Source organism: Ruegeria sp. CH6, from assembly GCF_056537005.1.
The window spans coordinates 1-111838 of record NZ_JBQFQS010000013.1; the positions used below are offsets into that span (position 1 = coordinate 1).

General features: G+C 55.6%; 96 protein-coding genes, 2 tRNA genes and 1 pseudogene. 55 read left to right on the forward strand and 44 right to left on the reverse strand.

Going from position 1 to position 111838, the window contains the following annotated elements; translation table 11 throughout:
- Positions 1–381: 381 nt before the first annotated feature.
- A complete protein-coding gene (gene katG, locus ACR0CW_RS19210; RefSeq protein WP_480789005.1) occupies positions 382–2589 on the reverse strand; it encodes a catalase/peroxidase HPI in 2208 nt (735 codons plus the stop codon).
- Positions 2590–3126: 537 nt separating this feature from the next.
- On the opposite strand from katG, the gene ACR0CW_RS19215 reads away from it, so the two are divergent.
- The 4 genes from ACR0CW_RS19215 to ACR0CW_RS19230 are packed head-to-tail and all read left to right on the forward strand — an operon-like array spanning position 3127 to position 8676.
- Positions 3127–5226, forward strand: coding sequence for a hydantoinase/oxoprolinase family protein (locus ACR0CW_RS19215; RefSeq protein WP_480789006.1), 2100 nt, complete (start codon positions 3127–3129; stop codon positions 5224–5226).
- The gene (locus ACR0CW_RS19220; RefSeq protein WP_480789007.1) at positions 5226–6878 is read left to right on the forward strand and encodes a hydantoinase B/oxoprolinase family protein; all 1653 of its coding nucleotides are present in this window, start codon (positions 5226–5228) and stop codon (positions 6876–6878) included. The genes ACR0CW_RS19215 and ACR0CW_RS19220 overlap by 1 nt, the downstream gene beginning before the upstream one ends.
- Positions 6875–7942, forward strand: coding sequence for a pyridoxal phosphate-dependent aminotransferase (locus tag ACR0CW_RS19225; protein WP_480789008.1), 1068 nt, complete (start codon positions 6875–6877; stop codon positions 7940–7942). Before ACR0CW_RS19220 ends, ACR0CW_RS19225 begins: the two co-directional genes overlap by 4 nt.
- Complete coding sequence (locus tag ACR0CW_RS19230; protein ID WP_480789009.1) at positions 7939–8676, forward strand: maleate cis-trans isomerase family protein; 738 nt, start codon at positions 7939–7941, stop codon at positions 8674–8676. Before ACR0CW_RS19225 ends, ACR0CW_RS19230 begins: the two co-directional genes overlap by 4 nt.
- 39 nt (positions 8677–8715) lie before the next feature.
- Here ACR0CW_RS19230 and ACR0CW_RS19235 read toward each other — a convergent pair whose 3' ends face one another.
- From ACR0CW_RS19235 to ACR0CW_RS19265, 7 genes are read right to left on the reverse strand one after another with little or no spacing between them, the layout of a single operon-like run.
- Positions 8716–10254, reverse strand: a complete 1539-nt coding sequence (locus ACR0CW_RS19235; protein WP_480789010.1) for a trimethylamine methyltransferase family protein — start codon at positions 10252–10254, stop codon at positions 8716–8718.
- Positions 10255–10258: 4 nt separating this feature from the next.
- Entirely contained in the window at positions 10259–11224 is a 966-nt protein-coding gene (locus ACR0CW_RS19240; RefSeq protein WP_480789011.1) for a D-2-hydroxyacid dehydrogenase, read from the reverse strand.
- A complete protein-coding gene (locus ACR0CW_RS19245; protein WP_480789012.1) occupies positions 11221–11769 on the reverse strand; it encodes a hypothetical protein in 549 nt (182 codons plus the stop codon). The genes ACR0CW_RS19240 and ACR0CW_RS19245 overlap by 4 nt, the downstream gene beginning before the upstream one ends.
- A gap of 3 nt (positions 11770–11772) precedes the next feature.
- Positions 11773–14625, reverse strand: a complete 2853-nt coding sequence (locus ACR0CW_RS19250; RefSeq protein ID WP_480789013.1) for a 2Fe-2S iron-sulfur cluster-binding protein — start codon at positions 14623–14625, stop codon at positions 11773–11775.
- Entirely contained in the window at positions 14625–14888 is a 264-nt protein-coding gene (locus ACR0CW_RS19255) for a sarcosine oxidase subunit delta (protein WP_480789014.1), read from the reverse strand. The genes ACR0CW_RS19250 and ACR0CW_RS19255 overlap by 1 nt, the downstream gene beginning before the upstream one ends.
- 1 nt (position 14889) lies before the next feature.
- A complete protein-coding gene (locus tag ACR0CW_RS19260; protein WP_480789015.1) occupies positions 14890–16131 on the reverse strand; it encodes an FAD-dependent oxidoreductase in 1242 nt (413 codons plus the stop codon).
- A 16-nt stretch (positions 16132–16147) separates the two neighbouring features.
- Positions 16148–17503 carry an MmgE/PrpD family protein gene (locus tag ACR0CW_RS19265; protein ID WP_480789016.1) on the reverse strand — a complete coding sequence of 452 codons (1356 nt, stop codon included), beginning with the start codon at positions 17501–17503 and terminating at the stop codon, positions 16148–16150.
- A 224-nt stretch (positions 17504–17727) separates the two neighbouring features.
- Between ACR0CW_RS19265 and ACR0CW_RS19270 the strand changes: the two genes are divergently transcribed.
- Positions 17728–18615 carry a LysR substrate-binding domain-containing protein gene (locus ACR0CW_RS19270; protein WP_480789017.1) on the forward strand — a complete coding sequence of 296 codons (888 nt, stop codon included), beginning with the start codon at positions 17728–17730 and terminating at the stop codon, positions 18613–18615.
- Positions 18616–18664: 49 nt separating this feature from the next.
- Here the strand turns inward: ACR0CW_RS19270 and ACR0CW_RS19275 are convergent, their stop codons facing one another.
- The 3 genes from ACR0CW_RS19275 to ACR0CW_RS19285 all read right to left on the reverse strand — a co-directional run bounded on the left by ACR0CW_RS19275 (position 18665) and on the right by ACR0CW_RS19285 (position 23734).
- Positions 18665–21082 (reverse strand): GcvT family protein, encoded by a 2418-nt coding sequence (locus tag ACR0CW_RS19275; protein WP_480789018.1) that lies wholly within the window; start codon positions 21080–21082, stop codon positions 18665–18667.
- A gap of 25 nt (positions 21083–21107) precedes the next feature.
- Complete coding sequence (locus ACR0CW_RS19280; RefSeq protein WP_480789019.1) at positions 21108–22358, reverse strand: aminotransferase class V-fold PLP-dependent enzyme; 1251 nt, start codon at positions 22356–22358, stop codon at positions 21108–21110.
- 281 nt (positions 22359–22639) lie between these two features.
- Positions 22640–23734, reverse strand: a complete 1095-nt coding sequence (locus ACR0CW_RS19285; RefSeq protein WP_480789020.1) for a tyrosine-type recombinase/integrase — start codon at positions 23732–23734, stop codon at positions 22640–22642.
- Positions 23735–24101: 367 nt separating this feature from the next.
- Between ACR0CW_RS19285 and ACR0CW_RS19290 the strand changes: the two genes are divergently transcribed.
- The 6 genes from ACR0CW_RS19290 (at position 24102) to ACR0CW_RS19315 (ending at position 33066) form a co-directional block, all read left to right on the forward strand.
- On the forward strand, positions 24102–24524 hold the full coding sequence (locus ACR0CW_RS19290) for a helix-turn-helix domain-containing protein (RefSeq protein ID WP_009810479.1): 423 nt from the start codon (positions 24102–24104) through the stop codon (positions 24522–24524).
- Positions 24525–24528: 4 nt separating this feature from the next.
- Positions 24529–24825 (forward strand): hypothetical protein, encoded by a 297-nt coding sequence (locus ACR0CW_RS19295; RefSeq protein WP_480789021.1) that lies wholly within the window; start codon positions 24529–24531, stop codon positions 24823–24825.
- A 4-nt stretch (positions 24826–24829) separates the two neighbouring features.
- Positions 24830–25729, forward strand: coding sequence for an HNH endonuclease (locus ACR0CW_RS19300; RefSeq protein WP_480789022.1), 900 nt, complete (start codon positions 24830–24832; stop codon positions 25727–25729).
- Positions 25729–26511, forward strand: a complete 783-nt coding sequence (locus ACR0CW_RS19305) for a DUF3800 domain-containing protein (protein WP_480789023.1) — start codon at positions 25729–25731, stop codon at positions 26509–26511. Before ACR0CW_RS19300 ends, ACR0CW_RS19305 begins: the two co-directional genes overlap by 1 nt.
- 241 nt (positions 26512–26752) lie before the next feature.
- Entirely contained in the window at positions 26753–31624 is a 4872-nt protein-coding gene (locus ACR0CW_RS19310) for an NACHT domain-containing protein (RefSeq protein ID WP_480789024.1), read from the forward strand.
- Positions 31621–33066: a hypothetical protein gene (locus ACR0CW_RS19315; RefSeq protein ID WP_480789025.1), complete on the forward strand. Its 1446-nt coding sequence runs from the start codon at positions 31621–31623 to the stop codon at positions 33064–33066. The genes ACR0CW_RS19310 and ACR0CW_RS19315 overlap by 4 nt, the downstream gene beginning before the upstream one ends.
- A gap of 198 nt (positions 33067–33264) precedes the next feature.
- On the opposite strand, the gene ACR0CW_RS19320 is transcribed toward ACR0CW_RS19315, so the two are convergent.
- The 4 genes from ACR0CW_RS19320 to ACR0CW_RS19335 all read right to left on the reverse strand — a co-directional run bounded on the left by ACR0CW_RS19320 (position 33265) and on the right by ACR0CW_RS19335 (position 36386).
- Complete coding sequence (locus ACR0CW_RS19320) at positions 33265–34833, reverse strand: relaxase family protein (protein ID WP_480789026.1); 1569 nt, start codon at positions 34831–34833, stop codon at positions 33265–33267.
- Positions 34830–35300, reverse strand: coding sequence for a plasmid mobilization protein (locus tag ACR0CW_RS19325; RefSeq protein ID WP_480789027.1), 471 nt, complete (start codon positions 35298–35300; stop codon positions 34830–34832). The genes ACR0CW_RS19320 and ACR0CW_RS19325 overlap by 4 nt, the downstream gene beginning before the upstream one ends.
- Complete coding sequence (locus tag ACR0CW_RS19330) at positions 35297–36154, reverse strand: hypothetical protein (protein WP_480789028.1); 858 nt, start codon at positions 36152–36154, stop codon at positions 35297–35299. Before ACR0CW_RS19330 ends, ACR0CW_RS19325 begins: the two co-directional genes overlap by 4 nt.
- A gap of 155 nt (positions 36155–36309) precedes the next feature.
- A tRNA-Arg gene (locus ACR0CW_RS19335) sits at positions 36310–36386 on the reverse strand.
- Positions 36387–36501: 115 nt separating this feature from the next.
- Here ACR0CW_RS19335 and ACR0CW_RS19340 point away from each other — a divergent pair.
- Together ACR0CW_RS19340 and ACR0CW_RS19345 are read left to right on the forward strand one after the other, a co-directional pair.
- Complete coding sequence (locus ACR0CW_RS19340; protein ID WP_480789029.1) at positions 36502–37527, forward strand: LacI family DNA-binding transcriptional regulator; 1026 nt, start codon at positions 36502–36504, stop codon at positions 37525–37527.
- 4 nt (positions 37528–37531) lie between these two features.
- The gene (locus ACR0CW_RS19345) at positions 37532–38746 is read left to right on the forward strand and encodes a winged helix-turn-helix domain-containing protein (RefSeq protein ID WP_480789030.1); all 1215 of its coding nucleotides are present in this window, start codon (positions 37532–37534) and stop codon (positions 38744–38746) included.
- 3 nt (positions 38747–38749) lie between these two features.
- On the opposite strand, the gene ACR0CW_RS19350 is transcribed toward ACR0CW_RS19345, so the two are convergent.
- The 3 genes from ACR0CW_RS19350 to hpaR form a co-directional block, all read right to left on the reverse strand.
- The gene (locus ACR0CW_RS19350; RefSeq protein WP_480789031.1) at positions 38750–39670 is read right to left on the reverse strand and encodes a helix-turn-helix transcriptional regulator; all 921 of its coding nucleotides are present in this window, start codon (positions 39668–39670) and stop codon (positions 38750–38752) included.
- Between the two features lie 131 nt (positions 39671–39801).
- Positions 39802–40500 carry a fumarylacetoacetate hydrolase family protein gene (locus tag ACR0CW_RS19355; RefSeq protein WP_480789032.1) on the reverse strand — a complete coding sequence of 233 codons (699 nt, stop codon included), beginning with the start codon at positions 40498–40500 and terminating at the stop codon, positions 39802–39804.
- Between the two features lie 764 nt (positions 40501–41264).
- Positions 41265–41699 (reverse strand): homoprotocatechuate degradation operon regulator HpaR, encoded by a 435-nt coding sequence (gene hpaR, locus ACR0CW_RS19360; RefSeq protein WP_480744650.1) that lies wholly within the window; start codon positions 41697–41699, stop codon positions 41265–41267.
- A 248-nt stretch (positions 41700–41947) separates the two neighbouring features.
- Here hpaR and ACR0CW_RS19365 point away from each other — a divergent pair, with 248 nt between their 5' ends.
- Entirely contained in the window at positions 41948–43363 is a 1416-nt protein-coding gene (locus ACR0CW_RS19365; RefSeq protein ID WP_480789033.1) for a pyridoxal phosphate-dependent decarboxylase family protein, read from the forward strand.
- Between the two features lie 17 nt (positions 43364–43380).
- Complete coding sequence (locus tag ACR0CW_RS19370) at positions 43381–44151, forward strand: HpcH/HpaI aldolase family protein (RefSeq protein WP_480789034.1); 771 nt, start codon at positions 43381–43383, stop codon at positions 44149–44151.
- Between the two features lie 4 nt (positions 44152–44155).
- Here ACR0CW_RS19370 and ACR0CW_RS19375 read toward each other — a convergent pair whose 3' ends face one another.
- Positions 44156–45298: a DUF3095 domain-containing protein gene (locus tag ACR0CW_RS19375; RefSeq protein WP_480789035.1), complete on the reverse strand. Its 1143-nt coding sequence runs from the start codon at positions 45296–45298 to the stop codon at positions 44156–44158.
- 143 nt (positions 45299–45441) lie between these two features.
- On the opposite strand from ACR0CW_RS19375, the gene ACR0CW_RS19380 reads away from it, so the two are divergent.
- From ACR0CW_RS19380 to ACR0CW_RS19410, 7 genes are all read left to right on the forward strand, one after another.
- Positions 45442–46614, forward strand: coding sequence for an MFS transporter (locus tag ACR0CW_RS19380; protein WP_480789036.1), 1173 nt, complete (start codon positions 45442–45444; stop codon positions 46612–46614).
- Positions 46615–46617: 3 nt separating this feature from the next.
- Entirely contained in the window at positions 46618–47670 is a 1053-nt protein-coding gene (locus ACR0CW_RS19385) for a glycosyltransferase family 4 protein (protein ID WP_480789037.1), read from the forward strand.
- A gap of 103 nt (positions 47671–47773) precedes the next feature.
- Positions 47774–48796 (forward strand): aspartate-semialdehyde dehydrogenase, encoded by a 1023-nt coding sequence (locus ACR0CW_RS19390; protein ID WP_480789038.1) that lies wholly within the window; start codon positions 47774–47776, stop codon positions 48794–48796.
- Positions 48797–48927: 131 nt separating this feature from the next.
- Positions 48928–50550 (forward strand): DUF4139 domain-containing protein, encoded by a 1623-nt coding sequence (locus ACR0CW_RS19395; RefSeq protein ID WP_480789039.1) that lies wholly within the window; start codon positions 48928–48930, stop codon positions 50548–50550.
- A gap of 322 nt (positions 50551–50872) precedes the next feature.
- Positions 50873–51325 (forward strand): plasmid mobilization relaxosome protein MobC, encoded by a 453-nt coding sequence (gene mobC, locus ACR0CW_RS19400; RefSeq protein WP_480789040.1) that lies wholly within the window; start codon positions 50873–50875, stop codon positions 51323–51325.
- A 50-nt stretch (positions 51326–51375) separates the two neighbouring features.
- On the forward strand, positions 51376–52578 hold the full coding sequence (locus ACR0CW_RS19405) for a relaxase/mobilization nuclease domain-containing protein (protein WP_480789041.1): 1203 nt from the start codon (positions 51376–51378) through the stop codon (positions 52576–52578).
- Positions 52568–52873 carry a hypothetical protein gene (locus ACR0CW_RS19410; RefSeq protein ID WP_480789042.1) on the forward strand — a complete coding sequence of 102 codons (306 nt, stop codon included), beginning with the start codon at positions 52568–52570 and terminating at the stop codon, positions 52871–52873. Before ACR0CW_RS19405 ends, ACR0CW_RS19410 begins: the two co-directional genes overlap by 11 nt.
- Positions 52874–52921: 48 nt before the next feature.
- On the opposite strand, the gene ACR0CW_RS19415 is transcribed toward ACR0CW_RS19410, so the two are convergent.
- From ACR0CW_RS19415 to ACR0CW_RS19425, 3 genes are all read right to left on the reverse strand, one after another.
- Complete coding sequence (locus ACR0CW_RS19415) at positions 52922–53626, reverse strand: hypothetical protein (RefSeq protein WP_480789043.1); 705 nt, start codon at positions 53624–53626, stop codon at positions 52922–52924.
- 74 nt (positions 53627–53700) lie between these two features.
- The gene (locus ACR0CW_RS19420) at positions 53701–53994 is read right to left on the reverse strand and encodes a hypothetical protein (protein ID WP_480789044.1); all 294 of its coding nucleotides are present in this window, start codon (positions 53992–53994) and stop codon (positions 53701–53703) included.
- Position 53995: 1 nt separating this feature from the next.
- Positions 53996–54514, reverse strand: coding sequence for an antirestriction protein ArdA (locus tag ACR0CW_RS19425; RefSeq protein ID WP_480789045.1), 519 nt, complete (start codon positions 54512–54514; stop codon positions 53996–53998).
- A gap of 347 nt (positions 54515–54861) precedes the next feature.
- Here ACR0CW_RS19425 and ACR0CW_RS19430 point away from each other — a divergent pair, with 347 nt between their 5' ends.
- The 3 genes from ACR0CW_RS19430 (at position 54862) to ACR0CW_RS19440 (ending at position 58903) form a co-directional block, all read left to right on the forward strand.
- Positions 54862–55812, forward strand: a complete 951-nt coding sequence (locus ACR0CW_RS19430) for an AAA family ATPase (RefSeq protein ID WP_480789046.1) — start codon at positions 54862–54864, stop codon at positions 55810–55812.
- Between the two features lie 14 nt (positions 55813–55826).
- A complete protein-coding gene (locus ACR0CW_RS19435; protein ID WP_480789047.1) occupies positions 55827–58334 on the forward strand; it encodes a S8 family peptidase in 2508 nt (835 codons plus the stop codon).
- Positions 58335–58714: 380 nt separating this feature from the next.
- Complete coding sequence (locus ACR0CW_RS19440; protein WP_480789048.1) at positions 58715–58903, forward strand: hypothetical protein; 189 nt, start codon at positions 58715–58717, stop codon at positions 58901–58903.
- A gap of 84 nt (positions 58904–58987) precedes the next feature.
- Here ACR0CW_RS19440 and ACR0CW_RS19445 read toward each other — a convergent pair whose 3' ends face one another.
- Genes ACR0CW_RS19445 through ACR0CW_RS19460 form a run of 4 tightly spaced genes read right to left on the reverse strand, consistent with a single transcriptional unit; the run spans position 58988 to position 61063 of the window.
- The gene (locus ACR0CW_RS19445) at positions 58988–59212 is read right to left on the reverse strand and encodes a hypothetical protein (RefSeq protein WP_480789049.1); all 225 of its coding nucleotides are present in this window, start codon (positions 59210–59212) and stop codon (positions 58988–58990) included.
- Positions 59212–59604, reverse strand: a complete 393-nt coding sequence (locus ACR0CW_RS19450) for a hypothetical protein (RefSeq protein WP_480789050.1) — start codon at positions 59602–59604, stop codon at positions 59212–59214. The genes ACR0CW_RS19445 and ACR0CW_RS19450 overlap by 1 nt, the downstream gene beginning before the upstream one ends.
- Positions 59605–59633: 29 nt before the next feature.
- On the reverse strand, positions 59634–60584 hold the full coding sequence (locus ACR0CW_RS19455) for a DsbA family protein (protein ID WP_480789051.1): 951 nt from the start codon (positions 60582–60584) through the stop codon (positions 59634–59636).
- Positions 60585–60595: 11 nt separating this feature from the next.
- Positions 60596–61063 (reverse strand): hypothetical protein, encoded by a 468-nt coding sequence (locus ACR0CW_RS19460; protein ID WP_480789052.1) that lies wholly within the window; start codon positions 61061–61063, stop codon positions 60596–60598.
- Between the two features lie 234 nt (positions 61064–61297).
- Here ACR0CW_RS19460 and ACR0CW_RS19465 point away from each other — a divergent pair, with 234 nt between their 5' ends.
- On the forward strand, positions 61298–61924 hold the full coding sequence (locus ACR0CW_RS19465; protein ID WP_480789053.1) for a tyrosine-type recombinase/integrase: 627 nt from the start codon (positions 61298–61300) through the stop codon (positions 61922–61924).
- Here ACR0CW_RS19465 and ACR0CW_RS19470 read toward each other — a convergent pair.
- The 3 genes from ACR0CW_RS19470 to ACR0CW_RS19480 all read right to left on the reverse strand — a co-directional run bounded on the left by ACR0CW_RS19470 (position 61921) and on the right by ACR0CW_RS19480 (position 64739).
- Positions 61921–63108, reverse strand: coding sequence for a formylglycine-generating enzyme family protein (locus tag ACR0CW_RS19470; protein WP_480789054.1), 1188 nt, complete (start codon positions 63106–63108; stop codon positions 61921–61923). The two genes, ACR0CW_RS19465 and ACR0CW_RS19470, sit on opposite strands and share 4 nt — an antisense overlap.
- A 519-nt stretch (positions 63109–63627) precedes the next feature.
- Positions 63628–64194, reverse strand: coding sequence for a nucleoside/nucleotide kinase family protein (locus ACR0CW_RS19475; RefSeq protein ID WP_480789055.1), 567 nt, complete (start codon positions 64192–64194; stop codon positions 63628–63630).
- Positions 64185–64739: a hypothetical protein gene (locus ACR0CW_RS19480; protein WP_480789056.1), complete on the reverse strand. Its 555-nt coding sequence runs from the start codon at positions 64737–64739 to the stop codon at positions 64185–64187. Before ACR0CW_RS19480 ends, ACR0CW_RS19475 begins: the two co-directional genes overlap by 10 nt.
- Positions 64740–65080: 341 nt before the next feature.
- Here ACR0CW_RS19480 and ACR0CW_RS19485 point away from each other — a divergent pair, with 341 nt between their 5' ends.
- Genes ACR0CW_RS19485 through ACR0CW_RS19495 form a run of 3 tightly spaced genes read left to right on the forward strand, consistent with a single transcriptional unit; the run spans position 65081 to position 67333 of the window.
- Positions 65081–65407 (forward strand): hypothetical protein, encoded by a 327-nt coding sequence (locus tag ACR0CW_RS19485; protein WP_480789057.1) that lies wholly within the window; start codon positions 65081–65083, stop codon positions 65405–65407.
- Positions 65408–65429: 22 nt separating this feature from the next.
- On the forward strand, positions 65430–66419 hold the full coding sequence (locus ACR0CW_RS19490; protein WP_480789058.1) for a radical SAM protein: 990 nt from the start codon (positions 65430–65432) through the stop codon (positions 66417–66419).
- Positions 66416–67333: a radical SAM protein gene (locus ACR0CW_RS19495; protein ID WP_480789059.1), complete on the forward strand. Its 918-nt coding sequence runs from the start codon at positions 66416–66418 to the stop codon at positions 67331–67333. The genes ACR0CW_RS19490 and ACR0CW_RS19495 overlap by 4 nt, the downstream gene beginning before the upstream one ends.
- A gap of 210 nt (positions 67334–67543) precedes the next feature.
- Here the strand turns inward: ACR0CW_RS19495 and ACR0CW_RS19500 are convergent, their stop codons facing one another.
- Complete coding sequence (locus ACR0CW_RS19500; protein WP_480789060.1) at positions 67544–68275, reverse strand: hypothetical protein; 732 nt, start codon at positions 68273–68275, stop codon at positions 67544–67546.
- A 52-nt stretch (positions 68276–68327) separates the two neighbouring features.
- On the opposite strand from ACR0CW_RS19500, the gene ACR0CW_RS19505 reads away from it, so the two are divergent.
- The 5 genes and pseudogenes from ACR0CW_RS19505 to ACR0CW_RS19525 all read left to right on the forward strand — a co-directional run.
- Positions 68328–68459, forward strand: coding sequence for a hypothetical protein (locus ACR0CW_RS19505; RefSeq protein ID WP_480789061.1), 132 nt, complete (start codon positions 68328–68330; stop codon positions 68457–68459).
- A 218-nt stretch (positions 68460–68677) separates the two neighbouring features.
- Positions 68678–68971: a hypothetical protein gene (locus tag ACR0CW_RS19510; protein ID WP_480789062.1), complete on the forward strand. Its 294-nt coding sequence runs from the start codon at positions 68678–68680 to the stop codon at positions 68969–68971.
- Entirely contained in the window at positions 68971–70629 is a 1659-nt protein-coding gene (locus tag ACR0CW_RS19515) for a type IV secretory system conjugative DNA transfer family protein (protein WP_480789063.1), read from the forward strand. The genes ACR0CW_RS19510 and ACR0CW_RS19515 overlap by 1 nt, the downstream gene beginning before the upstream one ends.
- A 512-nt stretch (positions 70630–71141) precedes the next feature.
- Positions 71142–71501 (forward strand): hypothetical protein, encoded by a 360-nt coding sequence (locus ACR0CW_RS19520; RefSeq protein ID WP_480789064.1) that lies wholly within the window; start codon positions 71142–71144, stop codon positions 71499–71501.
- 442 nt (positions 71502–71943) lie between these two features.
- Positions 71944–72912 (forward strand): annotated as a pseudogene (locus ACR0CW_RS19525) (recombinase family protein); the annotation flags it as partial.
- Between the two features lie 27 nt (positions 72913–72939).
- Here the strand turns inward: ACR0CW_RS19525 and ACR0CW_RS19530 are convergent.
- Together ACR0CW_RS19530 and ACR0CW_RS19535 are read right to left on the reverse strand one after the other, a co-directional pair.
- Positions 72940–73224 carry a hypothetical protein gene (locus ACR0CW_RS19530; protein ID WP_480789065.1) on the reverse strand — a complete coding sequence of 95 codons (285 nt, stop codon included), beginning with the start codon at positions 73222–73224 and terminating at the stop codon, positions 72940–72942.
- Positions 73225–73466: 242 nt separating this feature from the next.
- Positions 73467–73553, reverse strand: a tRNA-Leu gene (locus ACR0CW_RS19535).
- A 210-nt stretch (positions 73554–73763) separates the two neighbouring features.
- Here ACR0CW_RS19535 and ACR0CW_RS19540 point away from each other — a divergent pair.
- Complete coding sequence (locus ACR0CW_RS19540; RefSeq protein ID WP_480789066.1) at positions 73764–74756, forward strand: complex I NDUFA9 subunit family protein; 993 nt, start codon at positions 73764–73766, stop codon at positions 74754–74756.
- On the opposite strand, the gene ACR0CW_RS19545 is transcribed toward ACR0CW_RS19540, so the two are convergent.
- The gene (locus ACR0CW_RS19545) at positions 74747–75550 is read right to left on the reverse strand and encodes an undecaprenyl-diphosphate phosphatase (protein WP_480789090.1); all 804 of its coding nucleotides are present in this window, start codon (positions 75548–75550) and stop codon (positions 74747–74749) included. The genes ACR0CW_RS19540 and ACR0CW_RS19545 overlap by 10 nt on opposite strands.
- A gap of 231 nt (positions 75551–75781) precedes the next feature.
- On the opposite strand from ACR0CW_RS19545, the gene ACR0CW_RS19550 reads away from it, so the two are divergent.
- The 9 genes from ACR0CW_RS19550 to ACR0CW_RS19590 all read left to right on the forward strand — a co-directional run bounded on the left by ACR0CW_RS19550 (position 75782) and on the right by ACR0CW_RS19590 (position 88456).
- Entirely contained in the window at positions 75782–77215 is a 1434-nt protein-coding gene (locus ACR0CW_RS19550; protein WP_480789067.1) for an NAD(P)-dependent oxidoreductase, read from the forward strand.
- A 53-nt stretch (positions 77216–77268) separates the two neighbouring features.
- A complete protein-coding gene (locus ACR0CW_RS19555; protein ID WP_480789068.1) occupies positions 77269–77703 on the forward strand; it encodes a GFA family protein in 435 nt (144 codons plus the stop codon).
- Positions 77700–78140 (forward strand): GFA family protein, encoded by a 441-nt coding sequence (locus ACR0CW_RS19560; RefSeq protein WP_480789069.1) that lies wholly within the window; start codon positions 77700–77702, stop codon positions 78138–78140. The genes ACR0CW_RS19555 and ACR0CW_RS19560 overlap by 4 nt, the downstream gene beginning before the upstream one ends.
- Before the next feature lie 2 nt (positions 78141–78142).
- Positions 78143–82675 carry a glutamate synthase large subunit gene (gltB, locus tag ACR0CW_RS19565; RefSeq protein ID WP_480789070.1) on the forward strand — a complete coding sequence of 1511 codons (4533 nt, stop codon included), beginning with the start codon at positions 78143–78145 and terminating at the stop codon, positions 82673–82675.
- 186 nt (positions 82676–82861) lie between these two features.
- A complete protein-coding gene (locus ACR0CW_RS19570; protein ID WP_480789071.1) occupies positions 82862–83779 on the forward strand; it encodes a Hint domain-containing protein in 918 nt (305 codons plus the stop codon).
- 38 nt (positions 83780–83817) lie between these two features.
- On the forward strand, positions 83818–84558 hold the full coding sequence (gene mtgA, locus ACR0CW_RS19575) for a monofunctional biosynthetic peptidoglycan transglycosylase (RefSeq protein WP_480789072.1): 741 nt from the start codon (positions 83818–83820) through the stop codon (positions 84556–84558).
- Positions 84559–84616: 58 nt separating this feature from the next.
- Positions 84617–85282 carry an FtsZ-binding protein FzlA gene (gene fzlA, locus ACR0CW_RS19580; protein ID WP_155143088.1) on the forward strand — a complete coding sequence of 222 codons (666 nt, stop codon included), beginning with the start codon at positions 84617–84619 and terminating at the stop codon, positions 85280–85282.
- Between the two features lie 66 nt (positions 85283–85348).
- Positions 85349–86380, forward strand: a complete 1032-nt coding sequence (gene queG, locus ACR0CW_RS19585; RefSeq protein ID WP_480789073.1) for a tRNA epoxyqueuosine(34) reductase QueG — start codon at positions 85349–85351, stop codon at positions 86378–86380.
- A 72-nt stretch (positions 86381–86452) separates the two neighbouring features.
- The gene (locus ACR0CW_RS19590; protein WP_480789074.1) at positions 86453–88456 is read left to right on the forward strand and encodes a hydantoinase/oxoprolinase family protein; all 2004 of its coding nucleotides are present in this window, start codon (positions 86453–86455) and stop codon (positions 88454–88456) included.
- Between the two features lie 30 nt (positions 88457–88486).
- Here the strand turns inward: ACR0CW_RS19590 and msrA are convergent, their stop codons facing one another.
- The 3 genes from msrA to ACR0CW_RS19605 form a co-directional block, all read right to left on the reverse strand.
- On the reverse strand, positions 88487–88999 hold the full coding sequence (gene msrA, locus ACR0CW_RS19595; RefSeq protein ID WP_480789075.1) for a peptide-methionine (S)-S-oxide reductase MsrA: 513 nt from the start codon (positions 88997–88999) through the stop codon (positions 88487–88489).
- Positions 88996–89445 carry a peptide-methionine (R)-S-oxide reductase MsrB gene (msrB, locus tag ACR0CW_RS19600; protein ID WP_170335875.1) on the reverse strand — a complete coding sequence of 150 codons (450 nt, stop codon included), beginning with the start codon at positions 89443–89445 and terminating at the stop codon, positions 88996–88998. The genes msrA and msrB overlap by 4 nt, the downstream gene beginning before the upstream one ends.
- Before the next feature lie 97 nt (positions 89446–89542).
- Complete coding sequence (locus ACR0CW_RS19605) at positions 89543–90421, reverse strand: DMT family transporter (RefSeq protein WP_155143083.1); 879 nt, start codon at positions 90419–90421, stop codon at positions 89543–89545.
- 192 nt (positions 90422–90613) lie between these two features.
- Between ACR0CW_RS19605 and ACR0CW_RS19610 the strand changes: the two genes are divergently transcribed.
- Together ACR0CW_RS19610 and ACR0CW_RS19615 are read left to right on the forward strand one after the other, a co-directional pair.
- On the forward strand, positions 90614–91810 hold the full coding sequence (locus ACR0CW_RS19610) for a BCCT family transporter (protein ID WP_480789091.1): 1197 nt from the start codon (positions 90614–90616) through the stop codon (positions 91808–91810).
- A 179-nt stretch (positions 91811–91989) separates the two neighbouring features.
- Positions 91990–93885, forward strand: a complete 1896-nt coding sequence (locus tag ACR0CW_RS19615) for an amidohydrolase (RefSeq protein WP_480789076.1) — start codon at positions 91990–91992, stop codon at positions 93883–93885.
- A gap of 97 nt (positions 93886–93982) precedes the next feature.
- Here the strand turns inward: ACR0CW_RS19615 and ACR0CW_RS19620 are convergent, their stop codons facing one another.
- From ACR0CW_RS19620 to ade, 3 genes are all read right to left on the reverse strand, one after another.
- On the reverse strand, positions 93983–94270 hold the full coding sequence (locus ACR0CW_RS19620; RefSeq protein WP_050605937.1) for an HU family DNA-binding protein: 288 nt from the start codon (positions 94268–94270) through the stop codon (positions 93983–93985).
- A gap of 130 nt (positions 94271–94400) precedes the next feature.
- Positions 94401–95864, reverse strand: a complete 1464-nt coding sequence (locus ACR0CW_RS19625) for an AMP nucleosidase (protein ID WP_155143081.1) — start codon at positions 95862–95864, stop codon at positions 94401–94403.
- Entirely contained in the window at positions 95861–97663 is a 1803-nt protein-coding gene (gene ade, locus ACR0CW_RS19630; protein ID WP_480789077.1) for an adenine deaminase, read from the reverse strand. Before ade ends, ACR0CW_RS19625 begins: the two co-directional genes overlap by 4 nt.
- 89 nt (positions 97664–97752) lie before the next feature.
- Here ade and arsC point away from each other — a divergent pair, with 89 nt between their 5' ends.
- Both arsC and ACR0CW_RS19640 read left to right on the forward strand, forming a co-directional pair.
- On the forward strand, positions 97753–98178 hold the full coding sequence (arsC, locus tag ACR0CW_RS19635) for an arsenate reductase (glutaredoxin) (protein WP_480789078.1): 426 nt from the start codon (positions 97753–97755) through the stop codon (positions 98176–98178).
- Positions 98179–98215: 37 nt separating this feature from the next.
- The gene (locus ACR0CW_RS19640; protein ID WP_480789079.1) at positions 98216–98644 is read left to right on the forward strand and encodes a VOC family protein; all 429 of its coding nucleotides are present in this window, start codon (positions 98216–98218) and stop codon (positions 98642–98644) included.
- Positions 98645–98728: 84 nt separating this feature from the next.
- Here the strand turns inward: ACR0CW_RS19640 and ACR0CW_RS19645 are convergent, their stop codons facing one another.
- A complete protein-coding gene (locus ACR0CW_RS19645; RefSeq protein ID WP_480789080.1) occupies positions 98729–99604 on the reverse strand; it encodes a LysR family transcriptional regulator in 876 nt (291 codons plus the stop codon).
- 125 nt (positions 99605–99729) lie between these two features.
- Between ACR0CW_RS19645 and ACR0CW_RS19650 the strand changes: the two genes are divergently transcribed.
- From ACR0CW_RS19650 to ACR0CW_RS19660, 3 genes are read left to right on the forward strand one after another with little or no spacing between them, the layout of a single operon-like run.
- Positions 99730–100485, forward strand: a complete 756-nt coding sequence (locus ACR0CW_RS19650; protein ID WP_155143076.1) for a class II aldolase and adducin N-terminal domain-containing protein — start codon at positions 99730–99732, stop codon at positions 100483–100485.
- A gap of 40 nt (positions 100486–100525) precedes the next feature.
- The gene (locus ACR0CW_RS19655; RefSeq protein WP_480789081.1) at positions 100526–101515 is read left to right on the forward strand and encodes a sterol desaturase family protein; all 990 of its coding nucleotides are present in this window, start codon (positions 100526–100528) and stop codon (positions 101513–101515) included.
- Between the two features lie 54 nt (positions 101516–101569).
- The gene (locus ACR0CW_RS19660) at positions 101570–102562 is read left to right on the forward strand and encodes a sterol desaturase family protein (protein ID WP_480789082.1); all 993 of its coding nucleotides are present in this window, start codon (positions 101570–101572) and stop codon (positions 102560–102562) included.
- Positions 102563–102572: 10 nt separating this feature from the next.
- Here the strand turns inward: ACR0CW_RS19660 and ACR0CW_RS19665 are convergent, their stop codons facing one another.
- Complete coding sequence (locus ACR0CW_RS19665; protein WP_480789083.1) at positions 102573–103520, reverse strand: GlxA family transcriptional regulator; 948 nt, start codon at positions 103518–103520, stop codon at positions 102573–102575.
- Positions 103521–103597: 77 nt separating this feature from the next.
- On the opposite strand from ACR0CW_RS19665, the gene ACR0CW_RS19670 reads away from it, so the two are divergent.
- From ACR0CW_RS19670 to ACR0CW_RS19680, 3 genes are read left to right on the forward strand one after another with little or no spacing between them, the layout of a single operon-like run.
- Complete coding sequence (locus ACR0CW_RS19670) at positions 103598–104758, forward strand: acyl-CoA dehydrogenase family protein (RefSeq protein WP_480789084.1); 1161 nt, start codon at positions 103598–103600, stop codon at positions 104756–104758.
- A gap of 25 nt (positions 104759–104783) precedes the next feature.
- Positions 104784–106799 carry an acetate--CoA ligase family protein gene (locus ACR0CW_RS19675; protein WP_480789085.1) on the forward strand — a complete coding sequence of 672 codons (2016 nt, stop codon included), beginning with the start codon at positions 104784–104786 and terminating at the stop codon, positions 106797–106799.
- Entirely contained in the window at positions 106796–107575 is a 780-nt protein-coding gene (locus ACR0CW_RS19680; protein ID WP_155143070.1) for a carnitinyl-CoA dehydratase, read from the forward strand. Before ACR0CW_RS19675 ends, ACR0CW_RS19680 begins: the two co-directional genes overlap by 4 nt.
- Here the strand turns inward: ACR0CW_RS19680 and ACR0CW_RS19685 are convergent, their stop codons facing one another.
- Complete coding sequence (locus ACR0CW_RS19685; protein ID WP_480789086.1) at positions 107576–108208, reverse strand: class I SAM-dependent DNA methyltransferase; 633 nt, start codon at positions 108206–108208, stop codon at positions 107576–107578.
- Positions 108209–108296: 88 nt separating this feature from the next.
- On the opposite strand from ACR0CW_RS19685, the gene ACR0CW_RS19690 reads away from it, so the two are divergent.
- Complete coding sequence (locus ACR0CW_RS19690; protein ID WP_480789087.1) at positions 108297–109151, forward strand: SDR family oxidoreductase; 855 nt, start codon at positions 108297–108299, stop codon at positions 109149–109151.
- Positions 109152–109244: 93 nt separating this feature from the next.
- On the opposite strand, the gene ACR0CW_RS19695 is transcribed toward ACR0CW_RS19690, so the two are convergent.
- Both ACR0CW_RS19695 and ACR0CW_RS19700 read right to left on the reverse strand, forming a co-directional pair.
- Complete coding sequence (locus tag ACR0CW_RS19695) at positions 109245–110732, reverse strand: heme biosynthesis HemY N-terminal domain-containing protein (RefSeq protein ID WP_480789088.1); 1488 nt, start codon at positions 110730–110732, stop codon at positions 109245–109247.
- A 10-nt stretch (positions 110733–110742) separates the two neighbouring features.
- Positions 110743–111838: COG4223 family protein (locus tag ACR0CW_RS19700; protein WP_480789089.1), on the reverse strand; the 1096-nt coding region annotated here is incomplete at its 5' end.

Below are 111838 nucleotides of genomic sequence, written 5' to 3' on the forward strand. Positions count from 1 at the left end.
CGGTCTCTCCCGAGCGTCTCAACCGTCTTTCCAGTCCGTCAGGCCGTCTCTCCGACCCGTCAGCACCGCCTCAGCAGCGCCGGTGAAGGGGTATTTACGGATTAGGTTCGGGACCTGCAACCCCCATTTTGAAAAAACTTCACATTTCCTGCCATATTTTAACATTACCCAACAAATACAATACATTAAGTTATGATTAGCGTTTCATTAAGGCTGTAGCGCCGGGCTCATGCCACTGCTTTCAAGCCATATAATCGGTTTATTACCGGAATCGGATACGGAAGACGGCCCTGGACTCGGTTTTCAGACAGAATCCTTAGACAGAAACCGCCCCGAGATTCACTTCGGGGCGGTCAAGGAGCTTCAGTTTCTTCTAACTGATCAGTTCAGGTCAAATCGATCAGCGTTCATCACCTTGTTCCAGGCACTGACAAAGTCGCAGACGAATTTACCACCCGCATCGTTCTGACCATAGACTTCGGCCAGAGCCCGCAGCTGCGAGTTTGATCCAAAGACCAAATCAACACGCGTACCGGTCCACTTAACGTCACCAGTCGCACGATCCCGACCTTCGTATACTCCATTACCATCTGCAGACGGTTTCCACTCGGTACCCATATCAAGCAGGTTCAGGAAGAAATCGTTACTCAATACTCCGACACGATCCGTGAACACGCCATGATTGCTGTCACCAAAGTTACTACCCAATACGCGCATACCACCGACAAGCACGGTCATCTCAGGCGCGGACAGTGTCAGCAACTGCGCTTTGTCGACCAACAACTCTTCCGGCGAAACACTGTATTCCTTGCGCTGGTAGTTCCGGAAGCCATCCGCGATCGGCTCCAGCACGGCGACAGAGTCCACATCCGTCTGGTCCTGCGACGCATCAGTGCGCCCAGGGGCAAATGGAACCTCTACGTCGTGCCCGGCAGCTTTGGCCGCTTGTTCGATGGCTGCAGCACCACCCAGAACGATCACATCCGCAAGCGAGACTTTCTTGTTGCCGGATTGCGCATCGTCAAAGGCCTTCTGTACACCCTCAAGCGCAGCGAGCGCCTTGGACAGTTTCAGAGGTTCGTTAACATCCCAGTCCTTTTGTGGCGCAAGGCGAATACGAGCACCGTTGGCTCCGCCACGCATATCCGAACCGCGGAATGTCGAGGCCGAGGCCCATGCCGTAGAAACCAGTTCCGAAACAGACAGTCCGGTCGCCAGGATTTTGGCCTTCAGGTCTGCAGTATCCGCTTCATCAATCAGGTCATGATCGACAGCCGGAACGTTGTCCTGCCAGATCAACTCTTCAGTCGGAACTTCCGAACCCAGATAACGCGAGCGCGGACCCATGTCGCGGTGTGTCAGCTTGAACCACGCGCGGGCAAAGGCATCGGCCAGCTCTTCGGGATTCTCGTGGAACCGTTTCGAGATCGGGCCGTAGATCGGATCCATCCGCATCGCCATGTCAGCGGTGGTCATCATGGTTTTGACCTTCTTCGACGGATCATGTGCCGCCGGGGCCATGTCTTCTTCCTTAACGCCGATCGGTTCCCATATCCACGCACCCGACGGGCTTTTGGTCAGGTTCCAGTCATATCCGAACAGCAGGTCGAAATAGCCATTGTCCCATTTGGTCGGATTGGCGGTCCAGGCACCCTCGATACCGCTGGTGGTGGTGTCGTCACCTTTGCCACTGCCGAACTCGTTGATCCAGCCCAGTCCCATGTCTTCGATGGGGGCTGCCTCAGGCTCGGGCCCGACCAGCTCAGGGTCGCCCGCACCGTGCGCCTTGCCAAAAGTGTGCCCGCCGGCGACCAGAGCGACCGTTTCCTCATCGTTCATCGCCATCCGGCCAAAGGTATCGCGAATGTCCCGGCCAGACGCCAGCACGTTCGGTTCGCCATCAGGACCTTCCGGATTCACGTAGATCAGCCCCATCTGAACCGCAGCCAGTGGGTTTTCCAGATCGCGTTCGCCTGAATATCTGCTGTGCGGGTTATCAGTCGGTGCGAGCCAGTCTGTTTCGGCACCCCAGTAGATGTCTTCTTCTGGTGCCCAGACGTCTTCGCGGCCTCCGGCAAATCCAAATGTCTTACCGCCCATGGATTCGATCGCGCAGTTGCCGGCCAGAATCATCAGGTCGGCCCAGGAAATCTGGTTCCCGTATTTCTGCTTGATCGGCCACAGCAGGCGACGCGCCTTGTCGAGGTTGCCATTGTCCGGCCAACTGTTGAGCGGAGCAAAACGCTGTGTTCCGGTAGATCCGCCACCGCGCCCATCAGCCGTACGATATGTGCCGGCGCTGTGCCAGGCCATGCGAATGAACAGACCGCCATAGTGACCATAGTCTGCAGGCCACCAGTCCTGCGAATCCGTCATCAGCGCATACAGATCCTGCTTGAGGGCCTCAAGATCCAGCTTCTTGAACTCTTCTGCATAGTTGAACGCTTCGCCCATCGGGTTCGACGCAGGCCCATGCTGATGCAGGATGGACAGGTTCAGTTGGTTTGGCCACCAGTCCCGGTTCGACCGGGAACCCGCGCCATGCATTACCGGGCATCCGCCCATGTTCGGGTTGTCGCTTCCATCCATTTTATTCTCCAATCCTGGCTGAGGCCCGTCTGCTAGGCAGGTCTATTTTGAGGTGAGCAAGATGACAGGAAAATGTCGTCAATGCCTGCTTACCCTGAACAAAATGGTTACAGGTGCCGTAACTTTGAAGATGTCACGCGGCAGCATGGTATTGGCGGCTATTCTGTCTTGCCTGAAACAAGGTTTAGCAGAACAAAGCCATGCGAAAAAATTTTGTTTATTGATGAAATTGATAAGATAAAGCTATCAGACTGTCATCGTAGCCCTAGTAGGTTAAACTGCGCAGAATACGCCCCTGATAAATAGGCAACCTGCAGATTTCGAACCTCAACGATGAAACTTGTCGCTTGCAGGCCTTTTTGTCGCGAACGCGCTTGTGCGTTCCGAAAAGCTGTAGAAGTAGTGAGCCATGGATCGTAATCGTATTGCAAAACGTCTGGATCGCCGCGCAACTGGCTGCAATCTCGTGCCGCAACGAGCGTAATCGCCTTTTAGGGCGCTCTGCCTGCACGACTTCAGACGACATTTGGAATACCTATGACAACCGCTCAGCCTTTGCGTTTGGCCATCGATATCGGTGGCACCTTTACCGACACCGTTCTTGTGTCCGGCGAAGAGACCATTCTCGCCTCGACCAAGACCCTCACCACCCATCAGAACCCCGCCGATGGTGCCATGGAAGGCGCGATTCGCGTCATGGAGCAGTCCGGCCATTCGTTGAGCGATGTGACCGGGTTCATTCATGGGACCACGCTTGCAACCAACGCACTGATCGAACGGCGCGGTGCAGTAGTCGCAACGGTCACCACCGAAGGGTTCCGCGACATTCTGGAAATCGCCTATGAGCGGCGCTATTCACAATATGATATCACGTTAGAAAAACCAGATCTTCTGGTTCCGCGTGAACGTGCGTTGACCGTACGCGAGCGTATGTCTGCAGATGGCAGCGTGCTGATTGCGCTTGAGGACAACGCGATTAATGCGCTGCTGGCTGATATCGACGCCAGCGGGGCCGAAGCCGTCGCCATCTGTCTGATGCACGCGTATGCCAACCCTGAACATGAGCGAAGGCTGCGCGACGCGTTGGCAGAGAAACGGCCAGAGCTGGCCGTGTCGATCTCGTCCGAGGTCAGCCCCGAAGCACGTGAGTTCGACCGGCTCTGCACCACCGTTGCAAACGCCTATATCCAACCGCTGATGGAAAGCTATCTAAGGCGGTTCGTCACCCGGTTCGAGGCTTCGGGCGTGACCTGCCCGATCCTGATGATGACCGCAGGGGGTGGTATGTGCACGGTCCGAACCGCTGCACGATTCCCGATCCGACTGGTGGAAAGCGGACCTGCGGGCGGTGCCATCCTTGCGGCGCGTATCGCGGCGCGGGCCGGAATCGGCGATGTTCTGTCCTTTGATGTGGGCGGCACGACCGCCAAGCTGTGTCTGATTGACAATGCCAGGCCCCAAACCTCGCGCCAGTTCGAAATCGCGCGCGCAGCACGGTTCATCAAGGGATCGGGTATGCCAGTGCGCATTCCGGTGATCGAAATGATCGAGATTGGCGCGGGCGGTGGTTCTATCGCCGGTGTCGATCGTCTGGGTCGGTTAACCGTTGGCCCGAAATCAGCCGGGTCGGAACCCGGTCCCGTAGCGTTTGGTCGAGGCGGCACAGAACCAACCGTGACCGACAGTGATATCACGCTGGGTTACATCGTGCCGGACACATTTGCCGAAGGGTATATCAAGCTCGATCCCGAAGCCTCAAAAGAGGCCCTGACCCGTGTGATCGGATCACGTCTGGACACTGATGCGACGGGATCGGCCGATGGGGTCAGCCGGATCGTCGATGAAAGCATGGCCAGCGCTGGCCGGATGCATGCCGTGGAATCGGGCAAAGACCTCGGTCCACGCACTATGATCGCCTTTGGTGGCAACGGCCCGCTGCATGCCAGTCGTGTGGCGCGTTCGGCCGGGGTCAGCCGGATCGTGATCCCGCCCAATCCGGGCGTCGGCTCGGCGGTGGGTTTCCTGTTCGCACCGGTCAGCTTCGAAATCGTGCGCTCGCGCTACTCGCTGCTGGAGACGCTGGACCTTGACGGGATCAACAGTCTGTTCGCCGACATGATTGCCGAGGCCAGCGGCGTTGTCGCGCAAGGTGCGGGCGATGCCCCCACCGAGACGCAACGCACTGCCTTTATGCGTTACAACGGTCAGGGTCACGAGATCGAAATTCCCCTGCCCGACCGCACCCTGACCGCGGATGACATTGGCCCGCTGACAACGGCGTTTGAGACGGAATACCGCAAGCAGTTTTCGCGTCCGGTGCCGGGGATGCAGATCGAGATCCTGAACTGGGCCGTGCGCGTTGCCACGCCGGATGCCGACGTGCCGGATATACCGACAACACCTGATCTGACCACGATCACGCCTTCCGAGACGCGCCCCATCACCTGCGATGTGGATGGACACGCAAAGCAGGCAGGCTTTGTTCCGCGTGATAGCCTAAAGCCCGGTGACCTTGTGCACGGCCCGGCGCTGATCACTGAACTGCAGACCACAACGTTGGTCTCGGCTGATTTCTCGGCGCATGTGGACGCCATTGGAAACCTTGTCCTGATCCAAGACCAGAAAGGAGGCGCATGATGACCGCCGATCTTTCCCCCGCCCGTCTTCAAGTGATGTGGAACCGCCTGTTGGCTGTGGTTGAAGAGCAGGGCCAGACCCTGATCCGCGCAGCATTTTCGCCCATTGTGCGCGAATGCGGCGACATCTCTGCCGGGATTTTCGATGTTCATGGTCGGATGTTGGCACAGGCCGTCACGGGCACACCGGGCCATATCAACACCATGGCCGAAGCGGTGATGCATCTGCGCGAGCATTTCCCGGTGCAGAACATGAAGCCTGGCGACATCTATATGACCAACGATCCCTGGCTCGCCTCGGGGCATCTGAACGATTTTCTGCTGATGATGCCTGCGTTCAAGAACGGTAAGGTTGTGGGCTTTACCTCGTGCACTTCGCATCTGGTCGATCTGGGCGGCCTCGGCATGGGGCCCGAGGGGTCGGATATCTATGACGAGGGGCTTCTGATCCCACCCTGCAAACTGGTCGAAGAAGGCGTGCCGAACGCGCTGCTGCTCGACATTGTCCGCGCCAACAGCCGCGAACCCATTGCAAACGAGGGCGACATCTATGCGCTGATCGCCTGTTGCGAAGCAGGCGTGACCCGTCTGGTCGACATGATGGACGAGTTCGGAATTGACGATCTGGACAGGCTGGGCAGCTACATTATCGACACCTCGCGCCGCGGCACACTCGAGGCAATCTCTGAGGTGCCGGAAGGAGTCTACAAGAACGCCCTGAAAATGGACGGCTATGAAAACGAGCTGGAACTGCACGCGACCCTGACTGTCAGCAAGTCGGGCATGCATGTGGATTTCACCGGAACGTCAGGCTGTTCGCGCAAGGGTATCAACGTGCCGCTCAACTATGCGACAGCCTATACCGTGTTTGCACTGCGCTGCATCGTGGGTCCCGATATTCCCAACAATGCCGGTTCGCTGGAGCCCTTCACAGTGGACGGACCAAAGGGCTGTATCCTGAATGCCCAGCGCCCGGTTCCGGTTGCGATGCGGCATACACTGGGACAGGTCACACCGGATCTGGTTCTGGGCTGCCTGCATCAGGCACTGCCGGAACAGGTTCCGGCAGAGGGTGCATCCTGCATGTTCGATCTGCCGATGCGGCATGCACCCGAAGTGGCCCGCGATGGCGGTCGGGAATTCGCCGTCGAACCGGTCCACAACGGAGGAACCGGCGCGCGGCCTTATGCGGATGGTCTGTCTGCCACTGCTTACCCGTCCGGCGTGTTTGGATCACAGGTAGAGATCACCGAAAGCGTTGCACCCGTCACCATATGGAAGCGAGAGTTGCGGCCTGATTCCGGTGGTGCGGGTAAGTATCGCGGTGGGCTGGGCCAGAGGATCGAGATGACCTCGGCCAATGATGCACCCTTCATCGTGTTCCTGTCGGTTGAACGTCTGAAATTCCCCGCCCTCGGGCGAATGGGCGGGCAACCCGGTGCGCCGGGCCGTATCCGTTTCCGCGATGGTGAAAGCGACATTCCGGGCAAAGGCGAACTGCGGGTTGAAGGTGGCGATTACCTGATCTTCGAAACGCCCGGCGGAGGTGGTTTCGGAGATCCGTCCGAACGCGACGCACAGGCACTTGCGCTGGATCTGAAGCGCGGATTGATCAGCGAGGACGGCGCTAAAACTTACGGAGTCGAGTCATGATCCGCCCGGTTCCCCATGTAGGCGCGATGGCGGCTTATGCGCTGGCCGATCTTGGCGGCGACAGCACCGTCTCGCTGGCCCAGAATGAAAGCGCCTTTGCCGCAAGCCCCTCTGCCATCGCAGCAGGACAGGCGGCTATGGGCGATCTGCCGCTCTATCCCGATCCGGAATGGCCCGGACTGCGCGCCGCAATTGCCGATGTGCATGGGCTCGACCAGGCACGGGTGTTGTGCGGCGCAGGTTCGATGGAACTAATCGGTTGCCTGATCCGAGCTTATGCCGGACCCGGTGACCGGGTTCTGGGTACAGACTACGGGTACGCATTTGTCTCGTCTGCCGCAGCGCAGGTGCAAGCCGACTATGTCAAAGCGCGCGAGGTCGACCTGACCGTTTCCGTCGACGACATCCTTGCTGCGATGACGCCCGAAACTCGGATCGTTTTTGTGTGTAATCCCGGTAACCCGACCGGAACACTTATTCCGAACTCCGAGATCATCCGTCTTCGGGAGGGGCTGCCAGCAGATATTCTGCTGGTTGTCGATCAGGCCTATGCCGAGTTTTCCGATGAAGCCAATGATCCCACCGAGATCTTTGCCCTGACAGACAGGGGAGATACCGTGGTCATGCGCACATTCTCAAAGGCTTACGGCTTGGCAGGCGCGCGCGCCGGATGGGGTTACTTCCCGCCCGAGGTTGCTGATGAGCTACGCAAATTGCTCAACCCCAACAACATCTCGATCGCTTCGCAGGCAGCCGCCGCAGCCGCCATGCGGGATCAGGCGCATATGCAGGATGTGGTTGCCCGAACAGCCCATATTCGCGACCGGTTTGCTGAAGACTGCCGCGCCTTGGGTTTGACGGTTCCCGAAAGCCACACAAATTTCGTGCTGATGCGCTTTGCCTCGGCCGAGGATGCGCAACGCGCGGACGCGGCTCTGCGTGCCGAAAACCTGCTGATGCGTGGCATGGGTGGCTATGGCCTGAGTGACTGCCTGCGCGCCACCATCTGCGAAGCATCCGTCATGGACCGCTGCCTGACGGTCCTGAAAGGAGTTCTGACATGACTGAGACGCGAACCGCTGCCAAGATCGGTGTTCTGGTGCCCTTCACCAACACCAATCTGGAACCGGACATGGAGCTGCTGCGTCCACCGAACACCACGGTCCATTTCCAGCGCATGGGGGGCTATGATGTGGATGAAATCCCTGGTTCAGACCAGATGGCCGGGTTAGGTGCATCCGATATCAGCCACGACCTGCGAATGATCTCGGGCGTGCGTCCTGATGTGGTGCTGTACGGATGTACCTCTGCAACACTGACTCATGGGCCGTCCTTTGACGCTGATCTGGCACAACAGATCAAAGCAGGATCTGGTGCTGTGTCCCTAACCGCAGCCGGGGCGCTAATCGCTGGCATCAAGGTGCTTGGCGCAACGAAGGTTGGCTTCTCCTCCCCTTATCTGGGTGAGATCAACGCACAGGCCATCGATTTCATGGCCCACAACGGCATTGAAACCATCAAGCGCGCGGATGTGGGCCGTGAGCTTGGAAATTACGGACAAGGTGAACTTACTCCGGATGAAGTGTTCGACTTGGCCTGTCAGGCTGATCATCAGGATGCGCAGGCCATCGTGCTTAGCTGCACTGACATGCGATCGGTCGAGGCCATCGAACGCATCGAGGCGGCATTGGACAAACCGGTGGTCACATCAAATCAGGCCATGATGTTCGGTCTGATGAAAGCCCTGAACTTGCCGCGACACGACGCGCTTCCGGGACGTCTGTTCGACAATCTCTGAAAACAGCGGGGCAAGGAACGCTCCCTGCCCCGATCTATCCTAGGGTTCGCCGCTGCCGATTTCTTCACGGCGTTTGGCGATATAGGCGTCCAGCTCTTCTCGTACAGCCGGGTCCATTTCCGGTGCCTGATATTCACGCAAGGCTTGCTGCCAAGTGTCTGTCGCCCGTTGCAGCGCGTCCTTTGCCCCAGCAGCCTCCCAGTTTTCATAGTTCTGCCAATCTGACAGCATCGGCTTGTAGAACGCGGTCTCATAGCGGGCCATCGTGTGCTCGGTACCAAAAAAATGGCCACCGGTCGGCACGGAACTGATCGTGTCAAAACCAAGTTCATCGGTGTCGAACTTCATCGGCTTGAGGAATTCCATCATGTTCTGGATGATCTCGACATCCATGATGAATTTCTCGTACGAGGCAGTCAGACCGCCCTCAAGCCATCCAGCGGCGTGATACACGATGTTTGCCCCACCCAGAACCGCGCCCCAGGTTGCCATCATCGTTTCATAAGCCGCCTGCAGATCCACCACGTTCGAGGCGTTGGCATTCGATGTCCGATACGGAATGCCATAGCGCCGCGCCAACTGGCCACCCACGATGTTGGCCTTGGCATTTTCGGGCGTACCAAAGGCCGGGGCGCCGGATTTCATATCCACATTGGACGTGAATGAGCCATACATGACGGGCGCGCCGGGGCTGACCAGCTGCGTCAGAACAACACCAAACAACGCCTCGGCATTCTGCTGCGCCAGCGCGGCTGGCAAGGTGACCGGTGTCATCGCCCCCATCAGGGTAAACGGCGTCACCGTCACCGGCTGGCCGTACTCCGCCATCGCAATCAGGCCATCCCCCATCGCATCGTCGAACAGACGCGGCGAGTTGACCGAGATGATGGTGATCACGCCCGGATCGCCGCGCATATCCTCGGGCGTTTGCCCGCGCGAAATCGCCATCATGTTGATGCCATCCATCGCCCGACCGCGCCCGATGGCGGTGCAGTGAAAGCTCAGGTCGCTATAGGTCAGGTTGGCGTTATAAGTATCTAGGTGGCGGTTGTTCGCGGGCATCTCGATCGGGGCCATCACCTGATTGCCGATCAGGTGGATCGCGTTGAAATGATGCGCCAGACGGATGAAGTTGCAGTAATCCTCGTAATTGCCCTGCCGACGCCCGTTGATGCGGTCATGGACGTTTGGCGGCCCCGCCACCAAGCCGAAATTCACGTGATTGCCGCCCAGCGTGATCTGTTTGGCGCGATTGCGCGATGTCAGAGTAAACTCATGCGGCACCGTTTTCAGGGCTTCGGATACAATGTTCTCATCCATGCGGATAGTCTTGGTGTCACGGTCGACGATCGCCCCGGCGCGCTCGAAAATGTCCATGACATTGTCGCCCATCACGCGGATGCCTGCCTCGGACAGAATCCGCATCGACGTGGCGTGCAGCTGGTCCATCTGCTCGGGATTCAGCAACTCGTACGCCGGGTATTCGTTACGCACTTGCGTCCAGGGTAGCTGCTCGATTCCCGCCGCGCTGCGTCCGGATTTTCCGCGACGACCACCTGCGCGTTTTTCTCGTGCCATTGTCCTAGTATCCCCGTTCTGGATTAACGATATTGCTCAGCGCCTCGCCATTGCGATAGCGCTTCAGGTTTTCGGAAAACATCTCGACCGATTTCAAATCCCAACCGTCGTAGACCGAGCTGCAATGGGGCGTGACGATCACATTGTCCAACCCCCAGACATCATGCTCAGCAGGCAGAGGTTCGGTCGCAAACACGTCCAGTGCAGCACCCCTGATCCGGTTCTCGGCCAGAGCGACCATCAACGGGGCCTCTTCAATCACGCCACCGCGCGACACATCGACAAGCACCGCAGTTTTCTTCATGGCGTCGAATGCGTCCGCGCCCACAAGGCCGAGTGTTGTATCCAGAAGGGGCACACAGACAACAATGAAATCAGCACGCGACCAGAGGTCCGGAAGCGCCTCGATCCCATGTACCTCATCCACGTTGGGCGTGGCTTTGGGGCGCGCCCGGACGCCAATCGTGTTCATGTCCATTGCTTTGGCGCGGGCGGCAACCGCCTCTCCGGTCTTTCCCAGACCAACGATCAAAACGGTCTTGCCGTCAATCGGTTCAACCTTGCCTGAAACCCATTCGCGCCGGGCCTGCGCCGCGCGAAAACCCGGCAAGTCCAGCGAGAAATGCAGCATCGCGCCCAGCGCGTACTGTGCCATCATATCGGCCGCGACCCCGGCGGCATTGGTGACAGTCATCGTCTCAGGATTCCACGGGATCATATGATCCGTCCCGGACCCGCCAACCGATACCCATTTCACAGTTGGTGCCTCTATCAAAGCTTTTCGCGGAAAACCGGGTGTGCTGGCAAAGCGCACGGAATATACCACCTCGGCCCCTGTCTGTGCGATCAGATCAGGCAGTCCATCATAGGTACTGCAGGTGTGAATTTCGAGATCAGGATGGCCCTTGGCCAGTACCTCACGCGATGCGTCGGGATTGTCGGTGTGCAGGATCACGACAGGGGATGTCATGGTGTTACCTCTCGATTGAATTCAGCGCTTGCCGTTGCCACAGCGTCAGCAAAGAAAGCAGTTGCGGCAATGTCGAATAGCAGATCAAAGCCAATACCGTCACGATCGTTCCGCCAAGTGATCGCCTCGACATAACCCACCCGTGTCTGCGCAATCCGCCCCACAGCAAATGCCGATACAGACAGATCGACCGGACAAATCTTGGCCATCAAATCGAACAGGCGCTTACCGCTCAGATGCATCATGGCCCAGGTTTCCTCGCGCCATGCATAATACCCCTTTGGGGCTTGCGCGGCTTCCCAACTAGCGCGCAGCTCAGTTGGCCCGTCCAAAACGACAGCTTCCTCACTTCCGAGGCGCAGCACTCCGGTTGCCGTTTCATTCACCCCGGGAACCGAAATCCCCTGCGATTGCAGGAACGCCACCGTGCCCCTGCCCTTGAGCGCAAAGCGCGGTGTGTGGCTGAGATCGCGCAAGTCAACGGCGCCAGTGACAAGCAGTGTGCCTTCGGCAGCGCCCTGAGGGTCAAGCGGGTAGATGCGCATGAATCAAAGCTCCTGCCGTTTGTTTTCAGGGTCAAAGAAGGCATGGCCGCGGACCGGTACGTTCAAACGCACGCCATTGCGGCATTTTACTGTCACAACCGAGCCCTCATCGGCGTCGTCGCCATGCACATAGGCAAGTGCAATATGAGCGCTGAGCGTGGGTGACCACAGAACCGAAGTGACGTGACCCACCGGAACATCATCCTTTAGAACCAGACAACTTTCGCCCGGCACGTTGGGATCACCCTGCGGTGCATCAAAACTCAGCCCGACCAGTTTGCGAGACAATCCTTTGTTCCAGCGCATCTCGATCGACCGCTTGCCAACAAAGAACGGTTTGGTTTTCGAAATCGCCCATTCAAATCCAAGCTCATCCGGAGAGGTCAGCGCGTCGGTATCCTGACCGATCAGGATGTGGCCTTTCTCCAGCCTGAGAATACGGCTGGCCTCGAGCCCGTAGGGGCGCATACCCACCGGCTCGCCAGCCTTGATCACCGCATCCCAGAGGGTTTTGGCATAGGTTGACGGGCAGTGCAGCTCATAGCTCAGCTCACCGGTAAATCCGATCCGCATGGCGCGCACCGGCACGCCGGCCACGGTCCCGCTGCGCCCGTCGAGATAGCCAAACCCCTCGCGCGAAAAGTCGATGTCGCCGTCCAATGCTGTCACCACATCGCGAGCCTTCGGGCCGGTGATGTTGAAGCCCGAAAAGGCCGAGGTCACGTTCAATACATCGACATCCAGCCGCCACTGCGCGTTCCAGAACAGCATATCGGCATAGACCCGCGCCACGGCCCCGGTGGTGGCGGTGACATAGTAGATATCCTCGGCCAGACGATAGGCCACCCCGTCATCGATCACCGTCCCCATCTCGTTGGTCATCAGGCAATAGCGGCAGCGGCCCACGGGCTGTTTCTTGTACGCCATCGTGTAAATACGGTTCAGGAATTCCCCCGCATCCGGCCCGCGCACCTCGAGCCCGCCGAGGGTCGAGACGTCAAGAATGCCAACCCCGTTGCGGACGGCGTGAACCTCTTCTTCGATCAGACGTTTGGCATCCACCTTGGGGCCATAGAAATAAGGGCGTAGCCAGGCCCCGACCGGGCGCATGTCGGCCCCCAGCCGGATATGTTCGCGGTGCAGCGCCGTACGCCGTTCAACCGGGTGGTGATGGCCGGACAGAACACCCAGCGTTTCCGGACCAAAAGGCGGGCGCGCCGTGGTCACGCCGATCTGATCCACGCTGCGATCTGTGGCCTTGGCCACGACCCGCGCGGTGGCTAGTGCGGAATGCCTTCCCTGACTTGGCCCCATACCCACGGTGGTAAACCGCTTGATCAGTTCAAGCTCGCGATACCCTTCCTTGACCGCGTTTTGCAGGTCCTTGACCTGAATATCCTCGTCCCGATCAACGAAATCCTTGCCCTTGGGATGTGCTGCGATCACAGGCTCGAAATTGGTCAGGAATGCTTCGTCATCCGCAACCGGAGTGATCTCGCGTGTCGAAAGATCCAGCCGTTGCAGCGCGACCTGTGCCGCCCGCTGAGCATCCGCCACGACGGCATCCGCTGCAAAGACACCTGCAAGACCGCCTGCTATGCCCAGCGCCGCATCCGGCAAGGTCAGCGAGAACCGCGCCGAGTCTTCGTCGTAACCCAGTTTTGCACCGGCGTGGCAGGGCAATTGCCACATCGGGGCATATCCCACCGAGATCACCGCCAGATCGCAGTCCAGCCAATCGTCTCCGACCTTTACAGCTGTCACATGGGTCTTGCCGCGGGCCTCTTCCACAACCCCCTGAATGACTTTCGTGCCCGTGGCCGCCAGTTCCGACGCGAGCGCGCCGCCGCTGCCACCGGGCCGGGGGTCAACCAGCGCGGCCAGCTCGACGCCGGCCTCAAGCAGATCCAGCGCCACGCGATAACCGTCAATATTCGCGGCCATCACAACGGCCCGTTGTCCCGGTTTGACCGCGTAGTGACGCATCAGCCGTTGCGCGGCACCGCCCAGCATGATGCCGGGTAGGTCATTGTTGCGAAATACCGCGGGCTGCTCGATGCTGCCGGTGGCCAGCAGAACCTCACGCGCGCGGGTCTTGAACAGCTTGTCACCGCAAATCAATGGCAGCCAGTTATCTTCGAACCAGCCGTTGACCACGGTGCCCGTCATGATCCGCAGGTTTGACAGCGCGGCGGTTCGTGCCAGCAGATCACCCAACCGGTCCGCACCCTCACGCCCATAGGTCAGCGCACTGCCCAATTCGGGTTCCATCTCAGCCAGAATGACATCGGCCCCGGCCTCGGCAGCCTCAATCGCGGCGGTCAGACCCGCCAGCCCGCCACCCACGACCAGAAGGTCGCAGAACAGGTTGGCCTTTTCATAATCGGCATGCGGTGCCTTGAGGTCCACGACCCCCAGCCCGGCCTTCTTGCGGATCAGCGGCTCCCACATCTTCAGCCAGCTTTTGCGAGTGGGGCCCATGAACGTGCGGTAATAGAAGCCAACCGGCAGAAACCGACCCAGCTTGTCCATATAGGCATCGCGATCTCGCGCCAGCGAGCCGTTCACGTTCTGCGCGCTAACCCGCAATCCCTGCGAGATCGGGTGACGATCAGCCTGCACGTTCGGATCCGAAGGCAGCTGCACCAGCGTATCCGCCTCGGCCCCCGCCATCGACATCAGACCGCGCGGGCGGTGATACTTGAATGACCGCGACAGCATCCACTGACCGTTCGCAGCCAGAGCTGAGGCGATCACATCGCCTGCAAACCCCTGATAGGTCCTGCCTTCAAAGCTGAACGTGACCGGAGCGTCTCGGTTGATCCTGTTGCCCCAGGGTGCGGGAAGCCGGCTCATCACATCTGTTCCAGTTCTGAAGGATCAAAGGTGCGGATCACCTCGTTGGTGGTGGCGTTGCGCTCGGCCAGAAAGAAATAGTTCGAAGGCACGTGCCGCCACCACTCCACAATGGTCCCACGTGAATTGTCGGCGCGGAACAGATGGCGGGCCCAGTCCGCGTCGCTGGTCGCATCCGGGTCGGGGTTCGCTTTTATTGGGCCAAAGCTCTGGAATTCGTTGATGTTGCGGGGCCCATTCATCGGGCAGGTCAGGATCTTCATGTCAGTGGCTCGCTGCGGTGGCGCCCATTTCGTTGAGCAGATCGAACGTGGCGAACCGTTCCATGGTGAACGGTTCAAGCATCGGCGCAACCTTCTGGTTGGCGATGGTCTGCGCCATGTACTTCCCGGCAACCGGCGTGGCCTTGAAGCCCCAGGTGCCCCAGCCGCAATCCAACCACAGGTTGCTGAGCGGGCTGGCCCCCATGATCGGCGAATAGTCGGGCGTCATATCGGTGATCCCGGCCCATTGCCGCAACAGGCGCACGCTGTGCAGGAACGGGAACAGATGCACCGCGCCTTCGGCCAGATGCTCCTTCATATCCAGCGTCGAGCGGGTGGAATAAAGCTGATACGGGTCCGATCCCCCGCCGATCACGATCTCGCCACGCGAGGATTGCACCAGATAGGTGTGCAAGCTGACGGAACTGACCAGCGTGTTCAGCCACGGCTTCAGCGGCTGTGTCACCATCGCTTGCAGCGGAAAACAACGGATCGGCAATTCGACCCCGGCCTTCATCGCCATGTCGTAGTTCATGCCGCCCACGGCGATCATCACCTGTCCGGCTGTGATCGTGCCGCGATTGGTCCGCACCCGGGCAATCTTGCCACCTTCGACGTGAAAGCCTTCGACCTCGGTTCGCTGATGGATTTCCACACCGCGCCTGCTGGCCTGCGCGGCATAGCCCCAAGCCACCGCATCGTGGCGCGCGGTGCCACCATCGGCATGCCAGAGCCCACCGATGATTTCCAGCGGACCGCCTTCATCCATGTTCAGGTGCGGGCTGAGTTCCCTGACGGTTTGTGCATCCACCACCTCGATATTGGTGCCTGCGTGCTTACCCATCTCGGCGCGCAGATGGAACGAGCGCAACGTAGCCTCGGAATGCGCAAGGGTCAGCTGACCGCGCTGGCTGAACATCACGTTGAAGTCCAACTCTTCGCTCATCTCTTCATAAAGCTGCACGCCTTCCTTGTAGAAAGCGATCCCCTCTTTGGTGATGTAGTTAGACCGGATGGTCGTCGTGTTTCGCGCAGTATTGCCGCCGGCGAGATATCCTTTCTCCAGCACCACCACATCGGTGATGCCGTGATATTTTGACAGGTAATGGGCGCAGGCCAATCCATGCCCGCCACCGCCCACGATCACAACATCGTAGCTGGGCTTGAGATCGGGGGTGGCAGGAATGTCGCCCGTAACAGGATAGGAGCCGGAAAGCCCATATTTCAGCAGCCTCAGCGGCATTGTGGTGATCCTGACGTTATGGCTGGTCCGGGGCGTCGTAGAGCAACGCGCCAAGATCCGAGAATTTTGAACCGGTTTCTGTCAGCCCGAGAGTTGCATCGCGAATGGCACCAGCACGGTCTGCGCCTAGCGAAGGTGTGGCAAATTCCATGAATTTACCAACAACCTCGTCCTGATCCATCGGCGCTTCGGGGCCACCGCGTGCATGTACGTCGCCCGAGTCCAAAACCCGCCCATCGGCCAGTGTCAGGCTGACATCGGCAATACGACATTCAGGGAAACGGTCGGAATGACGGGCAGTTTCGGCAACGGTGACGCGTTCGACGATGCTAGCCACCAACGGATCGGACAGGCCTGCGCCGGTGATGTGTTCGACACCGATCCGACCATGCGCCGCCATCGTGGCGACCGCGAAGGGCAGCGAATATTGCGCCTTGGATGTGTCATCCGGCATGCCCTGAAACAGGCAGGCGCTTTCACGGAATGTGTTGACGTGAATCGCGGAGATATCCTGATGGGTCAGGTTGTGCTCTCGGATCAAAGCCCGCGTAGCGTCAATTGCGGCATGGGCCCAGCGACAGATCGGATAGGGTTTCACATACTGGTGTTCCATCTGCCAGAACTGGCCCAGATCCTGCCAGTGCTGCGCCACGTCCTCCGCCTCGATCGTGATGGCCGGAGCGCCGGTAAACCCTTTCTCGGCCAATACAGTCGAAGACACGCCCACCAACGCGCCCCAGCCCGAGCCGTCATGCAGCATGGTTGGGTTGGCAATTTCGCGCATCATCTGGCTTCGGGGGCCGTGATATTCGGCGATGCCCATGGCTTGGCGCATCTGTTCCGCGCTCAGCCCGCGCAGACGGGCCGCGACGGCGACCACGCCCAGTGCGTTCCACGCGCCGGATGTGTGATAGTCGCTGACCGTGTCGTGCAGCGAAATCCCTGCGCGCCCGGCGACCTCATAGCCAATTGTGACAGCGGCCAGCGCCTCGGGGCCGGAAAAATCTCCTACAGTTTCCGCAAGCGCCGCAAGCGCAGGAATGACAGCTACCCCGATATGCCCCTTGGTGGGATTGTACCCGTCATGACCGTCCAGATTGTCGATTTGCGTGGCGGCGGCATAGGCTGCGCCAGCAACACTGACGCGTCTGCCGTCAAACATCATCCGGGCGCTCAGGCTCGGCTCACCTGCGCCGTACAGGGCCAGGGCACTCTCGCGCGCAATCCTGCCGGCATCCATCGGGCCGGATCCGATTGCGATGCCCAGCGTATCCAGCGTCATCAACGCCGCCGCCCTGAGCGTGCCGTCCGGAAAATCCTGCGCCCGGGAATCAAGGGTGAAATTTGCGACTTTGTCGAAGGTATCTGTCACGGGCATCCTGCTTTGACCTTTGGCGGGCTCTGGATATCGATCGAAAAATAGGGGTATTTGGTCGGAGCGGCACGAAAACAATATTGGGGCAATGGTACTGGAAATTTTGTGGCCGCTGCTTTGGAGGTGTCGCAAACGTGGCCGGGGGCGCGTCGCTTCAGGGCAAGATACCGATCTGGAACCACACTTATTTTAGCCGATGGCCACTCTGGGAAACACTGATCATGATGAATCTGCCCCACCTCACCTTCCTGCGCTCATTCGAAGCCGCTGCGCGACATCTGAGCTTTACCAGTGCGGCTGATGAACTGAACTGCACTCAATCTGCAGTCAGCAATCACGTGCGTTCTCTTGAAGAGTTCATTCAACGGCCATTATTCGTCCGTCATCCACGTTCGTTGTCGTTGACTGACGTGGGCGAAGCTTATTTGCCGTCGGTGCGCCATGCCCTGCAGGAAATCAACGTCGCCACCCAGTCTGTCATCCTCCGAACGCACACGCGCAAAGTGGTCGTGTCTTGTCCGTTCAGCCTGGCTGAGAACTGGTTGCCGGATGTCATTCAGGGGTTCAACGCGGTTCATCCGGATATCGATCTGACGGTACATGGTACAGTCTGGAGCGATGTCGAAGCCAATGTCTCGGACATCTCCGTCACGATCAACCACGTCGATGATGTGACGCCGGACATGACCCGATTGTGGGTTGAGAAACTGTCGATCGTCTGCGCACCCGGGTTTCTGGTTGAAGGGAAACCGCTGACTGAGCCGGAGCAGCTGCAGCAGGCCCGACTTATACATATTCTGGGCCGACCGGCCTATTGGGAATACGTTGCTCGCCACTACGGCCTGACCGGCCTCAATCTTGAGGACGGACCGCGTACAAACGCCTCCAACTTTGCCATGGAACTGGCCGCAAAATCTCTGGGCTGCGTAGCATTGCCACGATCGCTTGCGCGTTCTTATGTTGATCGTGGGCTGGTGATCGAACCCTTTGATTTCGATCTGGAAAGCCCGTGGGCCTACTTCATCAAGGTAAAAGAGAAGCCGTTCGCGCCACCGGTTCGACTGTTTCAGGATTGGTTGATGCAGGCTGCCGCCGAGATGAACACCTGACCAGACGGATGCGGCGCAACGCCCTGAAGGAGCGCTACGCCGAATTCAGTTATCCCCGCAACCGCGCACCTGCCGGATCGAATGGTGGTTCAGCCAGCAAAGTGGCCTTGTGCGGCTTGCCTAGGATAAAGACCTCAACGGTATCGCCCGGTTTGGCCACGTTGGGATTTGCATAGCCGATGGCCAGAGACTTGCCGACGGAATATCCGTAAGCTCCTGAAGTTACCCGGCCTACCGGAGTGCCATCCGGCGTAAAGATCGGCTCACCCCCGGTTGCGTCAGCGTCTTCGGTCACCTCAACTTCGAAGATCGAGAGAACCTCACGCGGGGCATTGTCCTTGACGGACAGATAAGCCTCTTTGTGCAGGAAGTCTTTGTCCAGCTTGATGAGGCCCGCCAGCCCGACTTCCTGTGGCCAGTACTCCTGCGAATACTCTCGGCCCCATGAACCATAGCCCTTTTCGATCCTGAGCGAGCCCAGCGCACGACCGCCCACCGGACCGCCCCCAAGCTCTTTCGCCGCTTCCAGCAATGCTGAATAGAGCCTGACCTGGTCCTCTTCTGCGCAATGCAATTCCCATCCCAGATCGCCTGTAAAGCTGACCCGGATCGCCAGACAGGACAGGCCTGCCACGTCAATGGTCTGCGATCGCATAAAGCGGAATGCTTCGTTCGACAAATCTGCATTGGTCAACCGCTGCAACAGATCTCGCGATTTAGGCCCTGCGATATTGAACCCGGCGATGCGGTTCGTTGCGACCTCGAACGTAGTGCCTGCGGGCAGTTCGATCATGTTGAAAAAACGCTGGTGATAACGCTCGGCCATGCCCGAGCCCACCATCATGTATTCATCGTCAGCTACCTTGGTGATGGTAAAGTCACCAGCCACGCCACCGCGTACTGAGATCAGCGGTGTCAGACAGGATCGCCCGACCTCGGTCGGTACCCGGTTGGCAACCAGCTGGTCCAGCCACTCATAGGCGCCCGGCCCCTTGATCACGTAGTTGGCAAAGTTCGAGATATCGATCACGCCCACGTTTTCGCGCAGCATCTTCACTTCGCGGCCCACCGGGTCCCACCAGTTCTGACGGGTAAAGCCGATCGATTCTTCCGTGCCCGGCTGATCTGCGAACCAAAGTGGGTGTTCCCAACCGCAGTTCAGACCAAAGACGCAGCCCATGTCCTTTTGCATTTCATAGGCTGGACGCACGCGGGCCGGACGGCCAGCGCTGCGTTCCTCGTTTGGGAAATGGATGGCGAAACGGTGAGTATACTGGTCTTCGACCCGCGCTTTGGTGAACTTTTTGTCCGCCCAGTCGCCAAACCGGGCCAGATCCCAGGCGAACATGTCGTATTGCGGCTCGCCCTCGATCATCCATTGCGCCGCAAGCAGGCCCAGACCGCCCGATTGCGAGAAGCCGGGGATCAGACCGCCGCAGAGGAAATAGTTCTTCAGCTCAGGCACCGGCCCCCACAAGGCGCTGGAGTCCGGAGACCAGATCATCGGCCCGTTGATCACCCTCTTGACCCCGGCTGTGGCCGCGACCGGCACGCGTTCAGTGGCGCGGATCACGTTTTCCATAATCCGGTCCAGATCGTCGGGGAACAGGTCATGGGCAAAATCCAGCGGCGTGCCCTCTTCGGCCCAGAACTTCATGTCCTTTTCATAAGCGCCGATCAGCAGACCGTTGCCTTCTTGCCGGAAGTAGTATTCGCCATCCCGGTCGGCGATCGAGGGCAGGCGGCGACCCAGATTGGCGACCTCATCAATGGATTCGGTCACGAAATACTGGTGCTCGGTCGGCTGCAGCGGCAGCGTCAGCCCCGCCAGCGCCGCCACTTCACGACCCCAAAGACCGGCAGCATTCACCACCCATTGCGTGTGAATGTCACCCTTTTCGGTGCGCACGATCCAAGACCCATCAGGTTGCTGATCTGTGCCTAACACAGGGCAAAACCGCTCGATCGTCGCGCCCATCGCACGCGCACCTGCGGCATAGGCATGCGGCACACCCGAAGGATCCACATTGCCACCATCGGGTTCGTACATGATGCAGCGAATATCGTCGAACTGCGCCAGCGGATGCAGTTCCTTGGCTTCTTCGCGGCTGACCTCATAGAAGTTCAGACCGTAAAATCTTGCCTTGGCTTCCTGCAGGCGCAGCTGATGCTCACGTTCTTCGGTCTGCGCCAGGTACAGCGAACCGGGCTGGAATACGCCACAGCTTTGGTCGGTTTCTTTCTCCAACTCTTTATACAGGTTCATCGTATAGTGCTGGATGCGCGTGATGTTGTTGTTGTCGTGCAGCCCGTGAATATTCGCTGCCGCGTGCCAGGTCGAACCGCTGGTCAGTTCGTCCCGCTCCAACAGGACAACATCTGTCCAGCCGAGCTTGGCGAGATGATACAGGATCGAACAACCGGCCAGACCACCGCCGATCACCACTGCCTGAGCATGCGTTTTCATGGAGGATTCCTTCCCTACAGATGCCTCAGGCGGCAATCGTTTTCATGGCACCCAGAAACTGGGCGACTTCAGCAACGCTGTTGTAGTGGCACATCGACACCCGCACACAGCTGTCCATGCCAAGCGGTGTTAGGATATTGCCAGAGTAATGATCCGCCTTGCGCAAATGCGTTCGGATGCCTTGCTCGTTCAGCAGGCGTACAACATCGACCGAGGGCACACCCTCGACCCGCAGCGACACCAGACCTTCGCGCGCCGGGTTGTCGACGCCGCCCAGGATGGTCACCTTCTCCATCTCGGCCAGCCCCGGCAGGTTGCCGGTGCCGTGGATCATCGCATCGGTCAGCGCCTTTTCCTGTGCGTGAATCGCCTCACCGGCCGCTACGAACTTGGCCCGCCGGTCGGTGGCGTCGCTGACCTGCTCGCCCAGCCACTCAAAATAGCTGACAACATCGGACATGGTGGCGTAAGAGCCAGTATCGCGAGTCCCCATCTCCCAATTGTCGGCAGGACCATCAAGCAGGCTGTTATGCGGCAAGGCCGTCAGCCGATCCGAGATCCAGGCAACCCCGTAACCATGGCGCGAGAACACCTTGTAGGGCGAAATCACATAGCCATCCACGTCATAGGCCGTCAGGTCGATCCGACCATGGGCGGCGTGCTGGATGCCGTCGACGATTATGTAGCATTCGGGCGCAACCGCCCGGATGGCGGCCGCCACGGCCTCAACGTCGACCCCCATGCCGGTGACGGGCGAGGTGTGAACGATGGTCGCCACTTTGGTGTCAGGAGTGACCTTTGCAGCATAGCTTTCGGCAGTCACGGTGCCGGTGGCGTCATCATGCTCGACAAGAACATGGCTTTGCCCGGCGACGCGTGCCCATCGGTTGCAGGCGCTGCGGGTGGCAGGATGCTCCAGAGTGGTGCCCAGAACCTGACCGGCCCCGGTACCCAGACAGGCGTTCATGATCAGGCGGAATAACAACTCTGTGCCGCTTTCGCCCACAAAAAACTGCCCGCCAGGCGCATTCATAAACACGGCCATGTCTTCCTTGGCCTTGTTGATCACGCGCACCAACTCGTGACTACCCGGATTGTCGCGACCCTGATTATCGGGAATGGCCGCATAATCCTGCGATGTTTTCACCACCGAATTCAGCGTCAGCGCACCGCCGGCGTTCTCGAAAAAGATTCGGGGTCCCTGTTGAGGACAATGGTCAATCTGGGCAAAGCGATCGCGGATCTGCTCTAGCAGAGGTGTGTTGATCTCGGGCATTGGGACTCATTCGTGCAGATGTGTCATTCAAACTGCAGATATATTCGCCGCGCGTCACAATTTCCCGCAAAAAAAACGAGGGCATTGCCGGAATAATCAACTTGCCACTTTGCGCTAAGGGCGCTTGAACGGCCAAGTATCTCTCAGATCGCAGTTTCGGGCCAATGATACGCGGGCTGCTTCAAGTAGCGAAGTGCAAGCGAATCCTTGGGCAAGAAAATGGCGACCCCGGCAGGATTCGAACCTGCAACCTGCCCCTTAGGAGGGAACCGTTCATAGCGCTATTCCTTTTGTGATTTCTTGCTGTTAGGTGTTTGTACAGCGTCATCCTGTACGTGGTTTGTACGAAAACGGGCGCTAATGTCGGCCTCATCGGTCTCTGCGTGGGCATAGATGCGCATGGGCAAATTCGGGTCTGACCAGCGGCCCGCCTTGGCAGCTGTGACCGGATCAACGCCTTGCCGGACGACTAACTCAGTGAAGAACCCATGCCGACCGGCGGGATGCGCTGACAGGTATGGAATGCCCGCGCGCTTGCAGATCGTCTGCCAGCGCGTGTTGTAGCCGGTTGAACTACCATAGCCGAAAACGCGGGCTTTCATCAATTTGCCGGTCTTGCGGTTCTTGGGGCGTTTCGGCGGCAACGCCAGAAGCTCGTCCATCATCTGAGGTGAGACGGTGATCCAACTCTCTGGATGGCCCTTTTGCGCCTTCACTCGGACTTTGTTTTCGTGCGGTCGAAGGTCATCAGGCTCCAGTGACACAGCCTGATCGATCCGTGCGGCCGTCTCGAACATGAAACGGACTAGCGCGGCGTTGTACGGATCGGCGGCACGGCAAAACGCCTCGATCCATTCCTTATCAGCTGGCGTGCGCTCGACTCGGCTGAGCTTCCCTCGCCGCTTGTCCTGAGCGATCCGCTCGAACTTGTCGTAGGGCTTCACGCGGATCAGCGGCGTGCCCTCCAGCTCGTGCGCGTTATTGATCACCGCACTCGCGGGGGTCACGATTTCACGCCACCAGGTATCGGTCGACGCTTTTGGTTTCAGCTTCGGTCCAAGGCTCTTCAATAGTGCACCAGAAATCGCTCCTAGCGACAGGTCGCCGATTGCTTCGACAACCGGGATCAACTGCTTCGCTGCCTTAGGCGAGGCGTTGTACAGCATGATAGCATCGGAGAACGTCTTGCTCGGTTCGTCGCCCACGACATAGCGACGGATCTGGCGTTCGGTCTCATGGTTTATCCAGTCCCGTGCGCCCTCTTCTGTAGATGCCTTAGTGCTTCGCCGGTATGGGCCGGCGATTGGCCTGCCGTTGTATTCAATCCACCCCTTGGCCCAGTAGACACGGCCCCTCTTGTAAATTTGGAGCGGCATGACTGGCCTCCTTCGAAAATCGTATCAATCTGCGCGGGCGTGATCAGCATGGTCCGCCCAAGGCGATAAAATGCACCCGTCTCGTTTGCCCGCTCACGCAGCGTGCGTTCTGAAATGTCGATCCCCATCTCGGCCATTACTTCGACCCACTGAGCGGGCGTTTTCCCAAGCCCCAGGATCTGAGAGCTGTCTGAATAGTTGGTCCCTGCCATTTCAGTCGTCCTTGTCCGCTTAAGTTGAGTCAGCGACACGCATGGAATCGCTTGTTCTGCACCTTCTGACGTGGTCAGATGTGATTAACTGTAAGTGTTCGTCATTTTTTGCGAAGTTCGCGAATTTCGGCGAAGTAGTCAATTGGAAAATTCAGATGCCGCAGAAACATGCTGATCTTTTTGCTGCAATGGGTGCTCGTCTCACCATTGCTCGCAATGAAATCGGCTTCTCACAAGCGGCCATGGCCGAAGCTATCGGTGTCTCACCGCGCGCGTATCACAGCTACGAAAAGGGCCAGCGAGGAATGCCTGTAGAAGCCTTGGTCGCGATGGGTGAGCGGTTCGAGGTGGACGTGCCCTGGCTGCTACTCGGCACCAAATCCATTCGGGCTGGACATGATTTCGAGGCCCTCAAGCACATCGAAAGCTCGCTGGATAAGCACCTCACCGATGAGGGCATAAAAATCAAAAGCGAAAAGCGCGGGGCCATTGTCGCGCGCTGGTATCAATCGCATGTCGAAGGTCGTGAAGTGACGGATGATGACGTGCACACATGGATCGAGTTGGTAAGGGAGTAATCTGGTGAACAAGGCAAGCAAACGCTGGAACATGTTGCGACACTCAGTCTTGGAGCGCACCCGCCGTGAGGTGATCGAACCCTTTGGGCCGCTTTACCTGATCTTCCTAGGAACCAGTGTCTTTTACCTGATTGGCTTAGGTCAATTGTCATTGGCACAACAGTCCGCCGAATACTCGGTTTTGGCGGCCATCTTGATTTTTGCCATCGCCGCAGCTGGCTTGGCACTTCCATTTTTGACAGGTGCGGTGCTGACCCTTCGCGCGGCCGATCGAAAACTGGAACGCCTCCAACGCGGGTGATCCGATGGCCTTCGGTATTTTCATCCATCGCAGCGACTCGATCTACGACGACATTCCCTCGGAGCGGTATCAGTTTCCCAAGCAATACCTCTCGCGTGCCCAACAGTGCGAAGGGGATTGGATCGTCTACCTGGAGCCAAGCAAGGTCAAAGAGACCAAAGGCTATTTTGCTGTCGCCAAGGTCCAGGAGATCATTCCGGATCCTAGAAAGCAGGACATGTTCTTGGCGGTGATCGAGCCGGGAACGTATCTTGATTTCGGCGACCCTGTTTCATTCCGGGACGAGAATTCGATCATCGAAAGAGGATTGCTGAACGATCAAGGCAAGATATCCGGACGCGCGCAAGCCGCAGTAAGAACCCTTTCAGCTGAAGACTTTGCCCGAATTGTCGAACGTGGCCTTGGACGAGATGAGGACATCCTGCCTCGCGTGGGCGACACGATGCAGTTGCCAGGGTTTCAAGACGCGCAAACACCTTTCCAGCACATGCCTGCTAGAGAACGTGTCAACCAGCTGACCAATCGCGCGGTTCGCGATCGCAATTTCAGAAAGAACGTCCTGCGCGCCTACGGCGAGCGCTGCGCCATCACCGGTCTACGTCTGATCAATGGCGGTGGCCGCGCCGAGGTGGAAGCCGCCCATATCAGACCTGTTGAGTATGACGGCCCCGACATCGTCAGCAACGGGCTCGCCCTGTCTGGAACTGCGCATTGGATGTTTGATCGCGGCCTCGTCGGGTTAGCAGACGACCTGACTATTCTGGTTTCCCGGCAGAGCAACGACATCGAAGCCGTGACGTCGATGATCAACTCGTCCGGCAAGATCTTGGTGCCGGACCGCCTCGCTAACCGACCAAGGACTGAGTTTGTAACCTGGCACAGAGAGAATTGTTTTAAGCAGTAATGGCCTATCTATTTTTAGATGACAGCAAGCACCATAGATCTGGATTTTCACTTGCCGCATTCGCCATTTGCGATGTGGATCCCACAGACGAAATGAGCACCCTTTTCCGCAAGCACGGCTTCGATCCAAGTACGTTCGAGTTCAAATCTTCAGCGACGATGAAAGATGATCATGACCTTCAAGCGCTGCGCGATAGCTTGAAGCACTTTATCGCACGCAACTGCAAAATGGCCCTATGCATCGTAGATAGTGCGGAAGACACTAGGAAATTAGGCCCCGCTTCGCTGACGCTTTTGCGTAGCGCACTGAAGCATCCTCGGCTCAAGGGCCAGCAGCATGAGGTCTACTTTGATGAAGGCCTCTTCAAACATAAAGGCGCGGCTGAGGCTTTAGTTGCAGGCGACGCGGAACTCCGAGACTGCAATTTCCACTTTGAACAGGATTCCAAGGCGGTAATGGGGATCCAAATTGCGGACATCATGGCCCATACGTGCAGCATTATGCTGTTGGAAGCACTCGGTGATATTACTAAAAAGGTGATCGTCAACGCCCCTGGGGACAGTTTATATGATGGTCTCGAGGTCGAGCTCAGCTTCGAGATGTGGGCAGGGATCCGCTACGCATTTCTTAGCCAAAACAAGCCGAACCCAAAAGACGATTTCGACCTAGCAAACGTCGACGTTTATCCTTGGGGGTTATTCATTGATGAGAGCGTCAACGAACGAATCGCTCCTGCGGCGATGGACCGATTTGGGGAGAGCTATTTGGGGTGCATACATTGATTGGCCTGACCTCTAAAAAGACCCATCAAATGGCCGCCGCTTTTCACAAGCGCATGATCTACCTTCGTCAAGCTGGTTCACTTTGCTTCAAAGAAATCGTTTGCCAGCCATCTTTTACTTGTGAAAAGCGAGATGGATTATGGTAAAAATTTGTGGACTTTACAGACGCTTGAGCAGACCGATGATGCAGCCCACTACTTGGTACTCAAACGTGAAACTCAATTGGATTAGTGAATAAATCGTGACACAAGATCCCCAGAAACAATCTCGCGTAGGCGGAGGTGGCGCAGCCACAAGTGCAGGAGTAATTTTCCAGCAAAGATTGGGGTCGTGTATTGCAACTCAGATCCTGTCTGACGACCAATTTGATCCAGTATTTAACCTTGGAGAGGCCAAACCATCCTGGATCCGTTTCGAGACGGAAGCGCCAGTTGACGATATTCTAGTTGCCACCAACCTAGGAGGTTTCGTCGCGATCCAAGCTAAGACTACAGCATCGCTGTCAAGAGACCTCAATAGTGCATTTGGCAAATCGGTTTCTCAGTTCGTCAGGCATTGGTTGGCATGCGAAGACGGTGATGGCGCAAAGTATTGGAATCGACCTCTCTCCTCTGAACTTGACCGCCTCGTCTTGGCTGTAGGTCCCGAAAGTTCCGCAAGAATTCGTATAGACTTATCCAACGCGTTACGTCTCATATCACAGCCTGGCGGCGGCGATTTAAATGAAGCGCAGACTGAAGCGTATGATATTTTCTGCGAATGTGTCAAAAGAGCTTGGATCGCGTCTACAACAAAGCCGTTTGACGACTCGTTCCTGCAACTGATTGCACAGTTCATCGCGATAGCTGTATTCGATACAGACGGTACCGACCGGCAGTTAGCAATTCATCGATTGCAGAAAGTCGTCGCAAAAGATTTAAGCGCCGAAACGGTTATGAACTCCCTCGACTCGTTCATAGCGGAATTGATGAAGTCTCGCGGCGGCGCGGACTCAGCCAAACTGAGAAAAGTGCTGATTGGCTACGGAGCAAGTCTAGCCGCACCTCCAAACTACATCCACGACGTCGAAAAATTAAGGAAGCATAGCTTAGAGACCGCCGAAGCTCTCGATCGCTACGAAGTGATTGAAGCTACTGAAGGAAACCGCGTTACCATACAACGCGAGTGTCAGCCCTTGATCGAAGCGGCCACCAAAGATGGATCTTTGCTGGTCGTGGGAGAGCCTGGTTCTGGAAAAAGTGGAGTTCTCAACGCTCTCGCCAGAAAGTTGCGGGGAGATGGGCATGATGTTCTGGAGCTCGCAGTCGATCGATTTTCCGTTGAGTCCCTGGAAGGGCTGGGTCGCGAGCTGGAATTAGAACATACGGTATTGGACGTTCTCGATGCTTGGGACGGCAGCGAAACAGCATGGCTAATAGTGGACGCCCTAGACGCCACAAGAGGAGGTGCGGGAGAGAGTGTATTCAGGCATCTCATCGAGAGGGTTTTGCAGCGAAATAGCAGATGGCGTGTCATAGCATCAATCAGAACCTTTGATCTGCGAATGGGACAGCAGTTTCGTTCGCTCTTTCGTGGGTCCCCTCCCATAGAGGACTTGAAAGAAAGCGGCTTTCCAAATGTGCGGCATGTTCGAGTTCCTGAATGGTCCGATGCAGAATTCCAACAGCTCATGGAGGCCGCACCTGCGTTGGAAGCCGCACTTCGCAACGCATCCAAGACACTCAAAGACCTAGCAGTCGTACCCTTCAATACGCGCCTGCTAAGCGAACTCACCAAGGACGGAATGGTTGGCAACGACTTTTCCCACGTGTCCTCACAAGCACAACTTCTTCAGCTTTATTGGGAACACCGTATTGAACGCCATGGGATCAGAGGGCGCACATGCATCGCACGCATTGCGAATGCGATGGTTTCTAAGCGCACCCTAAGAGCACGTGTCGACGATGCGGCAGGCTCTGACCCTGAAATAGTAGATGTTCTTGCAAGAGAAGGTGTTATCATTTCAGTGGACAACGGACGCTGGATACAGTTCCGACATCATCTGCTTTTTGATTTTTCCGCCGCGAAAGTACTGATCGATCCTTCAGAGCTTGTTGACGGAACCCTTCACTTTCCAAAGACACAAGCCCAAGGCTTGATGTTAGCGCCTGCTCTTTCGTTTGTTTTGAGGGAAATATGGGATGATGACGATAGTCGCGCCCGCTTTTGGAGTGCGGCAACCAACACATTGGCAGACAATGACGCAGATCCCGTGCTTCGAAGTGCAGTCGGTCGAATTACTGCCGAGTATCCAGAATTATCGAACGATACGGTTACTTTAGCTCAACGCATTGCAGCCGCGGACTCAAAAGCTTCTACAGCGTTTTCTCATATTTGCGGCGCGGTGGCAGTGCGTCTGGAGGACGACCCTAACGCTCCCGTTGCTCCTTGGGCAGCTCTGCTAGAGGGTGTTTCTATTGATCTAGGCCGGGTCGCGGGTTCTGTTAGGTTCCTTGCATTCACTCTTCTCAGGCAGGAGTTGAACGAAGCTGAGTTGGGTCAACTAGGGGTTTGCGCGCGCGCACTCCTCGATCACTCGTTTACACTATCAGAACCGAACAATCTGGTTGTATCCGCGATTGATCTCGTAGCCACAACTTTCGAAACCGATCCCAGTACTTCACGCAGCCTGTTCTTGAAAGTCTTCGAGCCCGTCAGACTCGACTTTCATGGCTGGGAGGAAGTGCCAGCTGTATGCCGAAAGATTGAAAAAATAGCTCCAATCGATCCGGAATTTGCGACCACGGTTTATGAGAGAACCTATGGGTTTTCGGTGACCGACGAGCACCAAACCCGCTTGGGTGACAGTCAAATATTGCCGCTAACTTCTAATGCTCGGCAAGACTATGACATGGCGCGATATTCTCTCACAGAATATGCGCCAACATTCTTGGCGGAGTTCCCACGACAAGCGACAAGAGCCATCGTAAAAGCAACGGACGGCTTCATTTTACGTGAGCATCCACCTTCTTCTGATCTCTCAATGTTCCAGATAGATGTCGGTGGCCGCCAGATCTGTTTGCAGGAGGACTACAGTCACATTTGGGCGCACAATCCTGAAACCGCTTACGGGCATGATGCTGATGCATTGGTTGTCAAGTTACTGGAATTTCTTCGCAGTGCATCTCAAGAAATAGCGACCGACATAGTTGGACATGTCGTTGGTCAAAATCGTTTTGCTTTGATTTGGTCACGTATCTTTCTTGCGGCAAGTGAGCGGAAAGACAGCCTAGTGGATTTATTGTTGCCAATAGCAATGTCTGAGCCGTTCCTCATGGCTGCAGACACAAGAAAAGATGCTGTTGATTTGGTGGCAGCTGGCTATGGCCGATTGCAGCTCGAAGACAAAGTCTCCTTCGAGCAAGCCGTGGAACGGTTGGATTTCAGTCAATATGTTGATCCTTCAGCAGCGCGCGAGCACTTCCTTCGTCGGCTCTTTGCCTCCATAGGGAGCAACCTGCTAGCTACAGAAGTTGCAAAAAGATGGCTGGTCTCTATTGATAATGATGTCGACACGGGAAACAATAGACGCCTATTCAGTGTAACTACTGGTACTGGGGAAGCAGAACCGTATCATTGGATCGAAAACCTCGATCGTGAGTCCGGAAGCGATCAAGAGTTGATGCAGGCGATTAGCGCAGCCAAAGAGGCCCTTGGTCTTGAGGCTTCCGACGCAAGCGACAATCCGCCCAGTTTAGATACCAGCCTTGATGCGTTGGTCGCACTAGGAACTGTCGTTGGTAAACCTGATAGAAATGAAGGACTCGTTTCCCATGCCGAGGGTGTGATCGGTCAGGGAATAAGCAGGATAATCAAAAGCAAAACTGTTCCCGGAAAGGATGATATCGCCAATACGGAGAGATTTCTTGATTTAGTTTCAACGACAGTGCGGTCTGCTAGCCCTAGTGTTGAGGAAGAAACGGAAGCCGATTTCGAGCGTTTTGCTTCGTGGGGTTCCCCTGCCGCTCGTGTAGAGATTGCCAGCGGCATTTTGGATCTGGTGCTACAGCGGCCGGATCTTTACCCGGAAGTTACAACTGCCATAGACGACTTAATCGCGGATCCACATCCTGCAGTGAGATTGCAGTCTGGGCTTCATCTCGTACGTCTATGGGAATTGGATCGACCAGGTTTCTGGAGCCGATTAGAAGACCGGCTCCAGAAAGAGCGCAATCTGAGTGTCCTCAGTAGTCTCGTAAACAGCGTAGTTGGCCGCCTTATTCACTCAGATCCCGATAGAATAAGCACGCTCGCTGTTTGCCTAACTGAGCGGTTTTCGGAAGATCCAGAGCGTCAGGCCAAACTGGATGAAGCATTGGCAAGCGTTCTAGCGGTTCTTTGGATTACCCATGAAAAAGAGCCCGCTCGGGAGGTCATTTCTGATTGGATCGACAACCGAAAGAGTCGAGCTGATGAGTTGATCGACGTACTTCAGACAATGAGGGGAGCCCTTGTATTAGGATTTGGCGATACCATCCGACCAGGAGACGATGATACTCGTCGCCGCGCTATCGGCCTTACATCTCAAATTTTAGCGAAAGCGTGTGAGGGGCTGAAGGCCCACTTTGAACAAGACGTGACAAACGAAGAGCAACTCTCGACAGCCCGTGATGACGCAAAGCTAATTGATACTGCGTGCATGCAAATCTATTTTTCTGTTGGGGCTTCCGACAGCAAGAAAGTCGAGAATAGTGCCTTCAATGAAGAGGACTTGCGCAAGTTTTTTGAAGAAATCACGCCTCTGCTTGAAACAATTGGCGAGTGCGGTACACCACACACAATTTACTACTTGTTACAGCTTCTAGAGTTTCTATTGCCGATTGACCCACCTCGGTCATTTGACCTTTTAGCGCTCGCGTTAAAGGGGGGAGGCCGTCGGACAGGTTACCAATACGAGTCCATGGGGGCAGATCTTTTAGTGAAACTGCTTGGCATTTTTCTTGCAGACCACAAGGAGCTGTTCGAGTCTGAAGACAGACGTTCAGCACTTATCGACTGTTTGGAAATTTTCATGGAAGCAGGCTGGCCTGAAGCGCGTCGACTGCTCTATCGGTTGCCAGAACTTTTCCAATGACCTCAGCAGTTGACGAAAATGAATTCAGAAGGGGCATGCAACAGCTTCTTGACGGAATCAAAAGAGTTCAGGAGCAGATAGCGCCAAACCCTTATCAAGGCGTAGGCGAGTATTCGCTCCATGAGCACGATACGCGCTCTTATTTCTTCGACGGCTTCCTAAGTCTTTTGGGATGGTCGCTCGGGCCGAACGGGGATGTTACAGAAGAAGTTCGCATCAAGGCAGATACCACTAGATTCATCGATTATCTTGGTCTCAACGATGACACGGGCGTACCTGTTATGATTTTTGAGGCTAAGGCTTGGGGCAAGCCATTTATCAAAGGAAAGGGTGCTTCAAGAAGAAACACGTCCTCGGTTCATCTTCTCATCGAAGCAATCCAACATGTAACCCAAGGTGGAACAAAGGAAAAGGCTCCAGTCATCGGGGATTGGCACGATTACTTGGAACAGCTGGCCGGTTACGTCCAGACGTCAAACGACGGCTATGGTCACAAGGTTACGAGAGCTGTTCTATCGAGTGGAGATTGGCTGATTATCTTTACCGATCCTACTGCAACCTTCTGCAATGGCAATTTCGATGAGCAGAATTTCCTCATATTCAAACAAGAACAATATGTTGAAGACTCAGATCACATCTTCTGGCTGCTCTCCCGAAGATCAATCGGGGCAGAAACACCACTGAGGATCCGGTCTACACAGTTAAATAATTATGTTACGGCGGCGAATGTTTCGTCGGCACACTATTCCGTTTTTGTGAACTATGAAGAATCTGGAATTGACGTTTTTTCACCACGCCCTCGTATTCAAATCTACCCCGCCCTGGTGCTGCTGAGGAATGATGGCGCGATTCTAACTGTTATCGATAACGAAGACCCTTTTGAACTCGTCTTGGAGGAGGATGGCGAAGGGGAGCACACAATAAACCTCCATATTTCCAATGTTGAGACCGTGTCTTCTGAACTTCTCCACCGATGTTCAAATGAACTTGGTGTTGAGCTTGCCGCCGATCCCCTCGAAAATTTTGCAGGTTTTCCGAAGCCACACGGACACAAAGTGCCACTTTCCGGGAACGATGGACCTGAATATCTAAAACCGCTACGGTCAAAAGCTGATCAATGGCAGGTTGTCACAGGCGACCACCCACACTTCTTATTTGATCGACCCACAACACAATGCAGTTTTCACTCTTGGTCCAACTGCCGAAATGCTGGTTGTCAAATTGGAGACACAGCAATCAGCTCTCGGGTAACAAAAGGACCCAGAGCGTTTTTCACAGATGAACAAATATATCATTGTGCGCACCAAACGGTCCAAGATCGAAGGCAGCGACGTTGCAAGATTGCCCCTATTGATATGAGGACATGCTGCCGGGCATGTATCTTTCAGAGCTCGTGTTGGACAGAAGCGGAACTTGAAGCGCTTCCTTGCGGACAAGCATGACCATAGAACCGTGCTTTCCATAGGCCATCGACCTAACTTGGATGCAAATGACGCTGACTCTACTCTCCAGCGGATGGTCCCTTAGTCCTTTTTTGAGAATGCTGAGTTTCACTCTTCGCCTTATCGCTCGACTGTCATTTAGGACTAGTTGCGTAGCATCGGGTTGCATTTTTCGTCTTGATTGAATTGTCCAAACTGTCAAAGCGAATGACCTGCACTTCGCTGGTTATCGTGGTCACCTAGCTCTCGTTCAGTCGCTTCTCGGCGTCTTTCGCTAACTTCCAGCTGGTCTCTAATCCCGCTTGAAGCGTCTCGTAGGTCTGCTCCTCGCGCAGCAAGTCGGCCAATGTGGTGACGGACGTGAGATGTGATTTCATCAATAGCGCCACGCAATGCGCCAAGCCATTCACCTTGCTTTCGATCCTGCTGGTCGAGCGTTTCTCCAAAGCGTGCAATTCCTTGGCTGAGTTCTCGCAGGCCGTCACCAACCGTTCGACGGATGCGAGCAATTCGCGTTCCAATGCTGTCAGGGGTGTTGTCGGTGGATTGGTCATCTAAGGCTCCTTGATCTCGATGCAGATGATGGACCGTTGCGCCATCGTGCAGGTCTTCAGCGCAGTCCGGTCGGGGTCCAGCGTCACCCATGTCTGCCCCGCCTGTTCGATACGCGTCATACCCATCTGCGTTAGCTCCGAGCGCGTGATCAAACCCGTCCAAAACCAACTCGCCATCAGCACTGTCACGATCCAGACTGAGACCATCGCCACGATCACCCAAGGCGAGATCGTCAGCCAGCGCCGGATCGTCTCGCTCCGCCTCTCCAACTCGCTCTTGCTGTCGCTGAGAAAGAACCTGATATCGGTCTCGATTGTATGCAGCGCGCTGCTCGCAATGCTGCTGAAATCGCGCCTGAAGCTCTCCAGTTGAGATGCCATCAAGGCGGCGTGGTCGCTGCGTACTGTCTCCAGGTCCGCGTTCAATTTCTCGGCGAGGCGGTTCGGCTTGCCAGTCGTCATGGAAAATCTCTCCTTTCAATCGCCAGCGCTCGCCGGTGTCGGGGTCTTGGGCGGTGATGTAATTCTTACTGGCACGGGCGATCTCGAATCCCGCGTCAGTGAGTGCGTCGATCATGCTGGCTAGGTCAGTAATGGTGCCGACGCTGATCTGATCGAGGATCCAATCGTGCAGCGCCTCGCGCCCCTGCGCTCGGGTTGGGGCCTCAATCGTCGCCCTTACCTCCCGTGCGCGTTCTGGCTCAAAAGGGTCTGCCCAACCGTGCGTCTTGTTCAACAGGTCGCGCAGGCTGGAAAAGGCGTTCTCATGTCCCGGCGGAGCGATGTTCAGCGCCTTGCCGGTGCTGAGCTCAAGGCGTGGCGTGCAGAAGTGCAGCTCGACGTTGCCCTCATGCGTATGCCGCACCCAGAGACAATCGTATTGATCCCTGTCCAGCCCAGCAAAGGCCAGAGCCTCAAATAGCTCAATGGCCTCTTGTTGGGCGTCGGGACTGGGATCATCGCTCTCGGCAAAGCTGATCACGCCTGCCGTGTAGCTCCACTTGTTGGGGCTCGCATCGATCAGGTCACGGGTTTGGTGGGGGGTGCCGTGCAGTACCTCGGGCAGCGGGTCGCGGATCTTGGTTTGCGGCTGGCCGGTGTCGTCGCGGATCAGGTTGCGGTTCTCGTCATAGGCCAGAACTTCGCGAGCTGTCAGGTAATCCACGGGAGCTGCACCGCCGCCTGTGCCGGTGGAGAAGAACGAGATGATCATTCGCCGCCGCCTGTGTGCGTCGCCACAATCTGCGCCATCTGCCGTTCGATGATCACCAGCCGAGCAGCGACCTTGAACGCATCGATCTGGTTCGCGCGGCCGGACTTGATCGCGCCGTTGATCCAACGGGAGAGCTGATTGAGGTTGCCGCCGACACGGGCAATCGCAAAGGTCAGCTTCGGGTCAACTCGGGGGACGGGCTTGCGCCGACGTGCCTCGGTCAGCCCCAAGGCCTCGCGCATCAGCGTGGCATTGGGCAGGCCAGCGGCGTGCGCCTTGGCCACAAGCGCTGCCTTTTCCGACGGGGTGCATCGAAAGATCACGCTCTCGGAAAGGCCCTCTTTGACGCCGCTTGCGCGCGTCTGGTTGGGGTTTGAAGGGGAGGCTTGCCGCCCCTCACAAGTCCCGCCGATGTAATCGGTGGGTAACCTTGCTCTCTGCTCTTCGTGGAGATCGGTCGCACTCATGCGCTGAGCCCCGCCGCCTCGATTTCAGCAGGACTGACCAGGTTTGCGGCCAGCAAAGCGGTCACTTGTCCGGGTGTGATGTGGCGGCACAGCGGATGGCGGTCCGTGACCCAATCAGCCAAGCCTTTCAGCAGTTCGGCTTCTTTGGCCCTGCCCGTTTCTCGCGCCTCCTCGACGTCGTGAAGGTATTTCAACCAACGGCCAGAGCTGAACCAATTGTCGGAGAAGCACACCTTGGATCGGGTGAATCCTTCGCTCTCGTTCGCATAAGCCCGCACAGCGTTCTCGAGGTCTTTGGCGTCCACTCCGTCGGCTAGCGCTTGGCGGATTTGCGAGATACAAACCGCTTTCCCGCGAACGCGATCCTCGGGGTAGGCGGACAAAATCTTTTCAGACTCTTCATCCTCCACCGCTACCTTCGCGTGCAAAGGATTTGGTTTTTGATATGGTTTATATCTGTTCTTATAGGATATGCCCTCAGGGGCAGATGGCTTGCCCTCAGGGGCAAATGCATCATTTTCCCTTTCGGTCAGATCGATTTGCCCATTTGGGCAAATGGAGTTACCCAAGGCATACCAACAGGTCCGATCATAACGATCATCGCTGAAATTGCCCTTGATAATCAGCTCCGCGCTGACCAGCTTTTCGAGCGCTGTTCGGATCTGCTTTTCGCTCAGATAGGGGAACAACTCACCAAAGGCCGAGATCGAATTGTAGGTCCAATACCGCCCGTCTCGAAGGTTACGGCGATTGGCTTGGTTCTTCTCGATCCAGAAGGTGATGTTCTGGAAAATCACTGCTGCGTTCAGGCCCACTCGCCCGGCGATTTCAGGATCAAAGCTAAGGCGGCTCATGTTTGGCCCCCGAAATACGCACAAACGTGCGAATTTTGTACAGGTTTTGTACGAGAAATCGGCCGTTTCAGCCGATTTCGGCCTGAAAGCTGGCGGGACTTTTTGCACGCTTTCGCACAACGTCCTGTAAATAAGCCATATTTTTCAGGTGGTTTTGGCGACCCCGGCAGGATTCGAACCTGCAACCTGCCCCTTAGGAGGGGGCTGCTCTATCCAGTTGAGCCACGGAGCCGCGCTTCGCCTTCTGTATCCGGCTTTTTTGACCTTGTCATCGCCTTTGCACAACAGTTGAACAGTTTGCCCTGTTCACGCTACCATCGGACAAAACAACGACGCAGGTATCCCCGGTGACCACAGAAACAAAACGCCCGCTAACCCTTCGTGATGTCTCGGAAGCGTCAGGGGTATCCGAAATGACGGTCAGCCGGGTTTTGCGCAATCGTGGCGACGTCTCTGACGCCACCCGCACCCGCGTTCTGGCTGCCGCCAAAGAGCTGGGATATGTGCCCAACAAGATCGCAGGCGCATTGGCCTCGAGCCGGGTAAACCTTGTGGCAGTAATCATCCCGTCGCTGTCGAACATGGTCTTTCCCGAAGTGCTGACCGGCATCAATCAGGTGCTTGAAGATACCGAATTGCAGCCTGTGGTCGGTGTCACGGACTATCTTCCCGAGAAAGAAGAAAAGGTGCTGTACGAGATGCTCTCGTGGCGTCCGTCTGGTGTGATCATCGCGGGGCTCGAACATACCGACGCCGCCCGAGCCATGCTGGATTCGGCCGGCATCCCGGTGGTCGAGATCATGGATACCGATGGTAAGCCTGTGGATGCGATGGTTGGCATCTCGCACCGCCGCGCCGGGCGCGAGATGGCGCAGGCGATCCTGAAAGCCGGATATCAGCATATTGGTTTCATGGGTACAAAGATGCCGCTGGACCATCGCGCCCGGAAACGGTTCGAAGGCTTCACCGAAGTTCTGGGCAAGCAAGGCATCGAAATCGAAGACCGGGAGTTTTATTCCGGGGGTTCGGCGCTGGCCAAAGGGCGGGAAATGACCAAAGCGATGTTGGATCGCTCTCCCGATCTGGATTTTCTCTATTACTCCAACGACATGATCGGCGCGGGTGGGCTGTTGTACTTGTTGGATCAGAGCATCGACGTGCCCGGTCAGATCGGCCTTGCTGGCTTTAACAACGTGGAACTGCTGCAAGGATTGCCGCGTAAGCTGGCCACGATGGATGCCTGCCGTCTTGAGATCGGCCGTAAGGCGGCCGAGATTATCGCGGAGCAGCTGCAGAATCCCGCAGAAGAGATCGAAACGCGTGTCACGCTGACCCCCAAGATCAGCTATGGCGATACGCTGAAACGGCGCTGAGTTTGTGACCCTTCCACAACTGGACAACAGATCGGCGCGCGCCATCTTCATGGATCGCCACGCTCTGGCTGAACCGCCGGCCGGTAATGCCAAAGGCGCCGACCTTCTTGACCTGATCCGCAGGCTTGGGTTCGTTCAGCTGGACAGCATCAATACCGTTGCCCGTGCGCATGACATGATCCTGTTTTCGCGCAGGCCGACCTATCGTTCACGCAATCTCAAGCGGTTGTATGAGCGGGATCAGGCCTTGTTCGAACATTGGACTCACGACGCAGCTGTTATTCCGATGGATTTTTATCAGCACTGGCATTTGCGCTTTCAGCGCGATGCGGACTTGCTGAAATCTCGTTGGAAAAACTGGCGCAGGGATGGATTTGAGCAACAATTCGAAACCGTACTGCAACATATCCGGGATCATGGTCCTGTTGGCTCTTCGGACGTTGGTAAAGACGAAAAGAAGGGATCAGGCGGTTGGTGGGACTGGCACCCCTCAAAAACCGCGTTGGAATATCTATGGAGATCCGGTGCGTTGACCGTGATTGGGCGCGAAGGCTTTCAGAAACGCTATGATCTGACCGAACGCGTTATTGAAACCCATTTGTGTCCCGGCAATACATCCTGCGACGCCAGTGAAACCGTGGATTGGTTGTGTAATGCGGCGCTTGACCGGCTGGGATTTGCCACGTCGGGTGAACTGGCGGCGTTCTGGGACACGGTCAGCGCAGCGGAGGCTAAGGACTGGTGCAATCAGGCTCTAACAAAGGGTGTGTTGGAAGAAATCTGCGTCGAATGCGCAGATGGGCGCCTGCGCAAAGTTCTGGCGCGGCCGGGTCTATTGGAACAAGCCGATACCGTGCCCACCGCACCGGGTCGGATGAGAGTGCTGAGCCCGTTTGATCCCATGCTGCGAGATCGGCAACGGGCAGAGCGGCTGTTCGGATTCCATTATCGGATTGAGGTATTTGTTCCGGAACCAAAGCGGACCTATGGATACTATGTGTTTCCACTGTTGGAAGGCGACCGGTTGGTGGGCCGGATCGATATGAAGGCACATCGTGATTGCAGGGAACTGCGCATCAAAGCGCTCTGGCCCGAGCGATCGGTTAAATGGTCCGGCGCGCGCACGCGCAGATTAGAAGCAGAACTTGACCGCGTTCGCAGATTTACCGAACTGGATCAGGTCGTATTCGCCCGGGATTGGCTGAAAGACCCAAAATAGGGTCTAGTTTTCTGCCAGGAATCCTTGTGTTTCGACCAGTTCGCGCAACTGCTGAAGAGATGTTTCTTCTGTTTGCCCCGAGGTATCGAGTTCAGCCATGGCACGCCCATAAAGGGCTTCGCGGCTGGCCAGGATGCACTTGAGCTGCTCCATCGCCTCCGGATTTCCGGCCATTGGACGTTCATCCCCCTGCGCGCGAACGCGGTCCATATGCTCTTGCGGAGACGCTCGTAGCCACACTGTGTGAAACCGGTTGAGCAGCGTGTCATAAGTCGTAGGCTCGGCGACGATGCCACCTGCTACAGCCAGAACCAACCGGTCATGACTGGCGATCACACGATCCAAAGCCTGTGCTTCCAGTTGCCGATAGCCTTCCTGACCATAGAACGCCATGATTTCAGACAGAGGCATTCCCGCCTTGTCTTCGATCATGCGCGTCAATTCCACAAAGGGCAGCCCAAGTTCCTTTCCCAGCAATGCACCCAGTGTGGATTTACCTGCCCCTCTGAGACCAACCATGCAGATACGTGCAGCGCGCGGTCCGGTGACCGGATAAGGGCGAAGTACACGCAGGACAGATTCCTTGACCTCATCACTGGCCGAACGGAACATATCTGCCACACGCAGCGTATCTGACTCCCACGGGTCGTCATCGCTGATCAGCCACTCAATCCGGTGATCCAGCGCATTGGCAACCCTTTGCAGCAAACCGATCGAGATATTTCCTTCACCTGCCTCAAGCTGGGCAAGGTATCTGGGCGAAACACCTGACATTTCGGATAGAATTCGCCGTGAGATGCTTCGAATCTGGCGGGCCTTGCGTACACGGGCACCAACAAGGCGGCTCAGATCCTGTGATGAGCCGTCAAGCGCGGCCTTTTCCGTCGATGCATCCCCTTCGGGTATTCTTTGAGAGTCGGTCATGCCATCTGGTTGTTCGTGCGAAATAGTGCACAATTTACAACAGCCGATGAAACCGGGCAACGCTGTTTGCGCATGGCAAAAATGGCGTCGCCTCGCTCCTGAAATTCAATAAGAATTCCCTTGTTTAGTGTCTATTCTGCTGCTGTCAGCTCCAGCTCAATCGGCGCCAGCCCATCGATACTGCCTGTAATCTTGTCCCCGGCGACGACTGGACCAACGCCAGCGGGTGTTCCGGTCATGATCAAATCTCCGGGGCGTAGGTGATAGAACCCGGACAGGTGGCTGACAATCTCATCGATTTTCCAGATTAGCTCGTCAAGAGTCGCATCTTGTCTGATTTCCCCGTTTACATTCAGGTGAATGCGCTTGTGACTATCAGGTGCCCAGTCCGTTGCCTTGGTCAGCGGTGCAAATACCGCTCCATTCTCGACATCCTTACCCAAATCCCATGGTCTCTGCTTGTTGCGCTCTCGTATCTGCAAGTCGCGACGGGTCATATCCAATGCGCATCCATAGGCGTAAACCGCATCCCACGCTTCGGCCGACGTGGCCCGAAATACAGGTTTTCCGATCGCAAGAGCCAGTTCCATCTCGTGATGATAGTTTTCGGTTCCTGGCGGATACGGAACGCTCACACCCGTCAAAACTGCATTTTCGGGTGTTTTGGTAAAGTAGAACGGTGCCTCGCGGTCGACTTCATTTCCCATTTCCGCGGCATGCGCCGCATAGTTGCGACCAACACAGAATATACGACCAACCGGATAGGTTCCCGTCTCGCCCTGAACAGGGATTCCAATAGGTTCAGGAAGAGAAAACAGGTTATCCGACATGACAAGTCCTCAGGTAATGCGTTCCGGCGCATCTTAGGAGGGTAGACCCTGTGGGCAAGCCGTTACTTTTGCCATTCATACACGCTGTTTTCTGCCAACAACTGAAAATTGTTTCGGCACGAACCTGCTCAATTATCTCGGCTGCTTACTGAGTCATTCCAAGTGCGTGTCTGATCCGCCTTTATGGCGAACGACTCACGGCTAAAAATCTTATCCAAACTCCTGAGAGGGCGCCTTTCATGGTCGGATTATCGAAATTTCCTGCAGTTTTCGGCTGTGAGAACGATTTCTGCACCCTCACGAAATCGGAACTTGGAAAATGTGGTGATCGTCCTAGTTATCAACCTGAAAGTGCAATGCACCGGATCAGCATCAATGCTGTTCGGACGAGAGTGAAAAGTAATCATTCGTTAGTCACCACCCACGCCTCGCCAGAGCAGAAAGTGCGGCAACCAATAAATCACCATAGTGACTCGAGGGCACCTCTTGCAGGCTGTTGGGACAGTCGGCAACTGACAGTTAACGTTTCGGAGATCCCGGCCAGACAATCCGCCCCCCTGGACGGTTTGGCCAGGCAGGATTGTATTTTCAGTCCAACCAACACTCCGAAGCTTGGGCCGGATCGTCGGATAACACATGGCGCAACCGGTCGCAGGCCAGGCACATAAATCAGTCCGGGTCTGGCCATCCCCGTCGGAGATACCCCCCTTTTTCTCCGGCGGGGTCACCGTTTTTGGACGGGTATCCACCAGAAGGCGCGTGCTTCAATCGTCCAGCTCGTGCAATTCGTTCAGCAAATCCAACAGCTTTTCGTGTTTGTCCGCACCAAAACGCGAACGAATGCTCTCGGTGGCTTCAAGGCTGGCGGGTAGGTTGTCTTTGATTATCTGCAGCCCCTCCCGCGTAATCTCGACAATCTGTCTTCGCCCATCCCGCGGATCTGGGCGTCGAGCAATCAGACCTTTTTCCTCAAGCTTCTGCAAAATACGTGTGAGGCTTGGCAGCAGCAAACAGGCCCGATTGGCAATCCGGGTCGGTTCCTGAGGTCCTTCTTCGTCAAGAACACGTAGCACGCGCCATTGCTGCTCGGTTACGCCTGCATCCGCCAGAATCTGGCGGATTGGTCCCATGAGTTTCTCACGTGCCCTTAACAATGCAATCGGAAGCGAACGGGATGTCAGCGGAATGTCATCAGTCATGTGAAATCTTTGCCGAATTCCTGCGTTGTCGCAACAGGTCAAAAGTTCTACGTGATTTGAAGTCTCCGAAATCTTCCATTGTTAGACTCTTTTTTGCGCGATGTTTGTGTGATCTTTACTGCAACAATTAAATTAACGTGTTAATTAATTGCCAAATAGCGTTGACCATTGTAATCCAATGACCATCACTGACACACAGATTATGACAACGCGCGTTCGGCAAGCTGCCGGACAAAATGGGGGCTAAGATGAACTGGGATGAATTTTCAGATTGGGGCAAAAAAGTCTCGGACTGGACGCAGGCTTATCATCAGACCGTCGGGGACAAGCCTGTTCGTGCACGGACAGAACCCGGTGACATACTGAACGCCCTACCCGTTTCGCCGCCCGAAGATCCTGAGATGATGGAAGACATCTTTCAGGACTTCGAGCAGATCGTGATGCCCGGCATCACACACTGGCAGCACCCAAGGTTCTTCGCCTATTTCAACTCGAATGCCTCGGCGCCATCGGTTCTGGCAGAGTTTTTGGCCAGCGCGATCGCACCGCAATGCATGTTGTGGCAAACCTCTCCGGCAGCGACCGAGATGGAAACCCGGATGATGGACTGGCTGCGTCAGGCACTGGACCTGCCAGAAGGCTTCGCCGGAGTGATTCAGGACTCTGCCTCTTCGGCAACGTTGGCGGCTGTTCTGACGATGCGGGAAAAGGCCTTGAATTGGCAGGGCAACCAACAGGGGCTGTTCGGACAGAAACCACTGCGCATTTATTGTTCGTCCGAGGTTCATACGTCGATCGACCGTGCAATCTGGGTTGCCGGTATCGGTCAGGACAATTTGGTACGCATACCGATCAAAGGCGATTGGCGGGGTATGGATTCAGAGGCTCTGGAAACTGCGATTCAGGCAGATTTGGAGGCCGGTTTACAACCCGCAGGCGTAATCCTTTGTGTAGGTGGCACCGGAACCGGTGCGACAGATCCGGTCGATCGCTGTCTGGAGATTGCGCAGAAATACGAGCTCTACACCCATGTCGATGCCGCCTGGGCCGGGTCGGCGATGATCTGTCCGGATTATCGTCACTACTGGCCCGGAATCGATCAGGCCGACAGTATCGTGTTCAACCCGCACAAGTGGCTGGGTGTTCAGTTCGACTGCTGTGCGCATTTCCTCAAAAACCCTGACGATCTGGTGCAGACTCTGGCGATCAGCCCTGAATACCTGAAGACCCACGGTAAAGACGGCATCATCAACTATTCGGAATGGTCAGTCCCACTGGGCCGCAGGTTCCGGGCGCTGAAATTGTGGTTCGTCATCCGCGCCTATGGTTTGGAAGGGCTCAGGGAGCGACTGCGCAATCACGTCAATTGGTCGGTTGACCTGCACGATCGCCTGGCGGCTGAGCCTGACTTTGAAATCGTTACGCCGCCGATGTGGTCTTTGTGGACATTTCGGTATGTTCCGACCGAAGCTTCTGACCTCGACGATCTGAATTTGCGGCTGGTGAATGCCATCAATGATGACGGCCGCATCTATCTGACACAGACGCGCGTGGACGGCGATCTGGTCATACGTTTTCAGGCCGGACAATTTGAAACAACCGAGGACGACGTCAAAATGGCGTTTGACGTAATCACTGAAATCGCCCGTGAACTGACCCCCTGAACCAGAGAGGTGACAGAATGCCTGCTCCAAAGAACACTTTCAAACAGGCTCTAACCAACGGCGTAAGGCAGATTGGCTGCTGGATGAGTTTTGCGGAATCTGTCACTGCCGAGATCATGGGAACGGCCGGTTTCGACTGGCTGGTGATCGATGGTGAACACGCCCCGAATGACATCCGCTCGATCCGGGACCAGTTACTGGCTTTGTCGAACAGCCCGTCGCATCCGGTTGTCCGGGTGCCCGTTGGCGAAACTTGGATGATCAAGATGGTTCTGGATGCGGGCGCTCAGACCGTACTGGTGCCTATCGTCGAAAGTGCCGAGCAGGCACGGGAACTGGTGCGGGCCTGCCGTTATCCGCCCGAAGGCGTTCGCGGGGTTGGCGCAACCGCATCACGTGCCACAATGTATGGAACAGCCAGCGACTATATCCAAACTGCGGATCAGGAGATTTGCCTGCTGGTTCAGGTCGAAAACCGCGCTGGTATGGCTGCATTGGATGAAATCCTGCAGGTCGAGGGGATTGATGGTGTGTTCATTGGCCCCGCGGACTTGTCCACCGATATGGGATATCAGGGCAACAGCGCCGCACCTGAGGTGCGAGAGGTGATCTCAGACGCTTTGGCCCGGATCAGGGCTGCCGGCAAAGCGCCCGGCATTCTGGGCACCAAGGAAGAGGCCACGCAGGCCTATCTGGATATGGGCGCGCAATTCCTGGCCGTTGGCATCGACGTAATGTTGCTGGCCCAAAGCGCGCGCGCATTAGCCGAGGAGTGGAAGGCGAAATGAACCCTTATGCCCGCATTGCCGCAGCAGCGCGGGCATACCCACCCGAGGCCCCGTCTACGAAATGCACATGATCGTCGCGTGTAGCCGAGGGGACAAAACAGGTCATCATCGCCTCTTGCTGAGTGTGCAATCCAAATCGGACCTTTCCACGTGATTGGGCGTCGTTCAGCGTTTGTGTGATGTGGGACAGGGTCGTCTGATCGCAATCCAGCGTCATTTTCAATCCGTCATCAAACTTACGGTAATCCGCATTGCGGCTGACCATATGCTTGTAGTGCTCAGGTTCAAAGTTTCCCAGCCGTTTGCCCGATTTGAACAAAAGCCAGATCAGCAGATTCTGAATCAGCAATTTGGCCTTTTGTAGAGTCAAATTCCGTCCCTCGCGGGATACATGCGCATCCAGTGTCAGGCCCGGGGGTGGCCAGTTAATAGGGGGGCCGTTTACCGGAACCGGATGACCAGCGCGGTCCAACGCTTCGGACGCTGAGAGGACCGATTGGGCCAGATCGGCAAAGTCCTGTTCGGTGGCATTTGTTGTTGGCTGGATAACCAGAGAGACAATCTGACCATGTCGCGCGGGGCTGTTAGACCAACGACACGAAAGCCCCGTCAGATCAGGCTGCGCATCGGGGTCCGCTGGCTGCACCAGATACTCTCCGGCTTTCATCTGTGCCTCGGCCCAGGCAAGGCCACCACCAGTGAACATGGCATAGTCCACTCCGCTGGACGGGGCATAGCGTGCGACGCGAAGATCACGATTTGAGGCACGAATATCTGAAATCGGAACCAATGCAGCGCGCAGAGAGATGGAAAACTCGGATGCGGCCCAACTGCGCAAGGCAGAAAGAGCTGAACGGGCTTTAGTGGCATCTGTCCCGGATATGGCAAAAGCCGCGCCATCACCACCAAACACATATGGAAAGACCTGCCCGCCCAGCGCATTGATCATGGCCGAAATCACCGCAGCCCCGACCATGTTCACCGTCTTGTAGCGCCCTCGCGCAATCTCACCGGTAGAATCCACAATATCCGCCACACCAACGATCCAGTTGTCAGGCACCGGGGTGAACCGGGAGGGTTCTGTCAGATTCAAAAACTCATGCGAGATCGGGACGGTGTCATAAAACGCAGCGCCAGCGGTTGTCATCATCCCTCCCAAATCTTTGCTTTCAGGCGAAAATAGCTCAATCGTGATCGTTGTCCGCCCTCTGCAACATAGCACACGCGCTTGTGCACGGGACAGAGACATGCCAAGCATCCGCTCAAGGTTTTGAGGCGAGGATAGCGAACATGCAGGCAGGCTTGGTGATCTTGTGTCTGGCCTATGTCCTCAGTCAGTTTTTTCGCGCGTTTCTTGCGGTTCTGACCGCTGATCTGGGGCGCGATATCGGCGCTACACCCGAAGATCTGGCCTTTGCCTCCGGCCTTTGGTTCCTGGTCTTTGCCGCTATGCAGATCCCCGTGGGCTGGGCATTAGATCAGGTCGGACCGCGGCGCACCGCAGCGATCCTGCTGATGATCGGCGGGGCTGGCGGCGCGGTATTGTTCGCGGTGGCCACCACACCGCTTCACGTGGCCCTTGCCATGGCATTGATCGGAATCGGGTGTTCGCCGGTGCTGATGGCGTCATATTTCATCTTTGCCCGAGAGTTTCCCCCGGCTAAATTTGCGACCCTTGCAGCTGTCATGCTGGGTGTTGGTTCGGTTGGGAACCTCGTGGCCTCTTATCCAACCGCGCTGGCGGTCGAATGGGTCGGGTGGCGCGCGACGCTGGCAGGATTGGCAATCATCTCGGCCGGTGTTGCCGCCGGGATCTGGTTCACTGTGAATGATCCCAAGCGTGTAGAGACCGAGCACAAAGGCTCCCTGATTGATCTGCTCAAGGAACCGGCACTGTGGACAATCCTGCCGCTGATGTTGGTGGCTTATGCCCCATCCGGAGCGTTGCGCGGACTGTGGGCGGGGCCCTATCTGCTGGATATATTTGGTCTGAGTATCACGCAGGTGGGTCAGGCAACCCTGATCATGGGGGCCGCGATGATCGCAGGCACCTTCGCCTATGGCCCGCTGGATCGCCTGCTGGGAACACGAAAATGGGTGATTTTGGGTGGCAACCTGATAAGCAGCCTGTTCCTTTTGTTGCTGTGTCTGTGGATAGACGATTCCGTCTGGCTCTCGGTCCTCTTGATGGCGTTAATCGGATTCTCGGGTGCGGCATTCCCGGTCATCATGGCGCATGGGCGCGCATTCATCCCGCCACATCTGGTTGGCCGGGGCGTAACCTTACTGAATCTGTTCGGTGTCGGCGGTGTTGGACTGGCGCAGTTCGCAACCGGTCGCATCCATGCTGCAACTGTGGACATGGGACCAACGGCACCCTACACAGCGATATTCGGCTTTTTTGCCATCACTGTTGCCATCGGTTGCGTCATCTACCTGTTCAGCCGGGACAGTATGGACTGAGACATGACCCGTCGGGAGATCCAAGTGAAAGACCCTGTCGTCATTGCCCCAAATCTGAAACGCAGGCTGTCTGGCGTTACGGCAACCATCGCACGGTTGGTCCCGTTGCAGGTACAATGGATCGACATCGCCGCCACCGGTCCCGGATTGCCCGAGGATATTCCGCATATTCCTTTGGGCCGCCTGCCGTTTCTCTCACGCCGCAGATTGCGTGTCTGGCACGCGCGGCGGAATACAGAGATGTTGTTGGGCCTGATCCTGCGTAGTCTCTTTCGTCTGAAGCTCAAACTGTTGTTCACCAGCGCCTCTCAACGTGCCCATACCGGCTATACCAAATGGCTGATCGGCAAAATGGATGCGGTTGTTTCGACGTCGCGCAAAACAGCCGGATATCTGGAACGTGAATCTCAGGTGATCATGCATGGCATCAACCTGCAGGACTTCACCCCACCCGATGACAAGGCGGCGCTGCGACAAAAACTTGGCCTGCCAGACGGTCTGTTGCTAGGCTGCTATGGCCGTATCCGCCACCAGAAAGGCACCGATGCATTTGTCGATGCGATGATTGAGCTGTGTGGTCGTTTCGATGATGTTTCCGGCATCGTCATGGGGCGGGCCACTGAGCATCACACCGTTTTCCTGAGCGATCTGAAAGCAAAAGTCGCCGCCGCTGGCTTGTCCGACCGCATCCTGTTTATGCCCGAAGTGACCGTCGACCAGATCGCCGAATGGTATCAGGTGCTGGACCTGTTCATTGCACCGCAACGCTGGGAAGGCTTCGGTCTCACCCCGCTTGAGGCGATGGCCTGCGGCGTTCCGGTTGTGGCAACCGATGTGGGTGCGTTTTCCGAAATCGTCACCGACCCGTCACTTGGCCGCGTCGTTGCACCGGATGATATCCCTGCCCTTGTGGGTGCGGCGGCTGAGATGCTGGAAGACCGTGATTCCCTGTCTCGGTCAGGCCTCGCGGCCCGCGCCCATGTCGAACAGAATTTCGACATCAACAGCGAGGCAAAGACGCTGGTGGCACTGTATGAGCGTCTTCTGAACGACTGAACCGCCTCAATTCGACGTCATTCGGTCAATTCATCTTCGAAAGCTCTTTTTTCTTTTCTGCAACGCGGCTATGAACGCGCGTCCTTTATTCAGGAGACTAAAAATGGGCTATCGCGTCGTAGTCGTCGGCGCCACAGGAAATGTGGGCCGCGAAATGCTGAACATTCTGGCGGAACGCCAGTTCCCCGTCGATGAACTTGCTGCACTGGCAAGCCGTCGTTCGCTGGGCACCGAGGTTAGCTTTGGCGACACGACACTCACGACCAAGGACCTGGATACTTTCGATTTCACCGGCTGGGACATGGCGCTGTTTGCCGTGGGTTCCGAGGCAACCAAGGTATACGCCCCCAAGGCGGCGGCGGCTGGCTGCGTGGTGATCGATAACTCGTCGCTGTATCGCTATGATCCGGAGATTCCGCTGATCGTGCCGGAATGTAACCCCGAGGCGATCCACGACTATAAAAACAAGAATATCATCGCCAACCCCAACTGCTCGACCGCGCAGATGGTCGTCGCGCTGAAGCCGCTGCATGACCGTGCACGCATTAAGCGCGTGGTTGTCTCGACGTATCAATCGGTGTCGGGTGCCGGTAAGGAAGGCATGGATGAGCTTTGGGATCAGACCAAGGCCATCTACAACCCGACGACCGAGGTTGAGCCGAAGAAGTTCCAGAAGCAGATCGCTTTCAACGTGATTCCGCAGATCGACGTCTTCATGGAAGACGGCTCGACCAAGGAAGAGTGGAAGATGGTTGTGGAAACCAAAAAGATCGTCGATCCGTCGATCAAGGTCACCGCAACCTGTGTTCGCGTTCCGGTATTCGTTGGCCACTCCGAGGCCGTGAACATCGAGTTCGAAGAGTTCCTCGACGAAGACGAAGCCCGCGATATCCTGCGCGAAGCACCTGGCATCATGGTAATCGACAAGCGTGAACCGGGTGGATACGTCTCACCAATCGAATGCGCAGGTGATTTCGCCACCTTCATCAGCCGCATCCGTCAGGATTCGACAGTTGAGAATGGCATCAACCTTTGGTGCGTTTCGGACAACCTGCGCAAAGGTGCTGCTCTGAACGCTGTGCAGATTGCCGAACTGTTGGGCCGTGAGGTTCTGAAGAAGGGCTAAGCCTTTCAAGTGACAGAATTCGACAAGGGCCGTTTCGAAGGAAGCGGCCCTTTGCTTTTGAGCTGTCTTGCTATCGCGGCGGTGACCTGCAACGTTCAGGACATCTCAAAACCGCATTCAAGCGAGACATTATGAAAGCTCTGATTTCCTTTCTGGCTTTTGCGCCAGCTTTGGCCTTTGCTGAAACTTTCACGATCGAAACCAAGGTAACCGAAGCAACGATATATCCCGCAGGTGCAGAGATTATCCGGTCCGGTACATTCAATGTTCCTGCCGGAAATCATCGCCTGATCCTGCCGGGAATACCCGCAGGTGATCCCGGTACGCAGTTCACTACATTACAGGTAATGGCAGATGGGCTAAGCCAGTCGTCCCTTATACGGCGGGTCGACGACGTATCCAGGTATGATCATGAAAATGAAGCATTTCGACAAGCCGAAGACAAAGTAAAAGCTGTCGAAGAACAAATTGCAACTGTTGAATATGAGGCACGGTCCGCCCGGCTGATTGCCGAGGCTGCGCAGCAGACAATCGGCTTCTTAGGCAGTCTTGGCCACAACGAAGGATTGGCAGGTTCAGGACCTGACGAATTGCGCGATCTTGCCCGCATGATCGGCGATGAAACCCTGCGAGCTCAACAAACTGCCCACAGTTCGGAACTGGAAGCCCGCAAGATCGAAGCAAAGCTAGATCAGCTTCACAAGGAACTCGAAATCGCGAAAGACAAACGTGATGCGTTGATACCTGATATCGAAGGCCACCTGTTCGTCGCTGTGGATGTGAGCGCTGAAGTCGCGACAGCAGGCAATCTGACAGTTTCATACCTTGATGCATACGCGGCAGAATGGATGCCCAGTTATGAGTTTCACCTGAAAACCGGAGCCGATCCGCAGGTTCAAATCAGCCACAGCGTTCTGGTTTCTCAGCACACCGGTGAAAGCTGGCATGACATAACGATGAATGTATCGACCCTTGCACCGACAAGTCAGAATTCCGCATCTCGGTTATATCCGAGGCTGAGAACCATCAGCGAGATAGCCGACACCTACAACAGTCTTGAAGAACCCGCGGTGGAAGCGCCTGTTGTCGTTGAAGAAACTATGGGTGCCTATACGCTCCAAACCGCGTCAGTCGAGGGGACAGGGGTCACCTATACCGTTCCGACGCCAATTTCGGTCTCTGCCGGATCGGATTATACCGAAGTCTCAATCGATCAATTTAGTCAGCCTGCTGAGGTCTTTGCACTGGCAGTGCCATTGAAAGACGACGTCGCGTTCCGCACGGTGCGCTTTACAAATCCTCTGGATCAAAACCTCTTGCCCTCCGAACTGGCAAAATGGTTCGTCGATGACATTCTGGTCGCAGTCGGCGATTCCACGAAGATCGGGCCGCGGGAAGAAGTCGAAATGGGATTTGGACCTATCTTTGGCCTATCCGTTTCCAGCATTGTTTTGGACCGCAGCAGCGGTGATGCCGGTATAATTTCACGCTCGAACCAGCGGGTTGAAACGGCAGAAATTCGCATTGCCAACCGGACAGATCAAACCTGGCCTATACGGATCATCGACCGGATGCCTTACTCAGAACAGGACGATCTGCAGATCGTGTGGACTGCGGAACCACACCCGAATGAGGAAAACGTCGGCGACGAGCGGGGCATCTTGGCCTGGGAAACTCGGATGAAACCCGGCCAGACCGAGATTATCAAACTGGATCTTGAGCTTAGCTGGCCGGAAGATATGGCGCTGGACTGAGCCTGATGACGAGGGATCGTTTCCCGGTCCCTCTTCTTTCAGACTTGTTGGAATGAGTCTTCACGCATCAGACATGATTCATCAGGCTTTTTGCCCGAGCGTTCACAACCATATTTTCCAGAAGATTTGGTGCACCTGAGAGGAGTAACCTAGAACCGGAATTTCTGGAAGAACTGGAGCTTATGGCGCAGAAAATTGCGGCTGAGCCGGACCTTCACGCTCAATTGCATCTTCTGGATACTCAGAAATATGACAATGAGGATTGCTCAGCAAACGATGCTCCAGGTCCGATTTATCAGGTCGACTTGCCGGAGATGGAACCATGAGCCATCTCCAACAGTCCTTTCCCACTTCGACACCCGATGCCCGCCCTTCAAACCCTCCGAAAAGGTTGCGGCCCGGTCGAAAGAAAACCCCGCCACCATTCTCCTTGCGTCTGACCAAGGATGAGCGTGCAAAGCTGGAACACGCTGCTGCTGGTATGCCGCTCGGTCCATTTATCAAAAACAAGCTCTTCGATAGTGATCTCTCACCACGCAGAACGCGCGGGACCGCACCGGTTAGAGATCATGCCGCTTTGGCGCAAGCGCTCGGTCTCCTCGGCAATCTTCGTTTGGCAAACAACCTCAATCAACTTGCCAAGGCCGCAAATATGGGTGCGCTTCCCCTGTCGCCAGAGGTCGAAGACGAACTGATGGCAACCTGTGCTGCGGTGTTGGCGATCCGAATGGAGTTGATGAGAGCGCTCGGCTACGACACAGAGGCCCGCTCATGATCATGGTCGGCAGCGCCCGCGGCAACGGTTCGAAGCTCGCGGTGCACTTGATGAATGACCGAGACAACGATCATGTCGAAATTCATGATCTGCGCGGCTTCACCGCAAACAACTTGCACGGCGCGTTTCAGGAGGCCGACGCGATTTCCAAAGGTACAAGATGTCAGCAGTATCTTTTCTCCCTTAGCATTAATCCGCCTGAGACAGAGAGCGTTTCGATTCACCACTTCGAGGCTGCGATTGAGCGCGCAGAACAATCACTCGGACTTCAAGATCAGGCTCGGGCGATTGTCTTTCATGAAAAACAAGGGCGGCGACACGCGCACGTAGTCTGGTCGCGCATTGATGTGCTGGAAATGAAAGCCATAAACCTCCCATTCTACAAGCAACGCCTCAATGACGTGTCGAAGGACATCTTCCTTGAGCATGGCTGGCGATTGCCAAATGGATATCTGGACAAGCGCAATCGTGATCCTCGCAACTTTACACTGGATGAATGGCAGCAAGCCAAACGCGCAGGAAAAGATGCGCGGGATATCAAGCGCACTTTTCAGGAGGCGTGGTCGGTCTCTGACGGCAAAGAGGCATTTGCACACGCAATGGAGGAGAAAGGCTATGTTCTCGCGCGGGGTGATCGCGGACGCTTTGTCGCCGTTGACGTCCAAGGCGAAGTTTATGCTGTGCCCAAGTGGACGGGCCTGAAGGCAAGGCAGGTCAGGGAAAAGCTTGGCGACGTAAAGGAACTGCGCTCGGTTGAAGAAGCTAAAGCGCAAATCGCCGAGACAATGCAACCCACGCTTTCTCGCTGGCAGGACGAATTAAATGCCAGAAACCAAAGGCTCGAAGAAAAGCAGGCGCGTCAGCGCAAAAAGTTGGTTGAACGGCAACGTGCCGAACGCGAACGCCTGAAAACCAAGCTGGAAAAACGCCGCATCAATGAAGCCAGAGACAGACAGGCGCGCTTTCGAACAGGTCTGCAAGGGCTCTGGGATCGAGTGCGAGGTGAACACAGCCGTATTCGCGAAGAAAATGAACGGGAGGCTTGGCAGGCTCATATGCGAGACCGCGAACTTACTGACAATGTGGTCTTTGAACATCTTTCTGAGCGGCGCGCACTCCAACAAGAGCATTACGCTGAACGAAGGGTCACGGTCTCGCAGCGTGAGGAGTTAGTCGAAGATCGGGCGCGTTTTGAGGCCCTTCGATCTGTCCGAAACGGCGTATCCAGGGACGGCCCACAGCATGAGCGATGATCGCCCGAAACTAAGTTGGGAAGAGCTGAACGCTCTGGTCAACGAAGCCTTGTCGCTTGAACAAGACATTCGAGGCACTGCGCGGCTGCGGCAGATGGAAATTGTGCGTACCATCCGAGCAGGCGCGCTGGACTACAGTGCGTCAAATGCCAACCACAACGACGCTATGACCGCAGACATGATCCTTGCCACCCATGGGGACTCTGGCCGCTTTTATAGTGTCGATATGGAGGCACATGAAGCGGAGATGATTGAGTTTTGTCGGAGCTGCGCTCGCGAGTTGGATTGCCTCTGAAATCGCCTAGATCGCGCGCGGGCGCAGCTTCGAAACCAGTAGCTATTGTTAGCCGAACAACGTGCTGGGAAGCTCAATGTACTCCGGGTTGGCGAAATCTGCTTGAGATACGTTCTCAAAATTAAAAACGGCGGCTTCAGTCTCAATCGACTGCTGATCGATAAAAGGCCTGAGTGCCCCAATGAACTCACTACCTGCGCCAATGATAATCGGGATCATGTTGATAAACACAGTTGAAAGTGGGGCGTCGTTTTGCGCGGCGAAATCCTCAAACTCACTGGCATGAATGCGGTCGCGTATCAGTTCTCGCGATCCAGCACGAAGACGGCTCTCTTTCGCGGGCATGTTGAGCAGCATGCTGAAATCTGACCATGAGGCATAGTGGTCAATGAAGCTGCCACCTTCCTCCCCTTCGCCAGCAGGAAAACCGACGCAAAGGTAATCTTGGCGCTCGTTTTGCCTCGCGTGTTTGTGTGCGCTCCGGATGCCGTTTGCTTTGTTATGGTGCTTTGCATTTCTGTACGCCAGAACTGCGCAACACAGGGGACTCCCGTAGAAATCGAAGTCGACTTGAGGCTCAGCGCGGGCAGCATCATAAAGGCTGGCAAAGGTGTCCAAGACACTCTTGCAAGCAAGTTCCACATTTCCGACCGCCTCGTCAGCGTCGACCATGAATAGTTCTTGGTATCGGATTTTTTGCTCGATAAAGACCCGCAGTGATTGAGCAAAATCTTCAAATCTGTCAGAGATCATGTATCTTAAGTGCCTCAATATATTGTTATTTTTAGATCGCTCAGCTTACCAGAGACGCCCTCAATCGCAAGCCGTCAAAAAAGGGAAAGCTGGCAGCTCTCAATCAAGAACCTTCGCCATTGTTTGGATTTGGCGTCAGCGTTTAACCAATCTGTAACCTGCTCGACCAAAGTGCCTTCATTTGCGTCGACCGTCCCCACAGGATGAAAGTGAGAACGATATCCGGTATCGGTGAACGGAAGCGGCGCGCCCATCGGGTTGATGGTCTGTACTTCGAGATGAGCGATGGTTCCGCCAAATTCACGAGGTTTGTAAGTCAGTCGGATTTCAATACCTTCCCACATCATAGTTTCTATCTGGATGCCCATGTCAGTGGCTCCAGAACACATGGACTTGCTCGAAGCCCGTCTCCACGGTGAACACGTCACCGATTTCCAAGTCACGCGCCATCCGTTCATAATCGATGTAGGAACGCAGACGTTCGGGAACCTCTCCGGCCTCTTCAGTCAATTCTTCGGCAAAATCTGAAAGTGACCGATACTCCCCTGCGTAGGTTTCTTCGATGGCCTTCTTGGCGTCACCCAAATCACCAAAATAGCCGATCAGCTTACCGCCGATTTCACCATGTTCGCTGATGAAAGCCGCCAGTTCGGCGACTTCCTCAATACCAGTGTATTCAGAAATCGAAGCCCCCTCGAACCCCTCGTAGTCGTGGATTGCCCACTCTTCGGCGTCTGTCATAGGCGAGACCGCCAGCATCTCGCGGATGTCCGCATAGATTTCGACAACCTCCTGCTCTGCATCGATCCAACGCCCATGCAGAATGCCGTTGTTGTAAGCTGCCAAACAGGCAACGTATATCTCGATATCTCCTTGTGATTGTTTCATTTTCTTATCCTTCCGTTGAGAGTGGGTTGCGCATGCAACCTTGCCTCGTGGCGAACAGTGGGTGTGCAAGCGGAAGGGAAAATCGGCGAAAGAATCTTGCTTTGTTGGGGGCAACCTTTAGGGGGAGCCGACAACGCAGGATTCTCTTCGATCTGTTTTGCTTGAAGCGCGCTGAGGGCGAAGCCCTAAGCCTCTACGCCGTTGCAAGTGCGACGGTGAGGTCTTCTTGCGACACTGTCATTTCATAGGTAGTTGGAAGCGTAAAAAACCGCGTGCGTGATTCACAAGCTGTGCTACACTAGAGGCATATATAGTGGCTCAGCCAACAACAAATACAAGATAAATGCATGGCCAAGGCGGAACAGATTAAAGCTCTTATTAGCTCTTATCTCAAACGAGATGATGAGCAGTTCGTGACGGTCGCGCTACAAGTCGCTGCTAACGAAGCAAAAAAAGGGCACGGCGCTCTTGCCAACGAAATTCGATCTTTGATCGACAAAAAGCAGAAGCGCCCAGTTGCTGTTGTGTCAATCAGCGGCGACCTCGCAGACCTTCTTCAGGAGCATTCGTCGACTGTCGACTCATCATCGTTGGTTGTCAGTATAGAACTTCGTGCTCGAATTGATCGTATTGTCAAAGAGTATCACCAAGCCGAGAAACTCAAGAAGCACGGGATGGAAAACCGACGTAAAGTGCTGCTGTCTGGACCGCCTGGTACAGGGAAAACACTGACCGCTGCTGTGCTCGCAAAGCAAACCGGATTACCTCTATACGTCGTCCAGGTCGACCGCCTGATGACCAAATATCTAGGGGAAACCGGAGCAAAACTTCGACAGATTTTTGCGGTTATTCGCAAATCCCCAGGTGTCTACTTGTTCGATGAATTTGACGCGATTGGCGCTCAGCGCGGACTAGATAGTGACGTCGGCGAAATGCGCCGTGTATTGAATGCACTTCTTCAGTTTATCGAGGCTGATGACTCAAACAGCATAATTGTTGCCGCTACAAACAACTTAGATGCTCTCGATGTAGCGCTGTTTCGAAGATTTGACGATATTCTTAGATATGCCAAGCCAGACAAAGCTGAGATTTCTTCGTTGATCTCCAATCGGCTAGGTTCTTTTATTGGCAAATTTAAGATTACGCCGGTTGTATCTGCGGCTCAGGGTCTGAGCCATGCAGAAGTGACGCAGGCTTGTGACGATGCAGTCAAGGAGGCTATCCTTATGGATAAGTCTTCGGTAACCCAAAAATTATTATTGCAGATGCTGGCGGAACGTAAGTCAGCATATTCATAATTTAAGAAGTCATAATGGCCGATCTAGAATTTCCACATCTGTTCATCAATCGTGAACCAAACAGTAGGCAATACAGAAACCCAACGGGAGGTGGCTCCGAATTTCAGTTACCAAACCGCCCGAATAGAGTTCAACATGCGGACCGAATTAGCGGTGCTCTAGACAAGGTTTGGGCTGAGTCTTCGACTCAAATGCAGCAACGCAAAGCCGTAGCACTTCCGGCACGAACCGGGACCTACGTTGAGTTTGAGAGTGCGCCGGATTTTGAACTTAAATTTGCCAGTCTCGAAGCAAGAGCATCGGGACTACGACTTTTGAATGTCCGTACAGCTCAATTGCCAGATGGGAGGCAAGTCCAAAGAGCAACGATTTTTGTGCCGCATGGAAAAGAAAAGATTCTGGCAAACAAGGTTCAAAAGTACCGAGACGAAAATACCCCGAAAAACAAACCCAAAAACAAAGATCTGGTTGAGAGCGTCGAGAGCCTTAGGCTGGCTCTTCTCCACTCGTTCTGGAACGATGACGTTGGCCTCATCCCAACAGCAGATGCTAGTGTTTCTTGCGAAGTGTGGCTTCGGACGCCTTCAGTGGACGGCGATGCTGTCTTGATTGACGCCTTTCGAGAAGCCTGCGCCACCCTGGAAATACCTGTACGCGAGGGGCACATCTCGTTTCCAGAACGTGCTGTCGTGCTTGTTGAGGCCAATTCAGAACAGCTGACAGAATTAATCGCCTCAGTAGACAACTTGGCTGAGTTCCGTCGGGCAAAGGAAACCGCTGACTTCTGGATAGGCATGGAAAATGCCGGACAGGCAGAATGGGCTCAAAATCTGGCAGGAAGGCTCACAGTAGAGGCAGGCACAAATGTATCAGCATGTGTTGTCGATACTGGGGTCAACAATGGCCATACCCTACTGGCTCCGATCTTATCTGATGCAAATTGCCATACCGTCGACATTGAATGGGGCACTTCGGATATCGACGGTCATGGAACCAGCATGTGTGGGAATGTAGCTTTTGGAGAGAACCTTGGGCACTGGCTGCAAACCGAAACCGCAATTGCTCTGCCATTCAAATTGGAGTCCGTGAAGCTAATACCCAAGTCTGGCTACAAAGAGGATCAGGACCTCAACGGCTATCGTACCGATCAGGCAATTGCTCGAGCTGAAATTGAAAACCCTGACGACACTAGGGCAATCTGTATGGCCATTACGAGTACGGATGGCAGAGACCTCGGTCGACCGTCTTCTTGGTCGGGAGCAATCGATGCGCTCGCTGCTGGTGTTGATGACGAAGAAAGCAGACGACGCCTTTTTGTTCTTTCAGCAGGGAACGTGACGGACTCATCAGACTGGGCAAACTACCCGGTTTCCAATGAAACATCCGATATACATGACCCCGGCCAAGCCTGGAATGCGCTGACGGTGGGCGCAGTAACCTTTAAAGATCATATCGCCGACGAGGGTTTAGCGAACACATATGTGCCGATAGCCAATGCCGGGCAGCTTTCGCCGTATAGCACGACTTCGATGATGTGGGAGAGCAAGTGGCCCAACAAACCTGACATCGTCTTAGAGGGCGGAAATGCTGCAGTGGATGGTACAAACTTCACCACCCAACTAGATGATCTCTCATTACTATCGTTAAATAATCAGCCTCAGCTTTCTACTTTCACGGGCAACTACGCCACAAGTGCGGCTGCAGCACTTGCAACAGAACAGGCCGCTCGACTCCATGCGCAGTATCCGAATGCTTGGCCAGAAACGATACGTGCGCTCATGGTTCATTCTGCTCGTTGGACTAGTCAACTTTGGGAACAATTCTCCGATCCCAACAACTCGGTGAAGGCCAACAGAGAAAGACTGCTCCGCGCCTGCGGGTATGGTGTGCCAAGTATTCAGCGGGCAATGTCATCAGCGACAAATAGCTTGACCATGATTGTTCAAGGCGAAATCCAACCATTTCGAGAAAAGGCAAAAAATGACTATAAAGCCAACGACATGCACTTCTATGCGTTACCCTGGCCGAAGCAAGCGCTGAACGATCTTCCCCTTGAGACTATGGTGACAATTGACGTCACACTTTCGTATTTCATCGAGCCGGGGCCAGGCGAGATCGGTTGGAGGGACAAATACAGATACAGATCGCACGGACTGGATTTTAACATCAAGAAGCCAACTGAGAGCCTTGATGAGTTTGTTACGAGGTTGAACAAAGCTGCCCGCGACGATGATGATACGGAATATGGTGGCTCCGGTGTCGATTGGGAAATAGGTGTTCAGAAGGGAAGAACTCGTGGTTCGATCCATCGAGACTGGGTAGAGATGACCGCTGCTGAGGCTGCTGAAGCGGGGGTTGTTGGGATATTTCCTCGATCAGGTTGGTGGAAAGAACGGCCATACCTAGGTAAAGGCGCCGCCAAAACTCGGTACAGTTTAATAGTAGCTATTCGAACTCCCGAAACCGAAGTCGACTTGTACACTCCCGTTGCGGTCGAGGTGGCGCAAACCGTTCAGGTTTAGGTTCTTTCGAAGTAGCGAATCCAAACTGAGGCAGGCTTTATCAATGGGAAGGTTCCAAGGAAGGGCAGCTATGACATGCTCCCTCCTTGGTCTCGATGAAATCGTCTCCATGACATGGCGGCATCCAAACTGCGCAAGGTTGGTCAGGATTTCAAACGGGCAGGAACGCCCTTTGATCGATGGGTGCAGGGAGAGCGAAGTCTCCCGCGAGTGATTGACCGGCGATACGGTCTTCTGGCTTTGAAACGGGTTCGATACCCTGAAAAGCCATTGCCGGAGGGATGCAACGGGAGCGCGCAGCGGGCTCCCTTGTCAAGATGGTGTTGTAGTACAACACACATCTTGCGTTCGTCGCTACGATGGGGAGTGAGGGGATTGTCATGATCGCACAACAGCTTGTTCGAGACTTGGAGCGTATTGGCAAGCAGGCAGCTTACATCGCCGACGGTTTAGAGCGGCGAGAGGGCAAAACCTTCTGGGTTGATCCTGTAGCTGTCGAGTTCCTCAACGCCATGCTGGAACGTCGTGCCGAGATGGTTCGTGAAGAATGGAACCGTAAGCCGGAATAGAGACGATTGGAGGAAGGACGTGGGTCTGTCGCCTCGCCATTGATGTCAAACTCGGAATTCGGGCGCGGGCGATTTCTCAAGTATTCATAAACGCTTCCGTGCACCATGCCAGTTGAGGTCTTTACGTTGTTTTTGCAGCAGCATTTGAAGCATGTTGCTTCCGGGTCTGAGCTGTCCCTGTTTGCTGAATTCTTTGACAGCTAACCATGTCAATCCGGCGTTTCTGGAAAGGGATTTGAGTCCAGTGACATAACCACGTGCGTTGAGTTTAACGGGTGGGTGATTCAGGCTATCTTTCTTTTTGCGCATCAGAGAACGTTACCAATCACAGCCAAGACAATCGCACCCACCCCGCCTAATCGGATGAGCCAGCGCATGATGGGGCCAAGCGGCGTGTATCGATAGGCGGCGTCAGCGATGAACACTGTGACCAGAAATACACCAAGCGCAAACAGAGCGCTGGCGGTCTGCTGATAGACCTTGAAACCAAGCCAACCGGAACCCGCCAGGAGCAGAAAGCCGAACACGATATCCGTGGGACCCGAGGCCGGTGCATTGCGTTGTGGCGGCCCACCTTTGAATGGGGGCGGATAGTCCTTCGCGCGCTGCCAAATGGCGTCTTGCCGATCTTGCTCAAACTTCCTTTGCCGCATCCACTCGTTGAAATAGAGGCGGTATTCCCAATCGCTTCTGCTACTCATACCTATCTCCCCAAGACTTGTGATCTCCCTCAGTATCGTCCGCAACTCCAAGACGCCTGCTGCCAAACGTCGGAGACGTTAATCCAGAAATTCGCACTACGCCGCTGATAGGCCCCAGTGCGGGCGGTGCGGTCATTGATCCCTGCAATCAGCCCCTCGATATCGTCGATTGGGATGCCCAACCGCCTGCTGGCCGTCTCCTTTCTACATGCAAGAAACTCCGCATCTTCATCGGGGACGGAAGACGGTATCTGGCTTGCGATAGATTGAGCCGCTGCGGCATGTCCAGATCGCAAAGAGATCGGCTCTCCGTTCAAAAAGAGCGCTGGAATACCGGTGTATCCGGCACTTTCAAAACCGGTCTTGTTTTCCTCAAAGATGGACAGTATCCGCGCAGCACCGTCGCCGGAAACGCAGGCATTGTAGGTGTCTGAGTCAATGGGGCTGCCTTCCAGGAATCGCTCCCAAAGCGCAGTGGAGGTTTCCGGGCTTCCGTATGGCCATTTAAAATCCGGCTGGACGTTGCTCATCTCTCTCGTGGCATGGAGAGTGACCAGATGGGTAAGGCTTTCCAAAAAGGCAATTACACCATTGGATTCGTAGCTGCAGCGTAAACCACCCGCCAGAAGACGGCTGGTCAGCATGGCGCGGGCGTGCTCATCTGCCGTCACATCCTCCTCTGTCTTAAAACTGATCAGAAGCGGCAGAAAGCGATAGACGAGGCGTAGCTCTCCTTTCAAAACGTGGTTCCGCACAAGATCGGAAATAAGCTGTCGCTGGAGACGGAGGCAGTGGGTGCAACCGGGCGAAAGATAGATCACCAGTGTATTTGGCGCGTCTTGCTCACCAAAAATGATATCCCGACGCTCATCAACGGGCGGCATATCGGCGCTTGATGGATGGGACCAGAAGACTAACGCTGCAAAAAACAAAGTCAGTGTAAAGCCGTTAACGAGAATGCGGATGTTCAGGCGTGACATGGCGACCCCCTTCAGTCCTCTGCATCTGGTTTTGAAAGGATACGTTCCCGGACAAAGGTTCCGACCAGCGCAAGAAGACCGATTAGAGGGACGCCGTAGAGAAGTGTAAAACCGATACTGATGCCGACCCTCCCCGAAAGCAGGAACAGGATCAGCCAAAGTACCGCCAAGGATGAAGCGGCTGTTACAATGAGCGGCCCATTGATCCTCGGGCAGCGCACAAATGCAAAGAGGCTGGCAAAGATGAAACCGCCTTGCAACAGGATCGGCCATGACTTGGTAAGGCCGTCCCCTGTTGCCATGGGAATAGGCCGCATCAGGATGCTGAGCAGAAATGGCAGGTCCGGCATGCCCTGCAACACATCCGGGTTGCTGAGGCTATTCCCATCTGCAGACGATGCACCGGCCAGATACGTGGCGACCGAGCCCTTCCACGACGACGCCATGATGAGCGTCACGGCAATGTAGAGAAGAGCCATGGCGGCGCTTACAATGGCGGCTTTCTGTATCGCAGGGCGTTCGTTGAACATATTTCACCTCAACTTCTATCCAGAAGTTGGGGTAATCCCGCTAGGCCGCTGTCAGCGCCGCAAAGCACCTTCTCCTGAGAACTCTCCCGCCCCGCAAGCGCTTGACTTCGCGTTACATATCCACGTATGTCAACTTATGGATAAAAGTTGACTTGTGGTCTTCCACGTGGTTGATCTGGACCTATGCCCTTGAGAAGACTCCCAAATCCCAACCATCCGAAGAAGGGCTCAACCACGAAGGTGGAGCCGATCCGCAAATTGCCCGCGATCAAAACCATCAAGGACAACCTGCAAACAAATCCGCGTGACCTGTGTTTGTTCACGCTTGGGATCAACACCGCCTACCGGGCGAATGAATTGCTCTCGATCAGAGTTGGGCAAGTCGCGCATCTGGAACCGGGCAGCTCGCTCGATCTCAAGCAGAGTAAAAATGGGCGTTATCGCATGACGACCTTGAACGGGGTGGCGATTGCCGCGATTCAGGATTGGCTATCAGCGCATCCAAAACCGGAGCCGGACCAACCGTTGTTCATCTCACAAAGGACGCGGAAAGCACTTACGGTCTCGCCCTTCATCAACATGGTCAAAGGCTGGTGCCGCGAAGCTGGCCTACAGGGAAATTACGGTTCACATACCCTGCGCAAGACTTGGGGTTATCATCAGCTACGCGGGAACACACAGACTCCGCCGCATCTGGTGCTGCCACTCTTGATGGAAGCCTATGGGCATGCCCGACAGCAGCAAACATTGGACTATCTCTGTATCCAGTCCGACGAGGTGGCGTCCCTGTTCATGCAAGTAGAACTTTAGGTAAGATCGCAGGCCACACGAAATCCGATTGTGTTTGAGGCATGGGTTCGAAGCGCCCAGTCTCTTTTGGCGGACCTGAGCTTGCTTGGGATGCTCAACCAGCATCCGCCCCGGATAATGGCTCGGCCATGGTCGCCTTTCTGACGGACCCCGCCATGAGGGGGTGCATAGAAATAGTCGTCAGTCCAAGGGTCGGCGCACCATTCCCAGACATTTCCGTGCATCTGATAGAGCCCCCAGGGATTGGGCTTGAAGCTCATCACTGGCGCTGTGCCTTGTTCGAAACTGTCAGAGACGGGCTCCTGCTGATACGCGCGCGACTTCTGAAACTGCGCATTCTCGTGGATCATATCATCCCCCCACCAGAAGGCCGTTGTCGTCCCCGCGCGGCAGCAATATTCCCATTCAGACTCGGATGGCAACCGATAGTGTCGCCCTGTGTTCCGTGACAGCCATCGGCAATAGGCTTCGGCATCTTCATAGCTGACGCCGACAACGGGATGGTCATCGGTTTGCGGAATCCCTGGTCTTTCCCAAGTCAGATCGTCACCCTTCTCCCAGAACAGGTCATCATTCCAGAAAGAAACGGGCGTTTTTTGTCCTGATCGGGTCTTCGCAAAGTGGCGGTACTCCGCGCGCGTGACAGGATATCGACCGATCCCGAAGCCATCGTGGATGGTGACGCGGTGATCCGGGCCTTCGAAACTGTCCCGATCAAACTCATCATAGGTTCCCATTAGAAAGGCACCACTAGGAACCCAGACAGTTTCAGGTTCGAAGCCCCAATTGGTCCGACGCATCAACTCGAAATCTCTTGGTGACTGAATGCCGTCGTCGGACGTGTGACCCAAAGCGTTGATTGCTTCGATCTCTTCAGTTGAAAAGACCGAAGCCAGGAGCCTCGTTGTCAGTGCCCGAGCTTCAGTAAGCGACAGCAAGTAAAAGAGTGTCGGGACCGCCAGCGCTGTACTCTTGGCCCCGCGCCAATTCTTGACGAGGTCGAGCTGCGCATCATCCGAGTTGAAGGAGTGTGAGATGCCACTGTGCCGTTGAACGTCGGTAAAGAAGCGTTCGAGTTTTTCGGAAAGCGTCGTTTCGTTGTCGCTCTGGTAGTCACTAACGAATCTTCGTAAATCAGCATTCAGGTGGACAGCAATGGCTTTCTGCTGCTCAGGCTTCACCATCCGAGAAAACTTATGAAACGTGTCTGTCGGCAATTATCTGAAGTCACTCAAAAAATGGAGGTAAAGGGCCTTGCACTCCCATCATCCTGTTCGGCGAACGGTACCTAGTCAATACGCCACTGGCTGGCCATCAAATCTCAGTTTTCAGAATTTTCCTAGCCTCGGGGATAAACTTTTACCAACACAAGCCCACTAGACTTTTCTGGCATTGGATTGTTGAGCTTCGCTTTCGCAAAACATGTCGGCTAATGCTGAAAAGAAGCCTCTAAACCGTATCCAGAGGCGCCAGAGCAGCCGCAGTTAGGCGCTGGTACAACGCATGCGAACCGGCGTTTACTTCCAAGTGACTGTACCAAGGTCAATGCATAAAAGACCGCGTAGGCAGACAATAGGATTTCAATCTGCTCTACAAGAGCGCCAAAATGCAATTTGCATAAAGTAAACTCAAATGAGGAAGCGTAACATTCTTCGCAAGGATAAATGTGTTTAGAAATCAGGGAGATGACTCCTAACGGTAGGCTACCGATCCAATAGCTCCAGAATCTCGGCGGCGCAACTTACCTCGACAATCCTATGTCCACCAGACCGGACTAGCTCAAGAGCTGAATTAAAAGCGGCCAATTCATCTTCTCGCGAAAAAGCGCTTTCAGTAAAAGAAAGTTGCGGCCTCTTTTCCATCCTAGCATTTAGAGTTTCAACGTCCGTACGCATGTAAACTTGAAGATCAGCCAGTGGAATACTCTTATACAGGTCAATAACGAACCCGGGGTCGAGATCATAAAGAAAGGAATACGCAACACAGCTCAACAAATATCTATCTGAAATTACGTTAGCGCCAGAATCCAACAGAGGGACAATCTTTCGGTGATACGTATCATACTTCTCAGCAGCTATGAGAAGAGCGTTGACAATTGGGTACTCCTTATACAGGCGATCTTCTCTATGGATCAAAGCACCCAGCGGTGTGTCATTTCTGACCCCATTGACAATAACCGCTTCTTGACCTTTGCCGTTAAAGAAATCGCGTAGTCCTAAAGCTGCAGTTGTCTTTCCGGCGAAGTTTGGGCCATCAATCGCTATGTACATGCTATACCGGTGACAGAAAGGGTTATCTTTGGAGTTCTTCCGCAGTTGGCGCTACCGTGCTCTTCGCCGCATTTCCAAGTGATGACATCTCCCGACCGCCATGCGTGCCAAACACTACCACCAACAAAGAAATGATGCCCCGGCGACCAATCATTCAAAGCGACAAGGAACCTAACAATCGGTTTATCAGCAGTGTTGTTGTTGCGACGATAGGACCTGTAGCCATCTATGTGGATTGGTAGCATTTGCCCAGGGTACTGAACCATAAGCTCATACTGCGGTGAGCTAACTTCCAGGTTAACAATCTCAGGGTAAATACTCTCCACTTCTTCAATGGAGAGCTGCGCCATCGACAAGAACTTCGTGGCTTTGTCATATCCGAGATCGACTAGTTCACCTCCTGAACCAGCGCCTCGATACTTTTTGAGTCTTGCCGACAGACTTTTCTCGTTGAGACGCTTGCTATTCGCAAGCTCTTTCAAGCATGCCGATAGCACACGTTGATCAACAACACCCTTCGAAACATATCGGATATCATCGCTCAAGGGTTTTGGTCCTCACAAAACAAGACCGTGTCAAACGGATTTAACGACAAACCACAGCCAGAGCCAACGAAGGCATACAGATTTGTGCAGATGAATAAGCTTCTTCGGCCCTCGAACAGAATGCGACTCAGTTGCGCTAATTGTGTCCCATCAGACACTAGTGCATCGACGACAATCTGAACACCTCTTTGTGCGACTTCCACGATACACAAAGACGACCAGTTTCGAAACATGCCTATTGATTGACGAAGCTTGACAAGTCACACGCCAAAAGTGTCCCATTTCCTTAGCCGCAAGAGCGCAAAGAACTTGCGCTTGTCCAGCTACGATGGAGATTGAAAATGGACTACGCAGAACGCATTGAGTCATTTGAAGAGTTTAAGTTGAGGTTTAATGGCATTTATGCCCCATGCCAACAGATGCAAAAAGAACTCAGAGCGCGCAGTTCGCTTCCAGAAGAGATCATGAACTTGATCAAACTTGGGATTTCTGTCGGAACAAAGCATCCCGGCGTGATCCAGTCTGATGTGCGGAAGTGCCTCGACTCTGGTGCATCTGCAGAGGATGTCCTGTCTGTTGTTGATAGTGCAGTGGGCACCCTTTCGATACCCGAATTGAGCGACGCCTATCGTTATGTAACAGAGGCTATCAATGCTCACGGAAGCTGACGCAAACGCGTACCATTTGCGAATGTTCTTGGTGTCGCATTGCAATCTGCGTTGTACCTATTGCAATCCCGAAGCGATCTACGAAAGAGCGGAGAAGCTTTCGGACAAGGAGGCTGTCGATACACTAAGAGCGGCGAGCAACGTCGGTATTCGGAGGGTCCACTACAGCGGAGGTGAACCAACCCTTCGCAAGAGCCTCGTTGAACTGGTCACAATTGCCCGTGAACTGGGGTTTACCGAGCAAGTTATAACATCAAATGGCTTGCTGTTCCAAAAACTAGCACAACGATTGAAGTCGGCAGGGCTGTCGAGAGTGAATCTGAGCCTAGATTCCCTAGATTCATCGAAGAACCAAAAAATAACGGGCGTCGATGGCCTTTCCTCTGTCCTTGAGGCCGTTCAACGTGCGGTAGATTTGTTTGGGGCTGTCAAATTAAATGTTGTGCTCCTGTCTTCTAATGTTGATGAAGTAGAAGATTTTATCCGACTGTCAGATGATAACAATGGCAAAGTAATCGTTCGCTTCATCGAACTCCAATCTAATCAGCCGGTGTTTTTTAAGAGCAACCTACAGAGCTCGTTTGTTCCAATTTCAGAAGTGGAAAAGCGCATCCAACGGATTGGCGCTTCAAAAGCTATTAATGTTGAAGGGGAAAACCCAAACTGTTTCTACTACACGGTCGAGGGAACAAAGGCACGGTACGGGGTAATTCCGAATGTAAGCCGAGGCTATCCATGCGGTGGCTGTCGAAAAATCCGAATTAGCCCATATGGTCACGCCGGTGTATGCATAAACGCTGAAGGTATTCAGCTTTCTGGACTCAGCGGGGACGACAGATCAGTCGCTTTGACCAAGTTGATGCAAGTTCGAGAAGAGCTGGATACCGTGAGACCGAACAGGCGTCACTTATCTGATGCAAAAGGTTTTTGGCGCTGGGGGGATGTATCAGAAGAACACGAAGTGGATATCGTTTTTGAAAGCGGTGATCAAATTGGGGTTGACATAAAATGAGCAAGAAATGGGCAGTGAAGATATCGTTAACCGATAGATGCAATTTTCGGTGTTATTACTGCATTCAGCTTCCTCAGATACTTGCTGAATCAAATAGTAGAATGAACCTTGATACAATCGAGAAGATACTAGTGTCAGCTCGCTCAAAGGGAATAGAAAAGGTTCTCTGGACTGGTGGCGAGCCAACACTTGGACCCATTATTGAAGCGTCCAAGCTTGCCCGTGAGCTTAACTTCCGTGAGCAGGGTATTACTAGTAATGGGTTCTTACTAAACCGTTACCTTAATGGGTTGATTGAAAATGGCCTCACTCGGGCGAACATAAGCATCGATTCTCTTTGCGAAGATAACTTTAGAGATATTACAAAGACTGATAAGCTCCAGGAAGTTATGCAGTGTATTCGCCGCTGCTGCGATGCGTTAGAGCTTGTTAAGATCAACATGGTTGTAATGAGAAGCAATTTGCATGAAATCGCAGATTTCTTAGATTTCCAAACAAGTGTCGGGAATAACGCAATATTGAAACTGCATGAAATGTGGGAGGCAGGATCAAAGGCTGAATGGGAACAACTCCATGTGCCAGCAACTGAAATTAAAGAACGACTCCTTGATATTGGCAGCTTGAGCGTTGCAAGAGATGTGAATACCACAAATCCAGGAGTGGAATATTATGCTGTATCGCCGTCGAACAATATCGTCGGAATCGCCCAAAGGCCCAACTCTCATGTGTGTAAGGTCAAGGAATGTACGAAGCTGAGAATTTATCCAAACGGTCGAACGTGTGAGGGGCGAGACCTATTTGAAGCTCGAGATTGGGCGAATGAGTTTGAGGAACTGATGGAGACAAGATGGAGTAACAGAGTAGAAAATAACGCTGCTTTGAGTGATCGAGTAGGCCTACGAAACTCAAGATAGCCGTGGCGACTAGCTGCATGTCTGGGATAAGGCGGCTCGCCAGGAAGTTGCTATTTTAAGATTGGCAGCAGGTTGTCGACTTCCTGTTGTTGCAAGTAGTAGGAGCTTCTCCGCCTAGTCGTCAGGTGTTCGGCTCCTTGGTCTCTTTATCTCCTGTGCTAGAGGCGAGGTTGGACTTTGAATACTTGCTCATGACTTAGCTTTCAACGACTAGCCTAGGTCTGGAACAAAGGGTTCAAGATTTTCCTCGTCCTGATCAACGATCTGCACGCCGTCGATATGCCATTCGCATTCGACGATCTCTCCAGCTTCCCTATCTCTGACAATCAGCGCTGGTCCGTCAAGACGATGCTGCCCACCTCGATACCAATACTCCTCGCGCGTGATGATGCCGGTTTCTTCGTCCATCATCCAGGTTGATGGCAACTCGAATGACCTGCTTTGAACATCACAAAAGTACCACTCTTCGCCGATGACGTCTCCGGTCGTGCTTGAATAGAAAATACGAGACGGCTTTTCTTCACCCGCCCAACGTTCACAGGCGCGGCTTTTTTGATCCATGTGGTAGAAGGCTTCTTCCAGAATCTGTCCGGTTTCCCGGTCATACCTCACGATAGCAGGCTGATCATCGCAGCCTTCCAGCATGCCGAGGTTTCGCCGCTGAATCTCTATGACTCTGTCCGTCTCGGTATCTCTCGTGACAATGGCCGGGTCTTCGTGGAGGCCTTGTAATTTGCCGCACTGCGTGCGCGTCTCCCGCGTGATCTGTCCCGGTACGTCAGTTATTATCCTTCTTACTAATGGCTTGCTCCAATCGACCATCATGCACACTATCAAAAACAGGATAGCCCGCGCAAATTTTTCTTTATTTTCATAAGGTAGCGCGACTACCCGGTAGCTACCCGGTCCTACCCATCGGGATCGAGGGAAGGTGTGTTTCATTGGGATCAAGGCAGCAGAAGCAGCCTGAATCCAACTCGAAAGGAGATACACTATGTCCAAGACCACGACCTTCAATTCCGGGGTGAAACTGGCGCAATCGAACAAGCCACTGCCGAAGATGTCCGGCACGTCCTACCAGACACGGCAGGACTTCACCTCCGGCTATCGTCACGGCCAGAAATGATGGCGTTTCGCCCATCACCCCCCTGCCGCATGTGCCTTCCCACCAAGACCGGTGGCTGCTCTTGCGGCAGGCGCACAGGACGTCGGACGGATCGGCGTTATACGCGCCGCCCAACCTAGCCATCCCCCAATCAGACAGGGTGACAGTCACCCCTTGCTGATCCTGGGTTCGATCTCAGGGCGCGGGATCGGCTTGTCTTACTTTCTCGGAGACCTGCTATGAAAAGCCAGAGCGATACGCTATTTACCCGATCCTTCGGGTCCATCACATGGGTGATATCCGCGCTTTCCGCCTTTGCAATGCTGCCATCAAGCTACGCCCGAAGCATCGACTGGGTGTTGGGCGTCGCCACCTATTATTCCTTTGACGAAGAGTTTCTAAGCATCGTCACCCTTGCCTGGATTGCCATGCTTGCCGTCCTGATCTTCAGCGGTGTGCGGGCCGTGTTGCTGGGGCTGATGTCTTTCCTCGGTCTGCTCTTCGCCTTTCTGTTCTCCGGCGGGAAGTTCTGATGGCCTTCCCGTTCCGAAAACGCAGACGCAATTCCGACAACCGGGAAAACGAACGCAACCCGTTTGGCACGTCCTACGAAGCATCCTTTGCCGATATCCGTAAAGCGGGCATGTTCCGCAGAACCGATACCGCCATTTATTGCGGTGAGTTCCACGGGCGGTCCCTCTGGTATCACGGCGAAGGCGGGGTGTTGCTCGTGGCGGGTGCGCGCTCGGGCAAGCTGCGGGACATTATTGCCGTTACAATCTGCAAGGGCACCTGCGACGGGCGTAACCTTGTTATTCTTGACCCCAAGGGCGAGTTGGCGGCTATCAGTCGGGATCAAATCCTTGATGATGGCACAGCGAAACAAGTCGTTACCCTGAACCCCTATGGCCTGCACGGTATGCCCAGCCATAGGATCAATCCGGTGGCTTATCTGCATTGGCAATCGCCCACGCTGATCCCCGATCTCAAGCTGTTCCTTGAAAACTGGATTGCCAAAAGCGGTGCGCCCAATGCGGAATATTTTGAACTGAATGCCCGCCGTTGGGCCGAAGCGATCTGCCTGACACTCATCAAACGCGACCGCGTTCTGCTGCTCTCCGAATTCTACCGCGTCGTGAACCTGCTCTCTGGAGGTGGCCAGTTCTGGATCGACTTCGCCTATGAGATGCACAGTTCGGACATTCAACTGTCTTTCGATGTAGAGGAAGAGATTGCCGCCATGCGCGAAGATCGCAGCGGTGGGTTTCAGGGCATCATCGGAGAGCTTCAGAAATCCGTTGCCTGTCTCTCTGATCCGTTGCTTTCAAAGGCGGTCTCCGGCCCTTTTGACTTTGAACTGAGCGATCTTTGCAAAGCGGACGCCCGTACTCAGCTTTACCTGATGGTGCCACCTGAGATGTTGGAACTCTGGGGGCCTGTTCTACGCTCCATCTTCACGGCCTGCATGATTGAGAAGTCCCGCAAGCCACAAGCTCCGCGCCAGCTCTGGCTGCTGGATGAATGCGGCCAGTTTGGAAAGTTTCCGATGATCCCGAAGATGTTTACCTACGGGGCCGGGATCGGGATTCAGCCATTTGCTGTGTTCCAGTCCTTCAAACAGATGGATGCGCTTGGTCCGGATGCCGGGCAACTTATGATGTCGAGCGCAAGCTTGCAGATGTATTTTGCAATCCGCGACCTCGACTCCGCCAGGATCGTATCCGATGTGCTGGGAACCCAGACGCTCTGGTTGGATGACCAACTGACGCAAAGCCGGGCCAGAATGAAACGAGACACCCTGATCTCAGGCGTGATGAGCGGTGCTGATCCGTTCCAACTCGCACGGAAGTTGATGCAGATATCGACGGAGACGCGTCACAAACGCCTCCTGGGGCGAAAGATGCAGACGCCAGATGAGGTTCTGAGAGCTGAGCAAAATTCAATCTACATCCGTGTTGACGGTCTAACGCGCTGTTTAATTGCTGACCGCATCGCCTACTGGTTGTTGCAGTGGATGGCGGGCCGCTTTCAGCCGAACCCATGTCACCTGCCACTGGATAGCGTTGAAATCCAAACACCGCTTGGAAAACGCCGCCGCAGGATCATCACCGAACCCGTTCCCGACCAGTATGCGCACCTGCCGCAATATGCAGAAGGGGTGTGCACCTATGTGGATGGGTTCAAGCCATGAGCCAGCATCCCAAGTTCAATCCAACGGCTTTGTCCTTTGCTTACCTACGAAGAGGCGAATTGCCATCTGTCACGCCCGGCTTCTACCGAGATGCGGGTTTGTCGAGAGATGACTTCCAAGAAGCACGGGCGGGCCAAGAACAACCACGCGCGACACCCGTTCGGTTTGAAGAGATGGGACAAGGGGATGGCCGCTCGCCGAAGACGCTGAGGCACACACTGCCAGACCCGCGACCATCTTTCGGGCCACCCAGCCGCAAGCTCTTTGAGGAGGATTGGTTCCGAAAAAAACGCAACCGGCCCGACCACCCGCAACCCGCACAAACCAAGGCGCGGCGGCAAAGCAGGCATCTCTAACTGACTGACAATAAACAATTTATGGTTGCAAAGGAAAACAGTCCTATGGTATGTTCGGCCTTCGTTCTTTTGCGATGCAGGCAATCAGGTCACTCCGCAGCGGCACGAAAAACACATCTGAAAACCAAACCCCCACCATGAGAAAGGAGACACATCATGGAACACGAAAACACGTCCAATCAACCCGTTGAAACCCTCCGAGATGGACGGCTCAAAGCGACGGTCTGGGAAAACGACGGTGACAAAGGCATCTACCACACTGTCAAACTGGCAAAGGTCTATCAGGACAAGGACGGCCAGCTTCAGGAAACCAGTTCGTTCTCAGCAGGAGAGCTTCTGCGGATCGCAGAACTGGCCCGTGAATCCCACAGCCTGATCCGCGACATCCGCCGGGAGCACAATCTGGAGCGAAATGCCGAGCGGGAGACACCGACGCATGAGGAACGCCCGCATCGTCCACGCACCGCATCAGCAGATCGATTTGCCGGACGCGAAGGCCCGTCGATGGATCGGTAAATCAGAAGGCCTGGACGGGCGCTTGGCCGTTGGAAAGCCGCGCCCCTCCAGTCGTCACCAAAAGGGCAGTGCAGGAATAGAGGGAAAATCGAAACACCAAGATAAGAAGGACCCAAAACATGACCAATCAGCCCCGCATCAGCTTACCACTCACCTCAAACACCGATCCGCCCGATGAAAAGGCACGCCTGCTGGAAGAGTTTGGCGATCTGTTCGAAGACGAACCTCTTAGCGAGTCTCAGAAAGCCGAATTTCTGATGACGCTTTGGCAGATCATGAAAGCCTTTGCCGATATCGGCTTCAGCATCAAATCTGGGGACAAACTCTCCCCCAATAGCGACATCGGCATGGACGATGTGTTATCATCTCTCATCCTTGAAGATACAGCGCATGAAACAGTTGCACCTGAATTCAACAATAAAACCAAGAATAAGGAGCAACGATGAACGAAGAAAACACCCGCACAAAATCCGTCATTTATTGCCGTGTATCGTCCCGATCTCAGGAGGACGAGGGCCACGGCCTTGAGTCTCAGGAAACCCGCTGCCGCCAATATGCAGACAGCAAGGGCTATGAGGTCGCGGCGGTCTTTCCGGACACCATAACGGGCGGCGGTGACTTCATGCGACGTCCCGGCATGGTGGCTTTGTTGAGCTTCCTCGACGCCCAGCCTGATGAACGCTTCACTGTCATCTTCGACGATCTCAAGCGCTTTGCCCGTGACACGCGGTTCCATCTCGATCTGCGCGAAGCCTTTCGCCTGCGCGGTGCCCGGATCGAATGTCTGAACTTCAAGTTCGATGAAACTCCCGAAGGCGAGTTCATTGAAACCATCATGGCCGCACAAGGAGCGCTGGAGCGCAAACAGAATGGGCGTCAGGTGGCTCAAAAGATGAAAGCCCGCATGGAAAACGGCTACTGGGTCCATACAGCTCCCATCGGTTACCGCTACGAGACGGTCAAAGGCCGGGGCAAGATGCTGGTGCCGCATGCGCCGTTCGACAGAATTGTCCGTGAGGCGCTAGAGGGCTATGCCTCAGGTGAATTCCAAAGCCAGGCGGAGATCAAACGCTTCTTTGAAAGCTTCCCGGAATTCCCGCGCAACAAAGCAGGCAAAATCACGCAACAGCGGGTCACGGATATTCTGACCCAGCCCATTTATACAGGTTACATCTGTTCAGAGAACTACAAGCTTAATTGGCTCAAAGGCCATCATGATCCCCTGATCTCTGTTAGCACATTCGAAACTGTACAAAGACGCCGCGAAGGTACGGCAAAAGCTCCATTGCGCAAGAACATCGGCGATGATTTTGCTCTGCGTGGATTTGTTGTCTGTGCTGACTGCAACGCGCCTCTGCGTTCCTGCTGGACCAAGGGGCGCACAAAACACTACCCTTACTATCTCTGCCAGACGAAGTCCTGCGAGAGCTATGGCAAGTCAATCCCACGCGCTCAGGTGGAAGACGGCGTTGGTAATCTCGTGCGGCAACTCCAGCCCCGCCACAAGCTGTTTGCAGCCAGTAAAAGGGTATTTGCGCGGGCATGGCATCAGCGATGCGAGTTGGCCAAGGACCGTCGCCACGCCGCCAAACAGGAAATCGCGGGCATTGAGACGGAAACGGATGCGCTGCTCCAGCGTATCGTTAAGTCCGGCAATGATGCGGTGATTCAGGCCTACGAAGACCGGATTGGTGCACTCAATCGCCAGAAGGCACTCTTGCATGAGCAGATGTCAGAAGAAGCTGAGCCGGTTGGGACGTTTGAGGAAAAACTAGAACCGGCCCTGATATTCCTCTCAAACCCTTGGAAAATATGGGAAAGTGGGCACATAGGGTTGCGCCGACTGATCCTGAAACTGGCCTTTGCAGAGCGTATTCAATACTGCCGAAAAGAGGGTGCTAGAACCGCCGAAATATCATTTCCGTTCAAAGCGTTAGGGATGCTTTGCACCCAAGGAGTCTGTTTTGGTGCCCAGGAGAGGACTCGAACCTCCACGTCCATACGGACACTAGCACCTGAAGCTAGCGCGTCTACCAATTCCGCCACCTGGGCAGGTGTCGTGAGGGGGCGTTTAAGCCTAGTCGCCGGGAGCGTCAACAGGATTCGGATAGTTTTTTGAAAGATTTTTTATAGCGTCTTCGACACTGCCTGACACTGCACTGCTAAGCCCCCGTTTTTCATAACGTCGCGGCGTTATTGCGCCTTGTTTGAGGTGCATTCGAGCGCTAGATATTTTTGCAGCCATGTTTCAGGAGCCAGCCCATGACCAAAATGGTTACGATTTACGGTGGATCGGGTTTTGTCGGTCGCTACATCACTCGGCGACTGGCAAGCGAAGGCTGGCGTGTTCGGGTTGCCGTACGGCGTCCGAACGAAGCAATGTTTGTCAAAACCTACGGTGTTGTTGGCCAGGTCGAGCCGATCCTGTGCAACATTCGCAACGATGCTTCGGTTGCCATGGCGATGCATGGGGCAGATGCGGTGGTTAACTGCGTTGGTGTCCTCAATGAGCTTGGCAAAAACGAATTCAGCGCAGTGCAGGCCGAGGGCGCTGAACGGATCGCGCGCCTTGCGGCCGAGCAGGGAATTACACGTATGGTTCATATCTCTGCCATCGGGGCAGATGCAGAATCAGACAGCGAGTATTCCCGGACCAAAGCTCATGGCGAAGCGGGCGTTCTGACGCATATGCCGGATGCCGTCATTCTGCGCCCCTCGGTCATTTTTGGTACCGAAGATCAGTTCTTCAACCGGTTTGCCGGGATGACACGTATGTCGCCATTCCTGCCTTTGGTTGGTGCTGATACGCGCTTTCAGCCGGTTTATGTCGACGATGTTGCGCAGGCTGCCGTTCAGGGCGTTCTGGGTCATGCGCAACCCGGCGTTTACGAGCTTGGCGGCCCCGAGGTCAAAAGCTTCCGCACTTTGATGCAGCAGATGCTTGAGGTCATTCATCGACGCCGGATCATTATCGGTATGCCCTTCTTGGCAGCGCGGATCATGGCGGGCGTTCTGGACATCATCAAATTCGTAAGCTTCCAGCTGTTTCCGAACCATATCCTGACCCGTGATCAGGTGAAAAACCTGCGCCAGGACAATGTTGTGTCAGATAGTGCCAAGACTTTTACGGATTTGGGCATTGAACCCGCGGCCCTGGAATCGATCCTGCCCGAATACCTGTGGAAATTCCGCCCCTCGGGTCAGTATGATGACATTCAGAACTCGGCTAAGAACCTGCGGACTGATCAGCTGTAGGCGACGAACAGCAGCACTACACCCAAAATGACGCGGTAGATCACGTATGGCGTAAAGCTGATGCTGCGCAGCAGGCGCATCATCAGGCTAAGCGCCAGCAATGCCGAGAAAAAGGCGAACACAGCAGCGATTGCACCATCTCTGGCAAGCTGAGCATCAGCCTGCTTGATTACATCCACCGACAACAGGACCCCGGATGCGATGATTGTCGGAATCGACATCAGCATCGCGATCCGTGCACCGTCTTCTCTTGAATATCCCAGCTGTCGCGCGCCGGTGATCGTGATGCCGGAACGGGATGTACCCGGGATCAGGGCCAGCACCTGCCAAAACCCCATGATCAAAGCGTCACGAACACCCCAGTCGGCGGCATGTTTGGTTTGAGCACCTTTTTGATCCATCCAATACAGCAACAGACCAAATCCCAACATTGTCCAACCGATCACAGCCACAGAACGCATTGCGCTGCTGAGGCCTGTCAGATGCAGAATCGCCCCCACGATGACGGTTGGGATGGTGGCAATGATCAACCCAAAGGCCAGACGAGACTGCGGTGTATCAATATGCCCGGTCAGGGCACGCGGCAGACCCGCCAAGGCCTGCTTCACGTCAGCCCAGAAATACAGGATCACTGCTCCCAACGTTCCGACATGCACGGCCACATCGATCGCCAACCCCTGATCATCCATACCTGTCAGACTGGGCAGCAGGATCAGATGCCCGGAAGATGATATCGGCAGGAATTCGGTGATACCCTGAATTACCGCCACTAGAATCAACTGAAGAAGACTCATCTGCTCTGCCCGTGCTGCCATCACGCGTTGTTTGCGTTCAATGGGTATTACTGTGGTGTTGGAAAAGAAAGTGAACAAATAGGTCCGCATCGGAACTAAAAATTGCAATAAATTTCGCGGATTTGGGTTTTGAGTACATTTTTTTCCAAAATAGGTCAGTACAATTGACTTTTCATCTGAAATACCATCCCGTAAAGAGTTCCGACCAAGCCAATTCATGGAGTCTGACCCGTGGCCAAGCAACCGATGCTGAAATTTGTGCAGATCGACCGCGTCATGCCGGAAAAGCGTGCCGCTAATGACCGCAAAGAAGACTTTGACGAGATCTATGCAGAGTTCGCAGCTGAAAAAGCTGCTGAGCAGGCCAGCCGGTGCAGCCAGTGTGGTGTGCCATACTGTCAGTCGCATTGCCCGCTGCACAACAACATCCCGGATTGGCTGAATCTGACAGCAACCGGGCGTTTGGAAGAGGCCTATCAGACAAGCCAGGCCACCAATACCTTCCCCGAAATCTGCGGCCGCATCTGCCCGCAGGACCGCTTGTGTGAAGGCAATTGCGTGATCGAACAGTCAGGCCATGGCACGGTCACCATCGGAACGATCGAAAAGTACATTACCGATACCGCGTGGGATAAGGGCTGGGTTCAACCCGCAGTTCCCAATAGCGAGCGATCTGAAAGCGTCGGCATCATTGGTGGAGGACCCGGCGGTCTGGCGGCAGCTGACATGCTGCGCCGTGCAGGAATTCAGGTAACGGTCTATGACCGCTATGACCGCGCGGGCGGTCTGCTGATGTATGGCATCCCCGGTTTCAAGCTTGAGAAAGACATCGTGCAGCGCCGGAACGATTTGCTCGCTGACGGCGGAGTTGAGTTCGCGTTGAACTGCGATGTGGATGCTGCCAAGTTCGAGGAAATCCGCGCCAAGCACGACGCGGTTATCATCGCAACCGGCGTATACAAATCCCGCGATCTGACCATGCCAGGCAGCGGTCTGGCCGGAATCGAGAAAGCCATCGACTTCCTGACCGCTTCGAACCGCAAAAGCTTTGGTGACGCGGTTGAGGATTTCGATAATGGCCGCCTGAATGCCGAAGGTAAAAAAGTGGTCGTCATCGGTGGTGGCGACACTGCGATGGACTGTGTACGAACCTCGATCCGTCAGGGTGCTACCTCGGTCAAATGTCTGTATCGCCGTGACAAGGCCAACATGCCTGGCTCGCAGCGTGAAACACAGAATGCCGAGGAAGAAGGCGTTGTGTTTGAGTGGCTAAGCGCACCCAAGGGCTTTACCGGTGATGAAAAAGTGTCCGGTGTGATGGTGCAGAAGATGCGCCTGGGTCAACCCGATGCGTCGGGTCGCCAGGCACCCGAAGTGATCGAAGGTGCGGATTATGTCGAAGAGGCCGATCTGGTGATCAAGGCACTGGGTTTCGAACCCGAAGACCTGCCTGCGTTGTTCGGTCAACCTGACCTGCCTGTCACTCGCTGGGGCACCGTCAAAGCCGCGTTCCAAACCGGTGAGACCGAGATGGATGGCGTCTATGCAATCGGTGACATCGTACGCGGTGCCTCTCTGGTGGTGTGGGCGATCCGTGACGGGCGCGATTGCGCAGATGCAATCATCGACCGGTTCAACAGCAAGGCTGCCGTAGCAGCTGAATAATCTTCAACCCAGCATGGCGACACAGCCATGAGCCCAGCGACAGGAGGGATGTCATGCCCGAATTGCAAGGCCAGTGTATGTGCGGCGCGGTTACCGTAACCGCCACCCGTGCGCGCGATGCGCTGGGTGCATGCCATTGCGACATGTGCCGTCGCTGGAGCAGCAGCGCATTCGTCAGCTTTCCCGCCGAGCCGGGCTATGCCGCGCTGGGACCGGTTCGGACATACACATCGTCGGACTGGGCGGAACGTGCCTTTTGCGAGGAATGCGGATCCGCGCTCTGGTACCGCATCACCCTACCGGGTGAAATGCATGGGCAAACCCAGATGGCTGCCGGGCTTTTCGACAATGCCGCGGATAGCGAGATCAAGCTGGAGCTTTACATCGACAAGAAGCCCGAAGGTTACACCTTTGAAGGTGAACGCCGTCAGATGACCGAAGCCGATGTGATCGCTGCCTATGCCCCTGAAACGGAGGGCAACGCATGAGCGCGCGCGCAGGTCAATGCATGTGCGGTGAGGTTCGGTTCACGGCACAGGACGTGCCTCAAGAATTCGGCACCTGCCACTGCAAGATGTGCCAGCGATGGCTTGGATCAGCTTTTCTGGGTGTTACCATCGACGAAAAAAACCTGAGCTGGCAGGGTGAGGACAACATCTCGACGCTGCAAAGCTCGGGCTGGGCGGAACGGGCCTGGTGCAGCAAATGCGGCACAGGGCTTTGGTACCGGGTGACTGCTGATGGCTCACTCAATGGCAATTACGAGATACCGATCGGCATTTTTGACGATGCTGAAGGATTCAAGATGACGCGCGAGATCTTTATCGACCGCAAACCGGATGCGTTCGCCTTTCAGGGTGAACATGAACTGCTGACCGAAGCGCAAGTGTTTGCGCTGTACGGGCCGACCACGGAAGGAGCCTGACCATGAGCGTATATGACGAAAACTGGGTCAAAAACGAAGAAACCAAGCGCAAATGGATGGCCGAAAATGGTCTCTATTCCGAGGAAGAAGAGCATTCTTCCTGTGGTGTTGGTCTTGTTGTTTCCATTGACGGAAAGAAAAGCCGCAAGGTCGTGGATGCAGGCATCGATGCCCTTAAGGCGATCTGGCACCGTGGCGCGGTGGACGCGGATGGTAAGACCGGCGATGGCGCTGGCATCCACGTGCAGATTCCGGTTCCTTTCTTCTATGATCAGATCCGTCGTACCGGCCATGAACCGAAACTGGACGAACTGATTGCGGTTGGTCAGGTCTTCCTGCCCCGCACTGATTTTGGCGCACAGGAAAGCTGCCGAACCATCGTGGAAACCGAAGTTCTGCGTATGGGCTATTACATCTATGGCTGGCGCCATGTGCCGGTTGATGTGACCTGTCTGGGCGAAAAAGCCAACGCCACCCGACCAGAGATCGAGCAAATTCTGATCTCGAACTCGAAAGGTGTGGATGAGGATACGTTCGAGCGTGAGCTTTATGTGATCCGTCGCCGCATCGAAAAGGCGGCAATGGCCGCGGGTATCTCGGGCTTGTACCTGGCCTCGCTCAGCTGCCGATCAATCATCTATAAGGGCATGATGCTGGCCGAGCAGGTCGCGGTCTTCTACCCCGATCTGATGGACGAACGCTTTGAATCCGCCTTTGCGATCTACCACCAGCGTTATTCAACCAACACCTTCCCGCAGTGGTGGCTGGCGCAACCTTTCCGCATGCTGGCCCATAACGGCGAGATCAACACGCTGAAGGGCAACGTCAACTGGATGAAAAGCCATGAGATCCGCATGGCATCAGCCACCTTTGGCGACTATGCCGAAGATATCAAACCGATCATCGCCGGTGGATCGTCGGATTCAGCCGCATTAGACTCGGTTTTCGAAGTTCTTGTGCGCGCCGGCCGCTCAGCGCCCATGGCGAAAACCATGCTGGTTCCGGAAAGCTGGTCCAAGCAGGCCGTGGAACTGCCGCAAGCGTGGCGCGACATGTATTCCTACTGCAACTCAGTGATGGAGCCGTGGGACGGTCCGGCCGCACTGGCCATGACTGACGGTCGCTGGGTTTGTGCCGGTCTGGACCGCAATGGTCTGCGCCCCATGCGTTATGTGGTGACAGGCGACGGTCTTGTGATCGCGGGATCTGAGGCCGGCATGGTGCCGATTGACGAAGCAACCGTGACCGAAAAGGGCGCGCTTGGCCCGGGACAGATGCTGGCCGTCGACATGAAGAAGGGCAAACTGTTCCGCGACACGCAGATCAAGAACAAACTGGCTGCCGCACTGCCGTTTGGCGAGTGGGTCGGTAAGATCAATGATCTGGACGAAGCGCTGGCTGGCGTGACCGAAAAGCCATTGTTCTCGGGCGAAGACCTGCGCAAACGCCAGATCGCAGCAGGCTATTCGGTCGAGGAACTGGAGCAAATTCTGGCGCCCATGGCCGAAGACGGTAAAGAGGCGCTGGCATCCATGGGCGACGATACGCCCTCGGCGGTTCTGTCCAAGCAATACCGCCCGCTCAGCCATTTCTTCCGGCAGAACTTTAGCCAGGTCACTAACCCGCCGATCGACAGTTTGCGCGAGTACCGCGTCATGTCGCTGAAGACACGGTTCGGGAACCTGAAGAACGTATTGGACGAGGACAGCAGCCAGACCGAGATCATCGTTCTGGAAAGCCCCTTTGTCGGCAACGCGCAATGGGATGAACTGGTTGGGCACCTCAATGCTCCGCTGGCTGAGATTGATTGTAGCTTTGAGCCCGGTCAGGGTGCGCTGAGCGCTGCTTTGGCCCGTGTTAGAGCCGAAGCTGAGGAAGCGGTTCGTTCGGGCGCCGGGCACCTGGTTCTATCTGACATGAACTCTGGTGAAGGTCGTGTGGCGATGCCGATGATCCTTGCCACCAGCGCAGTACACTCGCACCTGACCCGTCAGGGCCTGCGGACTTTCTGCTCGCTGAACGTTCGCTCGGCTGAATGTGTCGATCCGCATTACTTTGCGGTTTTGATCGGCTGTGGCGCGACTGTTGTGAACGCCTATCTGGCCGAAGATTCGCTGGCCGACCGCATTGATCGTGGTCTGCTGGACGGCTCCCTGACCGAAAACGTTGCGCGCTATCGCGAAGCCATCGACCAGGGCCTGCTGAAGATCATGGCCAAGATGGGTATTTCGGTGATCTCGTCCTATCGCGGAGGTTTGAATTTCGAAGCCGTAGGTCTCAGCCGCGCGATGGTGGCCGAGTACTTCCCGGGTATGACCAGCCGCATTTCCGGCATCGGTGTCACGGGCATTCAGACCAAAGTCGAAGAAATCCATGCCAAGGCGTGGGACAGCGGTCTGGATGTTCTGCCCATCGGAGGTTTCTACAAAGCGCGTAAATCGGGTGAGACCCACGCGTGGGAAGCAACCTCGATGCACATGATGCAAATGGCCTGTAACCGCGCCTCATACGAGCTGTGGAAACAATATTCGGCCAAGATGCAGTCGAACCCGCCGATCCACCTGCGCGACCTGATGGATTTCAAACCGCTGGGTAAGCCGGTGCCGATTGAAGAGGTCGAGTCGATCACCTCGATCCGCAAGCGCTTTGTCACGCCGGGCATGTCGCTGGGCGCACTATCGCCCGAGGCGCATAAGACGCTGAACGTGGCGATGAACCGGATCGGCGCGAAATCCGACTCGGGTGAAGGTGGTGAAGATCCGGCGCATTTCGTGCCGGAACCCAATGGTGATAACCCGTCGGCCAAGATCAAACAGGTGGCTTCGGGCCGCTTCGGTGTGACCGCCGAATACCTGAACCAGTGTGAAGAGCTGGAGATCAAGGTCGCCCAGGGCGCGAAACCCGGTGAGGGTGGTCAGTTGCCGGGCATGAAGGTTACCGACCTGATCGCGCGTCTGCGGCATTCGACCAAGGGCGTGACGCTGATTTCGCCGCCGCCGCACCACGACATCTACTCGATCGAAGACCTGGCGCAGCTGATCTACGACCTGAAGCAGATCAACCCGCGCTGCAAGGTGACGGTCAAACTGGTGGCGTCTTCGGGTGTTGGCACGATTGCTGCCGGTGTGGCAAAAGCCAAGGCGGACGTGATCCTGATCTCGGGCCACAACGGCGGCACTGGTGCATCGCCCGCGACCAGCATCAAATACGCCGGATTGCCGTGGGAGATGGGCCTGACCGAAGCACATCAGGTTCTCGCGATGAACAACCTGCGGGATCGCATCACGCTGCGGACCGATGGTGGGCTTCGCACAGGCCGTGACATCGTCATGGCAGCGATGATGGGGGCCGAGGAATACGGCATCGGCACCGCTGCGCTGATCGCAATGGGCTGTATCATGGTGCGTCAGTGCCAGTCCAACACCTGCCCGGTCGGCGTGTGTACGCAGGACGAATCCCTGCGCGCCAAGTTTACCGGTAACGCAGACAAGGTGGTGAATCTGATCACCTTCTACGCACAGGAAGTGCGGGAGGTTCTGGCCAGCCTCGGTGCGCGTTCGGTGGATGAGATCATCGGTCGCGCGGATTTGCTGGCGCAGGTCAGCCGTGGTTCGGCGCATCTGGACGATCTGGACCTCAACCCTCTGCTGATCACGGTCGATGGTGCGCATAACATCGTCTACAACCGTGACAAGGATCGGAACGCGGTACCGGATACTCTGGATGCCGAGATTGTCCGCGACGCGGCACGGTTCCTGAAAGACGGCGAAAAGATGCAGCTGTCCTATGCGATCCAGAACACGCATCGCACCGTGGGTACTCGCGTTTCCAGCCACATCGTGCAGAATTTTGGTATGCGGAACACCTTCCAGGACGATCATCTGCACGTGAAACTGCAGGGTTCGGCCGGTCAGTCGCTGGGGGCCTTTGCAGCTCCGGGCCTGAAGCTGGAGGTGTCGGGCGATGCCAACGACTATGTCGGCAAAGGCTTGTCCGGTGGCACCATTGTGGTGCGACCGCCGCAGGTCAGCCCGCTCAAGGCGGACGACAACACCATCATCGGCAATACGGTGCTGTATGGTGCCACCGATGGTCACTTGTTTGCTGCTGGCCGTGCGGGTGAACGTTTCGCCGTAAGAAACTCGGGCGCCAAGGTGGTGATCGAAGGCTGTGGCTCGAACGGGTGTGAATACATGACTGGTGGCGTTGCGGTGATCCTTGGTGATATCGGCGCGAACTTTGGTGCGGGGATGACGGGGGGCATGGCCTACCTTTACGACCCGGAAGGCAAGGCAGAGCTGCTGATGAACCTGGAGACACTAGTCACCTGCCCGGTCACCGTTGATCACTGGGAAGATCAGCTGAAGTCTTTGATCGAGCGTCATGTCGCAGAAACCAACAGCCGCAAGGCCATTGATATTCTGCAGCATTGGGAGGTCGAAAAGACCAACTTCCTGCAGGTTTGCCCCAAAGAGATGCTGAACAAGCTGGCTCACCCACTTAGCCTGGAGGCGACGGCTGTTCCGGCGGAATAGGTTTGACGAACAGTTGAAAATCAGAGCCCCGCGTGTCGCTTGCGACGTGCGGGGTTTTGCTGTTTGGCAACAATTTCACCTGATTCATTGCGTATTTGCAGAAAAAACGCCTAGCATTGGTCAAAGTTTCTTCAGGAATTGACACAATACTGAGGCTTGGTTTGGTACGCGTAGTGGAGCAGTTCGATGCCGACAACTTACTTTGATCAGTTCTTTGCAATGGACCCGGCGAACCCGCCCCCCGCAGGAACTTTGCTGACCGTCGAGAACTACAATCTTGTCGATCAGAACGACGATGGTGAGATTGAGGCTCCTGGCGGCGACACAGTAAACGGTCAGGATGTAACCTCTTCGTGGCCCGGCGATACAGTTGTTATAAACGTCCCCGGAACTGGCCCGGTGACCTATACCGGCATCACCTTCTACCTAGCTGACGGGACGCGGGTATTTACCCCAACCGACGGCAAGGTCCTTGAGGAAGGGACACTTGTTTCAACTACATTCGTAAATACGCAAGGACCGTTGAATGTACCCGGCCAGCTTGGTCCACCATGTTTTACACCGGGCACCATGATCGAAACGCCAGAAGGACCGCGCGCAGTTGAAGATCTGAAGCCGGGTGATCTGGTCAATACTATGGACAATGGCCCACAACCCTTACTCTGGGTTGGTCGTACCACGGTGGCCGCCACCGGGGACACGGCGCCGATCCGGTTTGAGGCCGGTGTTTTGGAGTTGGATCGCGAGACCCTGGTGTCACCCCAACATCGGATGCTGATTGCTGACTGGCGGGCACCATATCTGTTTGGACATACAGAGGTTCTGATCGCAGCACACTCTCTGGTCAACGGCGATACCGTAACGCGGGTCGAAGGTGGAGAAATAGATTACATCCACCTTTTGTTCGGTCAGCATGAAATTGTGACAGCAAACGGTGCAAAAAGCGAAAGCTACTATCCCGGACATGCAGTCTCGCAATCCGAACGCGAGACACAGGCTGAAATTCTGGCATTGTTTCCTGAACTTACCAGCCGCGAGCTGCATGCTCAGAAGACCGTACGCCCGGTGGTTCGCCCACGCGATGGTCGGCTCATCGCGATATAGACCGTTTCAAATAACGGTAGCGCAGCGTATAGCGAGGTATGGCAAAGCAAGCAGTCCGCAAATCAGGCGGTAAGAAAAACAAGGCAACCAAAGCCAAAAATCAGCCCTCACTCTTCGCCCGGATCAGGCGATGGGTGGTACGAGGTGGATTGGGGTTGGCCGCATTATTTGTAGCCCTTGTTCTGATCTATTCGGTTGTGAACCCTCCGGTCACCCATACAATCTGGTCTGAATGGCGCAGGTTGGGACGTGTTGACCGGGAATGGGTTCCGATTGAAGAGATTTCGCCCATTATGGCGCGCTCAGCCGTGGCTGCAGAAGATGCAAATTTCTGCCTTCATTGGGGATTTGATGTGGAAGCGATCCGCGATGCGCTTGAGGATGGCGGATCACGTGGCGCATCAACCATCACCCAGCAAGTGGTCAAGAACGTCTTCCTTTGGCAGGGCCGCAGCTGGGTCCGCAAGGCGCTGGAAACGTCGATGACACCTGTTGTCGAGATATTCTGGAGCAAGCAGAGGATTCTTGAGGTATATCTGAACGTCGCTGAAACCGGTCAAGGAGTCTTTGGGGTCGAAGCGGCGGCACAACGTTACTACGGTGTCAGCGCCGCCAAGCTGTCGCCGGTACAGGCTGCCCGACTGGCGGCTATCCTGCCCTCTCCCCGCAACAGGTCGGTTACAGACCCTTCGGTTCGGACACGTCGCCGGGCGGCTTCGATCCTTGATGGGGCGGCTACCATCCGCGCAGATGGTCGCGCAGATTGTTTCGAGGATTGAAACCACTACCCTGCCAAGGCTAAAGCTTGGAAGTATTCACTGGTTCGATTGGAAGTCCATGGCGCGTTTGTTTCACGTTCCCCTGTCCCCCTACTGTCGAAAGGTCCGCCTGTCGCTGGCGGAAAAGAAGATCGAAGTCGAACTGGTCGAAGAACGATATTGGGAACAGGATCCGGATTTTCTTCGGCGTAATCCAGCGGGCAAGGTACCAGTGCTGCGGCTGGACGGATTGGTGTTGGCCGAAAGCGCTGCGATCTGTGAATACATCGAAGAAACCCGGCCTGAACCGCCTCTGATGCCCAAAAAGCCCGAGGCCCGTTACGAAGTCCGGCGCATTGTTGGCTGGTTCGATGACAAGTTTCACCACGAAGTGACTTCGAAACTTCTTTATGAGCGCGTGAACAAGAAGGTGACAGGTCAGGGGTATCCGGACAGTAAAAACGTCAAAGAAGGTGCGCGGGCGATCAAGTATCACCTGGACTACATGACCTGGTTGCTGGATCACCGCCGCTGGCTGGCGGGGGATCAGATGACATTGGCTGATTTTGCCGCTGCTGCGCATTTGTCAGCTTTAGACTACATCTCGGACGTGGACTGGAACCGCAGTCAGGTGGTCAAGGATTGGTATGCAAAGATCAAATCCAGACCGGCCTTCCGCTCGATCCTCGCGGATCAGGTCCCGGGTTTCCGGCCACCAGCCCATTACGCCGATCTGGATTTCTGATATCCAGAATAAGGGGTGGGACGCATCGCACCCCAAAGGCACAGGGAACGGCTCGGCTCAATAACGATGACTCAAACACTCAAAGAGCGGTTGATATCGCAAGCTCTTTCCGAAGGGTTTGTATCCTGTCGCATCTGCCGACCGTGGGACATTCCCGAAGTTCCGGCTCGGCTGGACGCCTTTCTGCAAGCCGGATATCACGGTCAGATGGGGTGGATGGCAGAACGCACCCATTGGCGGGGCGATCCGTCCGCTTTGTGGCCCGAGGCTCGCTCGGTCATCATGCTGGCCGAAAGCTACACGCCCGATCATGATCCGACCGAAGTTCTGAACCACCCGGACCGGGGTGCAATCTCGGTTTACGCGCAGAACAAGGATTACCACGATCTCGTCAAGAAACGGCTTAAACGCCTTGCACGCTGGCTGATTGCCGAGGCCGGCGGAGAAGTGAAGGTATTTGTCGATACCGCGCCAGTTCCTGAAAAAGCACTGGGCCATGCAGCCGGGCTTGGATGGCAAGGCAAACACACCAATCTGGTCAGTCGGGATTGGGGTAATTGGTCCTTCATAGGGTCTGTTTTTACCACCATTGAACTACCGGCTGACCCAGCCGAAGTGGACCATTGCGGATCCTGCCGAGCCTGTCTGGACAGCTGTCCGACCGATGCGTTTCCCGCCCCCTATCAACTGGATGCACGTCGCTGCATTTCGTACCTCACGATTGAACACAAAGGGCCTGTAGACGAAGAGCTGCGGCAGAAACTGGGCAACCGCATCTACGGCTGCGATGATTGCCTGGCGGCCTGCCCCTGGAACAAGTTTGCGGTGGCAGCAAGCGACATACGCTATGCGGCGCGCGAGGACCTCAAGGCACCAAAGCTGGCCGAGCTTGTTGCGTTGGACGACGCAGGATTTCGCCAGAAATTCTCTGGCTCACCGATCAAGCGGATTGGTCGGGATCGCTTTGTGCGCAATGTTCTCTATGCCATCGGAAACTCTGGCGCAGCATCGCTGCGGTCTGCAGCACAGGCATTGATTCATGATCCTGATGCCACCGTCGCTGATGCGGCACGATGGGCGGTGAAGCGATTGTCATAAGTGCCGCAAACAGGCTGGACGCGTCGTTTCAATTCGCTACACCCGTCACCAGCGAACAATAAGGAGGACCCGATGGCCTTGGCTTTGGGTGTCGATACGGGCGGAACCTATACTGATGCGGTGTTGATCCGGGATGAGAAAGAGGTCATCGCCTCGGCCAAATCCCTGACCACTCGCGCAGATTTGGCGATTGGTGTGGGCAAGGCAATCTCGGCCGTTCTGGACGAGGCGCAGGTGTCACCGGATCAGATCTCTCTTGCCTCGTTGTCGACAACGCTTGCAACCAACGCGCTGGTTGAAGGGCAAGGTGGCCGTGTCGCTCTGATCTATATAGGCTTTCGGGAAAGCGATCTGGAAAAGCATGGGTTGAAGGATGCCTTGAAAGGTGACCCTGCGTTGGTGATTTCGGGCGGCCACAGCCATGCCGGAGGCGAGGTTGCACCGCTGGACATCCAAGCGCTTGAAGCATTTCTTGACTCTCACAAAGGCATTTCGGGCTTTGCCGTCGCAGCACAATTCGCCACGCGTAACCCAGCACACGAGTTGAAAGTTGGGCAGGTCATTACCGAAAAGACGGGCGCACCTGTCACCTGCTCACATCAGTTGTCAGCCAAGCTGAACGGTCCGAAACGGGCAGTAACAGCAGTGCTGAACGCCCGTTTGATCGGAATGATTGACCGGTTGATCGGGCGTGCTCAGGACCGATTGCGCGAACTCGACATCCACGCCCCGATGATGGTCGTGCGTGGTGATGGTGCCTTGATGAGCGCAGAACAGGCCCGCGAACGGCCGATCGAAACAATCCTCAGCGGACCTGCTGCCTCGATCGTGGGTGCGCGCTGGCTGACCGGGGCCGAAAACGCTTTGGTCTCGGATATCGGCGGCACGACGACGGATGTGGCGTTGATCCGCGATGGCAAGCCAGCGATCGATCCAGCCGGTGCGCAAGTTGGTGGGTTCCGAACCATGGTCGAGGCCGTTGCAATGCGAACCCATGGTCTTGGCGGGGACAGTCAGGTGCATGTCGTGACCGAAGGCCTGGGCGGCGGTGTGTTTCTTGGACCAAGACGTGTCTTGCCAGTTTCACTGATCGCAGCAGAAGCGCAAGAAATCGTCCATGCGGTTCTGGATGAACAACTACGGGCCACGACGGTCGGAGAGCATGACACACGTTTTGCCCGCCGCGTTCCGGGTATCCGCGCGGATGGTGTTGGTGAACGCGAAGAGGCTCTGCTGGATCGGCTTGGCGACACGGTATTGCCCCTGTCTTCACTACTGCGAACCCGGATGGAAAACGGTGCGCTGAACCGTCTGGTGGACCGCGGCGTTGTGCAGGTATCTGGCATTACTCCATCAGATGCCAGCCATGTACTTGGCAGGCTTACGGATTGGGACGGCGAGGCTGCCTGTAAAGCGTTGGAGCTGATCGCGCGCAGGCGGGTCGGGTCAGGTGACCTTTTGGCAAAATCCCCCGAAGCGCTAGCCCAGATGATCATTGATCAACTGACGGAACAAACAGCTTTGACCTTGTTAGAGACTGCTTTCGCAGAAGAAACCGATGGATTGGGTCTACCTGCGCAGGATCTGGCGCGGCATGTTCTGACGCAGCGGGGATTGTCTCGGCACCGGGGTTTGATGGCGCTGGATGCAGCGCTGAATGTGGATGTAGTCGGGCTGGGCGCTTCGGCCCCCAGCTATTATCCTGCAGTTGGTGAGCGACTGCATTGCGCGATGGTCCTGCCAGAACATGCTGGCGTCGCCAATGCCATTGGTGCAGTGGTTGGTCGCCTTACATTGCGGCGTGCCGGTACGGTAACGTCACCTTCAGAAGGGCTCTTTCGCGTGCATCTCGAGGATGGGCCACAGGATTTCTCAGAACCGGATGCGGCACTAGGCCTGTTGGAATCGGTTCTACGGGATGAAACCGAAAAATCAGTACGCGAAGCTGGAGCTGAAGACATTCGGGTGATCATAGATCGCGACATTCGCACTGCGCAGGTCGAAGGCAGAGATGTGTTTGTCGAGGCGCTCGTGACCGTCGAGGCCAGTGGCCGACCAAGGGTTGCCGTGGGCTAGCCTCCTCCGCGAACGGAGGAGGCAGGTCTGTTATTCTGCGGCGTCGGTGCGCTTTGGCAGCACCCAGTCCTGACGCGGGAAGTGGCAGGTATACCCGTTTGGGATACGCTCCAGATAGTCCTGATGCTCGGGCTCAGCTTCCCAGAAATCACCAACAGGTTCCACCTCAGTCACGACTTTTCCGGGCCATATTCCGCTGGCATCCACATCGGCAATTGTGTCCACTGCAACCTGTTTCTGCGCTTCATCGACGTAATAGATGGCAGAACGATAGCTCATCCCGATGTCATTGCCCTGACGGTTCACTGTGGTCGGGTCGTGAATCTGAAAGAAGAATTCCAGCAACTCGCGATAGGTAATCCTGGTGGGATCAAACCAGATTTCAATCCCTTCTGCGTGGGTGCCATGGTTGCGATAGGTCGCGTTTGGAACGTCTCCGCCAGTGTATCCGACACGGGTGCGGGAAACGCCGGGCAGCTTGCGGATCAGATCCTGCATGCCCCAGAAACAGCCCCCGGCAAGAACAGCGCGTTGCTCGGTCATTGGATTTCCTCCACATGGATCAGGAATTCGCCGTAACCTTCGGTTTCCATATCGTCACGATGGATAAACCGAAGCGCGGCAGAGTTTATGCAATAGCGCAGCCCGCCATGCTCGCGCGGACCGTCCGGAAACACATGGCCCAGATGGCTGTCGCCATGTTTCGAACGTACCTCGGTGCGGATCATGCCCAGAGTGCGATCTTCGAGCTCTTCGACATGCTCGTGGATGATTGGCTTGGTAAAGCTGGGCCAGCCACAGCCGGATTCGTACTTGTGGGTCGAGGCAAACAGCGGCTCACCCGAGACGATATCGACATAGATACCTGGCTCTTTGTTGTTCAGGTGTTTTCCAGTACCCGGCCGTTCGGTACCGCTACGCTGAGTCACGTGAAACTCTTCGGGAGAGAGGGCGGCGATGGCCTCGGGGTCTTTGGTGTAACGAGTCATGGCTCCTCCGGTGTTGTCTTTCGTGATGCACTATTTGGGCACATCATAGAGGAAATCAAAGCCATATTTCAGATGCCTCGCGCGCTCGTGCATTGGATCAGGCGGTTTTAACCTCGGGTTGGCGCGACAACTGAACGGCCAGAATACCAATTGTCGTCACAAGCACACCGATCACATCAAGCGCACCAAGCCTTTCACCCAACAAGATGGCGGCAATGGCAACGCCAAACACAGGATTTAGAAAATGGAATGTCGCGGCCCGGGTGGCACCGATGCGGTTCAAAAGCAAGAACCAGATCAATGTCGCCAGCAGGCCGGGGAACAGGGTTGTATAGGTGAAAGCCAATGCAAAGGGCACGGTCAGGTGAATATAGATGGTTTCAAACAGCGGTGCAGCAACGAAGAGAATAGCTGAACCCACAAGCATCTGCAGTCCGACAACCATCATGAAGTTGCCCCCCGAGGTGGCACCCCGAACCGCCAGCGTTGCCAGCGTGAGCGCCAAAGCACCCAAACCGCAGAGCATGACACCGAACATATCAATGCCAGCGCTGATCCGGCTGCTCATGATCAGGGCGACACCGGCAAAGCCGGCGAGCAGGCCGATGACGCCCAAGGGACGGAGTTTTTCGCCAAACAACAGCCATCCCGCCAAAGCGACCAGCAACGGCATCGTCGACGCAATGATGGCGGCGACCGATGCCTCGACAGTTTGCATCGCATAAAAATTCAGACCCAAATAAAGGGCATTCTGGCAAATTCCGAATAGGAACGTAGCGTACCACTGAGATCTGGTGAGCCTCCAGCTCTGCCCCATCGCCCTGGCAATCGTGACGCCGATCACACCGGAAATCAGAAAGCGAAGCGCCAACGAAAACAGAGGCGAGGCATCGGAAACTATGATCCGTGCAGATGTAAAGGCGGATGACCAGATGAAGGCAAATATCAGCCCCATGGCTATGGCGCGCAGGTCCATCACGATCCCCTTTTCAAATCGGCAGGACTGTTTCCGATTTTGCAAAAAGCTTCAAGCGCGAGGTCATCACTTCGTCAAAAAAGACACATGCGCCATACAAGAAAGTCATTACGCATGTTTTTATTGATTGACTGGCCAATTAAAGATATCCGCTGCCCGATCTGACACATCAAGGGAGGTTTGTCGGTGCTTCTGGAATACATCCTGTCTTTTGGCGTCCTGTTGGCATTGGGCCTGGTCGCTTTCTTCGTCGTGAAATGGTGGAATCTACGCTGCGTTGGTGTAACGCCCGTCCATCTGTTCACATTCATTGCGATCCTGTTCACATCCGGCTTGGACGTTGGCCTGATCATGTTCCCGCTGACCGAGTTCGGCGGCTATGCCGAAGAACCGGCTTACGCATTCGCCAACCCCTTGGCGATCGAGTTCGGTTTCTGGGGCTTTTTGATCTGGGCGTTCTACTTCCTGACCGCGTTCTACTTCTGCGTCATCGAACCACGTGTGAAGTTCTTTGAGATCCCGCTGGTCAAGTTGATCAACAACGTGGTGATCATCGGCACCTGCGCCTTCACCGCCAGCCTGTTCCTGATCTACCTGCCTGGCTACCTGCCCGAGGTCGGAGACGGTGAATCCGTTGTCACCACTTTCTACATCATCGTGTTCGTGGTCATTCTGGCGGCGGCCTATTCGTCGACAGACCTGAAATACGTGCGCATCCTGTCGGTGGGCTCTACCTTCCTGTTCCTTGCTCTGATTCTGGGCATGTGGGCTGCGGCTGGTATGGGTCTGACCGGATTTGCAGAAACGGGCGGCAATATCAGCGCGTACTTCGCAAACCTGCATAAGTTTGTCCTGCCGCTGACCGACTATCATGCCTTCTATCTGTTCTGGTGGTTTGCATGGTCGATCATGATCGGCCAGTTCACCTCGCGTTTTGTCGGCGGCCTGAAAACATGGCAACTGCTGGCCGCGTTGTTGATCTTCCCATCGATCCCGCTGGCGATCTGGTTCACCGTTCTCTACTACTATCACCTGAACGGCATCAGCACTGCAGGCATCACCAACATCGCGATGGTGATCGTGGGCGTGACCTTTGTGATCAACTCGCTGGACTCGCTTATCCGCCTGTACACCGACAACCTGAACATGACAGTCGAACGGTTCGGCAAGGCGGTATATGTCGCAGGAAACGTTGTTCTGCTGTTTGTCCTGACCCTGTTGTTCCAGAGCCAGTGGCTACAAATCCAGTGGATCGGCGCGGTTGTGGTTGGCCTGTATCTGGCCTGCGTTGTCTACATCCTGATTGCCAAGCGCAAAGAGGTGCTGAGCATCGACTCCATGCCCGAAGGGCGCGATCTGGATTTCCACAAGGTTGAAACGGTTCACTAAGCCGGAGACAAAAACACGACAGGCAACTTCTGCCTTGAACAAATCAAACCCCGCAGCGCGTGCTGCGGGGTTTTTTTATGCCTTGGGCAAGACACCGTGCAAAATTCAGATATTGTGATGGGAATTACTCTTTTGAAATCGAATACCATTGCCACCCAACTGTCTGAGGAAACTCGATTATGAAAGATATCGGCCGTCGGCGATTTGTGAGAACTGGATTAGCTTCTGCTGCAGCACTGACACCATTGAGACATGCTTTGGCAGAAACTGGGTCATTGCAGGATATTGGTGGATCAATTGTCTCGGCACCTCAGGCGACGATCTACACTGCGCGCGAAATCATCACTCTCAATGATGCAAGGCCAACCGCCGAGGCGGTTGCAGTGGTTGGCGATAGAATCCTCTGGGCCGGAACGCTGGAAGATGTGCAGCGTGTTTTAGGCGACCAGCCCTACGAAATCGATACGACCTTTGCCAATCACGTGATCGTACCCGGCTTTATTGCACAGCATGACCATCCTGTACTTGCCGCGCTTACGATGTCATCTGAAATCCTGGCAATCGAGGATTGGGTCCTGCCGAGCGGAACTGTTCCTCGCGTTAAAGACAAACAGGATTTCATGGCACGTCTGACCAAGGCCGAAGTCGAGAAGTCAGATCCGGATGAGCCTCTGCTCAGCTGGGGCTATCACCCCGCCTTCTATGGCCCACTAACACGTGCCGATCTCGACACAATCAGCAAAACACGACCAATTCTTGTTTGGGCGCGCTCTTGTCACGAGATGGTACTGAATTCGGCGGCAATGGAGCGCGGCGGTGTTACCCGGGACAAGTTCGAAACGTTCAGCCCGTCAGCAAAAGAGCAAAGCAATTTTGAAGAAGCGCGGTTTTGGGAACAGGGCCTGTTCGGAGTTTTGCCTAACATCGCGAATATGGTCGCAACCCCCGAACGCCTGCGTTCCGGTCTGGAAATCACGCGCGACTATATGCACGCCAAAGGCATTACCTTCGGCAATGAGCCGGGCGGGATTCTGTCTAAACCGGTTCAGGACGGCGTCAACGAAGTTTTCTCGAACCCGGATATGCCATTTCGCTGGTCATTTATCGTGGATGCAAAGTCGATGGTCGCGACCTATTCGGATGATGCGCAAGTCATTGCTGAAACCGAAAAGCTGGCCTCTTGGTATGGTGGCATGACAAGTCTTGCGCCAAAGCAGGCAAAGCTTTTTGCAGATGGCGCAATTTATTCGCTGCTGATGCAGGTACGTGATCCCTATCTGGATGGTCATGATGGCGAATGGATGATGGACCGCGATCTGTTTGAGCGCGCATTCCGCGTTTACTGGGATGCAGGATATCAAATCCATATTCACGTCAATGGCGACGCCGGGCTTGATCGGGTTCTTGATACGCTCGAGGCCAATCTGCGCCGCAACCCGCGATATGATCACCGCACCGTTCTGGTGCATTTTGCGGTCAGCGCCCCGGATCAGGTCGAGCGGATTCGCGCGCTTGGCGCTATCGTCAGCGGAAATCCCTACTATGTGACGGCTCTGGCAGATCAGTACTCGAAAGTTGGTCTTGGTCCGCAACGCGCGGATTCGATGGTTCGCCTGGGTGACTTGTCGCTCGCTGGTATCCCCTGGTCACTGCATTCAGATATGCCAATGGCACCCGCTGATCCCCTGTTTCTGATGTGGTGTGCGGTCAATCGGATAACTTCTTCCGGTCGCACTGCTGGCGCGGATCAGAGAGTACCGGCCGAGATGGCGCTTCGCGGGGTTACGATTGAGGCGGCTCAGGCCCTCAGGATGAGTGATGAGATCGGGAGCATCGAACCGGGCAAACGGGCCAACCTGACTATTCTGGATGAAAACCCCCTGAGCGTAGACCCGACATCTATCCGCGACATAAATGTCTGGGGCACAGTTATGGAAGGGCGGGTTTTACCGGTTGGTGAGGCTGAGCGAAAAGCCTCGCTTTCACCATCTCAGAATCCGAAGCCCCCGGCAGACGAAGAGATCAATCGCGCGATGCTGAACCACGCGCTTAAGGTTGTTCATACCCATCTCTAAGCGGCCCACCGGCGCCTTGGATCCGGGTAGATGAGTTCCATCAAAGAAAAAGGGCCGCGAAATCGCGACCCTTCTATTGAAGTTGTGAAGGCTGTGATTAGCCGTTCACGCTGTCCTTCAGTGCTTTTGCGATGGTCATTTTCACAACCTTGTCGGCTTCTTTGGTGAAGGTTTCACCAGTGGCCGGGTTGCGGACCTGACGCTCGGGGCGCTCACGGCAGTAGATTTTGCCGACGCCGGGCAGGGTCACTGCACCACCGGCGGAAACTTCGCGGGTGATCAGGCCGGTTACAGCCTCAAGTGCCGCGTTTGCGGATTTCTTGTCGGTTCCCATTTCCTCAGCGAGAGCAGCAACCAGCTGAGTTTTAGTCATAGGCTTTGCCATTTCTTGGTCTCCTTAACGTGCCCGATCTCTTGGGCCTCACCGCGTAACTGTAACGGGATATTGTATGTGAACACAACGAATAGTAGCGCCAAAACCCCCAAAAATATGGGGATTTCGTTGCTTTTTTGCTTCAGAGGAAGGCCGTTTCGTCGAAAGAACGCAATTTCCGGCTGTGCAGACGCTCCAGAGGCATCCCGCGGAGGTGTTCCATGGCCCGTATTCCGATCGCCAAATGGCGGCTGACCTGCGTGGTATAGAACGACGAAGCCATGCCGGGAAGCTTTAGTTCACCATGCAAAGGCTTGTCTGACACGCACAACAATGTGCCGTAAGGCACCCTGAAACGATACCCATTTGCGGCGATGGTGGCGCTTTCCATATCCAACGCGATTGCGCGCGATTGGCTAAGCCGTTGCACGGGTCCCGACTGATCACGAAGCTCCCAATTTCGGTTATCGACCGAAGCCACAGTGCCGGTTCGCATGATCCGCTTGAGCTCATAACCTTCAAGCTCGGTCACTTCGGCCACGGCCTGTTCAAGTGCAACCTGCACTTCGGCCAGTGGCGGGATCGGAACCCAGACCGGCAGATCATCGTCCAACACCTTGTCTTCGCGCAGATAGGCATGGGCCAGTACGAAATCGCCCAAAGCCTGCGTATTTCGCAGCCCAGCGCAGTGGCCAACCATCAGCCATGCGTGCGGACGCAGAACCGCAATATGGTCGGTTGCCGTTTTGGCGTTTGACGGACCAACACCAATATTGACGAGCGTGATGCCGGACCCATCCTCGCGCTTCAAGTGATAGGTCGGCATCTGCGGCAGTTTCAGCGGTTGTTCGATTGCAGCCTTCGGATCGCTGATCTCGACATTTCCTGTGGACACAAAGCTGGTGTAGCCGCTATCCGGATCAGCCAGCTGTTCACGCGCATAGTTTTCGAATTCCGAGACGTAGAACTGGTAGTTGGTGAACAACACATGGTTCTGGAAATGGCTTGGATCCGTGGCCGTATAATGCGCGAGGCGCGCCAGCGAATAGTCGATACGCTGAGCAGTAAACAGCGCAAGAGGGCCGACATCGTTCTCCAGCTCATAGACGCCGTTGACGATATCATCATTGGTGGTCGTCAGATCCGGAACGTCGAAAACATCCCGCAACGTGAACCCTGCGGCGCCCTGATGCGGTACAACCAGATCCGGATTGTTCGCGACTGCGAAATGTACCGGAATCGGCGTATCCGAAAGGCCGATTGTGACCGGCTGATTGTGGTTCTTAATCAGCAGAGCGATCTGTTGTGTCAGATAGGAACGGAACAAATCCGGCCGCGTCACCGTCGTCGCGTGTGTCCCCGGCTCCGAAACGTGACCAAAGCTCAGACGGCTGTCGACATGGGCATAGGACGCGGTTCTGATGCGAATTTCCGGGTAATAGGCTCTGAATCGCTCGGTCGGCGTATCACCCGACATTGAGTCAGAGAACTTGTCGCACAAAAATGTCGTTGCCTGCTCGTACAGTTCTTCAAGTCGGGCAACAGCGGCCGACGCATCGGTGAATTGTTCTGGTTTGGGTGCTTTTGGTTCTATTATTGTTGTCATGCAAGTGGTTCCAGAAGATCTATCTTTTCGAAGGTGCGCACATCCACCAGGCCCAGGTCGGAAATCCTCAATTCCGGGATCACGACAAGAGCAAGCAGGGAGTGCTGCATATAAGCGTTGTTGAGCTGACAGCCGCAGGCCTCCATCGCCTCGACCATCTTTTCTGCGTTTGCGGCCACCTCGGCCGCCGGATTGTCGGACATCAGACCGGCAATCGGCAATTCGACCAATGCCAGTTCTTCTCCATCTCGGAAGATGGTGATGCCGCCACCCACTTCGGCCAGCCGGTTTGCGGCCAGCGCCATTTGCTCGCGGTCAGTACCTACGACAATCATGTGGTGGCTGTCATGGGCTACGGTTGACGCCATCGCCATGCGGCCCTGATAGCCAAAGCCCGAAACAAAAGCGTTCGTTACACCTCCGGTACCCCGGTGCCGTTCAACCAGCGCAATCTGGCAGACATCACCTTCACCTTCTACCAGCCCACCGATGATGGGCAGTTCGGCTTTCAGCGCTTTGGTCGGGGCCTGGTTTTCCACCACACCGATTACGTTGGCCTGAACCCGGTTCGCTCCGGCCGGTGCTTCGATCTCAAAGTCTACAGCGCTGAGCTGATGTCCCAGATGTACAGTGTTTCGCGCCCGGTCAGGCCAGTCGTAATGGGGGCAATCGACTGTAATCGCGCCATTTTCAGCGACAACCTGGCCTCGTGCCACAACCGTCTCAATCGGCAGATCGGTCAGGTCAGACGTGATGATGATGTCTGCCCTGCGTCCGGGTGTGATCGAGCCGATTTCACGCTCCAACCCGAAATGAGAGGCCGTGTTGATCGTGGCCATCTGCAGTGCAATCAAAGGATCGCAACCACAGGCGATGGCATGCCGCACGACGCGGTTCATATGCCCTTCGTTCACCAACGTGCCCGAGTGGCAATCATCCGTACACAGGATAAAGTTCCGCGGATCCAGACCTTTTTCCGTGACCGCAGTGATCTGGCTTTCCACGTCATACCAGGCCGAACCCAGCCGCATCATCGAACGCATACCCTGACGCACACGCGCAATGGCATCGGCCTCACACGTACCCTCATGATCATCAGCCGGCCCGCCAGCCACATATGCTGCAAAATCAGACCCTAAATCAGGGGAAGCGTAATGTCCGCCTACCGTTTTTCCTGCGCGCTGCGTGGCTGCGATCTCGGCCAGCATCTTTGGATCGCCATTTATCACGCCGGGGAAATTCATCATCTCCCCCAAGCCGATAATTCCTGGCCAGTTCATCGCCTCTGATACATCTTCAGGCGTGATTTCATAGCCTGTCGTCTCCAGCCCTGGTGCCGAAGGTGCACAGGACGGCATCTGAGTGAAGATATTCACCGGCTGCAACAGCGCCTCATCATGCATCATGCGTACGCCATCTAGGCCCAGCACATTGGCAATCTCATGGGGATCGGTGAACATCGAGGTCGTCCCATGCGGGATCACCGCGCGTGTAAATTCAGCGGGCGTCAGCATTCCGGATTCGATATGCATGTGTGCGTCACACAAGCCCGGGATTAGATAGCGCCCGCGCGCTTCGATGATTTGGGTATCAGGACCAATGCAGTGCGAGGCGTCAGGCCCGACAAAGGCAACACGCCCTTCGGCAATGGCAACAGAATGGCCGGGCAAGGTCTCACGGCTGTGAACATTGACCCAGATACCATCGCGAATAATCATGTCCGCAGGTTCGCGCCCGGCGGCAACGGCAATCAAACGAGGGGCGACATCGGGCCAGCTTGGGAAAGGTGTGTATTCCATGGCCCAACTTTCCCTAATGCGCAGGAAGGTTCAACCCCTGCTCTTTGCGTATCATGAAACCGTCACGAAAGGCAGCATAAGAGGGTCATATGGATATCGTCATTCACCACAACCCCGCCTGTGGCACGTCCCGTAACGTACTGCAGATCATACGTGACGCCGGATACGATCCGGTGGTCATCGAATATCTGGAAACCGGCTGGACCCGGCCACAACTCCTGGCGTTGTTCGCCGCCGCCGGACTGACACCTCCTCAGGCGCTTCGGACCACTAAGTCACCCGCTGAGGAACTGGGTCTGCTGGATGATGAGGTGACAGACGATCAATTGCTGGATGCCATGATGGAACATCCGGTTCTGGTCAATCGACCAATCGTGGCATGCCGCAATGGGGTCAGACTATGCAGACCATCAGGCGCTGTTCTTGACCTACTCGACACATGGCCAAAGGCACCATGGCTTAAAGAGGACGGAACGACCCTGATTGATGACAAGGGAAATCACGTGCCTGAATAGCTTGCTTTGCGATGCACTTGCTGCTCAATCTGCTCACATGGACTATGAAACGATAGATGCCGACAGTTTCGGGCGAGGCCTAAACGGGCTCGGGCTAAACCTGCTGGTCAGGGACGTGAAGGCAGAATGCACCTTTTTAGAGACTGTTTTTGGAATGAAAAGCCATCAGGTGACGGCTGATTTTGCGATCGTCACCTATTCCGGTCAGGTCTTTCAACTGCATTCTGATGGAACCTACCACTCCAATCCGTTGCTGAGCTTGCTGCCGGAAACACCGCCGCGCGGTGCGGGTATCGAAATCCGCTTGTACGATACAGATCCGGACGATGCCGTTACCCGCGCAGATCTTGCTGGCGCTACGGTACTACAGCCCCCCACAGACAAACCGCATGGCCTGCGAGAGGCATATATCCTTTGTGAAAACGGATATGCTTGGGTGCCTAGCCGCCCGAAAGTTACCGAATAAGGCCGACCTGACACAGCGCGTCAGTGCTGTCACGTCCAACCAGAGGAAATGCCGAAAGGGCATATACGATGGGGGGCTCACTGGTTAGATCAGAGAATCTGCTTCGATCTCGCTTCGGATCCAGTTGGCAAAAGCCACTGCACCTGGTGTCTCTTCGGCCTGTGGCGAAAGCAAAAGGTAGTAGGCCTCGGGCATCACAGCACGATGCTCGAACGGGGCGATCAGTCGACCTTCGTTGATCAAACCACGAACGATCGTGTCATGCGCCAGACACAACCCACCCCCAACCATCGCAACGGACAGGCTGACCATATAGGTGGTGGAATATGTGATTTGTGGGTTCGGCCAGTCCAACCCCTGCTCTTCCGCCCAGTTTCCCCAATTCGACAGCAGATTCGAGCAATCAAACAACGGCTGCTGATGCAGATTCTCCAGTGTGACGGGGTAGTCTGGCGCACAAACGGGATAATAGTGATCCGTTCGTAACAACTCCGTACGCACGGTATCCGAAGGGCGCAGGGAATAGCGTATCTCGACAGCCGCCCCTTCTGCCATCTCCTGCGGCTCCCAAAGCTCGGTAAAAATATTGAGATGTACATCCGGGTGCTGGACCCGAAAACCGGGCAAACGCGGTGCCAGCCAGTTGACGGCAAAGGTGATGTTGCTTTGCACCTGAACCGCATTTTGCCGGGCGCCGGTTACCGCCTGTGTACCCCGTACCAGGGTTCTAAAAGCGTCGCGTACAACAGGCAGATAAGTGATACCTGCCTCGGTCAGCTCCAATGCGCGGGGGCGCCTTAAAAACAAGGGCTGACCAAGGTATCCCTCCAGCGATTTGATCTGCTGGCTCACCGCGCTCTGAGTCATGTTCAGATCACGGGCCGCACCCGTGAAAGACAGATGGCGCGCAGCCGCTTCAAAGGTACGTAACCAACCCAGTGGAGGAAGCGGTTTCTGCATGTGCATAACTTTGCCATTAGTTCAGCTAATGGAATAGCTACGTTTTTTTCGTTGGTCAAATTTCGATGCCGGATGCACGATCTACAAAGCATGAAACTCAAGCCCGCTGCCACAGGAGTTGCCAGATGAGCGTCACCAACCTGCGTCCAAATATCGACCACTGGTCCGAGCGTGTAGACATGGCCGCCGCATTCCGCTGGACTGAGCGGCTGAATATGCACGAAGGCGTTGCAAATCACTTCAGCCTTGCCGTGAACGACGATGGTACGCAATTCCTGATGAACCCCAATCAGATGTACTTTTCGCGTATACGGGCCTCTGATCTGCTGTTTCTCGACGCGAAGGATCCCGATGTCATGAAGCAGCCCGGCGCGCCCGATCCCACGGCCTGGGGACTGCACGGCTCAATCCACCGACATTGCCCGCATGCGCGTTGTGTCATGCATGTGCATTCGATCTTTGCGACTGTTCTGGCCTCGCTGGCCGACAGCAATCTACCTCCGATCGATCAGAACACCGCCACGTTCTACAACCGTTACGTCGTGGACGAAGAGTTTGGTGGTCTGGCCTTTGAAAGCGAGGGTGAGCGTTGTGCATCGATGCTGTCCGATCCCAAGAAAAAGGTCATGATCATGGGCAACCATGGCGTTCTGGTCATCGGCAGCGACGTTGGAGATGCCTTTAACAGGCTCTACTATTTCGAACGCGCAGCCGAGACCTATATCCGTGCGCTTCAGACCGGGCAGCCGATGCGCGTTTTGTCGGACGAAATCGCGGAAAAAACCGCGCAGGAACTGGATGACTATCCCGGACAAGCCGAAGCACACCTGCGTGAGATTAAGGCCGTTCTGGATGCCGAAGGGTCAGACTACGCAAGCTGACCCCAGATCCGGTGTTTTTCAGTATTGAAGGGTACCCGCCATGTCGGACACCGCTCAGGACCCCGAAGTCGCCCGCTGGAACTATCGCCCTGATGGTCCGGTAGCTTTGAACCCTGTGTTCAGCTGGCCGCTGCGCCCTGCCGCGGTGCTTCAATGGTACAGCGGTGCGTGGCTACAGCTGACATCCCTGACTCTGTGCATGGCCCTTGCAATCGCAGCCTATGTCTTTTTCCTTCCGCCATTGGAAGCGATGCAGAGTTTTGCCCCCGGCTGGATGTTTCGGGTCTGGCTGCTGAACATGGTCCCCCAGATATTGGTGGCCGGAGGCCTGCATTGGTGGCTGTACATGCGCAAGGGGCAAGGCATTTACAAAAAGTTCGACCGGCGTGACCTGACCCGTGGAAACGGTACCTTCACCTTCCGCAATCAGGTCTGGGACAACATCTGGTGGACCCTTGGCAGCGCGATGACTGTCGCAACCGTGTATCAGTGGGTGATCTATTGGGCGATGGCCAATGGCTGGGCGCCTGTGATCGCTTGGGCAGAGGCGCCGGTGTGGTTTGTGATCTGGATGTTCTTCATTCCAATGTGGTCAGGCCTGCATTTCTATTGGGTGCACCGTCTTGAACATCATCCAAAGCTGTACAAGCACGTCCACGCCGTACACCACCGTAACGTCAATACAGGCCCATGGTCCGGCATTTCCAACCACTGGTTCGAAAACATGCTGTACTTCACGACCTACTTCATACATCTGATCGTGGCTTCCAACCCGCTGCACCTGCTGTTTCACGCTTATTTTCAGCAGATTAGCCCGGTCCTGTCTCATTCCGGTTTTGAAAAACTGAAAGCAGGTGATACCGAAGCTGCACGCGCCGGAGACTTCTTTCACCAGCTTCACCACCGGTATTTCGAGTGCAACTACGGCACCTCCGAAATCCCATTCGACAAGTGGTTTGGCACCTATCACGACGGCTCAGCCGAAGCGACGGTGCGAACCCGGGCGTTCAAGAAACAGATGTACACCTGACCGGATATATCGCCCCAAAATTCAGACAACACTTCGCAGAAGGAAGACACTGCCATGACTGACACGCGTCAGATGGAAGACATGAGTCGTGAGTGGAACTACCACCCTGAACTGCCGCTGGAGAATCCGTCGATCTTCCGATGGCCCCCCGAACCGGCTTTTCTGGGCAAATGGCTTGCCAAAAACTGGCTAACGCTGAGTGAGCGTGTCCTGATGGTGCTGGCGGCAATCGCGCTGTGGGCGTTTTTCTATCCCTCGCTGGAGACCGCAAAGACCTTTGCATTTGGATGGATCTTCCAGATCTGGGTGGTGAATTTCGCGATGATATTCCTCGTCGCAGGCGGTCTGCATTGGTATTTCTACATGCGTAAATCGCAGGGTAAAAAGCTGAAGTTCGAACGCCGCGAACAGGGTAAGAACAACAAGCTTTGGGATTTCAGCGATCAGGTGCTGGACAACATGTTCTGGTCTCTTGGGTCGGGCGTTCTGCAGTTGACCGGGTTTCAGGCCGTGACCATGTGGCTGATGGCCAACGGCTATGCGCCGACCATCACCTTTGCTGAAAATCCGGTCTGGTTCATCCTTTGGTTGATCCTGCTGCCCATGTGGTCGGCCTTTCATTTTTACTGGGTGCACCGTCTGCTGCATCAGCCGTTCCTCTATAAAAAGGTCCACAGCCTGCATCACCGAAACGTCAATATCGGCCCTTGGTCAGGTTTCTCGATGCATCCGGTCGAGCATTTCTTTTATCTCTCGACGCTGTGCATTCACTGGATCGTGCCGTCCCATCCGATCCATCTGTACTTTCACATCGTGTTTCAGGGTCCGGGCGCAGCGATGACCCATACCGGCTACGAAGACTTGCTAATCAAGGATAAAAAGCGGTTGGCGCTGGGTACGTTCTATCACCAGCTGCATCACCGGTATTATGAGTGCAACTACGGCAATCAGGAAATGCCATGGGACCGGTGGTTCGGCACCTTCCATGACGGATCACCCGAAGCCACGGCTGAAACACGTGCCCGGAAAAAGCGGATGTTTGGCTGAATACCTGCGTTCAGGACCGGGTTGTGCGAAGGGCGCGTGGCGTCACTCCGAACTCGGTCCTGAAGGCGCGGGTCAGCGCACTGGGATCCTCATACCCGGCGCGTAAGGCAATTTCTCCGATGCTCAAGTCGGTCTCGGCCACCAGCTTACGCGCCAGATTCAGACGCAATCGGCGATAGACCTGCGCTGGCCCAGCGCCCAATTCGGATTGCATCCGGACCGACAGGGCCTTTTGCGAACGACCCACCCGATGGGCGACTTCAGAAACGGGCAAAGGCGTCTCAAGATTCTCCTGCATCAGGGCCAGCGCCTTATTGACGTAACCGCTGGTCGCGCCTGCGCCTCCGGCATGAGACCGCGCTGAATCGCGCGTCATGAACAGTTGCGAGACCTCCAGGGCCAACGCCTGCCCCTGATCCCGCCCAATCAGATGCAGAACCAGATCAAAGGCCGCCATCGCGCCGGAACAAGTGATGCGGTTTCGGTCGATGACATAGCGTTCGCGCCGCGCATCGACCTCGGGGAACCTTTCGGTGAACCCAGTCAGCTCCTCCCAGTGGATTGTTGCGCGATGCCCATCCAATAACCCGGCCAGGGCCAGCAGCCAGCTACCGGTATCGAGGCCCGCCAGAACCCTGAAACGCTGGTCAGCAGATCGCAGGCCCGAGAGGGTACGCCAACCCCCATGCGCACGAAACCCATAGGATGGCATCACCATCAGCATGTCGCCGCTGGCGGTCTGCAGGGTCCCATGCGGCGCAACCTGCAGCCCGGATGACGAGGTCACCGGTCCGGTATCCAACGCGAGGAACTGCCAATCATACAATTTGCGCCCTGCCAATGTGTTTGCAGCCCGCAAAGGCTCGACCGAATTGGCCAGGCAATGGTTCGAGAATCCGTCGAACAGGAGGACTCCGATTTGCTGCGGTGCAGAGGGTGATTTAGTCCAATCTTGCATGATTAACGTCTATTTTCGCACGCTTCAAATTTCAAGCCACGTCAGGATACGCACAACACCGAATTTGGAGACGCCCGATGCAATATGGATTGTCCGACGAACAGGAGATGATCGTCTCAACCGTTCGCAGCTTTGTCGAAAACGAAATCTACCCGCATGAGGAACTGGTCGAACGCACCGGTGAAGTGCCTCAGGAAATTGCGGACGAGATCAAACGCAAGACGATCGAGTTGGGATTCTATGCTTGTAACTTCCCCGAAAGCGTAGGCTGTGCCGGGCTGAACCATCTGGAGTTCGCTTTGGTTGAACGCGAGTTGGGTCGCGGGTCCATGGCGCTGAACCATTTCTTCGGACGTCCTCAGAACATCCTCATGGCCTGTGAGGGCGAGCAGGTCGAGCGTTACCTGATGCCGGCCGTACGTGGTGAAAAAATGGATGCGCTGGCGATGACCGAGCCCGGTGCCGGGTCGGATGTGCGCGGTATGAAATGCGCAGCCGTCCGGGACGGGGGTGACTGGGTGGTCAATGGCACCAAGCACTTCATCTCGGGCGCGGAACATGCGGATTTCATCATCGTCTTCATCGCGACCGGAGAGGATCAGACGCCGAAAGGCCCGAAAAAGCGGATCACGGCGTTTCTGGTTGATCGCGGGACGCCCGGCTTCACCATCCGCGACGGGTACAAGTCTGTCAGCCATCGCGGCTACAAGAACATGGTGTTGGATTTTGACGACTGCCGCCTGCCGGACAGCCAGGTTCTGGGTGAGGTCGATGGCGGCTTCGACGTCATGAACACCTGGCTCTACGCGACACGCATAACTGTTGCTGCCATGTCCGTGGGTCGCGCTCGTCGCGCGTTCGACTATGCGCTGGATTACTCTGCCACGCGCGAGCAATTCGGCCAGAAAATCGGCAAATTTCAGGGCGTGTCTTTCCAGATTGCGGACATGATCACTGAAATCGACGCGGCCGACCTTTTGACGCTGGCCGCAGCAGATCGGCTGGACAAAGGCCTGCCCGCCAACCGCGAAATCGCTTCGGCCAAGCTTTATGCCTCTGAGATGCTGGCACGCGTCACCGATGCCGCCATTCAGATCCACGGTGGTATGGGCCTGATGGATGACTACCCACTCGAGCGGTTCTGGCGAGACGCGCGGGTTGAGCGCATCTGGGACGGCACCAGCGAAATCCAGCGCCACATCATCAGCCGCGATCTGCTGCGTGCATTGGGTGCGTAATGGTGACGCTGATGAGGGACACCTGATGAAGGCACTCAAACGTGTGCTGACACCTGCGTCGCTGGCCGTTATCGGCGGCGGCGCGTGGTGCGCCGAGGTTATTCGTCAGGCGAGAAAACTTGGATATTCGGGGCAAATCTGGCCAGTACACCCCAAGGCTGACCAAGTTGCAGGCGAGGCGGTCTACAAGTCCATCGAGGATTTGCCTCAGGCTCCGGATGTTGCGTTCATCGGCATCAACCGGCACGCGACGATCGAAACCGTAAGGATCCTCTCGACACTGGGTGCCGGGGGGGCTGTTTGCTTTGCTTCGGGCTTTACCGAGGCCCGGGCCGAAGATGATCAGGGGGCTGATCTGCAGGCACAACTGGTGGCCGCAGCAGGCGATATGCCGATCCTCGGCCCGAACTGCTATGGCTTTGTAAATGCGCTGGACAACGTGGCCATCTGGCCGGACCAGCATGGAATGCGACCGGTTGAACGCGGCGTGGCGATCCTTACCCAAAGCTCGAACATTGCCATCAACATGACTATGCAGCGCCGTGCATTGCCGTTGGCGTTCATGCTGACCTGCGGAAATCAGGCTCAGACCCATCAGGCGGATATCGCTGCGGCCCTGCTGGATGATGATCGGATCACCGCAATCGGAGTTCATATCGAGGGCTTTGGTGACTTGCGAAAGTGGGAGGCTCTGGCAGACAAAGCGCGCGATCGGGGGGTTCGCATCATCGCGTTAAAGATGGGGCGGTCCTCGCATGCGCAGGCCGCAACAATTTCCCACACCGCGTCTTTGGCAGGTGGTGATGCAGGGGCGCAGGCCTTTCTGGATCGATTGGGGATTGCCCGTTTGAATGATATCCCCAGCTTTCTGGAAACGCTGAAATTGCTGCACATCACCGGTGAACTGGATGGAAACGGGTTGGGCATGATCAGCTGCTCGGGCGGTGAAGCAAGTCTTGCCGCTGATATGGCCGAAGACAGGGATCTGCGGTTCCCCGCACTGACGGATACTCAGCGCACCAATCTGCGTGACGCACTGGGGCCGATGGTGGCGCTTGCGAACCCGCTCGACTATCACACCTACATCTGGCGCGACACGGATGCGATGACCCGCGCGTGGAAAAGCCTGGTCGGGCCGGATATCGCCATGACCATGGCGGTGGTCGACTATCCACACACAGACGCAACAGACTGGGAATGTGCAACGCAGGCAGCGCTCAACTGCGTCGCAGAAACCGGGCGACCCTTTGCCGTAACGGCTACTCTACCGGAACTGATGCCCGAAGATGTTGCGCGACGCCTCCGTGATGGTGGTGTCGTGCCATTCGCAGGATTGCACGAAGCGCTTGCCGCATCCGAGGCCGCAGCACCCAGATCTCATGAGGTCGCAGATCCAGTCCTGCTGCCCTCTGATACCAACGCCGACCAAATCCTGACCGAGGCCGAAGCAAAGGATGCTTTGGCCGAGTTTGGGATGCCGGTGCCAAAACGTGTTGTCGCCTGCCCGCAAGATGCTGGCCAGGCTGTGCATGGTCTGAATGGTCCGTTTGCGGTTAAGGGCGTCGGCCTTGCGCATAAATCCGAGCACGGTGCCGTACGACTTGGTATCGAGGCAGAGGAAATCGATGCTACAGCTCTGGATATCGGAACGCCTGAGATTCTGATCGAGGAAATGGCCACGGGTGGCGTGGCTGAGCTTCTGGTCGGGGTAACACGCGATCCGGCACATGGATATGTTCTGACATTGGGTGCAGGTGGCATCCTGACCGAGATATTGCGGGATACCGTATCGTTGCTGATTCCGGCATCCCGCGAGGCGGTCAGGACTGCGCTGGGCCAATTGGCATGTGCACCGCTATTGGCCGGGTACAGGGGCAAATCCGCCGCCAATATCGATGCAACGTTGGATGCTGTCGAGGCTGTGCAAAGCTATGTCATTGCCAATGCGGCAACTGTCGACGAAGTTGAAGTGAATCCGTTGATCTGCTCTGCTGACGGGGTGGTAGCGGTTGATGCCCTGATCCGAAAGGCAAGCTCATGAACCCGATCAAAACCCGCCGTGACGGCGCCATACTGGAAGTAACTCTGGACCGGCCAAAGGCAAATGCCATCGATCTGGCGACCAGTCGTATAATGGGTGATGTCTTTCGCGACTTCCGTGACGATCCCGATCTTCGGGTGGCGATCCTGACCGGTGGCGGAGAGAAGTTCTTTTGCCCTGGCTGGGATCTGAAGGCTGCTGCAGACGGAGATGCCGTAGACGGAGATTACGGTGTCGGCGGCTTTGGCGGTCTGCAGGAACTGCGGGACATGAACAAACCGGTGATCGCAGCCGTCAATGGGATTGCCTGTGGCGGCGGCCTCGAACTGGCACTGAGCGCCGATATGATCGTTGCAGCAGATCATGCCAGCTTTGCCCTGCCCGAAATTCGTTCCGGTACCGTGGCTGACGCAGCCAGCGTGAAGCTGCCCAAGCGCATCCCCTATCACATCGCGATGGAGCTGTTGCTGACCGGGCGCTGGTTTGATGCAGACGAGGCACATCGCTGGGGTCTGGTCAACGAAATCGTTCCAGCAGATCAACTGCTCGACCGGGCATGGGAACTGGCGCGCCTGTTGGCGAGCGGCCCACCGCTGGTCTATGCCGCAATCAAAGAGATCGTGCGCGACGCAGAAGATTCAAAGTTTCAGGACTCGATGAACCGGATCACCAAACGACAATTGCAGACGGTCGACGTCCTCTACGGATCAGAGGACAATCTGGAAGGCGCCCGCGCCTTTGCGGAAAAGCGCGATCCGGTTTGGAAAGGGCGTTAATCAGGATTTCTCGAACAGGGCGATTAGCGCAAGGTCGTCCTTGTTCGGGCCAGCGGCCAGATCCCCGTAAATGCGCACCGTGGGCAGCACCAGGTTTTCAATCTGATCTTTTTGCAGTTGCTGCAACGCATCTGCAAAACCCAGCGCTTCATAGTGTCGGGCATTGATCGACAGGGCAAACTGTGCCCCCGGCCGCGCAATGCGAAGCAGGGCGGGCAGCGCTTCGGGACCAAGATGGCCATGCGTGAAAGTCCCCGATGACACGATGCCCGAATAGCTGTCTGGTGGCACCGGGATGCCGTGGTTCAGATCAGCTTCGATCGCGTCACGATAGATATCCTTGCGCATCGCTTCATCCAGCATCTCGGCACTGATATCGGTGGCATCTATTGGCCCAACCCCAAGCCCGGCCAGAACCGCACCGCAAAGCCCGGTGCCAGCACCAACATCCAGAACAGGCCCTTGTCCCCCAGCGCTGACAAATGCCCGCGCGGTATGGATATGCAGTTGATAATCCTCAAGCGCGGCAAACCCCTCATCATAGTCACCAGCCCATTCAGCATAGAGACGTTTGCTGTCTTCGGATGATTTCAGCGCATAAGCCGCGTGCAGGTCGGGTGTCTTGTTGCTCATACCCCAATGAAGGCGCAACAGGGGATTCGAATCAAGTGCGTCCATCCAGCGCTTGCATCCCGGACCGTGCCCTATCATCAAGGGAAGTATGACTAATACACTTCTCTCTTTCGGACATGGGTACTCTGCCCGGGTCTTGTCCCGTCGACTGGCCCCAAAAGGCTGGCAGATCATCGGAACCACGCGCAACGCCGATCAGGCCGACTCTATTCGTGAATCCGGGGCCAATCCAATAGTTTGGCCGGGAGAGCAACCATCGCTGGATGGGGTGACGCACCTGCTGGTTTCAACCGCTCCGACCTCAGCAGGTGATCCGGTGCTTGCCGAATTGCGCAAAGAAATCACGGCGCGGGCTGATCAGTTTAGCTGGGTGGGATACTTGTCCACGACCGCAATTTACGGCGATCATGAAGGCGCTTGGGTGGATGAAAGCACCCCGCCCGCGCCCACCGCCGAACGCGGTCGCTGGCGGTTACGAGCCGAGGAAGAATGGGCTGCCATTCCCGGCCTGCCCCTGCACATCTTTCGACTTGCCGGAATCTATGGCCCGGGGCGGGGTCCGTTCTCCAAACTGAAACACGGTGGGCTGCGCCGGATCATCAAGCAGGGTCAGGTGTTTTCCCGCATTCATGTAGACGACATTGCTCAGGTGCTGGAAGCGTCCATGCTGCATCCCAAACCCGGCACGATCTACAACGTTTGCGATGATGAACCCGTACCGCCACAAGACGTGATTGGGTATGCAGCCGAACTGCAAGGCCTGCCACTGCCACCTGCGGTTCCCTTTGAAGAGGCTGAACTGACGCCAATGGCGCGCAGCTTTTACAATGAAAACAAACGCGTCCGGAACGACAAGATCAAAAACGAACTCGGGGTCAGGCTGCTGTACCCGAACTATCGTGTCGGGCTGGAAGCGCTTGTGGAAAGCGATGGTCTTACCTGAGACCGAGGGATCAATGCCCGATTGTTTGCATGTTCAACCCGGAACACTGAAACTTCCTGCTCCGGGTGATACATTCAAACTCAAGATACCCTGTCAGGCTGGTTTCTCTGCCTCGGCCTGAACCGGTTCCGCATCCATTTCGATCACATCATCAGCCTGCGGTTCTTCGAGTTCCTCAACTTCAACAGTCTCGGGCTTGTCCTCGAGCGCTCCGACAATCAGCGGCAGCATATGCACGCCAGTCGCCGTCGCGATCTCAGGCGTTTGAGGTGTTTGCCAGCTCAGCGTGTCAAAGCTGTGGCAGTTCTGGCAAACCGGCGCCCATTCAGGCTGGATGTCATGACAATTGTCGCACACCCACTGTGGCCCGCGTGGTGCATTCAGTGCCTTGGCCAGCCATCCCTGAACAACGGCATCGCTGGCGCCTTCACCACGCTCGATTGCGGCCATCAGCGTATAGGCGCGCGCATCAGCCTGCTTTTCAACCACATCGCCCAGCGCACGGCGCGCCTCGGGGAAGTCTTCGGCGACGATGTTCAGCTCGGCCAGAATAAGGCGCGTTTCCATGTTTTCGGGATGGATCCGTGTAAGCGCCGTAAAACGTTTGATCCGTTCTTCTGGCGTTTCATCCGGCGCTATTTCAGCAAAGACATGCGCCAGATCGGGATGCGGTTGCACCTCCCACGCTTTTTTCAGAATCTTGGTCGCGGCCCGTGGTTTGCCCTTTTCGATATAGGCCCGCGCAGCCATTGCTGCCGCTGGTACCAGATCGGGTGAAAGGCGGTTTGCCTCGATCGCATATTCCTGCTGTTCGACACTTGCGGTGTCGTCCAGAATGTCCTTGGCTTCGGACAAGGCCAGCACCGCATCGCGACGCTTATAAACGTCCCGTGGCAGATGACCTGATTTCAGCTTGGCGGTCAGTGTCGAACGAGCCCCGGCCCAATCCTGAGCTTTGGTCTGCAGGTTCAGCAGCACATCCTGCGTTTCCTGATGGCGGGGCTTCAGCTCCAGCGCCTTTTCAGCCAGCTTTCGGGCCGTTTCATCATCACCTTCAGCCAGTTTTTGCTTCATGATGCCGCGCACACCGACAAAGCGGGTGGCGTTATTTGTAACCAGCTTCTTGTAGGTGTCTGACGCTTTCTTGGTATCGCCGGTCATTTCCGCAGCCTGCGCCACCAGCAGGTTGGTCAGTTCGGGTTTGTTGAGCAACTTTTCAGCCTTGCTCGCCTTGGTCAGGGCTACACGCCCTTCGCCCGACGCAAGTGCCATCAAACCATCGGACAAAGCCTGATACCCACGCTGCTCACGGCTGCGATCGAAATAGCGCGACAATGCAGTCTCATCCCCATTGAGGAATTTGAGCGTCGCGATCAACAGGCCAAGCAATTTGAAGAACAGCCACACCGCAAACACCAGAACGCCCAGCGCGATGACCGACTGCAAGGGGCCAAGCGTGTATTCCGTACCTGCAACAGTGATCTGAACACCACCGCTTGTCTCCATAAGGTAACCTGCGCCCATGGCCAGCAGGCCGATAATCGCAACAAAAACAAGGATCTTAAACAATGACCACAGCATGGCAGGTCCTTCAGTTCGAGTTTACGCTTGAGGCAAGCGCATTTGCGGCATCCACCGCTGACAGCCGGGTTTGGGCCACCTGTTCCCAATCCGCCATCGCCGATTGCGCAGATTCTGGCAACGATTTGAGTTCGGTCAGCGCCTTGGACAAATCCCCGGCAGCCAACGCAGCCTGAGCGCGCGACAGGATTGCGTCCGGATCGTCACCTTCCTGCGGTGTTACTGAGCGTGCGCCTGTCTGGCGTTGAAGGAACGCAACAAACCCGGTGCTTTTGTCTGCATCACGCGCATCGGCCAGGGCAGCACGGGCTGCAGGCGAAAATGATGCGTTCAGCTCAGCAATCGTGGCCACGCCCTTGTCTGCCGGACCGGATAAAGCGTCTGGTACGGTTACACCGCCAGCCTGCAACTCGGTAATCAGATCGTCATAGCGCAAACCCGCATCGAGCTGCCCCTGCAGGCGAGACAGTGTGGCTGTGTTCGTCGCAGCCTTGGCGTCTGCGGCTGCTTTAGCCTCCAGCGCTTGCGCATCCGAGACCATTTTTTCGACCTCGGCTCGCTGTGCAGCGAGAGAATCCTGAAGCTTTTTCAACTCAGCCTCAAACGCAGCAGAAGCTTCTGGTGACACGCTTTGGGTCAGCGCACCGCTTTCCAGATCATTGAGACGGGTTGTCAGTGGATCAACTTTGCTCGTCAGACTGTCTAAACCAGATTTTACAGCATCCAGTTCCGAAGTAATTGGCGAAATCTGGTCTGTCAGCGCGGCGATCTTCGTGTCCATCTCTGTAGTATCGGACACAGACTTCGTCAGAGCCTCTATCTGGCTGGATTGATCATTGATCTTCGATTCCAGGGCCGTGATCGCATCAGATTGGCCCGACCCGAATATTCCCGCACTACCCGCTGCAAACCCGATAGCCGCAGCAACCGCGCCGCCAATCAGGGCAGGAACAAACCCGCCGCGCTTTTCTTGCGACTGAACAATCGGTTCTTCCCGAGTCTGCTCCACGGCCATTTCGGCTTCGGCTTCGGCTTCGGCTTCGGCTTCGGCTTCGGCTTCGGCTTCGGCTTCGGCTTCGGCTTCGGCTTCGGCTTCGGCTTCGGCT

What these genes read in the sequence shown, in the direction of transcription:
- katG (WP_480789005.1), bottom strand. Translation starts at nt 2,589, where the DNA reads ATGGATGGAAGCGACAACCCGAACATGGGCGGATGCCCGGTAATGCAT.
- ACR0CW_RS19215 (WP_480789006.1), top strand. Translation starts at nt 3,127, where the DNA reads ATGACAACCGCTCAGCCTTTGCGTTTGGCCATCGATATCGGTGGCACC.
- ACR0CW_RS19220 (WP_480789007.1), top strand. Translation starts at nt 5,226, where the DNA reads ATGACCGCCGATCTTTCCCCCGCCCGTCTTCAAGTGATGTGGAACCGC.
- ACR0CW_RS19225 (WP_480789008.1), top strand. Translation starts at nt 6,875, where the DNA reads ATGATCCGCCCGGTTCCCCATGTAGGCGCGATGGCGGCTTATGCGCTG.
- ACR0CW_RS19230 (WP_480789009.1), top strand. Translation starts at nt 7,939, where the DNA reads ATGACTGAGACGCGAACCGCTGCCAAGATCGGTGTTCTGGTGCCCTTC.
- ACR0CW_RS19235 (WP_480789010.1), bottom strand. Translation starts at nt 10,254, where the DNA reads ATGGCACGAGAAAAACGCGCAGGTGGTCGTCGCGGAAAATCCGGACGC.
- ACR0CW_RS19240 (WP_480789011.1), bottom strand. Translation starts at nt 11,224, where the DNA reads ATGACATCCCCTGTCGTGATCCTGCACACCGACAATCCCGACGCATCG.
- ACR0CW_RS19245 (WP_480789012.1), bottom strand. Translation starts at nt 11,769, where the DNA reads ATGCGCATCTACCCGCTTGACCCTCAGGGCGCTGCCGAAGGCACACTG.
- ACR0CW_RS19250 (WP_480789013.1), bottom strand. Translation starts at nt 14,625, where the DNA reads ATGAGCCGGCTTCCCGCACCCTGGGGCAACAGGATCAACCGAGACGCT.
- ACR0CW_RS19255 (WP_480789014.1), bottom strand. Translation starts at nt 14,888, where the DNA reads ATGAAGATCCTGACCTGCCCGATGAATGGGCCCCGCAACATCAACGAA.
- ACR0CW_RS19260 (WP_480789015.1), bottom strand. Translation starts at nt 16,131, where the DNA reads ATGCCGCTGAGGCTGCTGAAATATGGGCTTTCCGGCTCCTATCCTGTT.
- ACR0CW_RS19270 (WP_480789017.1), top strand. Translation starts at nt 17,728, where the DNA reads ATGATGAATCTGCCCCACCTCACCTTCCTGCGCTCATTCGAAGCCGCT.
- ACR0CW_RS19275 (WP_480789018.1), bottom strand. Translation starts at nt 21,082, where the DNA reads ATGAAAACGCATGCTCAGGCAGTGGTGATCGGCGGTGGTCTGGCCGGT.
- ACR0CW_RS19280 (WP_480789019.1), bottom strand. Translation starts at nt 22,358, where the DNA reads ATGCCCGAGATCAACACACCTCTGCTAGAGCAGATCCGCGATCGCTTT.
- ACR0CW_RS19285 (WP_480789020.1), bottom strand. Translation starts at nt 23,734, where the DNA reads ATGCCGCTCCAAATTTACAAGAGGGGCCGTGTCTACTGGGCCAAGGGG.
- ACR0CW_RS19290 (WP_009810479.1), top strand. Translation starts at nt 24,102, where the DNA reads ATGCCGCAGAAACATGCTGATCTTTTTGCTGCAATGGGTGCTCGTCTC.
- ACR0CW_RS19300 (WP_480789022.1), top strand. Translation starts at nt 24,830, where the DNA reads ATGGCCTTCGGTATTTTCATCCATCGCAGCGACTCGATCTACGACGAC.
- ACR0CW_RS19305 (WP_480789023.1), top strand. Translation starts at nt 25,729, where the DNA reads ATGGCCTATCTATTTTTAGATGACAGCAAGCACCATAGATCTGGATTT.
- ACR0CW_RS19315 (WP_480789025.1), top strand. Translation starts at nt 31,621, where the DNA reads ATGACCTCAGCAGTTGACGAAAATGAATTCAGAAGGGGCATGCAACAG.
- ACR0CW_RS19320 (WP_480789026.1), bottom strand. Translation starts at nt 34,833, where the DNA reads ATGATCATCTCGTTCTTCTCCACCGGCACAGGCGGCGGTGCAGCTCCC.
- ACR0CW_RS19325 (WP_480789027.1), bottom strand. Translation starts at nt 35,300, where the DNA reads ATGAGTGCGACCGATCTCCACGAAGAGCAGAGAGCAAGGTTACCCACC.
- ACR0CW_RS19330 (WP_480789028.1), bottom strand. Translation starts at nt 36,154, where the DNA reads ATGAGCCGCCTTAGCTTTGATCCTGAAATCGCCGGGCGAGTGGGCCTG.
- ACR0CW_RS19350 (WP_480789031.1), bottom strand. Translation starts at nt 39,670, where the DNA reads ATGACCGACTCTCAAAGAATACCCGAAGGGGATGCATCGACGGAAAAG.
- ACR0CW_RS19355 (WP_480789032.1), bottom strand. Translation starts at nt 40,500, where the DNA reads ATGTCGGATAACCTGTTTTCTCTTCCTGAACCTATTGGAATCCCTGTT.
- hpaR (WP_480744650.1), bottom strand. Translation starts at nt 41,699, where the DNA reads ATGACTGATGACATTCCGCTGACATCCCGTTCGCTTCCGATTGCATTG.
- ACR0CW_RS19365 (WP_480789033.1), top strand. Translation starts at nt 41,948, where the DNA reads ATGAACTGGGATGAATTTTCAGATTGGGGCAAAAAAGTCTCGGACTGG.
- ACR0CW_RS19370 (WP_480789034.1), top strand. Translation starts at nt 43,381, where the DNA reads ATGCCTGCTCCAAAGAACACTTTCAAACAGGCTCTAACCAACGGCGTA.
- ACR0CW_RS19375 (WP_480789035.1), bottom strand. Translation starts at nt 45,298, where the DNA reads ATGACAACCGCTGGCGCTGCGTTTTATGACACCGTCCCGATCTCGCAT.
- ACR0CW_RS19380 (WP_480789036.1), top strand. Translation starts at nt 45,442, where the DNA reads ATGCAGGCAGGCTTGGTGATCTTGTGTCTGGCCTATGTCCTCAGTCAG.
- ACR0CW_RS19385 (WP_480789037.1), top strand. Translation starts at nt 46,618, where the DNA reads ATGACCCGTCGGGAGATCCAAGTGAAAGACCCTGTCGTCATTGCCCCA.
- ACR0CW_RS19390 (WP_480789038.1), top strand. Translation starts at nt 47,774, where the DNA reads ATGGGCTATCGCGTCGTAGTCGTCGGCGCCACAGGAAATGTGGGCCGC.
- ACR0CW_RS19395 (WP_480789039.1), top strand. Translation starts at nt 48,928, where the DNA reads ATGAAAGCTCTGATTTCCTTTCTGGCTTTTGCGCCAGCTTTGGCCTTT.
- mobC (WP_480789040.1), top strand. Translation starts at nt 50,873, where the DNA reads ATGAGCCATCTCCAACAGTCCTTTCCCACTTCGACACCCGATGCCCGC.
- ACR0CW_RS19405 (WP_480789041.1), top strand. Translation starts at nt 51,376, where the DNA reads ATGAATGACCGAGACAACGATCATGTCGAAATTCATGATCTGCGCGGC.
- ACR0CW_RS19410 (WP_480789042.1), top strand. Translation starts at nt 52,568, where the DNA reads ATGAGCGATGATCGCCCGAAACTAAGTTGGGAAGAGCTGAACGCTCTG.
- ACR0CW_RS19415 (WP_480789043.1), bottom strand. Translation starts at nt 53,626, where the DNA reads ATGATCTCTGACAGATTTGAAGATTTTGCTCAATCACTGCGGGTCTTT.
- ACR0CW_RS19420 (WP_480789044.1), bottom strand. Translation starts at nt 53,994, where the DNA reads ATGGGCATCCAGATAGAAACTATGATGTGGGAAGGTATTGAAATCCGA.
- ACR0CW_RS19425 (WP_480789045.1), bottom strand. Translation starts at nt 54,514, where the DNA reads ATGAAACAATCACAAGGAGATATCGAGATATACGTTGCCTGTTTGGCA.
- ACR0CW_RS19430 (WP_480789046.1), top strand. Translation starts at nt 54,862, where the DNA reads ATGGCCAAGGCGGAACAGATTAAAGCTCTTATTAGCTCTTATCTCAAA.
- ACR0CW_RS19435 (WP_480789047.1), top strand. Translation starts at nt 55,827, where the DNA reads ATGGCCGATCTAGAATTTCCACATCTGTTCATCAATCGTGAACCAAAC.
- ACR0CW_RS19440 (WP_480789048.1), top strand. Translation starts at nt 58,715, where the DNA reads ATGATCGCACAACAGCTTGTTCGAGACTTGGAGCGTATTGGCAAGCAG.
- ACR0CW_RS19445 (WP_480789049.1), bottom strand. Translation starts at nt 59,212, where the DNA reads ATGCGCAAAAAGAAAGATAGCCTGAATCACCCACCCGTTAAACTCAAC.
- ACR0CW_RS19450 (WP_480789050.1), bottom strand. Translation starts at nt 59,604, where the DNA reads ATGAGTAGCAGAAGCGATTGGGAATACCGCCTCTATTTCAACGAGTGG.
- ACR0CW_RS19455 (WP_480789051.1), bottom strand. Translation starts at nt 60,584, where the DNA reads ATGTCACGCCTGAACATCCGCATTCTCGTTAACGGCTTTACACTGACT.
- ACR0CW_RS19460 (WP_480789052.1), bottom strand. Translation starts at nt 61,063, where the DNA reads ATGGCTCTTCTCTACATTGCCGTGACGCTCATCATGGCGTCGTCGTGG.
- ACR0CW_RS19465 (WP_480789053.1), top strand. Translation starts at nt 61,298, where the DNA reads ATGCCCTTGAGAAGACTCCCAAATCCCAACCATCCGAAGAAGGGCTCA.
- ACR0CW_RS19470 (WP_480789054.1), bottom strand. Translation starts at nt 63,108, where the DNA reads ATGGTGAAGCCTGAGCAGCAGAAAGCCATTGCTGTCCACCTGAATGCT.
- ACR0CW_RS19475 (WP_480789055.1), bottom strand. Translation starts at nt 64,194, where the DNA reads ATGTACATAGCGATTGATGGCCCAAACTTCGCCGGAAAGACAACTGCA.
- ACR0CW_RS19485 (WP_480789057.1), top strand. Translation starts at nt 65,081, where the DNA reads ATGGACTACGCAGAACGCATTGAGTCATTTGAAGAGTTTAAGTTGAGG.
- ACR0CW_RS19490 (WP_480789058.1), top strand. Translation starts at nt 65,430, where the DNA reads ATGTTCTTGGTGTCGCATTGCAATCTGCGTTGTACCTATTGCAATCCC.
- ACR0CW_RS19495 (WP_480789059.1), top strand. Translation starts at nt 66,416, where the DNA reads ATGAGCAAGAAATGGGCAGTGAAGATATCGTTAACCGATAGATGCAAT.
- ACR0CW_RS19500 (WP_480789060.1), bottom strand. Translation starts at nt 68,275, where the DNA reads ATGAAACACACCTTCCCTCGATCCCGATGGGTAGGACCGGGTAGCTAC.
- ACR0CW_RS19505 (WP_480789061.1), top strand. Translation starts at nt 68,328, where the DNA reads ATGTCCAAGACCACGACCTTCAATTCCGGGGTGAAACTGGCGCAATCG.
- ACR0CW_RS19510 (WP_480789062.1), top strand. Translation starts at nt 68,678, where the DNA reads ATGAAAAGCCAGAGCGATACGCTATTTACCCGATCCTTCGGGTCCATC.
- ACR0CW_RS19515 (WP_480789063.1), top strand. Translation starts at nt 68,971, where the DNA reads ATGGCCTTCCCGTTCCGAAAACGCAGACGCAATTCCGACAACCGGGAA.
- ACR0CW_RS19520 (WP_480789064.1), top strand. Translation starts at nt 71,142, where the DNA reads ATGGAACACGAAAACACGTCCAATCAACCCGTTGAAACCCTCCGAGAT.
- ACR0CW_RS19530 (WP_480789065.1), bottom strand. Translation starts at nt 73,224, where the DNA reads ATGCAAGAGTGCCTTCTGGCGATTGAGTGCACCAATCCGGTCTTCGTA.
- ACR0CW_RS19540 (WP_480789066.1), top strand. Translation starts at nt 73,764, where the DNA reads ATGACCAAAATGGTTACGATTTACGGTGGATCGGGTTTTGTCGGTCGC.
- ACR0CW_RS19545 (WP_480789090.1), bottom strand. Translation starts at nt 75,550, where the DNA reads ATGAGTCTTCTTCAGTTGATTCTAGTGGCGGTAATTCAGGGTATCACC.
- ACR0CW_RS19555 (WP_480789068.1), top strand. Translation starts at nt 77,269, where the DNA reads ATGCCCGAATTGCAAGGCCAGTGTATGTGCGGCGCGGTTACCGTAACC.
- ACR0CW_RS19560 (WP_480789069.1), top strand. Translation starts at nt 77,700, where the DNA reads ATGAGCGCGCGCGCAGGTCAATGCATGTGCGGTGAGGTTCGGTTCACG.
- gltB (WP_480789070.1), top strand. Translation starts at nt 78,143, where the DNA reads ATGAGCGTATATGACGAAAACTGGGTCAAAAACGAAGAAACCAAGCGC.
- ACR0CW_RS19570 (WP_480789071.1), top strand. Translation starts at nt 82,862, where the DNA reads ATGCCGACAACTTACTTTGATCAGTTCTTTGCAATGGACCCGGCGAAC.
- mtgA (WP_480789072.1), top strand. Translation starts at nt 83,818, where the DNA reads ATGGCAAAGCAAGCAGTCCGCAAATCAGGCGGTAAGAAAAACAAGGCA.
- fzlA (WP_155143088.1), top strand. Translation starts at nt 84,617, where the DNA reads ATGGCGCGTTTGTTTCACGTTCCCCTGTCCCCCTACTGTCGAAAGGTC.
- queG (WP_480789073.1), top strand. Translation starts at nt 85,349, where the DNA reads ATGACTCAAACACTCAAAGAGCGGTTGATATCGCAAGCTCTTTCCGAA.
- ACR0CW_RS19590 (WP_480789074.1), top strand. Translation starts at nt 86,453, where the DNA reads ATGGCCTTGGCTTTGGGTGTCGATACGGGCGGAACCTATACTGATGCG.
- msrA (WP_480789075.1), bottom strand. Translation starts at nt 88,999, where the DNA reads ATGACCGAGCAACGCGCTGTTCTTGCCGGGGGCTGTTTCTGGGGCATG.
- msrB (WP_170335875.1), bottom strand. Translation starts at nt 89,445, where the DNA reads ATGACTCGTTACACCAAAGACCCCGAGGCCATCGCCGCCCTCTCTCCC.
- ACR0CW_RS19605 (WP_155143083.1), bottom strand. Translation starts at nt 90,421, where the DNA reads ATGGACCTGCGCGCCATAGCCATGGGGCTGATATTTGCCTTCATCTGG.
- ACR0CW_RS19615 (WP_480789076.1), top strand. Translation starts at nt 91,990, where the DNA reads ATGAAAGATATCGGCCGTCGGCGATTTGTGAGAACTGGATTAGCTTCT.
- ACR0CW_RS19620 (WP_050605937.1), bottom strand. Translation starts at nt 94,270, where the DNA reads ATGGCAAAGCCTATGACTAAAACTCAGCTGGTTGCTGCTCTCGCTGAG.
- ACR0CW_RS19625 (WP_155143081.1), bottom strand. Translation starts at nt 95,864, where the DNA reads ATGACAACAATAATAGAACCAAAAGCACCCAAACCAGAACAATTCACC.
- ade (WP_480789077.1), bottom strand. Translation starts at nt 97,663, where the DNA reads ATGGAATACACACCTTTCCCAAGCTGGCCCGATGTCGCCCCTCGTTTG.
- arsC (WP_480789078.1), top strand. Translation starts at nt 97,753, where the DNA reads ATGGATATCGTCATTCACCACAACCCCGCCTGTGGCACGTCCCGTAAC.
- ACR0CW_RS19640 (WP_480789079.1), top strand. Translation starts at nt 98,216, where the DNA reads ATGGACTATGAAACGATAGATGCCGACAGTTTCGGGCGAGGCCTAAAC.
- ACR0CW_RS19645 (WP_480789080.1), bottom strand. Translation starts at nt 99,604, where the DNA reads ATGCAGAAACCGCTTCCTCCACTGGGTTGGTTACGTACCTTTGAAGCG.
- ACR0CW_RS19650 (WP_155143076.1), top strand. Translation starts at nt 99,730, where the DNA reads ATGAGCGTCACCAACCTGCGTCCAAATATCGACCACTGGTCCGAGCGT.
- ACR0CW_RS19655 (WP_480789081.1), top strand. Translation starts at nt 100,526, where the DNA reads ATGTCGGACACCGCTCAGGACCCCGAAGTCGCCCGCTGGAACTATCGC.
- ACR0CW_RS19660 (WP_480789082.1), top strand. Translation starts at nt 101,570, where the DNA reads ATGACTGACACGCGTCAGATGGAAGACATGAGTCGTGAGTGGAACTAC.
- ACR0CW_RS19665 (WP_480789083.1), bottom strand. Translation starts at nt 103,520, where the DNA reads ATGCAAGATTGGACTAAATCACCCTCTGCACCGCAGCAAATCGGAGTC.
- ACR0CW_RS19670 (WP_480789084.1), top strand. Translation starts at nt 103,598, where the DNA reads ATGCAATATGGATTGTCCGACGAACAGGAGATGATCGTCTCAACCGTT.
- ACR0CW_RS19675 (WP_480789085.1), top strand. Translation starts at nt 104,784, where the DNA reads ATGAAGGCACTCAAACGTGTGCTGACACCTGCGTCGCTGGCCGTTATC.
- ACR0CW_RS19680 (WP_155143070.1), top strand. Translation starts at nt 106,796, where the DNA reads ATGAACCCGATCAAAACCCGCCGTGACGGCGCCATACTGGAAGTAACT.
- ACR0CW_RS19685 (WP_480789086.1), bottom strand. Translation starts at nt 108,208, where the DNA reads ATGAGCAACAAGACACCCGACCTGCACGCGGCTTATGCGCTGAAATCA.
- ACR0CW_RS19690 (WP_480789087.1), top strand. Translation starts at nt 108,297, where the DNA reads ATGACTAATACACTTCTCTCTTTCGGACATGGGTACTCTGCCCGGGTC.
- ACR0CW_RS19695 (WP_480789088.1), bottom strand. Translation starts at nt 110,732, where the DNA reads ATGCTGTGGTCATTGTTTAAGATCCTTGTTTTTGTTGCGATTATCGGC.